The organism is Rhizobium sp. AG207R, assembly GCF_027109195.1.
Taxonomy (GTDB): domain Bacteria; phylum Pseudomonadota; class Alphaproteobacteria; order Rhizobiales; family Rhizobiaceae; genus Rhizobium; species Rhizobium dioscoreae.
Window position 1 is genome coordinate 170,068 of sequence record NZ_JAEPVT010000009.1, and the last position, 113,744, is coordinate 283,811.

109 protein-coding genes, 2 tRNA genes and 1 pseudogene (2 of these 112 only partly in view) are annotated in these 113,744 nt (G+C 59.1%); 52 read left to right on the forward strand and 60 right to left on the reverse strand.

The window, feature by feature from the left end; translation table 11 throughout:
• On the forward strand, positions 1-431 hold the 3' portion of the coding sequence (locus JJQ51_RS22055; RefSeq protein ID WP_069612125.1) for a ferredoxin--NADP reductase. 382 nt of this gene lie to the left of the window's left edge; only the last 431 of its 813 coding nucleotides appear in the window; its start codon lies off the left edge, out of view; it ends in the stop codon at positions 429-431.
• 53 nt (positions 432-484) lie between these two features.
• Here JJQ51_RS22055 and JJQ51_RS22060 read toward each other — a convergent pair whose 3' ends face one another.
• The 3 genes from JJQ51_RS22060 to JJQ51_RS22070 all read right to left on the reverse strand — a co-directional run bounded on the left by JJQ51_RS22060 (position 485) and on the right by JJQ51_RS22070 (position 1,952).
• Positions 485-1,099 carry a GntR family transcriptional regulator gene (locus tag JJQ51_RS22060; RefSeq protein ID WP_113352566.1) on the reverse strand — a complete coding sequence of 205 codons (615 nt, stop codon included), beginning with the start codon at positions 1,097-1,099 and terminating at the stop codon, positions 485-487.
• Between the two features lie 197 nt (positions 1,100-1,296).
• The gene (locus tag JJQ51_RS22065) at positions 1,297-1,503 is read right to left on the reverse strand and encodes a hypothetical protein (RefSeq protein WP_095434843.1); all 207 of its coding nucleotides are present in this window, start codon (positions 1,501-1,503) and stop codon (positions 1,297-1,299) included.
• Between the two features lie 191 nt (positions 1,504-1,694).
• Positions 1,695-1,952 (reverse strand): GlsB/YeaQ/YmgE family stress response membrane protein, encoded by a 258-nt coding sequence (locus JJQ51_RS22070; protein WP_095434844.1) that lies wholly within the window; start codon positions 1,950-1,952, stop codon positions 1,695-1,697.
• A gap of 377 nt (positions 1,953-2,329) precedes the next feature.
• Here JJQ51_RS22070 and JJQ51_RS22075 point away from each other — a divergent pair.
• The 3 genes from JJQ51_RS22075 (at position 2,330) to JJQ51_RS22085 (ending at position 4,261) form a co-directional block, all read left to right on the forward strand.
• Positions 2,330-2,405: transfer RNA gene (locus JJQ51_RS22075), tRNA-Lys, on the forward strand.
• Between the two features lie 681 nt (positions 2,406-3,086).
• Positions 3,087-3,563 (forward strand): hypothetical protein, encoded by a 477-nt coding sequence (locus JJQ51_RS22080; RefSeq protein ID WP_113333745.1) that lies wholly within the window; start codon positions 3,087-3,089, stop codon positions 3,561-3,563.
• Between the two features lie 494 nt (positions 3,564-4,057).
• A complete protein-coding gene (locus tag JJQ51_RS22085; RefSeq protein ID WP_113333746.1) occupies positions 4,058-4,261 on the forward strand; it encodes a hypothetical protein in 204 nt (67 codons plus the stop codon).
• An 818-nt stretch (positions 4,262-5,079) separates the two neighbouring features.
• Here the strand turns inward: JJQ51_RS22085 and JJQ51_RS22090 are convergent.
• Positions 5,080-5,358, reverse strand: coding sequence for a PsiF family protein (locus JJQ51_RS22090; RefSeq protein ID WP_113333747.1), 279 nt, complete (start codon positions 5,356-5,358; stop codon positions 5,080-5,082).
• A gap of 282 nt (positions 5,359-5,640) precedes the next feature.
• Here JJQ51_RS22090 and JJQ51_RS22095 point away from each other — a divergent pair, with 282 nt between their 5' ends.
• Both JJQ51_RS22095 and JJQ51_RS22100 read left to right on the forward strand, forming a co-directional pair.
• Positions 5,641-6,408 (forward strand): cytochrome c biogenesis CcdA family protein, encoded by a 768-nt coding sequence (locus JJQ51_RS22095; RefSeq protein ID WP_145320121.1) that lies wholly within the window; start codon positions 5,641-5,643, stop codon positions 6,406-6,408.
• A gap of 63 nt (positions 6,409-6,471) precedes the next feature.
• Positions 6,472-7,434: an AEC family transporter gene (locus JJQ51_RS22100; protein ID WP_269245331.1), complete on the forward strand. Its 963-nt coding sequence runs from the start codon at positions 6,472-6,474 to the stop codon at positions 7,432-7,434.
• Here JJQ51_RS22100 and JJQ51_RS22105 read toward each other — a convergent pair.
• On the reverse strand, positions 7,411-8,613 hold the full coding sequence (locus JJQ51_RS22105) for a UbiH/UbiF family hydroxylase (RefSeq protein WP_269245332.1): 1,203 nt from the start codon (positions 8,611-8,613) through the stop codon (positions 7,411-7,413). The genes JJQ51_RS22100 and JJQ51_RS22105 overlap by 24 nt on opposite strands.
• A gap of 212 nt (positions 8,614-8,825) precedes the next feature.
• Between JJQ51_RS22105 and pcsA the strand changes: the two genes are divergently transcribed.
• From pcsA to JJQ51_RS22180, 15 genes are all read left to right on the forward strand, one after another.
• Positions 8,826-9,551, forward strand: coding sequence for a phosphatidylcholine synthase (gene pcsA, locus JJQ51_RS22110; protein WP_113352560.1), 726 nt, complete (start codon positions 8,826-8,828; stop codon positions 9,549-9,551).
• A 12-nt stretch (positions 9,552-9,563) separates the two neighbouring features.
• Positions 9,564-10,547 carry a quinone oxidoreductase family protein gene (locus JJQ51_RS22115; protein ID WP_113352559.1) on the forward strand — a complete coding sequence of 328 codons (984 nt, stop codon included), beginning with the start codon at positions 9,564-9,566 and terminating at the stop codon, positions 10,545-10,547.
• A 41-nt stretch (positions 10,548-10,588) separates the two neighbouring features.
• Positions 10,589-12,163, forward strand: coding sequence for an ABC transporter ATP-binding protein (locus JJQ51_RS22120; protein ID WP_113333753.1), 1,575 nt, complete (start codon positions 10,589-10,591; stop codon positions 12,161-12,163).
• A complete protein-coding gene (locus tag JJQ51_RS22125) occupies positions 12,153-13,238 on the forward strand; it encodes an ABC transporter permease (RefSeq protein WP_069612137.1) in 1,086 nt (361 codons plus the stop codon). The genes JJQ51_RS22120 and JJQ51_RS22125 overlap by 11 nt, the downstream gene beginning before the upstream one ends.
• Positions 13,235-14,155 carry an ABC transporter permease gene (locus JJQ51_RS22130; protein WP_113352558.1) on the forward strand — a complete coding sequence of 307 codons (921 nt, stop codon included), beginning with the start codon at positions 13,235-13,237 and terminating at the stop codon, positions 14,153-14,155. Before JJQ51_RS22125 ends, JJQ51_RS22130 begins: the two co-directional genes overlap by 4 nt.
• Positions 14,156-14,208: 53 nt before the next feature.
• Positions 14,209-15,285, forward strand: a complete 1,077-nt coding sequence (locus JJQ51_RS22135) for a BMP family ABC transporter substrate-binding protein (RefSeq protein ID WP_069612139.1) — start codon at positions 14,209-14,211, stop codon at positions 15,283-15,285.
• 144 nt (positions 15,286-15,429) lie between these two features.
• The gene (ytfQ, locus tag JJQ51_RS22140; RefSeq protein WP_069612140.1) at positions 15,430-16,392 is read left to right on the forward strand and encodes a galactofuranose ABC transporter, galactofuranose-binding protein YtfQ; all 963 of its coding nucleotides are present in this window, start codon (positions 15,430-15,432) and stop codon (positions 16,390-16,392) included.
• A gap of 131 nt (positions 16,393-16,523) precedes the next feature.
• Positions 16,524-18,047, forward strand: a complete 1,524-nt coding sequence (ytfR, locus tag JJQ51_RS22145) for a galactofuranose ABC transporter, ATP-binding protein YtfR (protein ID WP_269245333.1) — start codon at positions 16,524-16,526, stop codon at positions 18,045-18,047.
• Positions 18,044-19,072 (forward strand): ABC transporter permease, encoded by a 1,029-nt coding sequence (locus JJQ51_RS22150; protein WP_152094188.1) that lies wholly within the window; start codon positions 18,044-18,046, stop codon positions 19,070-19,072. The genes ytfR and JJQ51_RS22150 overlap by 4 nt, the downstream gene beginning before the upstream one ends.
• Positions 19,069-20,037, forward strand: a complete 969-nt coding sequence (gene yjfF / locus JJQ51_RS22155) for a galactofuranose ABC transporter, permease protein YjfF (RefSeq protein WP_113333756.1) — start codon at positions 19,069-19,071, stop codon at positions 20,035-20,037. The genes JJQ51_RS22150 and yjfF overlap by 4 nt, the downstream gene beginning before the upstream one ends.
• 16 nt (positions 20,038-20,053) lie before the next feature.
• Positions 20,054-20,800, forward strand: coding sequence for a FadR/GntR family transcriptional regulator (locus JJQ51_RS22160; RefSeq protein ID WP_269245334.1), 747 nt, complete (start codon positions 20,054-20,056; stop codon positions 20,798-20,800).
• Between the two features lie 102 nt (positions 20,801-20,902).
• On the forward strand, positions 20,903-22,264 hold the full coding sequence (glmU, locus tag JJQ51_RS22165; RefSeq protein ID WP_269245335.1) for a bifunctional UDP-N-acetylglucosamine diphosphorylase/glucosamine-1-phosphate N-acetyltransferase GlmU: 1,362 nt from the start codon (positions 20,903-20,905) through the stop codon (positions 22,262-22,264).
• Between the two features lie 113 nt (positions 22,265-22,377).
• Entirely contained in the window at positions 22,378-24,204 is a 1,827-nt protein-coding gene (gene glmS, locus JJQ51_RS22170) for a glutamine--fructose-6-phosphate transaminase (isomerizing) (RefSeq protein ID WP_269245336.1), read from the forward strand.
• A gap of 177 nt (positions 24,205-24,381) precedes the next feature.
• Complete coding sequence (locus JJQ51_RS22175) at positions 24,382-25,083, forward strand: DUF502 domain-containing protein (RefSeq protein ID WP_113333759.1); 702 nt, start codon at positions 24,382-24,384, stop codon at positions 25,081-25,083.
• A 237-nt stretch (positions 25,084-25,320) separates the two neighbouring features.
• The gene (locus JJQ51_RS22180; protein WP_233788714.1) at positions 25,321-26,808 is read left to right on the forward strand and encodes an esterase-like activity of phytase family protein; all 1,488 of its coding nucleotides are present in this window, start codon (positions 25,321-25,323) and stop codon (positions 26,806-26,808) included.
• Between the two features lie 44 nt (positions 26,809-26,852).
• Here JJQ51_RS22180 and recG read toward each other — a convergent pair whose 3' ends face one another.
• The gene (gene recG / locus JJQ51_RS22185; protein ID WP_152094184.1) at positions 26,853-28,958 is read right to left on the reverse strand and encodes an ATP-dependent DNA helicase RecG; all 2,106 of its coding nucleotides are present in this window, start codon (positions 28,956-28,958) and stop codon (positions 26,853-26,855) included.
• A gap of 173 nt (positions 28,959-29,131) precedes the next feature.
• Between recG and JJQ51_RS22190 the strand changes: the two genes are divergently transcribed.
• Both JJQ51_RS22190 and mfd read left to right on the forward strand, forming a co-directional pair.
• Positions 29,132-29,446 carry an FAD assembly factor SdhE gene (locus tag JJQ51_RS22190; protein ID WP_112507144.1) on the forward strand — a complete coding sequence of 105 codons (315 nt, stop codon included), beginning with the start codon at positions 29,132-29,134 and terminating at the stop codon, positions 29,444-29,446.
• On the forward strand, positions 29,443-32,943 hold the full coding sequence (gene mfd, locus JJQ51_RS22195) for a transcription-repair coupling factor (protein WP_269245337.1): 3,501 nt from the start codon (positions 29,443-29,445) through the stop codon (positions 32,941-32,943). The genes JJQ51_RS22190 and mfd overlap by 4 nt, the downstream gene beginning before the upstream one ends.
• Before the next feature lie 578 nt (positions 32,944-33,521).
• Here the strand turns inward: mfd and JJQ51_RS22200 are convergent.
• The 3 genes from JJQ51_RS22200 to JJQ51_RS22210 form a co-directional block, all read right to left on the reverse strand.
• Positions 33,522-33,977 (reverse strand): hypothetical protein, encoded by a 456-nt coding sequence (locus JJQ51_RS22200; RefSeq protein WP_269245338.1) that lies wholly within the window; start codon positions 33,975-33,977, stop codon positions 33,522-33,524.
• Between the two features lie 202 nt (positions 33,978-34,179).
• Positions 34,180-34,398, reverse strand: a complete 219-nt coding sequence (locus JJQ51_RS22205) for a hypothetical protein (RefSeq protein WP_269245339.1) — start codon at positions 34,396-34,398, stop codon at positions 34,180-34,182.
• A gap of 227 nt (positions 34,399-34,625) precedes the next feature.
• A complete protein-coding gene (locus JJQ51_RS22210; RefSeq protein ID WP_269245340.1) occupies positions 34,626-35,048 on the reverse strand; it encodes a RidA family protein in 423 nt (140 codons plus the stop codon).
• Between the two features lie 168 nt (positions 35,049-35,216).
• Here JJQ51_RS22210 and JJQ51_RS22215 point away from each other — a divergent pair, with 168 nt between their 5' ends.
• Entirely contained in the window at positions 35,217-35,804 is a 588-nt protein-coding gene (locus JJQ51_RS22215) for a TetR/AcrR family transcriptional regulator (RefSeq protein ID WP_269245341.1), read from the forward strand.
• A gap of 81 nt (positions 35,805-35,885) precedes the next feature.
• Here JJQ51_RS22215 and JJQ51_RS22220 read toward each other — a convergent pair.
• From JJQ51_RS22220 to JJQ51_RS22235, 4 genes and pseudogenes are all read right to left on the reverse strand, one after another.
• Positions 35,886-35,990 (reverse strand): annotated as a pseudogene (locus tag JJQ51_RS22220) (disulfide bond formation protein DsbA); the annotation flags it as partial.
• 12 nt (positions 35,991-36,002) lie between these two features.
• A complete protein-coding gene (locus JJQ51_RS22225; protein ID WP_113352548.1) occupies positions 36,003-36,860 on the reverse strand; it encodes an MBL fold metallo-hydrolase in 858 nt (285 codons plus the stop codon).
• A 20-nt stretch (positions 36,861-36,880) separates the two neighbouring features.
• On the reverse strand, positions 36,881-37,207 hold the full coding sequence (locus JJQ51_RS22230) for a hypothetical protein (protein ID WP_113352547.1): 327 nt from the start codon (positions 37,205-37,207) through the stop codon (positions 36,881-36,883).
• A gap of 6 nt (positions 37,208-37,213) precedes the next feature.
• Positions 37,214-37,759 carry a sugar ABC transporter gene (locus tag JJQ51_RS22235; RefSeq protein WP_113395992.1) on the reverse strand — a complete coding sequence of 182 codons (546 nt, stop codon included), beginning with the start codon at positions 37,757-37,759 and terminating at the stop codon, positions 37,214-37,216.
• A 169-nt stretch (positions 37,760-37,928) separates the two neighbouring features.
• Here JJQ51_RS22235 and JJQ51_RS22240 point away from each other — a divergent pair, with 169 nt between their 5' ends.
• Entirely contained in the window at positions 37,929-38,828 is a 900-nt protein-coding gene (locus JJQ51_RS22240; RefSeq protein ID WP_152096162.1) for a LysR substrate-binding domain-containing protein, read from the forward strand.
• Positions 38,829-38,991: 163 nt separating this feature from the next.
• Here JJQ51_RS22240 and JJQ51_RS22245 read toward each other — a convergent pair whose 3' ends face one another.
• Positions 38,992-39,663, reverse strand: coding sequence for a DsbA family oxidoreductase (locus tag JJQ51_RS22245; protein WP_152094179.1), 672 nt, complete (start codon positions 39,661-39,663; stop codon positions 38,992-38,994).
• Between the two features lie 93 nt (positions 39,664-39,756).
• Positions 39,757-41,565 (reverse strand): extracellular solute-binding protein, encoded by a 1,809-nt coding sequence (locus tag JJQ51_RS22250; protein ID WP_113333770.1) that lies wholly within the window; start codon positions 41,563-41,565, stop codon positions 39,757-39,759.
• A 264-nt stretch (positions 41,566-41,829) separates the two neighbouring features.
• On the opposite strand from JJQ51_RS22250, the gene JJQ51_RS22255 reads away from it, so the two are divergent.
• Positions 41,830-42,489: an invasion associated locus B family protein gene (locus JJQ51_RS22255; protein WP_069612158.1), complete on the forward strand. Its 660-nt coding sequence runs from the start codon at positions 41,830-41,832 to the stop codon at positions 42,487-42,489.
• A gap of 151 nt (positions 42,490-42,640) precedes the next feature.
• On the opposite strand, the gene hspQ is transcribed toward JJQ51_RS22255, so the two are convergent.
• From hspQ to JJQ51_RS22270, 3 genes are all read right to left on the reverse strand, one after another.
• Positions 42,641-42,970, reverse strand: coding sequence for a heat shock protein HspQ (gene hspQ / locus JJQ51_RS22260; RefSeq protein WP_069612159.1), 330 nt, complete (start codon positions 42,968-42,970; stop codon positions 42,641-42,643).
• A gap of 216 nt (positions 42,971-43,186) precedes the next feature.
• Positions 43,187-44,596: a type I glutamate--ammonia ligase gene (gene glnA, locus JJQ51_RS22265; protein ID WP_113333771.1), complete on the reverse strand. Its 1,410-nt coding sequence runs from the start codon at positions 44,594-44,596 to the stop codon at positions 43,187-43,189.
• Positions 44,597-44,660: 64 nt separating this feature from the next.
• Complete coding sequence (locus tag JJQ51_RS22270; protein WP_015339877.1) at positions 44,661-44,999, reverse strand: P-II family nitrogen regulator; 339 nt, start codon at positions 44,997-44,999, stop codon at positions 44,661-44,663.
• A gap of 348 nt (positions 45,000-45,347) precedes the next feature.
• Between JJQ51_RS22270 and JJQ51_RS22275 the strand changes: the two genes are divergently transcribed.
• The gene (locus JJQ51_RS22275) at positions 45,348-46,823 is read left to right on the forward strand and encodes an NAD(P)H-hydrate dehydratase (RefSeq protein ID WP_113389618.1); all 1,476 of its coding nucleotides are present in this window, start codon (positions 45,348-45,350) and stop codon (positions 46,821-46,823) included.
• A 2-nt stretch (positions 46,824-46,825) separates the two neighbouring features.
• Here the strand turns inward: JJQ51_RS22275 and JJQ51_RS22280 are convergent, their stop codons facing one another.
• Both JJQ51_RS22280 and uvrA read right to left on the reverse strand, forming a co-directional pair.
• Positions 46,826-47,632 (reverse strand): DUF72 domain-containing protein, encoded by an 807-nt coding sequence (locus JJQ51_RS22280; protein ID WP_113333773.1) that lies wholly within the window; start codon positions 47,630-47,632, stop codon positions 46,826-46,828.
• Positions 47,633-47,664: 32 nt separating this feature from the next.
• Positions 47,665-50,586 carry an excinuclease ABC subunit UvrA gene (uvrA, locus tag JJQ51_RS22285; protein ID WP_113389619.1) on the reverse strand — a complete coding sequence of 974 codons (2,922 nt, stop codon included), beginning with the start codon at positions 50,584-50,586 and terminating at the stop codon, positions 47,665-47,667.
• A 271-nt stretch (positions 50,587-50,857) separates the two neighbouring features.
• Between uvrA and JJQ51_RS22290 the strand changes: the two genes are divergently transcribed.
• A complete protein-coding gene (locus JJQ51_RS22290) occupies positions 50,858-51,418 on the forward strand; it encodes a single-stranded DNA-binding protein (protein ID WP_113389633.1) in 561 nt (186 codons plus the stop codon).
• Positions 51,419-51,850: 432 nt separating this feature from the next.
• Here the strand turns inward: JJQ51_RS22290 and JJQ51_RS22295 are convergent, their stop codons facing one another.
• The gene (locus tag JJQ51_RS22295) at positions 51,851-52,483 is read right to left on the reverse strand and encodes a MarC family protein (protein WP_113389621.1); all 633 of its coding nucleotides are present in this window, start codon (positions 52,481-52,483) and stop codon (positions 51,851-51,853) included.
• A gap of 224 nt (positions 52,484-52,707) precedes the next feature.
• Here JJQ51_RS22295 and gyrA point away from each other — a divergent pair, with 224 nt between their 5' ends.
• Positions 52,708-55,503 (forward strand): DNA gyrase subunit A, encoded by a 2,796-nt coding sequence (gene gyrA / locus JJQ51_RS22300; protein WP_069612165.1) that lies wholly within the window; start codon positions 52,708-52,710, stop codon positions 55,501-55,503.
• Positions 55,504-55,645: 142 nt separating this feature from the next.
• Here the strand turns inward: gyrA and JJQ51_RS22305 are convergent, their stop codons facing one another.
• The 4 genes from JJQ51_RS22305 to JJQ51_RS22320 all read right to left on the reverse strand — a co-directional run bounded on the left by JJQ51_RS22305 (position 55,646) and on the right by JJQ51_RS22320 (position 57,399).
• Entirely contained in the window at positions 55,646-56,536 is an 891-nt protein-coding gene (locus JJQ51_RS22305) for an NAD-dependent epimerase/dehydratase family protein (protein WP_113352678.1), read from the reverse strand.
• 214 nt (positions 56,537-56,750) lie between these two features.
• A complete protein-coding gene (locus tag JJQ51_RS22310; RefSeq protein ID WP_257713997.1) occupies positions 56,751-56,885 on the reverse strand; it encodes a hypothetical protein in 135 nt (44 codons plus the stop codon).
• Positions 56,886-56,924: 39 nt separating this feature from the next.
• Positions 56,925-57,083 (reverse strand): hypothetical protein, encoded by a 159-nt coding sequence (locus JJQ51_RS22315; protein ID WP_015339886.1) that lies wholly within the window; start codon positions 57,081-57,083, stop codon positions 56,925-56,927.
• 91 nt (positions 57,084-57,174) lie between these two features.
• Positions 57,175-57,399, reverse strand: a complete 225-nt coding sequence (locus tag JJQ51_RS22320; RefSeq protein WP_233788709.1) for a hypothetical protein — start codon at positions 57,397-57,399, stop codon at positions 57,175-57,177.
• Between the two features lie 202 nt (positions 57,400-57,601).
• Between JJQ51_RS22320 and coaD the strand changes: the two genes are divergently transcribed.
• From coaD to JJQ51_RS22355, 7 genes are all read left to right on the forward strand, one after another.
• Positions 57,602-58,114, forward strand: coding sequence for a pantetheine-phosphate adenylyltransferase (coaD, locus tag JJQ51_RS22325; RefSeq protein ID WP_113352540.1), 513 nt, complete (start codon positions 57,602-57,604; stop codon positions 58,112-58,114).
• Between the two features lie 29 nt (positions 58,115-58,143).
• Positions 58,144-58,716 (forward strand): peptidylprolyl isomerase, encoded by a 573-nt coding sequence (locus tag JJQ51_RS22330; RefSeq protein WP_112421537.1) that lies wholly within the window; start codon positions 58,144-58,146, stop codon positions 58,714-58,716.
• A gap of 114 nt (positions 58,717-58,830) precedes the next feature.
• The gene (locus tag JJQ51_RS22335; RefSeq protein ID WP_092715425.1) at positions 58,831-59,340 is read left to right on the forward strand and encodes a peptidylprolyl isomerase; all 510 of its coding nucleotides are present in this window, start codon (positions 58,831-58,833) and stop codon (positions 59,338-59,340) included.
• A gap of 88 nt (positions 59,341-59,428) precedes the next feature.
• Positions 59,429-60,514, forward strand: a complete 1,086-nt coding sequence (gene queA / locus JJQ51_RS22340; protein WP_113352539.1) for a tRNA preQ1(34) S-adenosylmethionine ribosyltransferase-isomerase QueA — start codon at positions 59,429-59,431, stop codon at positions 60,512-60,514.
• 6 nt (positions 60,515-60,520) lie between these two features.
• On the forward strand, positions 60,521-61,651 hold the full coding sequence (gene tgt / locus JJQ51_RS22345) for a tRNA guanosine(34) transglycosylase Tgt (protein WP_113352538.1): 1,131 nt from the start codon (positions 60,521-60,523) through the stop codon (positions 61,649-61,651).
• Positions 61,652-61,896: 245 nt separating this feature from the next.
• Positions 61,897-62,322: a VOC family protein gene (locus JJQ51_RS22350; RefSeq protein ID WP_113352537.1), complete on the forward strand. Its 426-nt coding sequence runs from the start codon at positions 61,897-61,899 to the stop codon at positions 62,320-62,322.
• A 254-nt stretch (positions 62,323-62,576) separates the two neighbouring features.
• Positions 62,577-63,467, forward strand: a complete 891-nt coding sequence (locus tag JJQ51_RS22355) for a cell wall hydrolase (RefSeq protein ID WP_113352536.1) — start codon at positions 62,577-62,579, stop codon at positions 63,465-63,467.
• A gap of 80 nt (positions 63,468-63,547) precedes the next feature.
• Here JJQ51_RS22355 and JJQ51_RS22360 read toward each other — a convergent pair whose 3' ends face one another.
• From JJQ51_RS22360 to JJQ51_RS22385, 6 genes are all read right to left on the reverse strand, one after another.
• A complete protein-coding gene (locus JJQ51_RS22360; protein WP_113333784.1) occupies positions 63,548-63,970 on the reverse strand; it encodes a DUF4864 domain-containing protein in 423 nt (140 codons plus the stop codon).
• A 57-nt stretch (positions 63,971-64,027) separates the two neighbouring features.
• Positions 64,028-65,293: a beta-ketoacyl-ACP synthase II gene (gene fabF / locus JJQ51_RS22365; protein ID WP_113352535.1), complete on the reverse strand. Its 1,266-nt coding sequence runs from the start codon at positions 65,291-65,293 to the stop codon at positions 64,028-64,030.
• Positions 65,294-65,310: 17 nt separating this feature from the next.
• Positions 65,311-65,817: a winged helix-turn-helix transcriptional regulator gene (locus JJQ51_RS22370; protein ID WP_113352677.1), complete on the reverse strand. Its 507-nt coding sequence runs from the start codon at positions 65,815-65,817 to the stop codon at positions 65,311-65,313.
• 147 nt (positions 65,818-65,964) lie between these two features.
• Positions 65,965-66,555: an NADPH-dependent FMN reductase gene (locus JJQ51_RS22375; RefSeq protein ID WP_113352534.1), complete on the reverse strand. Its 591-nt coding sequence runs from the start codon at positions 66,553-66,555 to the stop codon at positions 65,965-65,967.
• Positions 66,556-66,691: 136 nt separating this feature from the next.
• Positions 66,692-68,593: an ABC transporter ATP-binding protein gene (locus JJQ51_RS22380; RefSeq protein WP_113333787.1), complete on the reverse strand. Its 1,902-nt coding sequence runs from the start codon at positions 68,591-68,593 to the stop codon at positions 66,692-66,694.
• A 2-nt stretch (positions 68,594-68,595) separates the two neighbouring features.
• Complete coding sequence (locus JJQ51_RS22385) at positions 68,596-70,485, reverse strand: ABC transporter ATP-binding protein (RefSeq protein ID WP_113352533.1); 1,890 nt, start codon at positions 70,483-70,485, stop codon at positions 68,596-68,598.
• Positions 70,486-70,712: 227 nt separating this feature from the next.
• Here JJQ51_RS22385 and JJQ51_RS22390 point away from each other — a divergent pair, with 227 nt between their 5' ends.
• On the forward strand, positions 70,713-71,369 hold the full coding sequence (locus JJQ51_RS22390) for a dihydrofolate reductase family protein (RefSeq protein ID WP_113389634.1): 657 nt from the start codon (positions 70,713-70,715) through the stop codon (positions 71,367-71,369).
• A 44-nt stretch (positions 71,370-71,413) separates the two neighbouring features.
• Here the strand turns inward: JJQ51_RS22390 and JJQ51_RS22395 are convergent, their stop codons facing one another.
• Positions 71,414-72,304 carry a LysR family transcriptional regulator gene (locus JJQ51_RS22395; RefSeq protein ID WP_113352532.1) on the reverse strand — a complete coding sequence of 297 codons (891 nt, stop codon included), beginning with the start codon at positions 72,302-72,304 and terminating at the stop codon, positions 71,414-71,416.
• A gap of 103 nt (positions 72,305-72,407) precedes the next feature.
• Between JJQ51_RS22395 and JJQ51_RS22400 the strand changes: the two genes are divergently transcribed.
• The 3 genes from JJQ51_RS22400 (at position 72,408) to JJQ51_RS22410 (ending at position 75,020) form a co-directional block, all read left to right on the forward strand.
• Positions 72,408-72,632, forward strand: coding sequence for a DUF1127 domain-containing protein (locus JJQ51_RS22400; protein ID WP_113352531.1), 225 nt, complete (start codon positions 72,408-72,410; stop codon positions 72,630-72,632).
• A gap of 356 nt (positions 72,633-72,988) precedes the next feature.
• Positions 72,989-73,843, forward strand: a complete 855-nt coding sequence (locus JJQ51_RS22405) for a D-alanyl-D-alanine carboxypeptidase family protein (protein ID WP_152096152.1) — start codon at positions 72,989-72,991, stop codon at positions 73,841-73,843.
• Between the two features lie 436 nt (positions 73,844-74,279).
• On the forward strand, positions 74,280-75,020 hold the full coding sequence (locus JJQ51_RS22410; RefSeq protein ID WP_113352529.1) for a class I SAM-dependent methyltransferase: 741 nt from the start codon (positions 74,280-74,282) through the stop codon (positions 75,018-75,020).
• 274 nt (positions 75,021-75,294) lie between these two features.
• Here the strand turns inward: JJQ51_RS22410 and JJQ51_RS22415 are convergent, their stop codons facing one another.
• From JJQ51_RS22415 to metG, 5 genes are all read right to left on the reverse strand, one after another.
• Positions 75,295-75,774, reverse strand: coding sequence for an SRPBCC family protein (locus tag JJQ51_RS22415; protein WP_113352528.1), 480 nt, complete (start codon positions 75,772-75,774; stop codon positions 75,295-75,297).
• 68 nt (positions 75,775-75,842) lie between these two features.
• Positions 75,843-76,334 carry a YbaK/EbsC family protein gene (locus JJQ51_RS22420; RefSeq protein WP_113330692.1) on the reverse strand — a complete coding sequence of 164 codons (492 nt, stop codon included), beginning with the start codon at positions 76,332-76,334 and terminating at the stop codon, positions 75,843-75,845.
• The gene (locus tag JJQ51_RS22425) at positions 76,331-77,158 is read right to left on the reverse strand and encodes an MBL fold metallo-hydrolase (protein WP_113330691.1); all 828 of its coding nucleotides are present in this window, start codon (positions 77,156-77,158) and stop codon (positions 76,331-76,333) included. Before JJQ51_RS22425 ends, JJQ51_RS22420 begins: the two co-directional genes overlap by 4 nt.
• 4 nt (positions 77,159-77,162) lie before the next feature.
• Positions 77,163-77,945 (reverse strand): TatD family hydrolase, encoded by a 783-nt coding sequence (locus JJQ51_RS22430; RefSeq protein ID WP_113352527.1) that lies wholly within the window; start codon positions 77,943-77,945, stop codon positions 77,163-77,165.
• Positions 77,946-77,953: 8 nt separating this feature from the next.
• A complete protein-coding gene (gene metG, locus JJQ51_RS22435; protein ID WP_152096151.1) occupies positions 77,954-79,507 on the reverse strand; it encodes a methionine--tRNA ligase in 1,554 nt (517 codons plus the stop codon).
• Positions 79,508-79,813: 306 nt separating this feature from the next.
• On the opposite strand from metG, the gene JJQ51_RS22440 reads away from it, so the two are divergent.
• Complete coding sequence (locus JJQ51_RS22440; protein ID WP_371864921.1) at positions 79,814-80,557, forward strand: sulfite exporter TauE/SafE family protein; 744 nt, start codon at positions 79,814-79,816, stop codon at positions 80,555-80,557.
• A gap of 51 nt (positions 80,558-80,608) precedes the next feature.
• On the opposite strand, the gene JJQ51_RS22445 is transcribed toward JJQ51_RS22440, so the two are convergent.
• The 8 genes from JJQ51_RS22445 to JJQ51_RS22480 all read right to left on the reverse strand — a co-directional run bounded on the left by JJQ51_RS22445 (position 80,609) and on the right by JJQ51_RS22480 (position 87,598).
• Entirely contained in the window at positions 80,609-81,640 is a 1,032-nt protein-coding gene (locus JJQ51_RS22445) for a DNA polymerase III subunit delta' (RefSeq protein WP_152096149.1), read from the reverse strand.
• Complete coding sequence (gene tmk / locus JJQ51_RS22450; RefSeq protein WP_152096148.1) at positions 81,637-82,314, reverse strand: dTMP kinase; 678 nt, start codon at positions 82,312-82,314, stop codon at positions 81,637-81,639. The genes JJQ51_RS22445 and tmk overlap by 4 nt, the downstream gene beginning before the upstream one ends.
• 153 nt (positions 82,315-82,467) lie before the next feature.
• Positions 82,468-83,679 (reverse strand): D-alanyl-D-alanine carboxypeptidase family protein, encoded by a 1,212-nt coding sequence (locus tag JJQ51_RS22455; RefSeq protein WP_152096147.1) that lies wholly within the window; start codon positions 83,677-83,679, stop codon positions 82,468-82,470.
• A 70-nt stretch (positions 83,680-83,749) separates the two neighbouring features.
• Positions 83,750-84,925: a septal ring lytic transglycosylase RlpA family protein gene (locus tag JJQ51_RS22460; protein ID WP_371864917.1), complete on the reverse strand. Its 1,176-nt coding sequence runs from the start codon at positions 84,923-84,925 to the stop codon at positions 83,750-83,752.
• Between the two features lie 331 nt (positions 84,926-85,256).
• Complete coding sequence (locus JJQ51_RS22465) at positions 85,257-85,760, reverse strand: GNAT family N-acetyltransferase (protein ID WP_152096145.1); 504 nt, start codon at positions 85,758-85,760, stop codon at positions 85,257-85,259.
• A 79-nt stretch (positions 85,761-85,839) separates the two neighbouring features.
• A complete protein-coding gene (locus tag JJQ51_RS22470) occupies positions 85,840-86,712 on the reverse strand; it encodes a sigma-70 family RNA polymerase sigma factor (RefSeq protein WP_152096144.1) in 873 nt (290 codons plus the stop codon).
• Positions 86,705-87,328, reverse strand: coding sequence for a flavodoxin family protein (locus JJQ51_RS22475; protein ID WP_152096143.1), 624 nt, complete (start codon positions 87,326-87,328; stop codon positions 86,705-86,707). The genes JJQ51_RS22470 and JJQ51_RS22475 overlap by 8 nt, the downstream gene beginning before the upstream one ends.
• A 180-nt stretch (positions 87,329-87,508) precedes the next feature.
• Positions 87,509-87,598, reverse strand: a tRNA-Ser gene (locus JJQ51_RS22480).
• Positions 87,599-88,011: 413 nt separating this feature from the next.
• Here JJQ51_RS22480 and JJQ51_RS22485 point away from each other — a divergent pair.
• On the forward strand, positions 88,012-88,608 hold the full coding sequence (locus JJQ51_RS22485; RefSeq protein WP_113330683.1) for a DNA-3-methyladenine glycosylase: 597 nt from the start codon (positions 88,012-88,014) through the stop codon (positions 88,606-88,608).
• Between the two features lie 74 nt (positions 88,609-88,682).
• Here JJQ51_RS22485 and JJQ51_RS22490 read toward each other — a convergent pair whose 3' ends face one another.
• The 4 genes from JJQ51_RS22490 to JJQ51_RS22505 form a co-directional block, all read right to left on the reverse strand.
• Entirely contained in the window at positions 88,683-90,227 is a 1,545-nt protein-coding gene (locus JJQ51_RS22490; protein ID WP_113330682.1) for a DHA2 family efflux MFS transporter permease subunit, read from the reverse strand.
• Positions 90,220-91,446: an HlyD family secretion protein gene (locus JJQ51_RS22495; RefSeq protein ID WP_113330681.1), complete on the reverse strand. Its 1,227-nt coding sequence runs from the start codon at positions 91,444-91,446 to the stop codon at positions 90,220-90,222. The genes JJQ51_RS22490 and JJQ51_RS22495 overlap by 8 nt, the downstream gene beginning before the upstream one ends.
• Positions 91,439-91,903, reverse strand: coding sequence for a MarR family winged helix-turn-helix transcriptional regulator (locus JJQ51_RS22500; protein WP_069612200.1), 465 nt, complete (start codon positions 91,901-91,903; stop codon positions 91,439-91,441). The genes JJQ51_RS22495 and JJQ51_RS22500 overlap by 8 nt, the downstream gene beginning before the upstream one ends.
• 303 nt (positions 91,904-92,206) lie before the next feature.
• Positions 92,207-92,488, reverse strand: a complete 282-nt coding sequence (locus JJQ51_RS22505) for a hypothetical protein (RefSeq protein WP_113330696.1) — start codon at positions 92,486-92,488, stop codon at positions 92,207-92,209.
• Between the two features lie 180 nt (positions 92,489-92,668).
• Between JJQ51_RS22505 and JJQ51_RS22510 the strand changes: the two genes are divergently transcribed.
• The 5 genes from JJQ51_RS22510 to JJQ51_RS22530 are packed head-to-tail and all read left to right on the forward strand — an operon-like array spanning position 92,669 to position 98,157.
• The gene (locus JJQ51_RS22510) at positions 92,669-94,561 is read left to right on the forward strand and encodes a peptidylprolyl isomerase (protein WP_269245342.1); all 1,893 of its coding nucleotides are present in this window, start codon (positions 92,669-92,671) and stop codon (positions 94,559-94,561) included.
• A 25-nt stretch (positions 94,562-94,586) separates the two neighbouring features.
• Entirely contained in the window at positions 94,587-95,609 is a 1,023-nt protein-coding gene (trpD, locus tag JJQ51_RS22515; RefSeq protein ID WP_145317440.1) for an anthranilate phosphoribosyltransferase, read from the forward strand.
• Positions 95,610-95,615: 6 nt separating this feature from the next.
• Positions 95,616-96,431, forward strand: a complete 816-nt coding sequence (gene trpC, locus JJQ51_RS22520) for an indole-3-glycerol phosphate synthase TrpC (protein WP_183811257.1) — start codon at positions 95,616-95,618, stop codon at positions 96,429-96,431.
• Position 96,432: 1 nt separating this feature from the next.
• Positions 96,433-96,927: a cyclic pyranopterin monophosphate synthase MoaC gene (gene moaC / locus JJQ51_RS22525; protein ID WP_112721300.1), complete on the forward strand. Its 495-nt coding sequence runs from the start codon at positions 96,433-96,435 to the stop codon at positions 96,925-96,927.
• A 3-nt stretch (positions 96,928-96,930) separates the two neighbouring features.
• Positions 96,931-98,157 carry a molybdopterin molybdotransferase MoeA gene (locus tag JJQ51_RS22530; protein WP_269245343.1) on the forward strand — a complete coding sequence of 409 codons (1,227 nt, stop codon included), beginning with the start codon at positions 96,931-96,933 and terminating at the stop codon, positions 98,155-98,157.
• Between the two features lie 125 nt (positions 98,158-98,282).
• Here JJQ51_RS22530 and gnd read toward each other — a convergent pair whose 3' ends face one another.
• Positions 98,283-99,308 (reverse strand): phosphogluconate dehydrogenase (NAD(+)-dependent, decarboxylating), encoded by a 1,026-nt coding sequence (gene gnd / locus JJQ51_RS22535; RefSeq protein ID WP_069612206.1) that lies wholly within the window; start codon positions 99,306-99,308, stop codon positions 98,283-98,285.
• 304 nt (positions 99,309-99,612) lie between these two features.
• Between gnd and tehA the strand changes: the two genes are divergently transcribed.
• Together tehA and JJQ51_RS22545 are read left to right on the forward strand one after the other, a co-directional pair.
• Positions 99,613-100,614 carry a dicarboxylate transporter/tellurite-resistance protein TehA gene (gene tehA / locus JJQ51_RS22540; protein WP_113352515.1) on the forward strand — a complete coding sequence of 334 codons (1,002 nt, stop codon included), beginning with the start codon at positions 99,613-99,615 and terminating at the stop codon, positions 100,612-100,614.
• 30 nt (positions 100,615-100,644) lie between these two features.
• Positions 100,645-101,016, forward strand: a complete 372-nt coding sequence (locus tag JJQ51_RS22545) for a VOC family protein (RefSeq protein ID WP_113352514.1) — start codon at positions 100,645-100,647, stop codon at positions 101,014-101,016.
• Positions 101,017-101,049: 33 nt separating this feature from the next.
• Here JJQ51_RS22545 and JJQ51_RS22550 read toward each other — a convergent pair whose 3' ends face one another.
• The gene (locus JJQ51_RS22550; RefSeq protein ID WP_113352513.1) at positions 101,050-102,183 is read right to left on the reverse strand and encodes a citrate synthase; all 1,134 of its coding nucleotides are present in this window, start codon (positions 102,181-102,183) and stop codon (positions 101,050-101,052) included.
• An 84-nt stretch (positions 102,184-102,267) separates the two neighbouring features.
• Between JJQ51_RS22550 and JJQ51_RS22555 the strand changes: the two genes are divergently transcribed.
• Positions 102,268-103,356: a citrate synthase/methylcitrate synthase gene (locus JJQ51_RS22555; RefSeq protein WP_113352512.1), complete on the forward strand. Its 1,089-nt coding sequence runs from the start codon at positions 102,268-102,270 to the stop codon at positions 103,354-103,356.
• A 24-nt stretch (positions 103,357-103,380) separates the two neighbouring features.
• Here the strand turns inward: JJQ51_RS22555 and JJQ51_RS22560 are convergent, their stop codons facing one another.
• Positions 103,381-104,256, reverse strand: coding sequence for a LysR family transcriptional regulator (locus tag JJQ51_RS22560; RefSeq protein WP_113352511.1), 876 nt, complete (start codon positions 104,254-104,256; stop codon positions 103,381-103,383).
• Positions 104,257-104,353: 97 nt separating this feature from the next.
• Between JJQ51_RS22560 and JJQ51_RS22565 the strand changes: the two genes are divergently transcribed.
• A complete protein-coding gene (locus JJQ51_RS22565) occupies positions 104,354-104,953 on the forward strand; it encodes a LysE family translocator (RefSeq protein WP_113352510.1) in 600 nt (199 codons plus the stop codon).
• A gap of 26 nt (positions 104,954-104,979) precedes the next feature.
• Here JJQ51_RS22565 and JJQ51_RS22570 read toward each other — a convergent pair whose 3' ends face one another.
• From JJQ51_RS22570 to JJQ51_RS22585, 4 genes are all read right to left on the reverse strand, one after another.
• A complete protein-coding gene (locus tag JJQ51_RS22570; RefSeq protein ID WP_269245344.1) occupies positions 104,980-106,839 on the reverse strand; it encodes a CHASE2 domain-containing protein in 1,860 nt (619 codons plus the stop codon).
• Between the two features lie 12 nt (positions 106,840-106,851).
• The gene (locus JJQ51_RS22575; RefSeq protein ID WP_113352508.1) at positions 106,852-107,385 is read right to left on the reverse strand and encodes a FecR domain-containing protein; all 534 of its coding nucleotides are present in this window, start codon (positions 107,383-107,385) and stop codon (positions 106,852-106,854) included.
• Between the two features lie 85 nt (positions 107,386-107,470).
• Positions 107,471-108,520, reverse strand: coding sequence for a HoxN/HupN/NixA family nickel/cobalt transporter (locus JJQ51_RS22580; RefSeq protein WP_113330667.1), 1,050 nt, complete (start codon positions 108,518-108,520; stop codon positions 107,471-107,473).
• Between the two features lie 139 nt (positions 108,521-108,659).
• Positions 108,660-109,052 (reverse strand): rhodanese-like domain-containing protein, encoded by a 393-nt coding sequence (locus tag JJQ51_RS22585; protein WP_113330666.1) that lies wholly within the window; start codon positions 109,050-109,052, stop codon positions 108,660-108,662.
• A gap of 65 nt (positions 109,053-109,117) precedes the next feature.
• Here JJQ51_RS22585 and ftrA point away from each other — a divergent pair, with 65 nt between their 5' ends.
• On the forward strand, positions 109,118-110,155 hold the full coding sequence (ftrA, locus tag JJQ51_RS22590; RefSeq protein WP_269245345.1) for a transcriptional regulator FtrA: 1,038 nt from the start codon (positions 109,118-109,120) through the stop codon (positions 110,153-110,155).
• Here the strand turns inward: ftrA and JJQ51_RS22595 are convergent.
• From JJQ51_RS22595 to JJQ51_RS22610, 4 genes are all read right to left on the reverse strand, one after another.
• Positions 110,118-111,746 carry a CTP synthase gene (locus JJQ51_RS22595; RefSeq protein WP_069612218.1) on the reverse strand — a complete coding sequence of 543 codons (1,629 nt, stop codon included), beginning with the start codon at positions 111,744-111,746 and terminating at the stop codon, positions 110,118-110,120. The genes ftrA and JJQ51_RS22595 overlap by 38 nt on opposite strands.
• A 143-nt stretch (positions 111,747-111,889) precedes the next feature.
• Positions 111,890-112,408 carry a preprotein translocase subunit SecG gene (gene secG, locus JJQ51_RS22600; protein ID WP_113330663.1) on the reverse strand — a complete coding sequence of 173 codons (519 nt, stop codon included), beginning with the start codon at positions 112,406-112,408 and terminating at the stop codon, positions 111,890-111,892.
• Positions 112,409-112,521: 113 nt separating this feature from the next.
• Positions 112,522-113,292, reverse strand: coding sequence for a triose-phosphate isomerase (gene tpiA, locus JJQ51_RS22605; protein ID WP_113330662.1), 771 nt, complete (start codon positions 113,290-113,292; stop codon positions 112,522-112,524).
• 136 nt (positions 113,293-113,428) lie between these two features.
• On the reverse strand, positions 113,429-113,744 hold the 3' end of the coding sequence (locus JJQ51_RS22610) for an alpha/beta fold hydrolase (protein WP_113352506.1). It continues 581 nt past the right edge of the window; 316 of the gene's 897 nt are visible here — the last part of the coding sequence; its start codon lies beyond the right edge, outside the window — the gene reads right to left on this strand; it ends in the stop codon at positions 113,429-113,431.

Consider the following 113,744-nt stretch of genomic DNA (forward strand, 5'->3'; position numbering starts at 1 on the left):
CCACCGGCACCGGCATTGCACCATTTGCGAGCCTCATCCGCGACCCGGAGACCTATGAGAAGTATGAGGAGGTCATCCTCACCCATACCACGCGCGATGTTGCTGAGCTGAAATACGGCTTCGATCTCGTCGAGGAAATCCGCAACGACGAGCTGTTGAGCGAAGTCGTCGGCGACAAGCTACGTCATTATGCCACCGTGACCCGCGAGGAATTCCCCTTCAAGGGCCGCATTACCGATCTCATCGAGAACGGCAAGCTTTTCAGCGATCTCGGCGTGCCGCCGCTGGATCCCGCGATCGATCGCGGCATGATCTGCGGCTCCTCCGCCATGCTGAAGGACACCAAGTCGCTGCTCGAGAAGGCTGGCCTGAACGAGGGTGCTAACAACAATCCGGCCGAGTTCGTCATCGAGCGAGCTTTCGTCGGCTGATCGGCCCCTAAATCCGGAATGAAAGGCGGCTTTGGTAACGGGGCCGCCTTTTTTCATGTGCCGCTGAGGTAATCAATGAGTGATGCCATTGCAGTCTCGGCCGCCTTGGCATCACCGCCTCGAATGGCTTCGATGGCCTGAACATGCATGGCGATCGCCAGGCCCATGCGATCATGCGTTCCAGTGGAATACCACAGACGGCGTGCGTGCGTCTGCACGGTTGCGAGCGCCGCTGTGATGAAGTTGTTGGGGCAGGCGGCTTCGAGAATTTCATCGAAGGCCTTATCGGCAGCGAAAAAGCCGGGAAGGTCGCCGGTAACGGCACACTCCGTCATCAGGCGGGCGCATTCCTCCAACTGCTCGCGCTGCTGCTGATCGGCATGGGTGGCGGCGAGCGCGGCCGCAATTGGCTCCAATTCACGTCTCACCTGCATGACATATTGATGGTCTTCGGGGCGAATCTCCGCGATTTGCAGGCCGACGCGCGGCCGCACATGGATCAATCCCTGCCATGCAAGTTTCTGGATTGCCTCGCGCACCGGTGTTCGCCCATGCTCGGCCACTTCGATCAGCTGCTTTTCGGTGACGAGGGCGCCTGGCTTCAACGCAAGCGTCACGATCGCGTATTCCAACGCGAGATAGGCAAGATGGCTAAGCGAATTCTGCATTCGAGGCTGCGTCCGGCTTATGCTTGAGTGGCACACAGTGTCATTTAGCATCTCCGAAGGCAACCGGACGTGATATATCAGTATATTGCAAAGCCATGCGTCATGGCCGTGCCGCTGACTATCGTGTCTGCGGGCTCGTCGCTTTGCAGTCGCCGATCTCGGGGGCATTTCGCAAGCCTGGCTGGGAAAGCCGTGCGTTATCGACCGATTGCGGTTGCAAGGCTGGGCGGCCTTCGTTTGGCAGCCATGAGCAGGTCCAGTTCGGTGGACGACGGGCCGAACTTGTAGAAGAGGCGTTTTGCCTCCGCATCATCGAGGCGATATTTCCGTGCAAACTCGGCAATGCTGTAGGGGCGGCCGCGGATGACTTTGCGGGTGGTTGTCCGATTGGCGTTTTCCGTCATGTTTCCAACCTCCTTTCGGTTCCCTTTTGGTAGATAGCGTCGAGGTCGCGCTTGGAAAGGCCTCAAAAGCCTCGGCGCATTTTCGCTGTCTTGCGTCTCACCGAGTGAGCGCAACAAAAAAGGGAAGGCGGTTTGGCCCGCCTTCCCTTTTTTCCTCTTCCCAATTCGGGTTTTCGCAGCCCGATGCGCTGCTAACGTCTGATCAGTCGGCCGACGAAAATCAGGATGCAGGCGCCGATGAAACCTGTAATCAGGTAGTTCAGCCATACATGGAACGGCAGGACGATGCCGAGCGTACGGAAAAGCCAGCTGGCAACGAGCGCGCCGACAATGCCGAGGATGATGTTCATGATTATGCCCGTGTTGCTTTTCATGATCATCTCGGCGAACCAGCCAGCTAGGCCGCCGATGATAATTGCTGCAATCCAACCGACGTTTGCGTCTTCCATAAAAGAACCTCCTGAGGGCCCGACAGGTTGTTAACAATAACTGATATACACCAAAAACGATTCGCACCCCAACTGTTGCGGATGGCGAGCCGATCGATCCGTTCATTGCAACCCTGATTATTATGGGAAATTGTTACGGTTGTTTGGGTCTTTGAGAAGCGTTTGCCTTGTTGGAGCTCATCCGCGTACGGTGCCGGATTTCTGATTTTCCTTAATAATAGGCAACTTCCTCGGCTCGATGCCGTCGTTCAGGGGTAGTGAGGTGAGGAAAAGCATCCTCGGCCACTGACAACCGCAATTTTATGGGTTGACCGCAATAGGGCGTCTGCATATGTTCCGCGCACTTCCAACCGGGGCAGCTTCTGCCAGCGGAGAGGGAGAGCGTAGCTCAGTCGGTAGAGCAACTGACTTTTAATCAGTAGGTCATGGGTTCGAATCCCATCGCTCTCACCAAAAATCCGATTGTCCAGCCCGAAGAGATAGGTAACCGAACGTCCCTAGGACGAAGGTCGCGGGCTTTTGTATTGCTCGATTTTCCAGTGATATCGACGTTACGCGGATAAAGCACCTGGCCAGATGCGGCACACAGACAGGAACAGCCAATTTTGCCGTGCAACCCAGACGCAAGAATAGCCCGGTATTCGCTGCCTGCAGGGGAGATGCGCGAATCGAGATATTTATCCGGCGCCGCTGATCTACTAAATGAGCGCTCTTAATACCAAAGGATCAAGATGTCTGACCATCCGCGTTCATTAGAGTCGACGAGGCGTTGCTTATCGGATCGAAAGCCGAAAGGGACGATTATTTACATAATGGTCGCCGCAGTTGCTGTAATCATCGGGTTGACTTCCGGACGGCACGAGAGCGCGATCCAAACGGTCCCCGAGGTCGCGAAGCTGATTCATTAGATCGCTCATGAGGCGAGCCGAAGGCCGCACGGCCCGGCAGCCTTCGCAGTCGTTTCCGCATTGCCAAATCTCATGGATTGATGGCCTCGGCTCGCGACGTGCTTTCGTTTTTCAGGCATAACGCACAGGTTGTTGATGAGATTTGGCCGGAATTGGCTGGTGACGAATCTCGATTTGGTAGTACCATAGCTTCATCAATAAGATTGTTGGTGAAGACTACAGGCGAATGATGGAATTCGTGGCAGAGCTGTCACTATGGGAGATTTATGCGACCGTTTGTGGGTTGCTGGTATCCTTGGGACTTTTGGCCGGATTGATCGCGGGCAGGAGGCTTCCGATAGCCTTGAGGCTGCTGCCGCTTTTAGGAATCGCGATGACCACACCGGTGACCGAGCGGTTAGTGGTTCCCTTCCTTTCGGAGCGCTATCCGGTGATCTTCGCCAACAAGGATTTACCTAAGAAGATCGATCAAAAGACCACGCTGACAAAGATAGATCTCACCGATCACATCTACAGCTATTTCTACGATCTCGACGATGATGACGATTTCGATCCGCCTCTCGTCAAATCCGCACAGCTCACTGACCTCTGCGACTTCCTGTTACCGAAGTTCAGTTCCGGCGAAGCATCTCTGGCGAATTACATTTATCAGCTGAAGGGCAGGGACTATTCATTTTCAGTCGACAGCACCGACTGCTCCTGACCTTTGGGCAGGCGAAATATTAAGAGCACCCTGATTCAAGATCGGCGATCGCTTATGGTCGAGCAACGTCGATGCATGTTCCGTGGCCAATGCCTATTGGATTGCGGGATTATGAGTGCGATTGCGGGATTATGCGATTGTGGAAAGTGCGACGACCGCAACCGCGGTGAGGCCACCGAAGATCGGTAGCAGTTTCAACATAACAAGCCGCGCGAGCTTCTTCCGTTCGACCGACGTCATGATCAGCTTCCTCACATGGCAGTGAAGCTTAAACGCATGAAATTCATGATTCGTTTCACGTCTATCGTCGCATTATTATATTATCTGTCGCTAAAAGTACAGTGAGGTGGCGCTTTGCCGCTTCCAAAGACGAAAATCCTCCGAAATTCGCTCGGCAGTCGGATGAGAGATCGCTGACTATGATGGTGTCGTTATTTCCATCGGAACCTAATCGCATCAAGTGAGTTCCCTTTTGAAAAGACAGGAGGCGCATCTTGGCACAGGATCGACAAAGTGAATCGCATGGTGGACGTGAGAAGAAGCAAGCCCTGGCGAAGATACAGCATAGCGAGATCCGTAAGGACGACCGGCTGAATAAAGAAAAGGACGAGGCTTCGCTCGTTGCCGATCCCCGCAACAGGCTTGCCGAGGGTAAAGTCGATCCGGTGACAAAAGAGCGTAAGCCTAGGGACGCATGAGCCCCAGGGACGTCTGAGCGATACACCGATGTCGGATGGCTGCTCGCGCGCGTCATGCGCCGTTTCTCATGGAAAGATAATCGCGCAGTCCGGCAAAAGTAGCGCAGCGACGATCGCGATACGATCATCGTTTCTGAAGTGACGTTGCTGTTTGCGTCACCGACTTCATTCTCCATCATTCATGAATGCAACGACTTAGGTGACGATGGGTTTGTGCCGCCGTCGTTCAGCGCGATGGCCATGATGGCAAGAAGAACATATTCGCGCTTCCAGCCGGATTTCATCGCCGCAGCAACCAGGCTCTCGATGGAGGGTTCCAGGGCGAAAAGACAGGCTGTCAGATAGTTAGTCTGCGATGCTGCTTCCGAAGGGGGAGGGTTTATGGCGGGTCTCAACTTCCTGCTCCGTCTATTGATTTGACCGGATAGGGATGGACTGTAATGTCAGTCGGTTTCCCGGGTTTGTCTCGTTTATTGCAGAACGTTGCTATGGCTGCGAGAGAGCCAAGCCCGCAATCGAAGTCGACAATGAGCGGGTGATAGCCGGATAACGCACACTCACGCCGGCCGGCATCAATGGCACTAGCCTGCAAGGTCATCTTAGAAAAGGCGACAACGGTTTTCCGTCCGGAATTCGGCGAGAACAACAGGATATGTCCGACTAAAGGATCGCAGCACAAGCGATCGTCGCAAGCAAACAGCGTTCAGACGCCGCAGCTCGGTCTTTCCGTCGGGATTATTTGATGGGAGCGCCGTAGTGGTCAACTCTACCGCCAGCTGGACGGCAAAGTTGACCACGATTCGAGAATGAAACGAGTTTTAGGCCTTGCCGCCGTTCTTCTTGCAATCGCTTCGGAACTTGGCACGTGCCTTTCCATGCAGACCCTTGGCGTCAGCCTGAGCCGAACATGCCTTTGAAACGGCGGTTTGGGCAGGCTTCGTTGCCTTCGGCTTCATCGTATTTGTCGTCGACGGGGTCGACGTCGTTGCGCTCGGGGTTGTCGTGGTCGTGCTGGGGGTGGTCGCCGTTTGTGCCATGGCACTTACGCTGAAGAGTGCGACAAAGGCTGCAGTCGTGAACATAGTAGCAATACGCATGGGGGCTTTTCCTCCGCTGAGTAGCTGGGGTGGAATGTACGTTGTTCGACGAACATCAACAGCTTGAACCAATATTTTTACAAAAGCAATTCGTTCATCAGCCGGCTCCGCGACCCTTGGTCACGCCCGGAAAATCGGGCGAAATCGAGATTTTGCAATAGTCTGAAGGTCTCTCAATTCCGTCAACTTTAAGGCAAGACAGGGCCTGCTCGAAAAGGTGATTGGCTTTCCGATTCCAGCACCGTTAGGAAGGGAGCCGGAATGACATAGCCGGAGTCCATCGTGTCGCTTGCCGATATCTCGCTTCTGAGTGCCTTGCTCGCCGGAGCGCTTTCGTTTCTTTCACCCTGCGTGCTGCCGCTCGTGCCGCCCTATCTCTGCTACATGGCGGGAATCTCGGTCGAGCAGTTTCGCGGAGGCGGTGCAGCGGTAGCGGGAGGCCCGAGTGTTCCTGGCCCGAGCGTTCGCGGCAATGTGCTGATGTCGGCACTGTTCTTCACCTTGGGATTTGCCACCGTATTTGTCGCGCTCGGCGCCGGTGCGTCCTCGATCGGCATGCTTTTGCGCCAGCACCTCGATATTCTCGCCAAGATCGGCGGTTTGATCATCGTCATCATGGGGCTGAACTTCCTCGGCGTCTTCCGCATCGGCCTTCTCGCCCGGGAGGCGCGCTTCCAGAGCGGCGGCAAGCCGGCGACACTGACGGGCGCTTATATCATGGGCCTTGCCTTTGCTTTCGGCTGGACGCCTTGCATCGGCCCGGTGCTTGGCGCCATCCTCGGCATTGCCGCCTCGCGTGAAACGGTGGGAGCCGGTGCGGGCCTGCTTGCCGTCTATTCGCTCGGGCTTGCCATCCCCTTCTGGATCGCCGCCGGCTTTTCCGGCGCCTTCATGCGCTTTCTCTCCCGCTTCCGCCGCCATCTCGGCACGGTCGAAAAGATCATGGGCGGGCTTCTAGTGCTGACAGGTCTCGCTTTCATCTTCGGCTATGTGAGCGACATGGCGATCTGGTTTCAGCAAACCTTTCCAATCCTGATGAAAATCGGCTAAGTCGGGCAATACCTTCCGCCTTCTTTTTCCCGGCAAATGGAATATGCCCGATGGCTGACCCCCATGGCTGATATTGTTGGTCTGCTGCTGCCATTCTTCGGTCTGATCCTGATCGGCTATGTTGCCGCGCGCATTACAAAGCAGCCGGCAGAAGCGCTCGGCTGGCTGAATACGTTCATTATCTACGCAGCATTGCCGGCGCTGTTCTTCAGGCTCGTTTCGCAGACGCCGATCGAACAGCTGACTCGGATCGACTTCATCGCCACCGATATCGCCGCGACTTACTCGATTTTCCTGCTGCTGTTCCTGATCGGCCACTTCCTGCGCCGCAATTCGCTTGCCGACAGCACTATCCAGGCCTTTGCCGGCGCCTATGGCAATATCGGCTACATGGGGCCGGGGCTTGCGCTACTGGCGCTCGGCGAACGGGCCGCGGTTCCGGTAGCGCTGATCGTGTGCTTTGAAAACGCACTGCATTTCATTGTCGCGCCTGCCCTGATGGCGCTGGAAGGCGGCGACAAGCGATCGCCATGGCGCGTTGCTGCCGATATCGCCCGGAAGGTACTGCTGCACCCTTTCATCCTGTCGACAGCGCTGGGTTTTGTCGTGGCTGCGTTATCGCTGCACCAACCGATCGCCTTCGAGCGATTTGTCAATTATCTCGCACAAGCGGCTGCACCTTGTGCACTATTTGCCATGGGGGTAACGCTCGCGCTGCGTCCGCTGAAGCGGGTTCCAGTCGAGATCGGCTATATCGTGCCGGCAAAGCTCATCCTGCATCCATTGGTCGTCTATGTCGTCCTGCAAGCTGTCGGCGGCTTCGATCCGATCTGGATCGAGGCGGCCGTATTGCTGGCGGCGTTGCCGACGGCAACGAACGTCTTCGTCATCGGCCAGCAATATGGTGTCTGGCAGGAGCGGGCCTCCGCTACCATCCTGATCACCACGGCCTGTTCCGTGGTGACGGCTTCGCTGGTGCTCTATCTGATAAAGTCCGGCACCTTACCGGCGCAGCTTTTCCCGTAATGCCGACGAAAAGTTGCGCAGGCCGCCACCCGGTTCGATACCCTCGCGCATGACGATGTTGCGCAGCGGAGCAATGGCCGAAAGCACATGCAGGCCTGCCGCGCGCAGCATCTGTACCGGCAGGAAGTCCGACAGCAGCGAACGATTGAGAAGATCGACGCTTGCCGTGCGGCTGATGATGTCAGCACGTCTCTTGCGGTCGAAACTATCGCCCGATGTGGCCGGGATCGGCTGGTCCCCCCGCGTGCAGAGAATATCTGTCAGCGCCAGGATATCGCGAAGGCTGAGATTGAGGCCCTGCGCGCCGATTGGGGGGAAGACATGGGCTGCTTCGCCGATCAGCGCGGCGCGGCCTTTGCCGAAGCGATAGGCTGTCATGCCTGAAAGGGGCCAGACCTGCACGCTGTCCTCGATCGTGACCTGGCCGAGCATCGATTGCATCCGCTCCTCGACCAGTCGGCCGAGTTCTTCGAGCGACTTCTCTGCGTTGGCTGCCGCTTCGGCCGGCTTCTGAACCCAGACGAGGCTGGAGCGCCGGCCGGGCAGAGGCACCTGCGTAAACGGACCGCTTTCGGTATGGAATTCCGTGGAGATGTTCTGATGCGACAGGCTATGCGAAAAATTCAGAACCATTGCCGATTGCGGATAGGACCAGCCCTTGGTCTTGATTCCGAGCGTCTCTCGCACCATCGAATTGCGGCCGTCCGCGCCGACGACGAATGCCGCATCGATCGAATCGCCATTGTCGAGGGTAATCGATACGCCATCATCGCCGAAGGTGATCTCGGAAGCCGTGGCTTCGATGCGGCTGACATTGCCTTCCGCTTCGATGGCTTGGCTGAGATTGTCGAGCAACACGGAATTCGGAATATTGTAGCCGAAGGCATCCAGGCCGATTTCGGACGATCGGAACGAGACGGTCGGCGCCCGCAACAGTCGCGATGTGCCGTCTATGATGCGCATCGTCGTCAGCGGCGCGGCTGAAGGTACGATCCTGTCCCACAGCGTCAGGCGTTCCAGAAAGCGGATCGACTGATCCATCAGCGCCGTCGTCCGCTTGTCGGCCTTGCTGTGCGGCGCCGCGGCAAGGGCGACGGATCTTCCGCCGCGTGCCAGCGCGAAAGCCGTGATCATGCCGGCGAGTCCACCGCCGATAACGGCCACTTCAATCTGCTTCATATCGATGCCTCAATTGCCTTTGGTTCTGAAAATAAGCGCTTAGCCTGTTGAAATCCATGGGATGAAACATCGCAACGGGTGAAAATGACAGTAAGTCGCGCTAGCGTGCCGCAATGAACGCTTTTGCGCTGGCGATGCCGACCAAAGGATGCATATTAGCAAGAAAAACCGCCTGCCGGGGCAGGTGAATAAGCTGACGAGTCGTGGGGCGGATGAAAATCTTCAATTACAAGCGGGTGCCTTATGCGGAGATGCGTGCGTTCTCCGTTCATATACTGACGGCATCCGGATCGTTTCTCGCCTTTCTCGGTGTCGTCGCGGCGTCGGAACATCGCTTCGTCGATATGTTCTGGTGGCTTGGCCTGGCGCTGCTGGTCGATGGCATAGACGGACCGATTGCGCGCAAGGTCCGCGTCAAGGAGGTGCTACCCAACTGGTCCGGCGACACACTAGACAATATCATCGATTACGTGACCTACGTGCTCCTGCCTGCCTTCGCGCTCTATGAGAGCGGCATGATCGGCGAGCCTTGGTCGTTCGTCGCCGCTGGCATGATCGTCGTTTCCAGCGCCATTTATTACGCCGATACGGGCATGAAGACGGACGAATATTTCTTCTCCGGCTTTCCGGTGGTCTGGAACATGGTGATCTTCACCCTTTTCGTCATCGGCGCCAGTGCAACGACAGCCATGATCCTCGTCGGTGTTTCCGTCGTCCTGACCTTCCTGCCGATCAATTTTCTGCATCCGGTGCGCGTCAAGCGCTTGCGGCCGCTGAACCTTGGCATATTTCTCTTCTGGTCGGCGCTTGGCATCTATTCGCTGCTGATGCATTTCGTCATGCCGCAATGGGCGGTTGTCCTGTTCATCGTCAGCGGGACTTATCTTTATTGCATCGGTGCCGTGCTGCAGTTTTTCCCGTCCCTCGGACGTCAGTAAGGATTGTGCATCATGAAGAAGACCAAGGCTATCCGTATTCATGAAAATGGCGGTCCGGAGGTCATGAAGCTGGAGGAGGTGGATTTGCCACCTCCCGGCGCGGGTGAGGTGCAGCTTCGTCACGCTGCGATCGGCCTCAACTTCATCGATGTCTACTTTCGCTCCGGCCTCTATAAGGCACCTCAATTTCCGTTGCCGCTCGGTAAGGAAGCTGCGGGGACGATCACCGAAGTCGGGCCTGGGGTAACCGATTTTGCCGTCGGCGATCGCGTTGCCTATGCCGGCAGCGATGGCGCCTACAGCATCGAACGCAACATCGAGACCCGGCATCTGGTCAAAGTGCCCGATGATATTCCGCTTGAAACCGCGGCATCGATGATGCTGAAGGGCATGACGGCCGAGTATCTGCTGAACCGCACCTTCAAGGTTGGTCCTGGAACGACGCTGTTGTTTCATGCGGCTGCAGGCGGTGTAGGCCTGATTGCCGGCCAATGGGCTAAGGCCCTCGGCGCCGAAACCGTCATCGGCACTGCCGGTTCCGCCGAAAAGGTCGAATTAGCGCTGGCGCACGGCTACGACCACGTCATCGACTACAGCGAAGAGAATTTTGCCGAGCGTGTCCGCGAGATTACCGGAGGCAAGGGTGTCGATGTCGTCTATGACTCGGTGGGCAAGGATACTTTCCCGCGGTCACTCGATTGTCTGAAGCCGCGCGGGATGTGGGTCACCTTCGGCCAGTCTTCCGGCCCGATCGAGAATTTCAATCTTGCCATCCTCAATCAGAAAGGCTCGCTCTTTGCCACGCGGCCAAGCCTTTTTGCCTATGTCGGCACAGCTGAGGAGTTGAGAGCCAGTGCAAAGGCGTTATTTGCTGTTGTGCAAAGCAGCAAAGTGCGTATCAATATTCATCAAACTTATCCGCTTGTTGATGCAGGGCGCGCGCATGCGGATTTGGAAGCCAGGAAAACGAGTGGAACTACACTACTGATCCCATAGATCCGTAAAGGGCAGGACGGTGGGAAGGAAATGAGGGGAACGTGTCGTCATCCGATGCGCCGGCAACCGGTGCACTATTGTCGGTTCGCAAACTGACGAAACTGTTCGGCAGTTTTACTGCTTGCAACGAAATCGATCTTGAAATCCAGCCAGGCGAAATTCACGCCCTTTTAGGCGAAAACGGCGCCGGCAAATCCACGCTTGTCAAGATGCTGTTCGGCGTGCTCGAACCGTCGCATGGACAGATCGTCTGGCAAGGGCAACCTGTGTCGATAGACGCGCCGGGCACTGCGCGCAAGCTCGGCATCGGCATGGTATTCCAGCATTTTTCTTTGTTCGAAGCGCTGACTGTCGCCGAAAATATAGCGCTCTCGCTCGACAGCAATATCCCGCTTGCAAGAATTTCCGAGGAAGCCGCAAAGCTCTCTCACGCTTATGGATTGCCGCTCGATCCGAATGCGCATGTCGCCGATCTTTCGGTTGGCGAACGCCAGCGCATCGAGATTGTGCGGGCGCTTCTGCAAAATCCCAAACTGATCATTCTTGACGAGCCCACTTCCGTTTTGACACCGCAGGAAGCCGATCGTCTCTTCGAGACCCTGTTTAAGTTGAGAGACGAGGGACGCTCGGTGCTCTACATCAGCCATCGGCTGGAGGAGGTGCAGCGCATCTGTTCGCGCGCTACTGTCCTGCGCCACGGCAAAGTTACGGGCGCCTGCGATCCGCGGCAGGAAACGACCGGTTCGCTCGCTCGTATGATGGTCGGCAACGATGTCGCCAGCGTGCAGCACGAGGGCCTCGGTGCGAAGGGAGATATTCTCCTGGAGATTGCCGGTCTTTCGGCACCGGCACGAACCCCGTTTGCCATGGCACTGAAGGACGTTTCCCTGCGTGTGCGCGCCGGCGAGATCCTGGCGATTGCCGGGGTTGCCGGCAACGGCCAGGGCGAATTGTTCGATGTCATTTCCGGCGAATACACGGTCGCAGCGGACGATCTCGTCCAATTGCGCGGCAAGTCCGTCGGCACCAAGGGCATTAATGCGCGCCGACTGATCGGCGCCGGTTTCGTGCCGGAGGAACGCCACGGCCATGCTGCGGTATCCGCATTGAAGCTGTCGGATAACCTCGTGCTCGCCAGGCATCAGTCGGACCGCAAGTCGTTTCTGGGTGGTGGCTTCTTCAACGTCATCAGGCACGGCGCGGTCAAGCAGGCGACGAAGCGCATCTGCGAGGCTATGGATGTGCGCAAGAGCGGCGAGGATCCGGCTGCCGGCGCGCTGTCCGGCGGCAATCTGCAGAAGTTCATCGTCGGCCGCGAATTGGATCGTCAGCCGAGCGTGCTCGTCGTCAACCAGCCGACTTGGGGCGTCGATGCCGGCGCCGCAAGCCGCATCCGCCAGGCGCTGGTCGATCTCGCTCGCGATGGCTCGGCCGTGCTCGTCATCAGCCAGGATCTGGATGAGATTTTCGAAGTCGCGACCGATATTGCCGTCATTTCGGAAGGGCGGCTGTCACCGTCCTATCCCGCCGGCGAGTTGACGCGCGAAAAGATTGGCCTGCTGATGGGCGGGCTGCATGAATCGAAAACGCATTCGGAGCCTGCACATGCGCATTGAACTTGAAAAGCGCCCGCAGGTCTCGAAACTGTTCGGTTTGCTTTCACCTCTGCTTGCCCTCGCATTGGCGCTGATCGCCGGCACCATCATGTTCGCCGTCATGGGCAAGGATCCCGTCGAGGCGCTCGATGCTTTCTTTGTCGAGCCTCTGCTGGAAGTGTGGTCGCTGCACGAATTGGCGATCAAGGCCGGGCCGCTGATCCTGATCGCCGTCGGCCTTTGCCTCTGCTACCGTTCCAACAATTGGAATATCGGTGCCGAAGGCCAGTTCACGATGGGCGCGATCGCCGGCTCCTTCATCCCGATCGTCTTCACTGATTGGCATTCGCCGATGATCCTGCCTTTGATGCTGATCGCCGGCGCCATCGGTGGCGCGCTCTATGCCGCCATTCCGGCGCTTCTGAAGGCGCATTTCAATACCAATGAGATCCTGACGAGCCTGATGCTTGTCTATATTGCGCAACTGTTCCTCGATTGGTTGTCGCGCGGGCCGTGGCGCGATCCGCAGGGCCATAATTTCCCGCAGAGCATCGATTTTCCGCCGGAAGCCGTCCTGCCGGCAATCTGGGAGGATTCCGGGCGCGCGCATTGGGGCATCGTCTTTGCCGTTATCGCGGCGATCCTTGCCTGGTTCGTTATGAAATATACGCTGAAAGGCTTTGAGATAAGCGTGCTCGGCCAGTCGGCGCGGGCAGGGCGCTTTGCCGGTTTTTCCTCGCGGAAAATGGTTTGGTTCGCCTTTCTCGTTTCGGGGGCGCTCTCGGGATTGGCCGGCATATCCGAAGTTTCCGGTTCCATCGGCCATCTGCAACCGGCGATCTCGCCGGGTTACGGTTTCACCGCCATCATCGTCGCCTTTCTTGCGCGCCTCAATCCGCTCGGAGCCATCCTTTCCGGTCTGGTGCTGGCGCTGACCTATCTCGGTGGTGAAGCCGCGCAATTATCGCCGGGGATATCAGCCAAGGCGGCCAGCGTTTTCCAGGGCCTCTTGCTATTTTTCGTGCTCTCCTGCGACACGTTGATCTATTACAAAATCCGTGTGATCTGGTCGCGGGTCCGTGGAGGTGCGGCATGAGCGTTTTCGAAGCAATCCTCCTGACGATCATCACCGCATCGACGCCGCTCGTTATCGCTGGCCTCGGCGAATTGGTGGTGGAGCGCTCGGGCGTCCTCAACCTCGGCGTCGAAGGCATGATGATTATCGGCGCCGTCGCCGCTTTTGTCGGCGCGCAGATGAGCGGATCGCCCTATGTCGGCCTGCTGACCGGTATCATTGCCGGTGCGCTCTTCTCGCTGCTGTTCGGCTTCCTCACTCTGACGCTGGTGACGAACCAGGTGGCGACCGGTCTGGCGCTGACCATCCTGGGGCTCGGCCTTTCCGGCATGATCGGTGAAGGCTATGTCAGCGTGCCTGGCGTCCAGCTGCACGAGATCGTCTTCCCGTTCCTGTCGGATATTCCGCTGATCGGCTCGGTGCTGTTCAAGCAGGATCTGACCTTCTACCTCTCAATCGCGCTTCTGATCGGCGTGAATTGGTTCCTCTTCCGCAGCCGCGCCGGCCTGAAGCTGCGTGCTGTCGGCGACAGCCATGGCTCCGCCCATGCGCTCGGGATCGACGTCATCCGCACGCGCTATCTCGCTGTCATGTTCGGCGGTGCCTGCGCCGGGCTTGCCGGCGCGCAGCTATCGCTCGTCTACACGCCGCAATGGGTGGAGAACATGTCGGCCGGCCGCGGTTGGGTGACGCTGGCGCTCGTCGTCTTCGCCTCCTGGCGGCCGATGCGTGTTCTGGCCGGCGGTTATCTCTTCGGCGCCGTAACGATCCTGCAGTTCCATGCGCAGGGCTTCGGCGTCGGCATTCCCTCGCAATTCCTGTCGATGCTGCCCTATGCGTCGACTATTGTGGTTCTCGTCATCATCTCTCAAAATCGCCGCGCGACCTTGATCAACACGCCAGCGTCGCTCGGCAAGGCCTTCGTTCCGGAGCGTTGATTGCAACGGCCGGACCGATTTCTGCAAAACATGTCAAACCAGTAGGGGTAACCATGAAAAAACTAGCACTCGCCCTCACAACGACAGCGGCCGCCATCGTTGGTTTCGCTGCCGCTGCAGAAGCAGCACCGACCAAGGTCTGCTTCGTCTATGTCGGTTCGCACACGGACGGCGGCTATTCGCAGGCGCATGATCTCGGCCGTCAGCAGATCCAGAAGGAATTCGGCAACAAGATCGAGACGCCTTATCTCGAAAACGTACCGGAAGGCCCGGACGCCGAGCGCGCCATCGAGCGTCTCGCCCGCTCCGGCTGCTCGCTGATCTTCTCCACCTCGTTCGGCTTCATGGATGCGACCGTCAAGGTTGCCGCCAAGTTCCCCAAGGTAAAGTTCGAACATGCGACCGGCTTCAAGAGCGGTCCGAATCTCGCGACCTACAACTCGCGCTTCTATGAAGGCCGCTACATCCTCGGCCAGATCGCCGCCAAGATGTCGAAGAACCATGGTGCCGCCTACATCGCGTCCTTCCCGATTCCGGAAGTCGTGATGGGCATCAACTCCTTCGAACAGGGCGCCCGCTCGATCGATCCAAGCTTTAAGCTGAAGGTCGTCTGGGTCAACACCTGGTTTGATCCGGGCAAAGAAGCTGACGCCGCCAAGGCCATGGTCGACCAGGGCGTCGATATCCTGACGCAGCACACCGATACGACGGCGCCGATGCAGGTGGCCGAAGAGCGCGGCATTCACGCTTTCGGCCAGGCTTCCGACATGATCAAGGCTGGCCCGAAGGCACAGCTGACGGCGATTGTCGACACCTGGGGCAACTACTACTCCAAGCGCGTTCACGCACTGCTCGACGGCACCTGGAAGTCCGAACAGAGCTGGGACGGCCTGAAGGACGGTATCCTGAAGATGGCCGACTATACGAACATGCCCGACGACGTGAAGAAGATGGCCCAAGAAACCGAAGCCAAGATCAAATCCGGCGAGCTGGCTCCCTTCACCGGTCCGATCAACAAGCAGGACGGCACGCCCTGGCTGAAGGCCGGTGAAAAGGCTGACGACGGCACGTTGCTCGGCATGAATTTCTACATCGAAGGCGTGGACGACAAGTTGCCGGCTTCGAAGTAAGCTCCATCGAATAGTTAAAGTTGAGAAAAGGGTGCCTCGGGCGCCCTTTTTTGTTGCGCTGCATCATCGAATGTCGATTTACAAAAGTATTACTATATGATTTTTTGACGGCGGGCCTGAGGAGATGGCCTTTGGGAGATAATCATGAAGTTTAAGACCGCACTCGTTAGTGCTACGATTCTCGCTGCCTGCATGTTTACGTCGGCGTCGGCTAAAGACCTGGTTGTCGGCTTCTCGCAAATTGGTTCGGAGTCTGGCTGGCGCGCGGCTGAGACCACGTTGACCAAGCAGGAAGCTAAGAAGCGCGGCATCGACCTGAAATTCGCTGACGCGCAGCAGAAGCAGGAAAACCAGATCAAGGCGATCCGCTCGTTCATCGCGCAGGGTGTCGATGCGATCCTGCTGGCGCCCGTCGTCGAAACCGGCTGGGATGCCGTTCTGAAGGAAGCCAAGGAAGCAAAGATCCCGGTCATCCTGCTAGACCGCACGGTCGCCGCGCCGAAGGACCTTTATCTGACGGCTGTCACATCCGACCTGGTTCATGAAGGCAAGGTTGCCGGCGACTGGCTCGTGAAGACAGTCGGCGACAAGAAGTGCAACATCGTCGAATTGCAGGGCACGACCGGTTCCTCGCCGGCCATCGCCCGTAAGAAGGGCTTCGAGGAAGCCATCAAGGGCCACGATAACCTGAAGATCGTTCGCAGCCAGACCGGCGACTTCACCCGCGCCAAAGGCAAGGAAGTCATGGAAAGCTTCCTGAAGGCTGAAAACGGCGGCAAGGATATCTGCGCGCTCTACGCTCATAACGACGATATGGCCGTCGGCGCCATTCAGGCGATCAAGGAAGCCGGCCTGAAGCCGGGCAAGGACATCCTGACCGTGTCGATCGATTCGGTTCCGGATCTCTTCAAGGCCATGGCTGCCGGTGAAGCCAACGCAACCGTGGAGCTGACGCCGAACATGGCTGGTCCGGCCTTCGATGCACTCGATGCCTACCTGAAGACCAAGAAAGAGCCGCCGAAGTGGATCCAGACGGAATCCAAGCTCTATACCCAGGCCGATGATCCGCAGAAGGTCTACGAGCAGAAGAAAGACCTCGGCTACTAAGATGAAAGCCCATCGCACCGAATCGGCAATGCCGCGCCGGTGCGATATCGTGTGCAAGATGCCGGCGCACCCGTAGAATGCGCCGGCTATCGCTTTCGCAATTTGATTCATTCCAAGGAAATTCGCGCTTCATGGCTCACGACGTAGAGCGACTTCTGACGGCGACAGGTTTTTGTAAATATTTCCCTGGTTCGACCGCTCTCGATCATGTCGATTTCACATTGATGCGCGGCGAGGTCCATGCGCTTCTCGGCGAAAACGGTGCCGGAAAATCGACCTTGATCAAATGCATGACCGGCGCCTATCGCCGCGATGCGGGCACTCTGGTTCTCGACGGGGCCGAGATCGATCCGCATGATACGCTTGCCGCTCAGAAGCTCGGTATTGGAACGGTCTACCAGGAAGTGAACCTGCTGCCCAATCTGAGCGTCGCGGAAAATCTGTTTCTGGGTCGTCAGCCGCGGCGGTTCGGTATGGTCACCAGCCGCGTCATGAACCAGATGGCGAGAGATCTGCTGTCGCAATATGGCTTGGATATCGACGTCGGCCGCCAGCTCGATCGCTTTTCGGTCGCCATTCAGCAGGTGATCGCCATCGCCCGCGCCGTCGACCTGTCCGGCAAGGTCCTCATTCTCGATGAGCCCACTGCGAGCCTGGATACGCATGAAGTAGAGATGCTGTTCGGTATTGTCAGGCGATTGAAACAGCGCGGACTGGGAATTGTGTTCATTACGCATTTCCTGGAGCAGGTTTACGAAATCTGCGATCGCATCACCGTTCTCCGCAACGGCCGGCTGGTCGGCACCCGCGAGGCGGACGGTCTTCCGCGGCAGACCCTGATCGCCATGATGCTTGGCCGCGAACTCGCCGAGACTGAAAGCACGATCAAGCAGAGCGAGACGGAAAGCGGCCCGGTCAAATATCACTTCACGAATTTCGGCAAGCGCGGCAAGATCAAGCCGTTCGACATGGAGGTGCGCGTCGGCGAAGTGGTCGGCATTGCCGGCCTGCTCGGCTCGGGGCGGACGGAGACCGCCGAAGTGCTCTTCGGCGTTGAGCGCGCCGACAGCGGCGAGGCGAAGATCGAAGGCAAGCCCGTTGCACTTTCCAGTCCGCGCGCCGCGATCAAGAGCGGCTTCGGCTTTTGTCCGGAAGATCGCAAGACCGATGGGATCATCGGTGATCTCTCCATTCGCGAAAATATCATCATGGCGCTGCAGGCAAGGCGCGGCTGGGCAAGGCCCTTGCCGCGCAGCGAGCAGAACGCCATCGCCGATCGCTACATCAAGGCGCTGGATATCCGCACGACCGACCGGGAAAAGCCGATCAGGCTCCTTTCAGGCGGTAACCAGCAGAAAGCGATTCTTGCGCGCTGGCTGGCGACCAATCCGAGCTTCCTCATCCTGGATGAACCGACGCGCGGCATCGATGTCGGTGCCCATGCGGAAATCATCCGATTGATCGAGGATCTCTGCCGGCAGGGAATGTCCCTGGTGGTCATTTCATCCGAACTCGAGGAGCTTGTCGCCTATAGTTCGCGAGTCATCGTCCTGCGCGACCGCGAACATATTGCTGAGTTGACCGGCAGTGAGATAACGGCCGGAAATATCGTCGAGGCTATCGCTACGGCTCAAAAGACGCGGGAGGACGCATGAGCTCGCCCATCAAAACCTCCTTGCTTCGGCTGATGCCTCAGCTCATTGCACTCGCGGTTATTCTTCTGTTGAATTTCATCATGTTCCCGCATTTCTTTCATCTGGAAGTTCAGAACGGAAGACTCTACGGGAGCTTGGTAGACGTACTTAATCGCGGTGCGCCGGTAGCGCTGCTCGCCATCGGCATGACGCTGGTCATCGCCACGAAAGGGATCGATCTGTCCGTCGGGGCGGTCATCGCGATTTGCGGTGCTGTCGCGGCTTCTTCGATTGTTGCCGGCTACTCGCTTTCCTATACGCTGCTCTTGACGATCGGCATCGGTCTGGCATGTGGACTCTGGAACGGATTCCTCGTCGCTGTACTCGATATCCAGCCCATCATCGCGACGCTGGTGCTGATGGTGGCCGGCCGCGGCATTGCGCAATTGATCACTGAGGGGGCGATCCTCACCTTCAACAATGACGGGCTGATCTTCCTTGGCAGCGGCTCCTTCGCCGCCCTGCCGATGCCTGTCGTGATCTGGCTTGTCGCTGCGCTTCTGGTGATCGCTCTGGTGCGGCGCACAGCTCTCGGAATGCTGGTCGAAGCCATTGGCATCAATCGCCGGGCAAGCACCTTGTCCGGTATCCGGACCCCGGTCCTGCTGATTGCGGTTTACGCATTGAGCGGCCTTTGTGCCTCCATCGCCGGCATCATCGTCACGGCCGATATCAAGGGTGCGGACGCCAACAATGCCGGTCTGTGGCTTGAGCTGGACGCGATCCTTGCGGTCGTGGTTGGTGGCAATTCGCTGCTTGGCGGCCGTTTCAGCATCGTCGGTTCGCTGATCGGCGCGATGATCATTCAATCGGTCAATACAGGCATCCTGCTCTCCGGCTTTCCGCCGGAGTTCAATCTGGTGATCAAGGCGATCATCGTCATCGTCATTCTGGTCATCCAATCCCCCGCCATGCAGTCCGCAACCGCATTCTTCTGGCGCCGGCGCGGCGAGGGGCAGATGGTGCAAAAGGAGCAGGCAAAGTGAATTCGAAATATCTCCCGCTGCTTGCGACCATCGTCATCTTCATTCTGGCTTATGCCGGCTGCGTGACACAGTATCCCAACATGCTGTCGACGCGCGTGATCGGCAACCTTTTGACCGATAATGCCTTTCTCGGTATCGCAGCTGTCGGCATGACATTCGTCATCATCTCCGGCGGAATTGATCTGTCCATCGGATCGGTCATTGCCTTTACCGGCGTGTTCCTGGCGATCGTCCTTCGCGATACCACGATCCATCCCCTGATCGCTTTCGCTCTGGTCCTCGTGATCACGACAATTTTTGGCGCCGGCATGGGCGCCATCATCCACTATCTCAGCATGCCGCCCTTCATCGTGACGCTGGCCGGCATGTTCCTGGCGCGGGGCATTGCCTTCGTGCTGTCGATCGACAGCATTCCGATAGAGCATGATTTCTACTCTCAGCTCAATGATCTCTATTGGCTGATGCCCGGCGGCGGCCGGCTGACCTTGATCGGCGGTCTCATGCTGCTCGTCTTTGCCGGCGGCATCGTGCTGGCGCATCGCACCCGTTTCGGTGCCAATGTCTACGCGCTGGGTGGGGGGGCGCAGACCGCGGAACTGATGGGCGTGCCCGTGGGAAGAACGACGATCCAGATCTACGCTCTGTCCGGCTTTCTCGCCGGTCTATCCGGAATCGTTTTTTCCATTTATACCTCAGCGGGATATTCGCTTGCCACGGTCGGCGTCGAACTCGATGCGATCGCTGCCGTGGTTATAGGCGGAACACTGCTGACGGGAGGAGCGGGGTTCGTCGGAGGAACACTCATCGGAATTCTCATACAGGGCTTGATTCAGACCTACATCACCTTCGATGGAACGCTTTCCAGCTGGTGGACGAAGATATTGATCGGCTTGTTGCTGTTTGCCTTTATTCTGATGCAGAAGGGTCTCCTGCTGCTTTCCCGCTTGAATCGACGATATGCCTGAGGGAGGGACAGAGCGCTTGCGCGACCGATTGCTTGAGACCGGAAAATCAGAGGGAAAATCGCGCACGAGCCACGCTCAGGTGGTGGATGAGCTGGGCAAGGCGATCGTCTCCGGCGTGTTTCCGATCGGAAGCATTCTTCCTGGCGACAGCGAGCTTCTGCAACGATTCAAGGTATCGCGCACGGTCCTGCGTGAGAGTATGAAGACTTTGGCCGCAAAGGGGCTTGTGGTGCCGCGTGCGCGCGTCGGCACGCGGGTCACCGAGAAGATCCATTGGAACATGTTCGACAACGAGGTGCTCAACTGGCATTTCGAAAGCGGCGTCAACAAGGAGTTCCTTCTCCATCTTTACGATATACGCATGGCATTCGAGCCTTTTGCCGCAAGCCTCGTTGCGGAAAGGGCCAGTCGAGAGGACATCGAACTGCTCCGCAGTCTTGCCGCTGCCATGGCAGCGCCGCATCATACCTCCGATAGCCTCGCGGTCGCCGATCTGCATTTCCACCTGGCAATTACGGAGGCTTCGCAGAACCCATTCATGCGATCGCTGGGCGGACTTATCGAAGCTGCACTCGTCGGCATGTTCCGCATGAGCGCACCGCCTTCAACCAATGGCTTCGCCAATATTGCGGATACGCATATGGCCATAGTGGACGCGATAGCGGCGCGTGACGGCCTTTCGGCCCATAAGGCGATGGAATTTGTGATCATCGATGGGCGCCAACATGTTCTCGAAGCTTTCGAGGCTCTTGCCGAAGCCTGAAGGTCGCCTTCAATTTCGCCGTAGTTCATCGCTCGACTTGTTGATATGAGGGGAGTCGCCCGGCCCCTGGGCGGCGCTTGACCGTATATCTCGGAGCTTGAAATGGAACGCAGCTGCCTCGCCATCATCCTCGCCGCCGGCGACAGTACCCGCATGAAGTCGTCGATGTCGAAGGTCCTGCACCCGATTGCCGGGCGTCCGATGATCGCTCATGTCATGGAGGCGATCGCCAGGACCGGGATTTCAGCGGCGGCTCTGGTGGTCGGGCGCGATGCGGATGAGGTCAGCGCGGCAGCATCGATCGGCGATATTGCCGTCGAATCCTATCTGCAGAAGGAGCGGCTCGGCACGGGCCATGCCGTGTTGGCGGCGCGCGAGGCGATTGCCCGCGGATATGATGATATTATCGTTGCCTATGGAGACGTCCCTCTGCTGACCGATGTGCCGCTTCGTGCGGCCCGCCAGGGACTGGCCGATGGCAATGACATCGTCGTCATCGGCTTTCATACGGAGCATCCCAACGTCTATGGCCGCTTGCTGGTCAAGGATGGCGAACTGATCGCCATTCGAGAAGCCAAGGACGCCACCGATGCCGAACTGGCGATAAAGTGGTGCAATAGCGGGCTGATGGCGATCAATGGCCGCAAGGCGCTGGAGCTTCTCGACCGCATCGGCAACAACAATGCCAAGGGCGAATATTATCTCACCGATCTCGTCGAGATCGCCCGCTCGCTGGGCGGCCGCGCCGTTGCGGTCGATGCGCCCGAGGTCGAAATGACTGGCTGCAACAACCGGGCCGAGCTCGCCTTCATCGAGCGCCTCTGGCAGGAGCGGCGCCGGCAGGAGCTTATGCTGTCGGGCGTGACCATGGTGGCGCCAGAAACCGTGTTCCTCGCCTATGACACCGTGATCGGCCAGGATGCGTTGATCGAACCAAATGTCGTTTTCGGTCCCGGTGCGGTGATCGAGGGGGGCGCGGTCATCCATGCCTTCTCGCATATTGAGGGCGCCCATGTCAGCGCCGGCGCGACGGTTGGGCCCTTTGCGCGGCTGCGTCCGGGCGCGGATCTCGCCGGCGGTGCCAAGGTCGGCAATTTCTGCGAGGTCAAGAACGGCAAGATCGGCGAGGGTGCCAAGGTCAATCACCTGACCTACATCGGCGATGCGACGATCGGCGCCGGCAGCAATATCGGCGCTGGCACGATTACCTGCAACTATGATGGGGTCAACAAACATGAGACGCATATTGGCGCCAATGCTTTCGTCGGTTCCAACTCATCGCTGGTCGCGCCCATCCGCATCGGCGACGGCGCATATATTGCTTCCGGCAGTGTCATCACCGATGATGTTCCGGCCGACGCGCTGGCTTTTGGCCGGGCTCGCCAGGAAGTAAAGCCAGAGCGAGCCAAGGCAATCCGCGAGCGAGCTCTTGCCATCAAGGCAGCGAAGAAGGGCGGCCACTAAAACTCGCGTGTCGACGTAACGGTCAGAAATCGAAAGTGACCGTGACGGCAATTGAGAAAATCGCAGGAATGATTAGGACTTGCCCTCATATCTGAGGCCAGACGGAGAGCTGTATGTGCGGTATTGTGGGGATCGTCGGAACGAAGCCTGTGGCGGAGCGCTTGGTGGACGCGCTGCGGCGGCTCGAGTACCGCGGCTATGATTCGGCGGGAGTTGCGACGATCCACGACGGCGTGATGGATCGCCGCCGCGCAGAAGGAAAGCTGTTCAATCTGGAAAAGCGCCTCGAGTCGGATCCTTTGCCCGGCACGACCGGCATTGCACACACGCGTTGGGCAACCCACGGCGTTCCGAATGAAACCAATGCCCATCCGCATTTCGTCGAAGGTGTTGCTGTCGTCCACAACGGCATTATCGAGAACTTCTCCGAGCTGCGCGAAGAACTGAAGGCCGAAGGCCAGGAATTTGCTTCGCAAACGGATACGGAAGTTGTCGCTCATCTATTGGCGAAATACGTTCGCGAAGGCCTGGACGCACGTTCGGCCATGCTGAAAATGCTGAACCGTGTGACGGGCGCCTATGCATTGGCCGTGATGTTTCAAAACGATCCCGGCACGCTGATGGCGGCGCGTTCTGGCCCGCCACTCGCGGTCGGCCACGGCAAGGGCGAGATGTTCCTCGGCTCGGATGCCATCGCACTTGCGCCTTTCACCAACGAAATCACCTATCTCGTCGATGGTGACTGCGCCATCGTTAGCCATGCCGGCGCGACCATTCTCGATTTCAGCGGCAAGGAAGTGAGCCGGCTGCGGCAGATTTCCCAAGCGACCGCCTATGTGGTCGATAAGGGCAATCACCGTCACTTCATGGAAAAGGAAATCTACGAGCAGCCGGAAGTCATTTCCCACGCGCTCAGCCACTATGTCGATTTCGCCAGCCATCGCGTGCGCCCGGATGTCTCGGCCATAGATTTCGGCGGCGTGTCCGGCCTTGCGATTTCGGCTTGCGGCACCGCCTATCTTGCCGGCCTGATCGGCAAATACTGGTTCGAGCGCTATGCGCGTCTTCCGGTCGAAATCGATGTGGCCTCCGAATTCCGCTATCGCGAAATGCCCTTGTCGCCGTCGCAAGCGGCGCTGTTCATTTCCCAATCCGGCGAAACCGCGGATACCTTGGCTTCGCTGCGCTATTGCCGGGACAACGGCCTGAAGATCGGCGCCGTGGTCAACGTCAGGGAATCGACCATCGCGCGCGAATCCGACGCGGTGTTTCCTATCCTGGCTGGTCCCGAGATCGGCGTCGCCTCGACGAAGGCTTTCACCTGCCAGCTTGCGGTTCTCGCATCGCTCGCGATCGGAGCGGGCGTTGCTCGCGGCACGGTCAGCGCCAAGGATGAACAGGAAATGGTGCGCCATCTCGTCGAGATGCCGCGTATCATGGCGAATGTGCTGAATATCATCCAGCCGCAGATGGAAAGCCTGTCGCGCGAAATCTCGAAGTTCAAGGATGTGCTCTATCTCGGTCGCGGCACCAGCTTCCCGCTCGCCATGGAAGGCGCGCTGAAGCTGAAGGAAATCTCTTATATCCACGCCGAAGGCTATGCGGCCGGCGAATTGAAGCACGGGCCGATCGCGCTGATCGACGAGAATATGCCCGTCATCGTCATCGCTCCGCATGACCGCTTCTTCGACAAGACCGTTTCCAACATGCAGGAAGTGGCGGCGCGCGGCGGCCGAATCATCTTCATCACGGATGAGCTTGGCGCGGCAGCCTCGACATTGCCGACCATGGCGACCATCACCTTGCCCGTCGTCGACGAGATCATCGCCCCGATCATATTCTCGCTGCCGATTCAATTGCTTGCCTATCATACGGCCGTCTTCATGGGCACGGACGTCGATCAGCCGCGCAATCTCGCTAAATCGGTCACCGTGGAATAGGACAACTTCCGTCCCGCATTTGCCGTCACGTCATCGTGAGCCGGACGTTTGTTCGGCTCGCGGACGCAGCTGGCGGGTTGTATGCCGCACTGATTTCTGGCACGATTCCCATTCTGAGATGGTGGGGAGGATTTGCCGGGTAGCAGTAGGCGGCGGAACGGAGTTTTCGAGCGGCGAATGACTGAAAAACTCATCAAAATGTCCGTAACCACGCGGATCAGAAACAATTTCCTGGCCGGCCTGATTATCTGCGCCCCGATCGCCATTACCCTGTGGCTGACCTGGTCCGTCGTTCATTGGGCCGATAGCTGGGTTCGCCCCTATATTCCCGCGCGCTACGATCCTGAAAGCTATCTGAACTTCGCCGTTCCGGGGACCGGCCTGGTGATCGCGATGATCTTCATCACGATCGTTGGTTTCCTCGCCAAGAACCTGATTGGCCAGAGCATCGTCCGCTTCGGGGAGTCGATCGTCAACCGCGTGCCGCTGGTGCGGACCATCTATAAGAGCGTCAAACAGATCTTCGAGACTGTGTTGAAAGAGCAGGGCACATCCTTCAAGAAGGTCGGGCTGATCGAATATCCAAGCCCAGGCCTCTGGTCCATGGTATTCATATCGACCGATGCCAAGGGTGAGATTGCTTCGAAATTCAATGCCATGGGTCAGGACATGGTGGCGGTCTTTCTGCCGCCGACACCTGTGCCCACGGCCGGCTTTCTGGTTTTCGTTCCACGCGAAAAGATCACGGTGCTCGACATGAGCCCGGAGGATGGCGCCAAACTGCTGATCTCGGGCGGACTTGTATCGCCCGAATACAAGGAAGAGCTCATCGCGGCGAAGGGGCTGCCCAGGCCCGTTCCGATAAAATCGCTGACTTAGAAACGCTCCCGTTCCTGTCGTAGGTTGCCTGGCCTCGCGTATCACGCGAGCTGTCATGTCTCTATCATATTGACGCCTTAGATCGTCCTACGGGACAGGCAATCGGATGCATCTCATCATCGAACATTCGGAGTTTCGACCCCGGCTGTTGTTTTTCGACGCGGCTTGAGAGCGGGTCGGAGATGGATCTCATTGTCTCCATACATATTTTCACTGGAGGATATTGTCTTGAAATATATGCATTCGAAGAGCTTGCCGCTGTTGTCGGCCGCGCTGGCAGCATTTGTTTTTTCCGCACCAGTCGCGGCGCTTGCTGATAATTCCATCGCAGTCCAGGGCGTGACGCTCGTCAACAAGGGACGTGTCGCGGTCGGTCGTATCCCCGCCAATCTGCGCGACAAGTTCGGCGAGACCTTCGGTTCCGGTTCGGGAATGTCGATCGACACCAAGAGCTGGGTCCGCAATGCCGACGGCACCTATAAGGGTTCGCTCTGGCTGCTGCCGGACCGCGGCTATAATGTCGCCGGCACCACCGATTATCGCGGACGTCTCAACACCATCGATATCAAGCTGACTCCGGTCGCTCCCGGCGCGACGCCGCCGGCCGGCCAGGAACAGTCGGGCGTCGAGGCCAAGCTCGCGGATACTCTGCTTTTGAAAGACAACAAGGGCAACGAAACCACCGGCCTCGACCCCGCCAACGGCGTTCGCCAGGCAGAAAGCGGTATGCCGCTTTTGCCGCAGGCACCGAACGGCAAGATCTCGCTCGATAACGAAGCTATTGCTCGGCTGCCCGACGGTTCGATGTTCATCAGTGACGAATACGGTCCTTACATCTATCGCTTCTCGGCAGACGGGCGCATGATCTCGGCCACGGCACCGCCGGCGGCGTATCTGCCAATGCGCCACGGCGCCGTGAATTTTTCCTCGAACAATCCCGGTCCCGGTGAAGCCGCGCCCGATCCGAAGGATCCGACCAGCGGGCGCCAAAATAATCAGGGCTTCGAGGGGATGTCCCTGACGCCGGACGGCAAGTTCCTGATTGTCGTGCTTCAGTCCGCGACCCGCCAGGACGGTGGCGATTCCAGCTCTACCAGGCAGAATACACGCGCCCTGGTCTATGATGCCGCCGATCTCGACCATCTGAAACTGGTGCACGAATATGTCGTGCCTTTGCCTGTCTTTACCAATGAAAAGGGCAAGACGGCCGTCGCCGCGCAAAGCGAAATCGTGGCACTCTCACCGACAAGCTTCCTGATGCTGGCGCGCGACAGCAACAATGGTTATGGCCAGAAGGGCGATAAGTCGCTCTATCGTAGCATCGTTGCCGTCGATGTGTCCGCTGCCACCGATATTGCCGGCGGCAAGTTCGACGGCGACACGGCTGTCGCGCCAAAGGGCGTTCTTGATCCCTCCGTCAAGCCGGCTGTCGTCAGCCAGTTCATCGACATCAACGACAGCGCCGATCTTGCGCGCTTCGGTCTGCACAATGGCGCGCCGAACGACCGTAACAACCTCTCGGAAAAGTGGGAGGCCATGTCGATCGTCAGCGTTCAGGATCCGAAGCTGCCCGACGACTACTTCCTGTTCGTTGCCAATGATAACGACTTCATCACCCAGGACGGTTTCCAGGTCGGAGCCGCCTACAAGGATGAAAGCGGTGCCGATGTCGACACCATGTTCCAGGTGTTCCAGGTCACCATTCCCGGCCTCGCCGCAAAGTAATGTCGTGAGAGACAGGGATGGACGCGGCTAACGCGTCCATCCGCTCACCCCGCTCGCAGGAACCGGATCGCCTCGTCGCGACGGAAGAGATAGAGCAGGGTGCGTACCGCACTGCCACGCTCGCTGGTGAGCTCCGGATCGCGCTCAATGAGATAGGCGGCATCCTTGCGGGCAATTTCCAGGAGATCGGCATGGGCTTCTAGGCTGGCGATGCGGAAGCCAGGTGTGCCGGACTGGCGTGTCCCCAGAAGCTCGCCTTCGCCGCGCAGCTTCAAATCCTCCTCGGCAATGCGGAAGCCGTCTTCCGTCTCGCGCATGATCGACAGCCGCGCATGCCCAGTTTCACCGAGGGGGCCTTTGTAGAGCAGGATACAGGTCGAGGCTTCGTCACCGCGACCGACGCGGCCGCGCAGTTGATGCAGCTGTGCTAGGCCGAAGCGCTCGGCATGTTCGATGACCATGATGGTCGCGTCAGGGACATCGACACCCACTTCGACGACGGTCGTGGCCACCAGCAGACGGATCTCGCCATTCTTGAACGCCATCATCACGGCGTCTTTTTCCGGGCCGCTCATCCGGCCATGGATCAGGCCGATGCCCGGTCCAAGCGCCTTGGTCAATGTCTCATGGCGCTCTTCGACGGACATTAAATCGGATTCTTCGGATTCCTCCACAAGTGGGCATATCCAATAGGCTTTTTTACCCTCAGATAGCGCGCTTCTCAGGCGTGCGACGATGTCGCCGGTTCGTTCATTCGGAATGGTGATCGTCTGGATCGGCTTGCGTCCCGCCGGCTTCTCAGTGAGCTTCGAAACGTCCATATCGCCGAAGGCGGCGAGCACCAGCGTTCGCGGTATGGGCGTCGCGGTCATCACGAGCATATGCGGCGAGATGCCCTTCGCGGTCAGGCGCAGGCGTTGGTGAACGCCGAAGCGGTGCTGCTCGTCGACCACAGCCAGCATGAGGTTGGCATAGGCGACGCTGTCCTGGAAGAGAGCATGCGTGCCGATGATGATCTGTGCTTCCCCGGAAGCAATGCGCTCGAGGATCGCATCCCGCTCGCGTCCCTTTGTGCGGCCTGTGAGAACTTCGACGGAAAGGTTTGCACTCGCTGCGAATTTTGAAATCGTTGCATGATGCTGGCGAGCCAGGATTTCGGTCGGTGCCATCAACACGGCCTGGCCGCCGCTTTCGATCACGGCGGCAATCGCCATCAGTGCCACCAGTGTCTTTCCCGCGCCGACATCACCCTGCAGCAGCCGAAGCATGCGCTCAGTGCCCGCCATATCCTTGAGAATATCGGCAACCGCTTCACGCTGGCTGTTCGTCATCGAGAAGGGCAGGGATTCCAGTATCTTGCGGCTGATTTCTCCAGTTGCATGCACCGGCTGCCCCGCAACCTTGCGCAGCCTTTGGCGCACGAGAGAGAGCGACAATTGCCCTGCCAGGAATTCATCATAGGCAAGCCGGCGGCGCGCGGGAGATTGCGGATCGATATCGGCCGCATCTCTCGGCGCATGCAGCATGTGGAAGCTATCGGAGATCGAGGGAAAGCCCTGCCTCTGCGTAAGGGTTATATCATCCCACTCAGGCAGCTGCGGAATGCGCGGCAGCGCCGCCTCGATGGTCTTGCGCAGGAACTTCGGCGTGAGGCCGGCGGTTAGCGGATAGACCGGTTCGACGAGCGGCAGGTTTTCCGCTTCACTCTCGCGCATGATGTAATCCGGATGCACCATAGATGGGCGGCCGTTGAACCAGTCGACCTTGCCGCTGACGGTGACCGTCTCGTCGATCGGCAGCTGCTTTTCGAGCCATTGCGCCTTACCCCGGAAGAAGACCAGCGCCAATTCTCCGGTCTCGTCGTGCAGATAGACGCGATAGGGAACGTTGCTACGCGCATTCGGCGGCGGCTGGTGTCGGTCGACACGGCCGGTAATGGTGACGATGGCGCCCTGCGGCGCCCTCGCGATACCGGGCTGCTCGCGTCGGTCGATGATCGAATGCGGCGCGTGGAAAATGAGGTCGATGACCCGGCAATCGTCGATCGTCTCGCGGTCGAGCAGTTTAACCAGCAGCTCGGATACCTTCGGCCCGACGCCGGGCAGCGAAGAGATGGAGGCAAACAGCGGGTCGAGGATAGCGGGACGCATGGCCGGCAAAATGCGACGGGCAGGGCGCATTTGGCAAGGGGCAGCGAAGAACTCGATCCGTTTGAGCCCGACACTCCCCGGAAAATTGCATCGCAGGTGCTTTTTTCTGAAAAACCGGTTCCCACCTTTAAGCGCTGGTTTTATAGAGACGCATCAACATAAAGGTGTTTTTGATGACTGGGCTGACCCTCAGCAGTGCCGATCTCGATCCTCGCCGTCGGCGCATCCTTTTCCGTTGCTGGCATCGCGGCATCCGCGAGATGGATCTGGTCTTCGGCCAGTTTGCCGATAATGAGCTGCCTGGATTGGCTGAAGCCGATCTTGATGAGCTTGAGCGCATCATGGCTGAAGAGGACAACGATCTCCTGAAATGGATCCTCGGCAGCCAACCGACGCCGCAGCATCTGCAGACGCCGCTCTTTGAGCGCTTGGCCTCTTACAAGCCCGATTTCGAAGAAATCGCCGAAAGGTTCGGATTAACGAAATGATCCCCGGTTTCGACGCGAAGAAGCTGCTCGCCGCAAGCGAGCCGATGACGATCGGTCATGTTCCAGCCGGCCTGGAGCCGTTCCTGATTGCCGAAATGGCAAAGGCCGGTCAGCCGATAGCCTATGTCATGTCCGACGGTCAGCATATGGCCGATGTCGAACAGATGCTCGGCTTCATCGCGCCCGAAATCCCTGTTCTCACCCTGCCTGCCTGGGATTGCCTTCCCTACGACCGCGTTTCTCCAAGCTCCGATACCTCGGCCCGGCGCCTGGCGGCTTTGTCCGGCCTGATCGCACATCATCGCAAGCCGCATGCGGCGATCGTGCTGGTGACCGTCAACGCCATGCTGCAGAAGGTGGCGCCGCAGGACATTATCGAGAGCCTGGCCTTTTCGGCCCGACCGGGTAACCAGGTGCGGATGGATGACATCGCGGCCCGCCTGGAGCGCAACGGTTTCGATCGTGTCGCAACGGTACGTGAGGTCGGTGAATATGCGGTGCGCGGCGGCATTCTCGACGTCTTCGTTCCCGGCACGGAAGAGCCGGTGCGCCTGGATTTCTTCGGCGATACGCTGGAAAGCATCCGCAGCTTCGATCCCGCCAGCCAGCGCACGACAGGGCAGGTGCGTTCGCTCGATCTCAATCCGATGAGCGAAGTGACGCTGACGCCGGATACGATCAGCCGCTTTCGCAAGAATTATCTCTCCGCCTTCGGCGCCGCTACGCGCGATGACGCGCTCTATCTCGCTGTCTCCGAAGGCCGCCGCTACGCCGGCATGGAACACTGGCTGCCGCTCTTCTACGAGAAGCTGGAGACGGTTTTCGACTATCTCAAGGGCTTCCGCTTGGTCACGGATCACACCGTGCGCGAGGCGGCTGAGGAGCGCTCCAAGCTCGTCTTCGATTATTACGATGCCCGCCTGAATGCCGGCCAGCAGGCCAAGGGGCAGATGGCGCAGGGCACGCCCTATAAACCGGTCACGCCTGGTCAGCTCTATCTCGATGGCAAGGCCTTCGGCAACGCGCTCGATGCCTTCGGCGCGATCCGTATCTCGCCCTTCAATGAACACGAGGGTGAAGCGCGTCGCGTCATCGAGCTTGATGCCCGCCAAGGGCCGCGCTGGGCGCGGTCAGCGACTGACACAGCCGATAGCGAGCGCGTCAACGTCTTCGATGCGGTCGTCAAGCATATTGCCGACAAGCGGGCTGCAGGTGGCAAGGTGCTCATCTCCGCCTGGACCGAGGGTTCGCTCGATCGCCTGCTGCAGGTGCTCTCCGAACATGGGCTGGCGCGCGTCAAGACGATTGAGGCCTTCAAGGATCTCAGCGGCCTCGCGAAGGGTGAGGCGGCGGCCGCCGTACTCAGCCTCGAAGCCGGTTTCGAGGCTGGCGATCTGATCGTCATTGGCGAGCAGGATATTCTTGGCGACCGCATGGTGCGTCGCTCCAAGCGCCGCAAGCGCGCCGCTGATTTCATCTCGGAAGTGGCAGGCTTGGACGAAGGCTCGATCGTCGTTCATGCCGAGCACGGCATTGGCCGTTTCGTTGGGCTGAGGACCATCGAGGCCGCCGGCGCACCGCATGCCTGCCTTGAGCTGCAATATGCCGATGATGCCAAACTCTTCCTGCCGGTCGAGAACATCGATCTGCTCTCGCGCTTTGGCGGCGAGGGCACCGAGGCGCAGCTCGACAAGCTCGGCGGCGGCGCCTGGCAGATGCGCAAGGCGAAGCTCAAGAAGCGCCTTCTGGATATCGCTGGTGACTTGATCCGTGTCGCAGCCGAGCGCCTGACGCGCCACGCGCCGGTGCTGACTTCGCCCGAAGGGCTCTACGACGAGTTCGCTGCACGCTTCCCCTATGACGAGACCGACGACCAGATGAATGCCATCGAGGCGGTGCGTGAGGATCTCGGCGCCGGCCGGCCGATGGACCGCCTCGTCTGCGGCGACGTCGGCTTCGGCAAGACCGAGGTGGCGTTGCGTGCCGCCTTCGTCGCCGCCATGAATGGCGTGCAGGTCGCCGTTGTCGTGCCGACGACCTTGCTCGCCCGCCAGCATTTCAAGACCTTTTCCGAGCGTTTCCGCGGCCTGCCGATCCGGGTACAGCAGGCATCCCGCCTGGTTGGCGCCAAGGATCTGGCGCTGACCAAGAAGGAAGTTGCCGAAGGCAAGACGGATATCGTCGTCGGCACACACGCGCTGCTCGGCGCCGGCATCAGCTTCGCCAATCTCGGCCTGCTCATCATCGACGAGGAGCAGCATTTCGGCGTGAAGCACAAGGAGCGCCTGAAGGAGCTGAAGAGCGACGTGCATGTGCTGACGCTGTCGGCGACACCGATCCCGCGCACGCTGCAGCTGGCGATGACGGGCGTGCGCGAACTCTCGCTCATCACGACGCCGCCGGTCGACCGCATGGCGGTGCGCACCTTCATTTCACCCTTCGATTCCCTCGTGATCCGCGAAACGCTGATGCGCGAGCATTATCGCGGCGGCCAGAGCTTCTATGTCTGTCCGCGTCTCGCCGACCTCGCCGATATCCACGCCTTCCTGCAGTCGGATGTGCCTGAGCTGAAGGTGGCGGTCGCGCACGGCCAGATGCCGGCCGGCGAACTGGAAGACATCATGAACGCCTTCTACGAAGGCCGCTATGATGTGCTGCTGTCCACCACCATCGTAGAATCCGGCCTAGACGTGCCGACGGCCAATACGTTGATCGTCCATCGCGCCGATATGTTCGGCCTTGCTCAGCTTTATCAGCTGCGCGGCCGCGTCGGCCGCTCCAAGGTCCGCGCCTTTGCGCTCTTCACGCTTCCGGTCAACAAGGTACTGACGACGACGGCGGAGCGCCGGCTCAAGGTGCTGCAGTCTCTGGACACGCTCGGTGCCGGCTTCCAGCTCGCAAGCCACGATCTCGACATCCGCGGCGCCGGCAATCTGCTTGGCGAGGAACAGTCGGGTCATATCAAGGAAGTCGGTTTCGAGCTCTACCAGCAGATGCTCGAGGAGGCCGTCGCCGAGGTAAAGGGCGTCGACGAGATCCAGGATACTGGCTGGTCCCCGCAGATCTCCGTCGGCACGCCTGTCATGATTCCCGACGATTATGTGCCCGATCTGCATCTGCGCATGGCGCTCTATCGCCGCCTCGGCGAGATCACAGAGCTGAAGGAGATCGATAGTTTCGGAGCCGAGATGATCGATCGATTCGGCCCCTTGCCGATCGAGGTGCAGCATCTCCTCAAGATCGTCTACATCAAGTCGCTCTGCCGCATCGCCAATGTCGAGAAGCTGGACGCCGGCCCGAAGGGCGTCGTCGTCCAGTTCCGTAACAAGGAATTCCCGAACCCCGCCAATCTCGTCGGCTATATCGCCAAACAGGGCACGATGGCCAAGATCCGCCCCGACCAGAGCGTCTTCCTGACGCGCGACCTGCCGACTCCGGAAAAGCGGCTGCAGGGAGCGGCAGTTGTCATGACGCAGCTGGCGGAATTGGCGAAGTAGCGCAAAGGTATAGTTAACTGGACGTCGCTGGAACGATTTGGCCACAATCGCACTGAGCTTTAAGCCATAATCATGATTTGCTTGAGGCCAAACGTCGTATGAGGAATAGGTAAGGGATTCTCATCGTGCGTTGCAAGCGGCGTCTGCACCGGTCCCGACGCATTCCATGCCATTTACTCCCGCAGCACTGGGAAGAGTGTTATCGTCATTACCCGCCGAATTGCTGTAACGGCCCGTACCGCTGCTCCACGCGTCTGCATCTGCTCTTGTATCGTTCCGTATCTGCTGGACGCGCCGGTCCCATGCTGCGTCGTCGGCCGCCCGTTTTGCTTGTTGCTGGAGTTGCGCTGCCGCTTGCCTGTCCTTATCGGCAGATCGTGCGGCAGCTGCCGTGTCCATGCAATTAGCCATGGCATTCGAACCGGTGCTAAAGCCAGCTGCCGCGCAATGCTGGGCGTCGTTCTGCAAGTCCTGGGCTCGTTGTTCTTCAGGCGTTTGGCACCCCGAAAGAGTAAGCAAAAAAACAGCAATGCAGCCGAGCAAGCGAAAATGCGGCTCAGATGATTTGAAACCCACCATTAGTTCGCCCCCTCCTGAATGGTGATCACTTTTACATCGAAGTTGTTGCAGGCACTGTCATGGCAGATGCCGTTTACCCACACCTGACCGTCTCCGAACATGATGCCCTGATAATTGACAGTGAGGTTTTCATATTTCTGATCAACGACGGCCTTGGTAATGCCTGTGGTCATGATCCCGTCGTAGTGGTCGACGAAAGCCTTTGCCGATTTGATATTGGTTTGTTTTCCGTTGACCTTTACTCTGATCGGATAACTCACAAGAGCTGCAACTCCTGCGGCATCATGAGCCGCTACGGCTTTCTGAAGCGCTTTGATAGCTGTCTCGTATTTGGTGTGGTTCCCCAGACTCTCATCGATGGCCTGATTGACCGTCTTTTCCTGCGCCGTTGCGACACCACCGATAATGACGAGAGCCAATGTGAAACAAAGTATGCGAGAATTTTTCCAGGCCATTTCTATTTCCTCACTCTTGCAATGACGAAACCTTCCTGATCGTACGGCTGAACGATCATACACCTTACAACTTTATGTATAAATAGATTTGCTTATGCATCTCGACCCGCCAGTAGAAGGCGAGAACTTGATAGGAACGCTTCCGTGCTCTTGGCGCCACGCATCGCAAAGGTGCATTTAGGGACGGGTGCGGTCGCCTCCATCAGGGAGCGCCTATTGTGAAGTCGCAGTTGGCGGAGCTGGCGAAATAACGAGGCGAGCTCTCAGCCTTTCTTGCGGCTAATGAGAGCACCGTTTCCTTCTCGGTTTCGTGTACGCTGTCGCCAACTTCGAACGCTTCGGCAATTGTCTTGCGGAATTCGGCAAGCTGTGCCTCGTCTGCCTCATCGCCAGGCGGATATGAAGTGATGGTGAGGTACACGTCTTCCGCCTCCGTCACGTGTAAGCGGGCTGGGTCCCCAGCCGATATCAAGAATGCGATCGCCGATACGTCGCAACGCCGCCAATTGGGATCCACAGCCAGCGTTGCTGATGGCATTTTGCGAACGGTGCAGCGGGAATGGTTTGGTTGTCCGTTGAGCATCGTTCGAGATTGCTTTCAACTCACTGCGGCTATTTTTCCCTATGGGCCGAAATCCGTCATCGTCTTTAGGCTGCCCGAGACTCGCGCGCTTCTCCAGTCTCCGGAATGCGCGCAATGACCTTGATCTCGAAATCGAAACCCGCCAGCCAGTTGACGCCGACCGCCGTCCAGTTCGGATAGGGCTTTTCGGTGAAGATCCGGTTCTTGACGCTCATGATAGTGCCGAACTGCCGCTCCGGATCGGTGTGAAACGTGGTGACATCGATGATATCGTCGAAGGTGCAGCCTGCGGCTTCCAAGGTTGCTCTCAGATTGTCGAAGGCGAGTTCGACCTGTTTTTCGAAATCCGGCTCTGGGCTTCCATCCGCACGGCTACCAACTTGACCGGAGACGAACAGCAGGTCGCCGGAACGGATTGCGGCGGAATAGCCGTGCTCCTCATAAAGCGCATGTCTGTTCTTCGGGAAAATTGCATTGCGTGTCGTCATGGTGTCGGCTCTCATTCGCGTTGATCTGAAAAGATGGGAAGGACGCAAGCTCGCGCGAGGCTTCCAAACCGCCGTCTCGTTTGATATACGGTGCGTATGTGAAATATTGATATGCGCGACGTATGTCAATATTTCACATACGAAACGTATATGAAATTTGAGAGTGATATGGCAAAGCGCCTGGAAACAATGGAAGAAAATCGCACCAAGCTGATTGCCGCTGCGCGGAGAGCTTTCGCGGAGAAAGGGTTTGCGGCGGCTTCAATGGATGAGTTGACGGCGGATGTCGGTCTGACGAGGGGCGCGCTCTACCACAATTTCGGCGACAAGCGCGGATTACTCGCCGCAGTCGTCGATCAGATCGACAATGAGATGGCGCTGCGGGCGAAGGAGATCGGCGCACAGGCGGACGGTGACTGGCAAGGACTGCTTGCGGAAGGCGAGGCCTACATCAAGATGGCGCTCGATCCGGAGGTCCAGCGCATCGTCCTGCTCGACGGGCCGGCTGTTTTGGGCGATCCCTCGAAATGGCCAAGTCAGAATAGCTGCCTCGCGGGGACCCGGCAGACGGTGTCAAAGCTTCTGGAACAAGAGGTGGTCAAACCGGTCGATGCCGAGGCGGCAGCCCGGCTCATTTCCGGCGCAGCGCTGAATGCCGCTCTCTGGGTTGCTGCCAGCGATAATCCGACGGAGGTGCTGCCCAAGGCGATAGAGGCCTTCCGGACGATGGCTTCGGGACTGCTGGCAAAGACCTGATGCCGGTTATGGCTCAGCTGCTTCCGCGATCGGCGATTCGCGGAAGCCCCTGCGGCTCTGATCGAAAAAGCGGAAGCCCGCTTAGTTCATCCCCGCACGCGCTTCAGCCTCCATCTTGGCGAGATCGCGCAGCGCACCGGCAGGCATGTCCGGCGTCTTGGCACCGCTGACGGCATATTGCTGATCTTTTGAGCGGCCTCAATTTTGCTGACGATGAGGTCCCGCATAAGTCACGCCGTAGGCTCCGGTCGTTCGCTCGATATGCGCAAAACCGAGTTCGCCCAGGTGCATACCGGCGATCAACAGCCGCTCCGAGCTGACGAGATCCAATAGCCTTGATCGCGTCGATGCTGCCAGATGTGGATCCTGGTCAAAGGCGATCGATACATCCGGTCGTGCAATCTGGATCGCGGGAAAGTGGACGATATCTCCCCAGACCAACAGATTCTTGCCGCCGGAATTGAGACGATAGCCCGTGTGCCCTGGGGTATGGCCGGGAAGTGGCATCGCAGTGATGCCGGGAAGCACCTCACCGGCATCGAAAGAGCGCAGCCTGCCGCGATAGCCGTCGAACGCTCGACGCGCGAGGATAAAGTTGCCGCGGGCGCGCTCCGGCGCTCGGTTCAAATTGCCGTCGTCCTGCCAGAAGGCGATTTCGCGATTGTGGACGACAAGCTCGGCGTTCGGGAAGGTGGCCTCTCCGCAAGCGTTCATCAGCCCTCCGATGTGATCCGGATGGGCATGTGTCAGCAGGATCGTGTCGATATCCAGAGGCTGGATGCCGGCCAGAGCGAGATTGGTTTCCAGCCGGCCACCCCATTGTTTGAAACCGCCCGCTCCCGCGTCGATCAGGGCCGTGCGGCCGCCACTACGCACCATGTAGCAGTTGATATGAATCGAGGCGGGATCCTCGATCCTCGTCTTCGCCTGCATTCGAGAAGCATCTGTCGGGTCGATATTCGAGAGAAGGTCGAGGCTGGCAGCAAGGTAGCCGTCGCTGATGGCGGTAATTGTTAAGTCGCCAACCTGCTGGCTGGGAAACGCTGGATTAGTCATTGTTATCTCCAACCAGCCGCTCAGTTTCGCGCGTAGAGGCATGCGGCTCCATAGCCGAAGCAACGGATGCGCGCGGTGAGGGCGAGCTTATATTTGATGGCGTCATCCAGGCCTTGCATGAAGCGATCCATGACCGCCGGCGTGCGAAAGGGTTCAAGGCGATATCGGATGTCTGCAAAGACCTGATGCCCTCGGCCGGAGCGGACAGCGACATAGATGACATGCACGTTGGCCAATGCAGCTCGAAGGATGCCCGTGCAAAGTTCGGTGCATTGCTCCGTGAGATCGGCAAGTGCTTCGTCGCCCGGCATGCTTTCTGCGGGGATGAAGATTGTGACGTTCGGCATCAGAACCTACCGCGCTGTCTCGGAGGCGGCATTCTTGCCACTCGTCAATTGTGTCGTCATCGGTTCGTAGACATGAACATCCCCGGGAAGATGCCGAATGTCTGCAATCGCGGAGCGCTTCACCTTGGCGAGCCAACGGTGCTCCGGGAGCTTCTCCATTGCCACCGCATGCATTGCGGACGGGGTGAGGTCTAGGCGGGTGAGGGGCTCGGGGCCATGGGCGCTTAACACCAGATATTCGTCTTCATCGATTGCCGGCGCTCGCTCGATGCCATCATAAAGGTTTCGGTGCCAATCGGTGATGTGCTGCTGCCAACGCGCAAAATTTCCACCACCCTTTTGGCGATATTCCTCACCCGTCAGAACATCGAGGCCATCGATCGAATGCATGGCAAGATAAACCGGGCAATTGCGGCTGATTGCCTTCAAGCGCTGCGAGGTGTGAAAGCCACTCACCGAAATCAGGGCTGGGAGCTTATCCAGACTATAGAAGTCGTTCCACTCCGCTTCGCTGGCTGGATCGGCAAAGCTGCATTCCACCGTGTAAATCATCGTATCACCTTTAGTTGCAGGGACCGGCTTTCGGCCTTGTTTCTCATTGATATTTGATCAAGATAGACTGCCATTCGTCGCTGGTATATCGACATCGGCTCATGCTTTAGTGATCAAATATCAAGGTCGCAGCCGTTCGAGTGCCAAACCATCACGTTGGGAGCCGCCCATGCGCCGCAAAATTCCAAGCAATTCTGCGCTCCTGGCGTTCGAGGTGTCGGCTCGCCATGGAAGCTTCGCTCGCGCTGCCGAAGAGTTAGCCCTGACCGAAGGAGCGATCAGCCGCCAGATAAGCCGGCTCGAAGCCTTTCTCGGTGTCACGCTGTTCGAGCGGGTCGGTAATCGTGTTCGGCTCTTGCCGAATGGAGAGCGCTATGCCGTACAGGTTCGCGAGTCACTGGATCGGCTGGAGCGCGACAGTCAATATCTGATGGGGCAGCCCAATGGCGGCGCGAATATCGATATCGCCACCATCCCGACCTTCGCCACGCGCTGGCTTATTCCCCGTCTTGGGCGGTTCCGCGAAAAGCACCCGAATATTATCGTGCATCTCGCCGAACGGATGGAGCCTTTTGTCCTTGCTGGAAGTGGGTTTGATGCCGCGATCCATTTCGATCACCCTGCCTGGACTGGAATGAGAACGCATCGGCTGTTGCAGGAGACGTTGGTTCCGGTTTGCCATCCGACGCTTCTCGGTAGCGCGAAAGTGCCACCAACTCTCGATGAACTGCCGCGCCTTCATCGACGCCAGAACCCGGACGCCTGGCAACGCTATGCGCAGGAGGCCGGGATTGTGCTGACCAATCCTGCGATTGGCCCGCGTTACGATCTTCACGTCATGCTGATTGAAGCTGCGCTCGCTGGACTGGGCGTCGCCCTGGTGCCACGTCTCTATGTCGAGGCGGAGTTGGCAGAAGGTCGCCTCGTTGCGCCATGGCCCGATGGTCAGTCGATCTCCAAGACCTTCTGTCTCATCCTGCCGGAGCCGATCCGATTGAGCGACGGTCCGATCCAGGATTTTGCGAATTGGCTCCTCATGGAATCGCGGTCGGCGAATATAACGATCTGACGGCCGTGGATTTATAGGCCTCGAGAATATCCGGATTAACGCGGCATTGGTTTTCGGGTTTTTGCAGCGGCGGGGCGAGCCGTTTTGAAATTGTTTCAGCAAAAACGCGAAAAACGTCTGGCCGACGCCATTCCCGCCAGAATGGCGCCTCTGTGGATCTTGATCAATTCATCCCCGCGCGCGCTTCCGCCTTCATCTTGGCGATATCGCGCAGCGCACCGGCAAGCACGTCCGGCGTCTGGGCGCCGCTGACGGCATATTGCTGGTCGAAGATGAAGAAGGGCACACCGTTGACGCCGATCTTCTGGGCGGCTTCGATTTCGCTGATGATGAGATCGCGGTCCGCATCGGAGGCAAGCAGCGTTGATATGACCGAACGGTCGAGCCCAGCTTCTTCGGCAATGTCGAGCAGCACTGCGTGGTCGCCAACATTGCGACCTTGCTCGAAATTCGCCTTGAAGAGAGCATCCACCACCTTGTCCTGCTTTTCGCGGCTTTCGGTGACGGACCAATGGATGAGGCGATGGGCGTCGAGCGTGTTCGGGCCGATCTTGATGGCATCGAAATCGAACTTGATGCCCACTTCGCGGCCGAGCTCGGTCAGCATCTTGTGGCCCTGCGCGACGCGTTCCGCGCCGCCGAGCTTTTGCTCGAGCGCCTTTTTCTGGTCAACGCCCTCTGGCGGATAGTCGGGATTGAGTCGATAGGGCCGCCAGTTGAGATCGACGCCTACTTCGTCCTGTACCTCGGCAATCGCCAGCTCCAGACGGGCCTTGCCGAGATAGCACCATGGGCAGACGACGTCCGAGACGATGTCAATCGTGATGCGTTCCATGGTTTCATCCTTTCGGTTTTTGGGCTGTTCCCCTCCATCTAGGCCTTTGCACCGATGGCTTCAACCGGTTACCGAAAGGGAACCATTGCGACCCTATTGCGCCGAGGCGTCCCACCAGGTCGACAATTGATAGCCGTAAAGCGGTAGCACGTCTGGACGGGCGATGTGGCTCCGCCGCGCTACCCATTGCTGGCCGATATGGTAGAGCGGCACCATGTAATAACCGGAGATCAGGATACGGTCGAAGGAGCGCACCGCGTCGCGGAAATCCTCGGCTGAATGGGCCGTCAGAAAATGTTCCATCAGTGTGTCGACATCGGGACTGGCAACACCGGCGTAATTGAAGCTGCCTGCCGCCTTGGCGGCTGCCGATCCCCATCGCCCAAGCTGCTCAGTGCCGGGCGATAGCGATGAGGGATAGGCTTTCAGGATCATGTCGTAATCGTAGTTTCCTGTCCGCAGCTGATATTGGGAATCGTCGACCGTGCGGATCGTGACGGATATGCCAAGAAGCGCTAGGGAACGTTGATAAGCGATGGCGATACGCTCTTGATCTGCATTCTGCGTCATGATCTCGAAACTGAGCTGGCGACCGGTGCCGTCGACCATACGCTCGCCCTTGATCGTGTAGCCGCCCTGCTTGAGGAAATTGACGGCCTTGCGCAGGATCTTTCGGTCGCGCCCGGAACCGTCGCTGACGGGAAGCTTATAAGTACCGTCGAGCACGTCGGGGTCGATGTGGTCCTTGATAGGGCCGAGCATGGCTAGCTCATTGACATCGGCCGGTACACCGAAGGAGGAGAGGTCTGAGTTCTGCCAGTAGCTCTCGGTGCGCGTATAGGCGCTGGAGGCAAGATTGCGGTTGAACCATTCGAAATCGAAGACAAGCGTCAGGCCTTTACGCACATTCTTGTCGGCAAAGATCGGCCGACGCGTATTGAAAACAAAGCCCATCATGCCGCTCGGCAACTTCGGCTTAAATGTCTCCTTCACGACCGCACCGGAACTTACGGCCGGGAAATCATAGGCTCGCTGCCAATGACTTGGGCTGCCGTCGGGATAAACGTCGATATCGCCCTTCTTGAAAGCTTCGAATAGGCTGGTTTCTTGCAGAAAATAGGTGACGGATATCTCGTCGTAGTTGTCGATACCGATTTTTGTGGGAATGTCCTTGCCCCAATAGCTGGGATCGCGCTGATAGATGATACGCTGGCCCGGATCGATGCTCTTGATTTTATAGGGTCCAGAGCCGACGGGAATGGCGAGCGTTGTTCGATCGAAATTATCCACATCGATGACGTGTTTCGGCAGGATCGGCAACATGGCAATGATTAGCGGCGTTTCGCGATTCGCCGCCTCATTGAAATGGATCCGCACGCTATGTTCGTTGACCTTCTCCATCCCACCGACTCCTTTCAGCGGAGATGAAAGGTTGGGGCGCCCCTTGTCTCGCAGAAGCTGGAAAGTGAAGATTACATCTTCCGGCGTCACTGGCTGCCCGTCCGACCATCGGGCCTTCGGATTGAGGTTGAACTGGATGAAGCTGCGATTGTCGTCCCATTCGACCGTCTGCGCCAACAATCCGTAAAGGGTGAAGGGCTCGTCGCTTGAGCGTTGCATAAGAGACTCGTAAACGAGATTGCCATATTCCGGGTCCCACATGCCGCGTGCGGTCGTGCGCATGCTTTTCAGAATGAAGGGATTGAGATTGTCGAAGGTGCCGACGACGCCATAGCTGACGCGGCCGCCCTTTTTGACATCCGGATTGACGTAGGGGAAATGCTTGAAGTCCGCCGGCAGTGCCGGATCTCCGTGCATGGCGATGCCGTAAAGCGGCTGAGCCGCCGCGGCGTTGCACAAGGTTGCGAAGAACAGGAGGGCAGCGATCCGGAGCGCTTGCATGGCATCCTTTCCGGGAAGGGTACGATTCGGCCGAACATTATCATGAGCGTGCCGAATTCAACACGCGACTGCGGAAATCTTAGGACTTGGCAGAAAAGGCCAAAGAAAAGCTGGATATCCGTGCCAGTGCGATGTAACAGGGGTGCCGGGTTTCTCGGGTCATGTATTTGCCTTATTCATTCGACAGGTGGACGACGGTTTGACCCGAATTGCATGGGACGGCGTGCTGTCGTCCCGAAGCGGATTTCAGGAGGCGGTTTCGCTATGATGTTCAAGACTGACAACAAAATGCGGGCAGGTCTCTCTGCTCTGGCTCTCATGATTGGCGCGGCCATGCCGGCTGCCGCTTTCGCGCAGGACGCGTCCAACGCAGCTCCCGCTGATGGCGGCGGTGATCCCAACCAGCCGCGTCTGGGCTGGTACAAGACCTGCACCAAGCAGGACGATGCCGATATCTGCATCGTCCAGAATTTGATCATGGCAAACAACGGCCAGCTCGTGACGGCTGTCGGCCTCATCTCCGTCGATGGCAAGGTCAACCGAAAGATCCTGCAGATCTCGGTTCCGACCGCCCGCCTGATCCCGCCCGGCATCACCATGCAGGTCGATGGCGGCAAGGGCCAGAAGCTCGACTATGCCGTCTGCCTTCCGGACAAGTGCACCGCGGAAGTTCCCGTGACGGATGCGATGGTCGCTTCATTGAAGAAGGGCACCGACGTCACCTTCACCTCTGTGAACTTCCGCCGCGCTCCGAACCCGATCAAGATCTCGCTGACCGGTTTCGGCGCCGCTTATGACGGTCCGGCGATCTCCGATTCGAAGCTTGCCGAAAGCCAGAAGAGCCTGCAGGACAGCATGCAGAAGAAGGCCGAGGAAGCACGCAAGAAGCTCGAAGATGCGCAGAAGGCTGCCAAGCAGCAGTAAGCTGACGATAGTCTCGTTTCATGAGAAAAAGCCCGGAGTGATCCGGGCTTTTTCTTTGCTCTAATGGCCATATCCGATGCTCGGAAGCCAAATAAAAAGGGAAGGCGTTGGGAGCGCCTTCCCTTTCGAATGGGATAGGTTTTACAAGTGTTTAATGGGCGAAGCTCATCTTGGGCTTGAGCTGCCCGGTCGGGGCCTGGTCGAAGATCTGAGCGACCTGCGGATTGCGTAAGGGAACGCCGCTCTCATCGTTTATGAGGTTCTGCTCCGACACGTATGCGACATATTCCGTCTCGTCGTTTTCGGCGAGAAGGTGATAGAAGGGCTGGTCCTTATCGGGACGCACTTCCGCGGGAATGGAATTCCACCATTCCTCTGTATTTGCGAATTCCGGATCGACATCGAAGATGACACCGCGGAAGGGGAACATCCGGTGTCGAACCACGTCGCCAATATTGAATTTTGCGTTTCGTTGTTTCATGGCACGACTTCCTTTCAAGCGATCATGTGGTGACTTTCACCACTGATATCAAGGATTTTGCCCCCATTCCTTCATCGAACTGTCACATTCGGCCCGAGTTATTTGGTCGAGCAGCATGTGATCGCTCAATGCGAAGACGCCATCGGGCGGGAGACCTGCCACCGGCTTCCCGATCATGGAGAAAGCCCCGGCAGGCCGGGGCTTTCGTGTCCGATATCAGACCGAGTAGTACATGTCGTATTCGACCGGATGCGGGGTCATTTCGAAACGCATGACTTCCTGCATCTTCAGTTCGATGAAGGCATCGATCTGGTCGTCGTCGAAAACGCCGCCAGCGGTCAGGAACTTGCGGTCCTTGTCCAGGCTTTCCAGCGCTTCGCGCAGCGAGCCGCACACTGTCGGGATCTTCTTCAGCTCCTTCGGCGGCAGATCGTAGAGATCCTTGTCCATGGCCTTGCCGGGATGGATCTTGTTCTTGATGCCGTCGAGGCCGGCCATCAGCATGGCTGCGAAGCCGAGATAGGGGTTGGCGGTCGGGTCAGGGAAGCGGACTTCGACGCGCTTTGCCTTCGGGTTCGAGCCGAACGGAATGCGGCAGGAAGCGGAGCGGTTGCGCGCGGAATAGGCGAGCAGAACCGGAGCTTCATAGCCCGGGACGAGACGCTTGTAGGAGTTCGTCGACGGGTTGGTGAAGGCATTGATGGCCTTGGCATGCTTGATGATGCCGCCGATGTAATAGAGGCAGCTTTCGGACAGGCCTGCATATTCGTCGCCGGCGAAGGTCGGCTTGCCGCCTTTCCAGATCGACTGATGAACGTGCATGCCCGAGCCGTTGTCGCCGAAGATCGGCTTCGGCATGAAGGTTGCCGTCTTGCCATAGGCATTGGCGACCTGATGCACGACATATTTGTAGATCTGCATCTTGTCGGCGTTGCGTACCAGCGTGTCGAACTTGATGCCGAGCTCGTGCTGGGCGGCTGCGACTTCGTGGTGATGCTTTTCGACGACGACGCCCATTTCGGCGAGAACCGTCAGCATTTCCGAGCGCATGTCCTGGCAGCTATCGATCGGCGGGACCGGGAAGTAGCCGCCCTTGATACGCGGACGGTGGCCGAGGTTGCCCGTTTCGTAATCGGTGTCGTCGTTGGACGGCAGTTCGCTGGAATCGAGCTTGAAGCCGGTATTGTATGGATCGGCCTTGTACTTGACGTCGTCGAAGACGAAGAATTCGGCTTCCGGGCCGAAGAAAGCGGTATCGCCGATGCCGGAGGCCTTGAGATAGGCTTCAGCCTTTTTGGCGGTGCCGCGCGGATCGCGGTTATAGGCTTCGCCGGAGACCGGATCGAGGATGTCGCAAAGGATGACCATGGTGGACTGCGCGAAGAACGGATCCATGTGGACCGTATCCGGATCGGGCATCAGCACCATGTCGGATTCGTTGATGGCCTTCCAGCCGGCAATCGAGGAGCCGTCGAACATGACGCCGTCGGCGAACATGTCTTCGTCGACACAGATCACATCCATGGTCAGGTGCTGGAGCTTGCCCTTCGGATCCGTAAAGCGCAGGTCGACGAACTTGACGTCGTTATCCTTGATTTGTTTCAAAATTTCGCTTGCGGTCGTCATTAAATTACTTCCCTTGACTTAGATGACGATTAAACGAGCCGCGGCCGAGAATAGGCCGGGCAGATTAAATGGCGTCGATGCCCGTTTCGCCGGTGCGGATTCGAATGACTTCTTCCACGTTGGAAACGAAAATCTTTCCGTCGCCGATACGGCCTGTTTGCGCAGCCTTGCGTATGGCCTCGATCACCGCTTCCGCATTTTCGTCCGCCAATACAACTTCGACCTTCACCTTCGGCAGGAAGTCGACGACGTATTCGGCGCCACGGTAAAGTTCCGTATGGCCCTTCTGACGACCGAAGCCCTTCGCTTCCGTGACGGTGATACCCTGCAGGCCGACTTCCTGAAGGGCTTCCTTCACTTCGTCGAGCTTGAAGGGCTTAATGATCGCTTCGATCTTTTTCATGAGAAAATGTCTCTCCGCTTCTCCTGATACAGCAGGACTACTCCCCGCTCGGCCAACGTAATGCACGTACCATGCCAATTGAGGACGGACCGCTGTAAAAAATCTCGGCGAATTCGCACCGAGACGATGAATTGATGAGGATTTTTCGGAAAAATGGAAGCGATTTCGCGCGGAAATGCGTGGGATAAGCAAAATTTCGCAAAAAAGAGCCACGCGCCGCAGGTTTGTGCTTCGGCAAGGCCTTGAATGTTATTGTTTAATTTTTATGCAAATGCATATTTATCGACCAAAATGGCCACCGGAATAGCGGTTGTTTTTGAGGCAGATTTCGCATCTATAATATCCGCCATGATGTTGCCGCTCACCGATCTGCTCCTCACCCCCGACGCCATGTCTGCCGTCGACCGCGCCGCAGCCGCATCCGGCATCGATTCCTACGGGCTTATGGAGAAGGCAGGGCAGGCGGTTGCTGCCGTCGCGCTCCGGCACTTTCCCGGAGCCGTCCGATATGCCGTTCTCTGTGGACCGGGAAACAATGGCGGCGACGGCTATGTGGCAGCGCGCGCGCTGAAACAGGCCGGGGCCGACGTGCGGCTTTTCCGTCTTGGCGATCCCCAGCGGCTCAAGGGCGATGCTATCAGTGCTTTTGCTGATTGCCCGGTCGCGGGCGAGACGATCGAGGGCTTTATTCCACTGGCTGGCGACGTCGTGATCGATGCGATCTTCGGCGCGGGCCTGTCGCGGCCGGTTCCGGATGACGTGGCCGCCGTTATCGCTCGCGTCGCGGCTGCTGATATTCCCGTGATTTCAGTCGATCTTCCGTCGGGTCTCGATGGTCGTAGCGGTCAGGTTCTCGGTGCAGCCTTCCACGCCGCGCACACGGTGACCTTCATGACGCGCAAGCCGGGCCATCTTCTCTTGCCCGGTCGCGATCTGTGCGGCGAGCTGGAGGTTTTCGACATCGGCATTCCCGACCGCATCGTCCGCGCGCACGCCGATCGCTCGCTCGCCGAAAACAAGCCGGCACAATGGCAGGCGGCCATACCTTCGGCGGGCGTCGATACGCACAAATACAAGCGCGGCCATCTCGTCGTCTTCTCGGGCGGGCCGAACGCGACAGGTGCCGCGCGCATGTCCGCCATGGCCGGGTTGAAGGCGGGGGCAGGGCTCGTCACCATCGCCTCGCCGCCAGAAGCGCTTGATGTCAATGCCGGCCTGCTGACGGCAATCATGCTGCATTCCATCGCGGATGAAGCCTCATTGCTCGAATGGCTTGCCGATAAACGCCTTTCGAGCTTCATTCTTGGGCCTGGCTTCGGCGCCGGCGAAAAGGCGCGGCAATTCTGCTTCGCGCTCGCGGATCGCCACCTGGTGCTGGATGCCGACGGCATCACCTCATTTCGCGACGAGCCGCAACGGCTGTTCGATGCCTTTGCCGAAGGACCGACACGCTTGGTGCTGACACCCCATGAGGGAGAGTTCGGCCGGCTCTTTCCCGATATCGCTGCGGACGAAAGCTTGAGCAAGGTCGACAAGGCGAGGGCGGCGGCAGCCAGAGCTCACGCCGCCATCATCTACAAGGGTGCCGATAGCGTCATCGCCGCTCCGGACGGCAGAGCACTGATCAACGCCAATGCGCCACCCTGGCTTGCGACCGCCGGCTCCGGCGACGTACTTGCCGGCATTGTCGGCGGCCTGATGGCGCAGGGGGCGCCGGCCTTCGAGGCGGCCGCCGCCGGCGTCTGGCTGCATGGGCTTGCCGGTCAACATGCCGGGAAGGGGCTGACCGCCGAAGACCTCGTCGCAGCCGTTAAACCGCTATAGCGCTATTTCGCAACTTCCTGCTGCAGGGCGATCGCACCGGGCGGCGCATTTACCTTGCCTTCATGGATCATGAAGGCGAAGACATCGCGCGGCTCCTCCTTGACCTTACGCTTTGCATCGATCAGCGGCAGATCGTCCGGTACCCTTCCGGCGGCCCAGCTTTTCAAGCGATCCGCCCAGGCTTTCAGATCCTTCGGCGGATAGCAGGTCTTGATATCGTCCGATCCCTTCTGCAGGCGGGCATAGACGAAGTCTGCCGTGACATCCGCAATCATCGGATACTCGAAATGCTCGGCGCAAACGGGCGCGACATTGTATTTTTCGAGCAGCGCGACGAACTCCGGCACTTTGAAGGAATCGTGCCGGACCTCGACGACGTGTCTCAGCGCAAGACCATCCTGCTTCGCCGGTAGCAGCTTGAGGAAAGCCTCGAAATCATCCGGATCGAATTTCTTCGTCGGTGCGAACTGCCAGAGCAGCGGGCCGAGGTGATCGCCGAGCTCGCTGATGCCGGATTCCAGGAACTTCTGCATCGATTCACCGGCTTCGGAAAGAACCCGCCGGTTGGTGACGAAACGTGTCGCCTTCAGGGAGAAGATGAAGCCATCGGGAACATCGGCCGCCCATTTGGCAAACACTTCAGGCTTTTGCGTGCTGTAATAGGTGCCGTTGACCTCGATCACTTTCAGCTGGCGGCTGGCATAATTCAGCTCGTCTTTCTGCTTCAGCGTGTCGGGATAGAAGGTCCCGCGCCAAGGTTCGAAGGTCCAGCCGCCTATGCCTGTGCGGATTTCGCCCGCTTTGGTCATTCTCTCCTCCTTGGCCATTCGGCCGGTCAATCTCACTCCGCCGCCGCAACCTTCTTCACCGGGCGCCGCTCCAGCAACTCCTTCAGGAACTGCCCCGTATAGGAGCGCTTTTCCTTGACAATCGTCTCCGGCGTGCCGACAGCCACGATCTCGCCGCCGCCATCACCGCCCTCCGGACCGAAATCGAGGATCCAGTCGGCAGTCTTGATGACTTCGAGATTGTGTTCGATGACGACAACCGAATTTCCTTGATTGACCAGTTCGTGCAGCATCTCCAGAAGCTTGGCGACATCGTGGAAGTGCAGCCCGGTTGTGGGCTCGTCGAGGATGTAGAGCGTGCGGCCGGTCGATCGCTTCGACAGCTCCTTGGCTAGTTTGACGCGCTGCGCCTCGCCACCCGAAAGCGTATTGGCCTGCTGCCCGACCTTGATATAGCCCAGGCCGACGTCCTTCAGGCTCTGCAGCTTGTCGCGCACGGCGGGAACGGCCGCGAAGAAATCGACGCCTTCCTCGACCGTCATGTCGAGCACATCGGCGATCGACTTGGTCTTGAAGGTGACGTCTAGGGTCTCGCGATTGTAGCGCTTGCCGTGGCAGACGTCGCAAGTGACGTAAACATCGGGCAGGAAGTGCATCTCGATCTTGATGACGCCGTCGCCCTGGCAAGCCTCGCAGCGGCCGCCCTTGACGTTGAAGGAGAAACGGCCGGGCTGATAGCCGCGCGCCTTGGCTTCCGGCAATCCGGCGAACCAGTCGCGGATCGGAGTGAAGGCGCCGGTATAGGTCGCCGGATTCGAGCGCGGCGTGCGGCCGATCGGTGACTGATCGATATCGATGACCTTGTCGATATGCTCGAAACCGTCGATACGGTCATGATCGGCAGGAATCTCGCGGGCACCCATGACGCGGCGTGCCGCCGACTTGTAAAGCGTCTCGATCAGGAAGGTGGACTTACCACCGCCGGAAACGCCTGTGACCGCCGTAAACACGCCGAGCGGGATGGATGCCGTGACGTTCTTCAGGTTGTTGCCGCGCGCGCCGACAACCTTGATTTCCTTGCCCTTTTTGGGCTTGCGGCGTTCATCCGGAACCGGCACGCCGAGCTCGCCGGACAGATATTTACCGGTCAGTGACTTCGGGTTCGCCATGATATCCTGCGGTGTGCCATGCGCCACCACCTGGCCGCCATGCACGCCGGCTGCGGGACCGATATCGACGACATCGTCGGCCGTCAGGATCGCATCCTCGTCGTGCTCAACGACGATGACGGTGTTGCCGATATCGCGCAGATGCTTCAGCGTCTCCAGCAGGCGGGCGTTGTCGCGCTGATGCAGCCCAATGGAGGGCTCGTCGAGAACGTAGAGAACGCCCGTCAATCCCGAACCGATCTGCGATGCCAGCCGGATGCGCTGGCTCTCACCGCCGGACAGCGTGCCCGAATTACGCGACAAGCTCAGATATTCGAGGCCGACATCATTGAGGAAGCGCAGGCGATCGCGGATTTCCTTGAGGATGCGGACAGCAATCTCGTTCTGCTTGTCAGTGAATGTTCCCGGCAGCGCGTCAAACCAGTCGCGGGCAACGCGGATCGACATCTCCGCCACCTGGCTGATGTGCAGCTTGTCGATCTTGACCGCCAGGGCTTCCGGTTTCAGGCGATAGCCGTTGCAGGCCGGGCAGGGGGCGGCCGACATGAAGCGTTCGATCTCCTCGCGCGCCCAGGCGGAATCCGTTTCCTTCCAGCGGCGCTCGAGGTTCGGCACGATGCCTTCGAAATTCTTGTGCGTGGTGTAGGAGCGCGCGCCATCGGCATAGTGGAATTCTATCTTGTCTTCCGTGCCGTTCAGAATGACATCCTTGGCCTTGTCGGACAGCTCATTCCAGCGATTGCCGAGCTTGAAGCCGTAGTGCTTGCCGAGCGCCTCCAGCGTCTGATTGTAATAGGGCGAGGTCGACTTGGCCCAGGGCGCGATCGCGCCATCGCGCAGCGTGCGTTCGGGTTCCGGCACGATCAGTTCCGGATCGATTTTCTGCTGCGAGCCCAAACCGTCACAGGACGGGCAGGCGCCGAAGGGATTGTTGAACGAGAACAGACGCGGCTCGATTTCCGGAATGGTGAAGCCGGAAACCGGGCAGGCAAATTTCTCCGAGAAAAGCACGCGCTCATGTGTTTCGTTCAGCGACTTGTTGGCGGAGCCGCCGGCAGCGGTCTCCTCCGGCGGCAACGGCTTGTCGGCGAATTCCGCGACGGCAAGACCGTCGGCAAGCCGCAAAGAGGTCTCGAAGCTGTCAGCGAGACGCGCCGCCATGTCCGGACGTACGACGATACGGTCGACGACCACATCAATGTCGTGCTTGTATTTCTTGTCGAGCGCCGGCACATCGGCGATCTCGTAGAACTGGCCGTCGACCTTGACGCGCTGGAAGCCCTTTTTCATGAGCTCCGCCAGTTCCTTCTTATATTCGCCCTTACGCCCGCGCACGAGCGGCGCGAGAATATAAAGCCTCGTACCTTCCTCATAAGCGAGAACGCGATCGACCATCTGGCTGACCGTCTGGCTCTCGATCGGCAGGCCAGTGACCGGCGAATAGGGAACGCCGACGCGGGCAAACAGCAGACGCATATAGTCGTAGATTTCAGTGACCGTGCCGACCGTCGAGCGCGGATTGCGCGAGGTCGTCTTCTGCTCGATCGAAATCGCCGGCGAGAGGCCGTCGATCTGGTCGACATCCGGCTTCTGCATCATTTCGAGGAACTGGCGTGCGTATGCCGAAAGGCTTTCGACATAGCGGCGCTGGCCCTCGGCATAGATGGTGTCGAAGGCGAGCGACGATTTCCCGGAGCCGGAAAGGCCGGTCATGACGATCAGCTTGTTGCGTGGCAGGTCAAGATCGATGCCCTTGAGATTGTGCTCGCGCGCACCACGTATGGAAATAGTCTTCAGTTCGCTCATCGTCGTATGCAGGTCCCTTGGAGTCTGCCTTTATTTAGTGATGTCAGCCCGCGAGTCGAGGCTGAAATGAAGGGTAGAGCCGGGTTTTCGATTCCGTTGACATCATCATAGGGATAAATTAGAACAAATAAAGAACAAAATTATTGCGGCGATTTCTTTGTGGATGAACGGAACTGGGAAGGCCGCATAAATAGCACCTGACAGCCGCTATGGGTTAAGGTGCGCAGATAGAATTTCAAAGCCGTCGATGGGCGGCAAGCAGGGTGATGTCATGGCCGGTAGTGTGAACAAGGTAATTCTGATTGGAAATCTCGGGGCGGACCCGGAAATCCGCCGCACGCAGGACGGCCGCCCGATCGCCAACCTCAACATTGCTACCTCGGAAACCTGGCGCGACCGCAATTCCGGCGAGCGCAAGGAAAAGACCGAATGGCACCGCGTCGTCATCTTCAATGAAGGCCTCTGCAAGGTTGCCGAGCAGTATTTGAAGAAAGGCGCCAAGGTCTACATCGAAGGTGCGCTGCAAACCCGCAAATGGCAGGATCAGAACGGTCAGGACCGCTACTCCACGGAAGTCGTGCTGCAGGGCTTCAATTCGACCCTGACCATGCTTGATGGCCGTGGCGAAGGCGGCGGTTCCATGGAAGGCGGCAGCCGTGGCGGCCGCGGCGGCGGTGACTTTGGCGGTGGTTACGGCGGCGACTACGGTGGCGACGATTACGGCCAGTCCTCGTCGCAGGGCTCTTCCCGCGGCAGTGGCGGCAACCGTGGTGGCAGCAGCCAGGGCGGCGGTAACTTCTCGCGCGATTTGGATGATGATATCCCGTTCTGATCGATATGCTTGCCAGCTAAACTATCCAATAGCTCACCTTCAGGTGAGCTATTTTACGCACAGCGCGGCCAGACAGAAGGCTCACCTATCGAGCGGATTCGAGCCTTCCGATTGATTGTTTAATTCTTCTAGGATTAATTGGCAGCTCACTATGGTATCCTTGATGTTCTCCTTCGTTAAAATGTGAGTTCTGGATACTTCGTCAGCGAGATAAATAAAAAGAATCTTTTTCTGTAGATTATCTTCTGTAACGATGTTGATGGACGCATATTCAGTGTCTTTTTCATCTACCAAGTACTCCGTCTTTATAAAAGTATATCCATATTTCTTGAAGAATCCACGGATTATGTTTTTGAAAAACATTGCCGATCCTTATTCAATGCACACCGAAACACGATGTTCTGTGTAGCGCGGGTGATAGCGATAAAAGCTTTAACCTGCTTGTAGCGCCGCTTTTGCCCCATCTACGACGAACTGCGCGGCAAGCGCCGCAAGGATAACCCCGAGCAGGCGGGTCAGAATGGCGCGGCCGGTGGCGCCCAGCATTCGGTCGAGCCTGTCGGAAATGGCAAGGGCCGCAAAGACCAGGGCCAGATTGACGGCGATGACGCCGATCAGTTGCGCGCGGTCGAGCGTGGTTTGCAGCGATCCTGCCAAAAGGATTGTCGCCGAGATGGCGCCGGGACCGGCGATCAAGGGCAAGGCGAGGGGGAAAACCGCGATATTGCGGATATGATCCTTGGTAATGGCGACTTCCGTCGTCTTCTCTTTCCTGTCCTGCCGCCGCTCGAACACCATCTCGAAGGCGATCCAGAAGAGCAGTAGCCCGCCGGCAATACGAAAAGCGCCGATGGAGATGCCAAGGACGCCAAGAACACTCGCACCGAAGAGCGCAAAGGCTGCCAGAATGAAGAAGGCGATCAGCGAGCCACGCAGCGCCACTTGCTTGCGCTCTGAACGGTTCATGCCGGCCGTAAGTCCGATGAAAAGCGGTGCGAGCCCCGGCGGATCGACAGTGACAAGCAGAGTCGTGAAGGCATTGATCAGCGTATCCGCGCTCGCCATATAGTCCCCAGAGCTTATTCTGTCGTTGTTAACGGGCATTGTTATGCGAGGAATGGGCTTTCGCAAAGGGCCATGCATCCGCGTCGATGGATTTCGCCATGGAAATGTTCGATTCCATGGCTTAAAGGGGCAAAACCTGTTCAAAAACACCGGCCCAAATTGGCGCTCGCCAGGCCTTTCGGCTATAAATTTCGCAGTGATTCTAAAAGAGATCGTGATCTGTTTTGACTGAGCAAACACCACCCGGCGGCGGGAAGCTCCCGCCAGGCATCGAGCCGATTTCCATCATGGAGGAAATGCAGCGGTCCTATCTCGATTACGCCATGAGCGTGATCGTCAGCCGCGCGCTTCCCGACGTCCGTGATGGTCTGAAGCCCGTTCATCGGCGCATCCTTTATGCGGCGCATCAGAGCGGCTATCACTGGAACCGCAAATATGTGAAGTCGGCCCGTCCCGTCGCTGACGTCATGGGTAGCTACCACCCGCACGGCGACGCCTCGATCTACGACGCCTTGGTCCGCATGGCGCAGGACTGGTCGATGCGGGTGCCGCTCATCGACGGGCAGGGCAATTTCGGCTCGATCGACGGCGATCCGCCGGCGGCGATGCGTTATACGGAATCGCGCCTGACGAAGGTCGCCCACGAACTTCTTGAGGATATCGACAAGGAAACGGTCGATTTCCAGGAAAATTACGATGCGACGACGGAAGAGCCGAAGGTTCTGCCGGCACGCTTCCCGAACCTGCTGGTCAACGGCTCGGGCGGCATCGCCGTCGGCATGGCGACGAACATTCCGCCGCACAACCTCTCCGAAGTCATCAATGGCTGTATCGCGCTGATCGATAATCCGGCAATCGAGCTGCCTGAGATGATGGAGATCATCCCCGGTCCGGATTTCCCGACCGGTGCGAAGATCCTCGGCCGCGCCGGCATCCGCTCCGCCTATGAGACGGGCCGCGGCTCGGTTGTCATGCGCGGTGTCGCGACCATTGAGCCGATGCGCGGCGATCGCGAGCAGATCATCATCACCGAGATTCCCTATCAGGTGAACAAGGCGTCGATGATCGAGAAGATGGCCGAACTCGTGCGCGAGAAGCGCATCGAAGGCATCTCGGATCTGCGCGACGAATCCGACCGCCAGGGTTATCGCGTTGTCGTCGAGCTGAAGCGCGACGCCAATGCCGATGTCATCCTGAACCAGCTTTATCGCTACACGCCGCTGCAGACCTCCTTTGGCTGCAACATGGTGGCGCTGAACGGCGGCAAGCCGGAGCAGATGAACCTGATGGACATGCTGCGCGCTTTCGTGGCGTTCCGTGAGGAAGTCATCAGCCGCCGCACCAAGTATCTGCTGCGCAAGGCGCGCGATCGCGCCCACGTCTTGGTAGGTCTGGCCATTGCCGTCGCTAATATCGACGAAGTCATCCGCGTCATTCGGCAAGCGCCCGATCCGCAATCGGCCCGTGAAGAGCTGATGACGCGCCGCTGGAATGCAGCGGACGTCGAATCGCTTATCCGGCTAATCGATGACCCGCGTCACCGCATTAATGAGGACGGCACCTACAACCTCTCGGAAGAGCAGGCCCGCGCCATTCTCGAGCTGCGTCTGGCACGCCTGACCGCTCTCGGCCGTGACGAGATCGATGAGGAACTCAATCAGATTGGTGCCGAGATCAAGGACTACCTTGATATTCTCTCGTCGCGTGCCCGCATCCAAACCATTGTAAAAGAAGAGCTTGCTGCGGTTCGCGACGAATTTGGGACGCCGCGCCGCACCGAGATCGTCGATGGCGGCCTCGAGATGGACGACGAGGATCTGATCGCCCGCGAGGACATGGTCGTCACCGTGTCCCATCTCGGCTATATCAAGCGCGTGCCGCTGACCACCTATCGTGCGCAGCGGCGTGGCGGCAAGGGCCGCTCCGGAATGACCACCCGCGACGAGGATTTCGTTACCCGGCTATTCGTTCTCAATACACATACGCCGGTTCTGTTCTTCTCGTCCCGCGGTATCGTCTACAAGGAAAAGGTCTGGCGTCTGCCGATCGGCACGCCGACATCGCGCGGCAAGGCACTGATCAACATGCTGCCGCTGGAACCCGGCGAACGCATCACCACGATCATGCCTCTGCCGGAAGATGAGGATAGCTGGGACAATCTCGACGTCATGTTCACGACGACGCGCGGAACCGTGCGCCGCAACAAGCTGTCGGATTTCGTGCAGGTCAATCGCAACGGCAAAATCGCCATGAAGCTCGAGGAAGAGGGTGATGAAATCCTCTCCGTCGAGACCTGCACCGAACACGACGACGTGCTGATGACGACGGCGCTCGGCCAGTGCATCCGCTTCTCGGTTTCGGATGTGCGCGTCTTTGCCGGCCGCAACTCCATCGGCGTTCGCGGCATCAGCCTTGCATCCGGCGATCGCATCATCTCGATGACGATCGTCCGCCACGTGGATGCCGAGCCGTGGGAGCGCGCGGCCTATCTCAAACGCTCCGTCAGCGAGCGCCGCTCCGCAACGGGCGATGACGAGGAGATTGCGCTGGTCGGCGAAGAAGTCACCGAAGAGGGACAGCTCAGCGATGAGCGCTACGAGGAGCTCAAGGCGCTCGAGCAGTTTGTTCTGACCGTTTCGGAGAAGGGTTTCGGCAAGCGTTCGTCTTCCTACGATTTCCGTATCTCCGGCCGCGGCGGCAAGGGTATCCGCGCCACCGACACGTCGAAGACGGGCGAGATTGGCGAGCTTGTTGCTGCCTTCCCGGTCGAGGACGGCGATCAGATCATGCTTGTCTCGGATGGCGGTCAGCTGATCCGCGTGCCCGTCGGCGGCATCCGCATCGCCAGCCGCGCCACCAAGGGCGTCACCATCTTCTCGACCGCCAAGGATGAGAAGGTCGTCTCTGTCGAGCGTATCAGCGAGCCGGAAGGCGATGAGGACGATGCTTCGGCAGCCGAGGATGACGCCGCTGCCGGTGAAGCAGGAGGTGCCGGTAGCGAGGGTGGCAGCGAAGAATAGTCTTCGCTGTGCCTACTCGGAAAGGGTTCGGCAGGACCATCTGGGAGCTGAAGATTTTCAATCGCATGAGCTTGGCAGCTGGCTCATGCGATTGTCATTTGGAGCATGGCCTGCCCGGATCTGGCGGCCATTTCCCAACCCGTTATTCCGGGCGTTCGTAGTTTTGCGAAAAAGGCGGCAGAACCTCGAGGCTCTCCCGATCCAGCTGCGCGAAAACCTCATCATAGCCAAAGCGGAAATGCCAGCCGAGGACCGCGCCCGCAGATTTCGACGCGTAGATGCGATCAATTCTGTCAGGCAGCAACCAGTTTCGCTGTGCAAATTTGGCGGCAAGGCCAGGCGCGCGCAGCTGGATGATGGAGGCGGCGTCCACCGCGAGCGCCTCGCAATCTTCCGGTTTGAACAACGTGCCGGCGGAAACAATATGTCGTTGAAAATCTTTGCCGCCATTCGTCAGCGCCGCGACATGGGCATCCGCGACATCGCGGATATCGACACCGCGATGCAGGCGATGAATAGCCATTACATTGGCTGTTTCTGGAAAACTTCGAGACATGCGTAAAACGCGGACCTGCAAATCCGGGCCAGTCATCCCTTTAAGGATCTGCTCGGCTTCCAGTTTCGTGCGGTGATAGATGCTTTTCGGTTGCGGTACGGTGTCTTCATCGACCCATGTGCAATGACCGGGAGCAACGGCGCGACCATAAAGTGCGGTCGTGCTGGTAAATACCAGTCTCTTAACGCCGGCAGCCAGTGCCGCTTCCGCAAGCTGCCGTGTTCCGTCCACATTGATGCGGCGAAATTCATCGTCGGAAACCGCGCCGACATGAGGGGCATGCAGGGCCGCGCAATGGATGACTGCATCCGCACCCGTCAGCGCCTGGCGCAGCAACGCCGCATCGGCAAAATCTCCGAGGAGATGCGTCGTCGAAAACGGTGAACGATCGATGCCAATCACCCTATGGCTTGGCGCCAGCGCATTAAAGATCGCCCGGCCAAGTCGCCCGGAGCTGCCTGTCAGAACAACGCGCATCTCGATCCCTCGATGAACCGCGATCATCATAGCATGATTGAAGCGGCTGGCGCTCTTTCCCTTGCAAAATCACGATTTTGCGTCTTTGCGGCAGGGCCTGAAGGGAAAGCGCCGGGACCATAATGGTAATAAAAAACCGGACGCTGGCGGGGAAAGCGTCCGGTTCAGGGTCCATCCGAGCATATGGCGGGGAGAGATGCTCGGTACGCGGAGATCAGAGCGTCTTGTGACGCTTATGCAGCCTCTTGCTCTCTTCGCTTTCGCGATGAAGCGCCGAAATGGTGGATGCGACTGACACGACAAACATGATGCTGATGAAAAGTGTAAGCAGCGTCAAAATTGTGAACATGATCGCTCCCTCCTTTGGTGGGACTAGCGTTCAGATCCCTTAGTACTGGCTCGAGGCAACGAAGGGACGAGCCGAAGCAAAGGGACCGTAGATCTTCGACTGGTCGGGTTTCTGATCGTAAAGCGCAACGGTTGCTGCGAGCATTCCCGAAATCATGGCCATCCAAACAACGTTAATGAGGGTGATCTTGTCGGGCATACTCTTCTTCCTTCTTGCCGCAATATGCGATCTGAGTTTCGGTCTGTTAACGCGGCGTTTCCCAAATGGTTCCGCCGATATTGAGAGCTATCTAGCAATGCGCGTCTGAAGCGACCTTGAATGCCTTGTTCATCTGGCGTTCAGATTCGCGATGCGTCCTGCGCATAGCAGTGGCGATTTCTTGGGCAAAATCGATGTCCTTGCCGCTTTCCGAGGCGGAATCCCATTCGATCTCATAATTATCGGCGAAAAGATGAACGAGGTATTCGACGAAAAATGAACCGATGATGGCGCCTGCGATGATGAAGACGAGCATGGCATGATGTCCCTGAAATCGAGATTGGCGAGCCATTGAAGCAGGCCCGTTTCGATGTTGATGTCAGTAAAGCATTGTCGAGCTGAAACGGGCTTGAACGGCGCGTTCATCTGCAGTTCAGAGGCGGCCGCTGGGTTGCAAATCACTTGCGATACGGCCTCATCCATGACAAAAGGCGTCGAAACAACGAGCCGGCTTGGTAATGACGACAGCCTTCTATCCTGGGTCCTTCGACCCGATGACCAACGGACATCTGGATGTCCTCGTGCAGGCGTTGAACGTCGCCGCCAAGGTGATCGTCGCGATTGGCATTCACCCCGGCAAGAAGCCGCTTTTCTCCTTCGAGGAGCGGGCGGAGCTCATCCGCAGATCGCTCGGTGAGGCTCTGTCGCAAAAGGCGGGCGATATTTCCGTCGTCGCTTTCGACAATCTGGTCGTCGATGCCGCCCGCGCCCATGGCGCGACCTTGCTGGTGCGTGGCCTGCGCGATGGCACCGATCTCGATTATGAAATGCAGATGGCTGGCATGAACAGGCAGATGGCGCCGGATATCCAGACGCTGTTTCTGCCAGCCGGTACGGCCTCTCGGCCTATAACCGCCACATTGGTGCGGCAGATCGCATCCATGGGTGGCGATGTCAGCGCCTTCGTGCCGTCAGCGGTTCTGGAAGCGCTGAACGGCAAACTCAAAAATAAGGCCAGCGGCAACAGCTGAGCCGAAATACAATCCCGAACGGAGCATCCATGAAACTCTTTCATATTGCATTGGCAGGATTCCTGAGCCTTGCCGCCTTCGCAGGCAGCGCGTTCTCGGCCGCAGCCGCAGATCTTTTGACCATCCAGCTCAAGGACGGCCCGGTGGTCATCCAGTTGATGCCGGAAGTTGCTCCGAAGCATGTCGCGCAGATCGAAGCGCTGGCGAAGAAGGGTGCCTACGACAACGTCGTATTCCATCGCGTCATCGATGGCTTCATGGCCCAGACGGGCGACGTGCAGTATGGCAATGCCTCCAAGGGGTATGATCCGAACAAGGCCGGCACCGGCGGTTCCGATCTGCCGAACCTTCCGGCAGAATTCTCCAAGGTTCCGTTCACGCGCGGCACCGTCGGCATGGCGCGCGCCCAGGACCCGAATTCTGCCAATTCGCAGTTCTTCATCATGTTCGCCAATGGCGATTTCCTGAACGGCCAGTACACGGTCGTCGGCAAGGTCATCTCGGGCATGGAGCTCGTCGACAAGATCAAGCGCGGCGAAGGCCAGAACGGCGAAGTGAGCAACCCCGACAAGATGATCAAGGTTACTGTCACCAAGAAGTGATTTCACGGGCGTGATTCCAAAAGGCGCGGCGCGGCTTTTGGACGAGATCGCGCCAAGGCAAGCTGCATGATCCAGTTATGATCATGCGCAAACAGAGAGAACAAGGAAACGAACATGGCTGAGATCAAGGATCCAGAAAACACCCTCATCCTGGAAACCACCAAGGGCCAGGTTGTCATTCAGCTTCTGCCGCAGGTTGCTCCCGAGCATGTCGCCCGCATCAAGGAACTTGCGCGCGAAAAGGCGTATGATGGCGTCGTCTTCCATCGTGTCATCGATGGCTTCATGGCCCAGACCGGCGACGTGCAGTTCGGCAAGCAGGGCAGCGAAACCTTCAATCCCGGCCGTGCCGGCATGGGCGGCTCTTCCAAGCCGGATTTGAAGGCCGAGTTCTCCGCGACGTCGCATATTCGCGGCACCTGCTCAATGGCCCGTTCGCAGAACCCGAACTCGGCCAATTCCCAGTTCTTCATCTGCTTCGCGGATGCTCCCTGGCTGAACAAGCAGTACTCCGTCTGGGGTCAGGTCATCTCCGGCATGGAATTCGTCGACCAGATCAAGCGCGGTGAGCCGGTAAAGGATCCGGATTCGATCGTATCCGCGCGGGTTGCCGCCGACGTCTGATCGTGATTATTCCTGAAACCCGCCTCTTGCGCCGCTAGCGTGAGGGGCGGGTTTCGCTTTGCCTGAATGAACTGCCTGGACCAATTGAATGCGTGTTGACCTTTTCGATTTCGATCTGCCGGAGGAGCGTATCGCGCTCAGGCCCGCCGAGCCGCGCGATAGCGCGCGCCTGCTCGTCGTCGATCCAAACGATGGTGCCAACACGCTGAGCGACCATCAGGTGCGGGATTTGCCATCTTTCCTGCGCCCCGGCGATGCCATGGTCTTTAACGATACAAAGGTGATACCGGCGCAGCTGGAAGGCATTCGTCATCGCGAAGGCGCCCCTGGCCAGCAGGTCTCGGCCACCTTGCACATGCGTGCCGCGCCGGATTGCTGGAAGGCCTTTGCCAGGCCCGGAAAGCGCATCAAGATCGGTGACCGCATCCAGTTCGGTCATGGCGAAAATGTCTGCGTTCTGGGCTCGCTCGATGCGACTGTCGAGGAGAAGGGCGAGGGCGGCGAAATTACTCTGCGGTTCGATCTATCCGGCCCAGCGTTGGACGAAGCGATCGCCGCGGTCGGGCATATTCCCCTGCCACCTTATATCGCAGCGAAGCGTCCCGAAGACGAGCGCGATCGCGCCGATTACCAGACGATTTACGCGCGTGAAGAAGGCGCCGTCGCGGCACCTACCGCTGGCCTGCATTTCACGCCATCCCTGTTTGCTGCACTCGATGCCATTGATGTCGAGCGGCATTTCGTGACGCTGCATGTCGGAGCCGGTACCTTCCTGCCCGTCAAAGCCGACGATACCGACGATCACAAGATGCATTTCGAGATCGGCTATGTCGATGCCGCCACTGCCGCAAGGCTCAATGCCGTCAAGGCGAGGGGCGGGCGCATCGTCTGTGTCGGAACCACGTCGCTGCGATTGATCGAAAGTGCCGCCGCAGACGACGGCGCCATCCAGCCCTGGCAGGGTGCTACGGGCATATTCATCACGCCCGGCTATCGCTTCAAAGCCGTCGACATGCTGATGACCAATTTCCACCTGCCGCGCTCGACCTTGTTCATGCTCGTATCGGCCTTTGCCGGCCTCGATACGATGCGCGCGGCCTATACACATGCTATCGAGACGGGCTATCGCTTCTATTCCTACGGCGATGGCAGCCTGCTCCACCGGAAAGACTAGGACGAAATGAGCGAGAGCTTTCAGTTTCAATTGAAGAAGACCGATGGCGGCGCGCGCCTCGGCGAAGTTTCCATGCCGCGCGGCACGATCCGCACGCCGGCATTCATGCCCGTCGGCACGGTCGGCACCGTCAAGGCGATGTATCTCGACCAGGTGCGCGAAAGCGGCGCCGATATCATCCTCGGCAATACCTATCATCTGATGCTGCGCCCGACTGCCGAGCGCGTCGCCCGCCTCGGCGGCTTGCATCAGCTGATCCGCTGGCCACATCCGATCCTCACCGATTCCGGCGGATTCCAGGTGATGTCGCTTTCGGGCCTGCGCAAGCTGGATGAGCAGGGCGTTACCTTCAAGTCGCATGTCGACGGCAGCCTGCATCATATGTCGCCCGAGCGGTCGATCGAGATCCAAGGCCTGCTCGATTCCGATATCCAGATGCAGCTCGACGAATGCGTCGCTCTGCCGGCAACGCCGAAGGAGATCGAGCGTGCCATGGAAATGTCGCTGCGCTGGGCGGAGCGCTGCAAGGTCGCCTTCGGCAACCAGCCCGGCAAAGCGATGTTCGGCATCGTCCAGGGCGGCGATGTGCCGGAGCTTCGCGTCCGGTCGGCTCAGGCGCTGAGCGGCATGGATCTGAAGGGCTATGCGGTCGGTGGCCTTGCCGTCGGCGAGCCGCAGGAAGTCATGCTGCGCATGCTTGAGATCACGCTTCCGGAACTGCCGGTAGATAAACCGCGCTATCTGATGGGTGTCGGCACACCGGACGACATCCTCAAATCCGTCGCTCGCGGCATCGATATGTTCGATTGCGTGATGCCGACCCGCTCGGGCCGTCACGGACTGGCCTTTACCCGTCGCGGCAAGGTCAATATCCGCAATGCCCGCCATGCCGAAGACATGCGCCCGCTCGACGAGCAGTCGAACTGCCCGGCCTCGCGGGATTATTCCCGCGCCTACCTGCACCATCTTGTCCGCGCCAACGAAGCGCTCGGCGGCATGCTGCTCTCCTGGCACAATCTTGCCTACTATCAGGAACTGATGCAGGGCATCCGCCAGTCCATCGCCGAAGGCCGCTTTGCCGATTTCATGGCTGAAACGATGGAGAACTGGGCGAGGGGCGATCTCGAACCGGCGTGATCCAGCTACGCTGAGGATACGCTACGCGATCTTGCTCCTCTGGCGATTTCGCGCTAACAGAAGCCTGTCGAAAAAGGCAGGGTTGGTTTCGGTAGGCCCAACCCCTTCCAGCCTGGAAGCACTGCTCCTTGCCATTGGTGATGAGAGCCCGCGACGCGGAACTTGACCATTGTGGTCGAGTGTCCCGCGTTGGCGTGGGCCGGATCGACCGACATGTCTCCGCGGGAAAGCCTTTTGGAGCTGTCATGAGACTGAACCACCTGGATCTGTATGTTCCCGATGTCGCCGCGACGCGGGATTTCTTTATTTCCGTTTTTGGCCTGAGGGAGGTGGAAACGCGAGGCGCAAATGGCCTTGCCATCCTTCGCGATGATGCCGGGCTTGAACTTGTCATCAGTCGGCCTGTCGAGAAGTTCGGCGGCGCCGATGGCGTTTCCGTCGGTTGCAATACCTATCATATCGGCTTCATGCAGCCCTCTCGAGAAGCCGTCGATCTGTTGTTCGAACGGGCGAAATCGAGCGGCTGCGAGATCTGGAAACCACCTTCGGCCATACGTGGCAATTGGTCGTTTTATTGTTTCGCGCCGGGGCGAATCCTCGTCGAGGTCGGCTGGCGCATGGAGCTTGCTCTGTTGGTAAATCATTTATTATCGATTGATTGCTATCCTTAACAAACATCATTTTGAGCCGGCTGGAACGGGCTTGCTTTGGGCAATTTCCGTTTCCGGCCATGTTTCAAAGTGAGCTCGACGACAATAAAGCATTGGGAAAAATAGCGAATCGGAATAAACGGTCCATCCGCCTTTGAAAAAACGTCATTGGCTGATTTGATTGCGTGGCTGCTTGGAATTTTGAAAAAATCCGGCTAAAACGCATTCTCTTAATCGATAAGGGCTGTACTACCGAAAATAGGAGGCACTTGCCGTTGAGGGCGCAACGCAAATTCGGGGCATGTCTTTCGGGACTATTGGTTGTCGGCCTAGCCGCTACCAGCTGCACGACGACGCAGAAGACAACAGCTACCCCCAGCAATACCACCAAGCCCATTCGTGGCGCGAAGGTTACCTATAATTACACGATGAAGGACAAGGACTGTCTCGAACGTGCAATGTACTTCGAATCGGAGCGGTCCGACCCGAGTGGTTACATGGCAGTCGGTACGGTCGTGATGAACAGGCTGACCTCCGGGGCCTATCCGCCCACGATCTGCGGCGTAGTTGCCCAGGAAAAGCAGTTCGCGCCAGGCGTGATGACCAGGGAAGTCAAGGATCAGGCAAAGCCAGATCTCGAAGTTGCTGCCTCGAAGATCCTACGCGGCGAACGGCATCCCCAGGTGAAGGACGCGATGTTCTTTCATACTGAGGGCCTGAGATTCCCGTACGACAATATGCACTACGTCGCTTATGCCGGCGGTAACGCGTTCTATGAGAAGCGTGGTCGCGATGGCGAATTGCAGACGCCTGCGCCGCTTCCGGCTTACGAGGTTGCGATGAATTATGTGCCCACGCAGGGCGCGCCGCAATCTCCGTTTGTGCTGCCGGAAACGCAGCCGGCGTCCACGACGTCTGCCGTTGCGGCATTTACGCCGGTCTCGAACCCGATGGTGACCATGCCGCAGAGCGCCATCGTTATCCCAACTGCAGTTCCGATCCCGACGCCCGCGCCTACGGACATGGCAATTTCAGGACCACTTCCGAACGGCGAGACCACGTACACGAATACGCCTATGCCGGCTTCAACGGTCGTCATCCCGCAGCCACGGCCGGAATTCGACGGCAATACGTCTGCAGGAAATCCGCTTAGAATTCGCGGTTAATAAGATCCGGCCTAAGCCCTATGACAGCGCGTCTCTCCTTTGAGACGCGCTGTTTGCGTTTGGGGGGTGAGCAATATGCCTCAGATACCCTCGCTCGCCGTTTTGGCAAGAATTTGCACGCCGTTGATCTTATAGCTGCCGTCGGGCTGGCGGGTGATTTGATAGATCGCTGTCCAGTCCTTGTCATCGGTGCCGGTGATCAGCACCTCCTGATAGACGACGGCACCGTTGTCGATCGCTCGGCTCTTGCCGAAGGCGTAGTTGCCCGGGTGGTAGACCGGCAGATAGTTCTTCCTCACCATGGCGAAGAAGCTGTCCTTATCCGGGAAGAGCGCCTTGATGCCGGGTGCGGCGAAGGAATAGGCGGTCGCCGCATCATCCTGCAGAAAAGCCTCGATTTGTTGCTCAATGAGGCTCTGTGCCGTTTGCACCGGATCTTCCGCGTAAGCGACCGGCATAAAGGCAAAGCAGCAGAGAAAAACGGCGAAAGAAAAAGCGCGCATGTGCATCCTCAGCCATGTGAGAAGAGCTTAGCGCGCTTTGATCTCAAGCAGAAGCGATTACTGCCAGCGGCGGAAGAGGGCGCTGGCGTTGACGCCGCCAAAGCCGAAACCATTGGAGATCGCATAGTCCATGGCCATCGGTCGCGCGGTGCTACCGACGATGTCGATGCCTTCCGCCGCCGGATCCGGATCCTGTAGATTACGGGTCGGCGGCGCTATCTGGTCTCGCAGAGCCATAATCGTGAAGATCGCTTCCATGCCGCCAGCGGCGCCCAGAAGATGGCCGGTCGCCGCCTTCGTACCGCTGACGGCAACCGCACCGTCACGGCCGAAGACGGTTTTGATGGCTTCCATCTCGCCTCGGTCGCCGACCTGGGTCGATGTCGCATGCGCATTCAGATGCTTGACCTCCGCCGGCGAAATGCGAGCCTGGGAAAGTGCCGCAAGCATGGCCCGGCGCGCACCATCGCCATCTTCCGGCCCTGCCGTCATGTGATAGGCATCGGCGGCAGTGCCATAACCGACAAGCTCGGCCAGCGGCGTGGCGCCACGCGCAAGGGCGTGCTCCAAGGTCTCGATGACAAGCATGCCGGCACCTTCACCCATGACGAAGCCGTCACGCCCGCTGTCGAATGGGCGGGAGGCTTCTTCCGGGCGGTTGCTGAAGCCGGTCGAGAGAGCACGCGCTGCAGCGAAGCCGCCAAGGCTCACTTTGTCGATGCAGGCTTCGGCACCGCCGCAGATGGCGACATCGGCCTCTCCGGAGCGGATCAGCCGCGCGGCATCGCCGATCGCCTGCACGCTGGCCGCACAGGCGGTGACTGGCGCACCGAGCGGCCCCTTGAAGCCATAGCGGATACTCACCTGGCCAGCGGCGAGGTTGACGAGGAAGGAGGGGATGGTGAAGGGTGACAAACGCCGCACGCCTTTCGTTTCCGCCGTGCGAACCGCATCAGCGATGGCGGGAAAGCCACCGACGCCCGATGCAATGATCGTGGCCGTCCGTTCCAGAGCGCCGACGTCAGTCGGTTGCCAGCCGGCCTGCAGGATTGCCTCTTCGGCGGCCGCCATGGCAAATTGGATGAACCGGTCCATCTTTTTCTGGTCTTTGACCGGCACATAGCGGTCGGCGTCGAAGCCGGCTTCGAGGTCCTCCGATATATCGGGAACAACACCACCGATCTTGGCGGTGAGATCACCTACCATTTCCTCAGGCAGCAGCCTGAGGCCGGAACGCCCCTCGACCAGCCGCTTCCAGCTTGCATTGACACCCACGCCCAGGGGAGAAACCAGTCCCATGCCGGTGACGACGATACGATCCATGTCTTGCTCCTATTCTGTCAGGCGTCGAAGCCCAGAAACCATGCTTTCATCTGGGCTATGCGTTCATGAACGGTGTCATCGGCCGCAGGCCCGGGCACAAGCATCGTGTCTTCGGGCTGGAAGGTGCGGCCGGTGACGCGGTCGATGAGAAGCGGGTCGCGATCCTCACCGGTATTGGCGTCGACGAGGCGCATTGCGACTTCTTCGGTAGGCAAGTGCCGATTGCCCCAGGTGAAGAGCGCCATCAGCACGGGGAAGAAATCCCGGCCCTTCTCGGTCAGCACATATTCGTAGCGCGGCGGCCGCTCTTGATAGAGTCGCCGCTCGAACAGACCTTCGTCTGTGAGATGCTTGAGGCGCCGCGTCAGGATGTTCGGTGCAACGCCGAGATTTTTCTGGAATTCGTCGAACCGGCGCAATCCCTGCAGCGCATCACGCAGGATCAGGATGCTCCACCAGTCGCCTACGCTTTCAAGCGCACGGGCGGCGGGGCATTTGAAATTGCTGAAGCTGGTTCTCTGCATGGGCGAGGCAGATAGCATGAGTAACTATCATGATGCAAGTTACTATCGCGAAGCTAGATTTGCTCGAAGCAGGAACTCAATCTGCTGGCGCGCGAAGCTAGATGGGAATGAGCGAAATGCGCCTGGCTGTGGCCAGGCCGCGGGTTTTCAGTACGGAGGTGCCTTACGGGCGCGCTGCTGTTTTGCTGCCTCGGTCCACCAGGTGAGGTCGTCGGCAAAACGGGGAAAAGCTCTTGCCAGCGCATCGCCTCCGCTCCCGGTGGGTCTGCCGTCAGCGTCCAATGCTGCCGATATGTTGGCGACGGCAAGCGTGCTTGAGATGACGACCATTCCCATCTCTGAAAGAGTGCCATGCCAGGCAGGCGCCGCATGTGCGCCGGAGAGGCGGCCGCCGGAGTAGCTGGCAATCGCCGCCGGGCGCCAGAACCATTCTTCCAGATAATGATCGGTCAGGTTCTTCAGGCCGGGCTGCATACCCCAATTGTATTCGCCGGTGACGAAAACGAAGGCATCGGCGGCTCGAATTTTTGCGGCAAGCCTCTCCATTGCCGGAGGAGCAGATCCTTTGGGATATTCCTTATACATTCGATCGAGCATCGGCAGTCCAACCGCCTGCGCATCGATGAGCTCCACGTCGTTTCCACGCTCAATCAGGCCCGCTACGATAAAATTCGCGAGCCGGATGCCGACGCGATCCGAGCGGTAGGAACCGTAGAGAACCAGAATACTGTCGGCCATTATTGATTATGTCCTCACAGTCTTGTGCGGCATGTCTGGAGCGGTTCAGCTCTTTATGGAGTCTTTGAACTGCTCTACCTCATTGTTTCCACGCAATTCTTGACGAAAATCGCTACGCACTTTTCCGGGAATTGCTTTAGGTTCGCGACTCCACCGGTACCGAAGCGGAGACTTCCTCCTCCGGAATATCGTCGAAGGACGCATAATTGAGGTTATAGAGCTTCGAGTAAAGCTTGCCGTTTGCCATCAGCTGATTGTGGTTGCCGCTTTCAAGCAACTGGCCGTTTTGCAACACGATAATGCGGTCGGCCTCGCGGATGGTGGCCAGACGATGGGCGATGACGAGACCGGTGCGGCCTTCGAGCAGCTTCACCAACGCTTTCTGGATCAGCATTTCGGTGTAGCTGTCGATATTCGCCGTCGCTTCGTCGAGCACGAGGATCTTGGCGTCGGCAACAAGGGCACGGGCGAAGCTGACGAGCTGGCGCTGGCCGAGTGAAAGACCGCCGCCGCGCTCGCCGAGAACGGAGTCGTAGCCATCCGGAAGGCGCATGATGAACTCATGCGCGCCGACCGCTTTAGCGGCCTCGATGACCTCTTCGCGTGTCGCCTCCGTCTTGTTGTAGCGGATGTTCTCCAGCACCGTACCGGTGAAGAGGAACGGCTCCTGTAGCACCATGGCGATCTGGCGTCCGAGCGAATCCTGTGTAAGGGAGCGCACGTCATGGCCACCGACCAATACCTGACCATGCTGCACATCATAGAAGCGATGGATGAGCGCCATCGAGCTCGACTTGCCCGAGCCCGTTGGCCCGATCAGCGCTACTGTTTCTCCCGGATTAACCCTGAAGCTCACATTCTTCAGCACGGGATGCTTGGGATTATAGCCGAAGATCACATCGCGGAATTCCACCGAGCCGTCCATATCCGGCGACAGCTCGATCGCATCGGGCGCATCCTTGATGTCGACTGGAACATCGAGCACCTCGGTCAGCCGCTGGCCGGACGCCATGGCGCGCTGCATGACCGAATATTGCATGGTCAGCGAACGGATCGGGTCGAAGAAGCGCTGAATGTAGAACAGGAAGGCGACCATGATGCCGACATCGAGCTTGTGGTTCAGCACCATCGAGCCGCCGACGATGATGACGATCGCCATGGCCATGCCAGTCAGCGTGTCGACGATCGGCACCATGACCTGGGCATAGCGGGCCGCCGTCAGGTGCGTCTGAAGGTTCGCATGGGCCTTGTCGTCGAAAAGCGAGAAGTTCACGCTCTGCCGATGCATGCCCTGGACGGCGCGCACCCCATGGATCGCTTCCGCCAGTGCGCCATTGGTAACGGAGTTGGTCTCATGCGCGTTCATGAAGGCGACACGCGCCTTCGGCAGCCAGAACAGCCGCACGATGAAAAGGATCGGCATGACGGAAAGCGTCAGCAGGCCGAGCCGGAAATCCAGCGACAGCATGACGATGACGATGCCGAAGAGCAGGGCAATGTCACCGACGGAAAGCACTGAAGTTTCAAGGAATTCCTGCATGGAGTTAACGTCGCCCTGCAGGCGCGACATCAGGCGACCGACTTCCGTTTTATCCATGAAGGATAGCGAGACCCGCTGCAGATGCGCAAACATCGCCCGGCGAATGTCGAACAGCACTTCCTCGGCGACCTGGCCGACATAGGTTTCCTGCACATAGCTTGCTCCGTAATTGACGAGGATGGCCGCCGTGAAAACTCCCAGAGACAACCAGAGTGCGGAATAATCTATGGCTCCGGGCGCCATCGCACTGTCGATCGCATGGCGGATGACGAGCGGTATGACGATTTGCGATGCGGTGAAGAGCAGAACGGCCGCAACGGAGATGTAGATCTGCCGCCGATAGGGGCTGACGAAGGCCCAGATGCGGCGGATGATCTTGCTGTCGAAGACCTTGCCGAATATCTCCTCTTCGACGCGATGGGACCCGACCACGGCACGGGGAGGGCGACGACCATCCTCGCGCACATCGTTGCGCTCGGTTTCGATGGTTTCCGACATTGTCATACCTCCCTTTTCGCCCTTTCGAGCGTGCCGCCCGACGTCTTGACGACATCATCCTCAGGGCGAACCTGCAGATCGTAGAGCGCCTTGTACCGCCCACCTGCGGCCAGGAGCTGCTCGTGCGTGCCGCGCTCGACAATCGCGCCATCCTCGATGAACAGGATCTGGTCGGCATGCATCAGCGAACTCAGCCTGTGCGCGACGATCAGTGTTACTCGGTCCCGGGCGAAACGCTTCATGGCGCTGCGGATGCGCTGCTCCGTTGCGGCGTCAATCGCGGCGGTGGAATCGTCGAAGACCATCACGGCCGGCTTCAGCATCAATGTCCGGGCGATCGTCAGGCGCTGACGTTGCCCGCCGGACAGCGACACGCCGCGCTCGCCAACGATTGTCGTGTAGCCGGCTGGCAGGCCGAGGATGTAATTGTGCAACTGCGCCGACTCTGCGGCGCGCTCTATGCGGGTTTCCTTCGCCCAGGGGTCGCCATAGGCGATGTTGTTCTCGATGCTGGTCGTGAACAGGAAGGAATCCTGCTGTACGACGGCAACGTTCTGCCGCAGCGATTGCAACGTCGCCTTGCGGATATCCTGGCCGTCAAGCGTGATCCGCCCGGCCGTGACGTCGTAAAAGCGTGGAATGAGATGGGCAATGGTGGACTTGCCGCTGCCGGGCGGACCAACAATGCCGACCGTCTCCCCGCGCTTTGCCTCGAAACAGATATTCTTCAGCACCGGCCGCATTTCCGAACCTGGATAGCTGAAGTCGACATTCTCAAAACGGAGCGTGCCTTCGGTCACGACGAGCGGCTTGGCGTCCGGCGCATCTTTGATGGGAATATCGAGATCGAGGAGCTCAAACAGGCGCGAACCGCAGGTCGAGGCACGTGCGAAAGCATTCACCATCAGGCCGAGCTGGCGCACCGGCATCTGCAGGATGGTCATGAAGGTCAGGAAGGAAGCCAGCGTGCCCACGCTGATCTCCCCATTGATGACCTTCAGGCCGCCGAGCCAAAGCACCAGACCCATGGACACGAAGAAGGAGAGATTCATGGCGCTGGTATTGACGACGCGGATGCCGACGCGCTTGTGGGCAAGTGAAAGCGCATTGTGCGAGGCCCGGTCGAACTTCATGAGTTCGTGTGCCTGCGCGGCGAAGGCGCGCACCACGCGGATGCCACCGAGATTTTCCTCCATCACGCGCGTCAGCACCGAGAGGCGCTCCTGCAGATCGAGCCACGTCGAACGCAACCGCAACTGCGTGACGGAAGAGCGCCACGCCACGAAAGGCACGAAGCTCAGGGCCAGGAGACCGAGCGCGACATCGGTCGATAGCAGCATATAGGCGCCGACGCCGATCAGCATGGTCAGTAGCACCATGCGCACCAGGGCGGTCGAGAAATACATGCGCACGCCTTCGAGATCGAGCAGGCCGACTGTGATGAGATCGCCAGAATGGGCCTTGTCGTGGAAGCTGAAGGAGAGCTGCTGGATCTTCTCATAGCAGGCGAGCCGAAGCTCATAGCCCATATGGTGGCCGACGGCTTCGCTATAGTAGTTCTGCACCATCGTGAACAGGCCGCGCAGAATGCTGATGACCAGCAGCAGCAACGCAGTCGTCAGCAGTGCATTTTCTGCGATCTGGCCGGCGGCACCGCCGGCAACCGCCGTCTGCGTCTGATCGACGGCACGGCCCAAGAGGCGGGGGATCGTCAGCTGCAACGTTGCAGCCACAAAAGTCGCCCCAATGGCGAAGCTTGTCTGCCAGGGATGGCGCAGCGTCATGTGGGTGATCCGGACGATCGTCGACAGGCCTTGGCCCCAACCGACCGCATTGACATGCGCACGCGAAACCAGTGGCTTCGCGGCGCTTCTTGATGAATCGCTGCTCACGCTTTTATCCAGGCATAATTAAACGAGGCGGGCCCGCAGACGGGTTCGTATCTCAAGGAAAATATTGATAGGATGAATTTTGCCGATTCCGTGGCGGCGTTCAAGAGTCAATCGGTCACAAGTCCAACGCGAGCGTTAGATTGCGTGTTTAAAAAATAATCGATCACATGTCGGGATCGAAACCGATGAGACGTCCTCTGGGCACCGTGCCAGAAAAGGAGGATATCATGCGCAAAGTTATAGCGGCAACATTCATCAGTCTCGACGGCGTCATGCAGGCACCCGGCGGTCCGGACGAGGATCCGACCGGCGGTTTTGAGTATGGTGGCTGGGTATTCCCTCACGCCGACGAGGAAACTGGTAAGGCGCTCTTCGAACTGTTCGAAAAGCCGTTCGATCTGCTGCTCGGACGCAAGACCTACGATATCTTCTCGGCCTTTTGGCCCTATGTCGGCGACGACGATCCAATCGGCCAGCGATTCAACAGCGTTGTCAAATACGTCGCAACGCGTGGCGATGCCGAGCTGAAATGGAACAAGAGCCAGTCGCTCGGCAAGGATGTCGTGGCGGCGATCAAGGGGTTGAAAGCAGGCGAGGGACCGGATCTTCTCATTCAGGGCAGTGGCGACCTTATTCAGACCCTACTGCGTCACAGGCTGATCGACGAATTCAAGCTGGTAATCTTTCCGGTCGTGCTGGGCGGCGGCAAGAAGCTGTTCGCCGGCGGAGCGGTTCCTGCCGCAATGAAACTGTTGCGCACCCAGTCTTCCTCTAACGGCGTCATCTTTGCGACCTATCAGCCGGATGGTCCGGTAAAGACCGGCTCCTTCGTCGGGCCGAATCCGTCCGAAGAGGAGATCGAGCGCCGCAAGCGGCTCCAATAATCGACCTGGCCGCGGCTAGGTGTTCGACGAGCGCCCAGCCGCAGTCATACCATGTGTTCCATTGCCTGAATTTCACGCAGCGATTTCATGATCTCGCGAAGGCCCTTGGTGAGATGCTTGTCCCGGCGCAGGACTATCCCGAGCTGCCGTACCAGTCTCGGCCTGAGCGGTGACGTCACCAGAAGATCGGACTTGTCGCGTCTCAGCGCCATGTCCGGGAGGATGGACCATCCGAGACCCGCGGCGACCAGCTCTTTGATGGCTTCGACGCTACCGAACTCCATGGCCGGTTCCGGGCGGACGCCGCCTGCCTCGAACCATTCGTTCGTCGCGCGACGTGTGTTGCCGCCTTCGTAGAGCAACAGAGTCCTGTCTTTCATGAATTCCACATCCGGCCCGCCATCCGGCATTGGGCTTCCTTTGGGGGCGACGGCCAAAAGCTCGTCCTCATGGAATGCTTCGACCTCGAGAGAACGGCCGACGGCGGGCAGGGCCACCACTGCGAGATCCAGCGCATTGGCTTCGAGATCCCGCAGAATCTCGTCGATATTACCGATGCGTACGATGATCTCGAGATCAGGCATGCGTTTCTTTGCCATGGCGATGGCGCGCGGCAAGAGATGAATTGAGGCCGTGCCGCCGCTACCGATCCGCACACGGCCGATCGATCCCTCACGAAAGGGCGTCATCGCCTCCTCCGCCACAGAGCAGGCTTCGATGATGCGCCGCGCATGCGGCAGCAGATCAAGTCCGGCCGGCGAGGGCTGCGCCCGTCGTCCCACGCGCTCGATCAACTTCACGCCGAGCCGTTGTTCCAGCAGCTTCACCTGCAGGCTGACGGCTGGTTGCGTCAGCCCGACCTTATCGGCGGCAGCCGTGAAACTGCCGAGATCGACGACACTGACAAAGGCGGCCAGCTGATCCAGATTGAGCAATAGAAAAATTCCTTATGGATTGTATAAATACCATAAGCTTCATTCATTGCTTACGCCAGTGCATCCTGAGGCCATGTTGATACGAGCCCCGAGGAGCATGAAAATGACCACCGACGTCGATAGCTCGATGCCTGCAGCGACAGGCGCAGGTCGTGGTCCGCGAAGGCGTGGAATTTTGCGAAGGGCGCTGGCGAAGTTTCTGGTCTATCTCGAAAAGCGTGAAACGAGGTGGGACCTGCGTGATCTTACTGACGATCAGCTTCGCGATATCGGCATGACGCGCGCCGAAGCGCGTGCCGAGGTCAATAAGTCCTGGTTTTGGGGATGAGGCAAGTCGCTCAAAGCGCGCGAGCCATCGGGCCGAACGCCTTAAATAGCGTCGCGATTCTCACTGTGTTTGGCACGTTCATCGCTGCAATCAGGCCGGCATAATCCTTATTCGCGGCGCGAAATCGTAACTCATTCCGGCGCAATCAACCGCTTGTGATCCGGCCAACCAATATTGAAAGCCAACCAATATTGAAAAGAGCAGGGGGGTATTGCTGCCTAACCCTTTTTTCATGGCGCCGTTCTTTTTTCCGCCATAGATTTGCCCGATCCATCGCCTTCGAAAAACGGCGAATATTCATTTTCGATCGCCCGCGCCCCGTCACAGATTTCACTCACAGGAAACGCAGACAAACCATGCTCAAGAAGACCTCCATGTTGCTCGCCGCAGCAATTTCGACCGCGTCGCTCCTCGGCGCAGCTTCGTTGGCGCAGGCCGGGCAGGCGAGTTATGTGGTGGATGTGCATAGCGGCCAGGTACTGGAGGCATCGAACGAGAACGAGCTGAATTTCCCGGCATCGCTCACCAAGATGATGACGCTCTATCTCGCTTTTGAAGCACTGCATGCCGGTCATCTGAAATGGGATCAGAAATTGACCATGTCGGAGAATGCCGAGAGCAAGGAACCGTTCAAATTCGCCATTGGCGCAGGTCGCAAGGTCACTGTACGCGAAGCTGTCGAGGGCATCATCGTGCTGTCCGCCAACGATGCAGCGGTTGCGATCGGCGAGCAGCTTGGCGGTTCCGAGGATAATTTCGGCAAGATGATGACTGCAAAGGCGCATCAGCTCGGCATGAGCAATACGGTGTTCAAGAATCCTTCGGGCCTGCCGGACCCGGAGCAGGTCACGACGGCCCGTGACATGGCAACCCTCGGCGTTGCGCTGATGCGTGAGTTCCCGGAAGAGTTCAAGCTCTTCTCAATGCGCGGCATCAAATTCCGCGGCATGAAGCTGCGCGGCCACAACAACCTCATGTATCGCTACGCTGGAGCCGACGGCATCAAGACCGGCTATACCGATGCCTCCGGCTACAATCTCGTGACCTCGGCGGCGAAGAACGGCCGCCGTGTTGTCGGCGTGGTAATGGGTGAGAAGACCGCTGAAATTCGCGACAACAAGATGGCAAGCCTTCTGGATACGTATCTGGCCCCTGTGGCGACAACAGCCACGGTGTCGACCGGAACTCCCAAGCAAAGCTCTGCCAACTGAGTTCGGCCTGATTTCAGAATCCAGCCAGCCATTCATCTTTGGGTGGCCACCAAGAGGGTGGCTCCGCTGAGAAGCCGATCCTGCCGCATCGCGCCTGTCGCGGAGGGCAGGGATCGCGTTTCTTCGTGCAAACGTGCGATGAAAATCCCGACTACTACTCGCTGAGAGGGCTCTCTCGTGGCGAATAATCAAGTAGCGATTGCCGAACTGGCGGGCTGCCCTATGTCTACAGCGGAAGTTGCTCGTTCGCTGCGCTTATCATGTTCTGGTAGGAAACAGCGCCGAACTGCGAATTCGCGTAGGCGGAGATATCTGGTTTCAGTTTGTTATTCTCCGTAAATGAAGGATCCATCATGGGCCGCGACCGGTCTGATGCTCCTTGCAATATAGATTTCGCAAACATTTCAACGCATTAGGTCAAGTTGGGAGGACCGGGATGACGTATGATGCACGTTTGGCGCGTGAGCGCGACTTTCATAATGAACGCTTCGGTGCAGTGGAGGAGCGCAAGGAGGACTCGTTCTATTTCGCGGTAAAGCCCGCCGTGGATGCCTATTGGCGGCTGGTGAGGGCGGCCTGTCCCGAACAGGACGTGCTCGAATACGGATGCTCAAACGGCATGAGCAGCATTGGTCTTGCACACTCCGCCAGGTGGATTACCGGGATCGACATTTCGGATGTCGCCATTCAGCAGGCCACGAACACGGCGGCTCTCCGTGGGATCGAGAACGTGACGTTCCAGGTCGATAATGCAGAGGATATGAATTTGCCGTCAGCGAGCTTTGACGTCGTTTTCGGCAGCGGCATCCTCCACCACCTCGTCCTGGATAAATCGCTGAGCGAGATCCGGCGCGTGCTGCGACCCGACGGCAAAGCTTTCTTCTTCGAGCCGCTCGGCCACAATCCCGTGATCAATCTCTATCGCAACCGGACGCCAGAGGCTCGTACTGTCGATGAGCATCCGCTTTTGAAATCGGACTTCGAGGTCGTGCGCAAATATTTCTCGAAGTGCGATCTGGAATTCTTCGGGCTCGCTGCACTCGCGTCCATTCCGTTTCGCAAGAGCCCGTTCGGCGCCGCGGTTCGGGGCACCGGCAAGCGGATCGATAATCTGCTGCTGAAAATCCCGGGTGTCAGATGGCAAGCCTGGATCGTCGTCATGGCTTTGGAAGCATGACGGGCCTGCCGGGCCATTGAAGTTCAGCCAGCCATAATGGCGAGGAAGCTACCGAGATGCATCGGGCCGACGCTGAAGGATAAGCGCTGTTATCCACATCGACGTGGGGGCGGGTATGCTCTCACGTCTTCCTTGCGAGTGACAACCCATTGGTATCATTCGCAAGTCGCACTTCATCCTTGAACCCACCCCGGCTACAAGCAAACATCAGATAAGATAGATTATGGAACTAAAGCGGGTATCGATATGGCGATGGTGCAGACGCTTTTGGCTTTTATTCCAGATGGTTGGCCAGATTTTCGAGCGTCGATTTCAATCCCTCGTCATGATCTTCTCTGCGAATGCCGTGCGGCACGTCCTCACAAATTATGGTGACCCTTGTGCCGGTTGGAACCTCTGTCAAGGACCAGGTCATGGTCATCGTTCCGCCGAATGCGGCGTCATCGGATTCGAAATCTACCGCCTGAACGATGCGTTCATCCGCCATGATCTCGAGGAATCGACCGGAAACAATGTCGGTATGCTCGGAAGATTTTCCAGGCGTTGGATGATCCAGTGCGTCATAGGATAGCGCCATTCGATAACGGCCGCCTTTATGCGGTTCGAAGACGTGGATGCTGCATGTCATGCCTTTCGGCGGAAGCCATGAGGCCAATGCTTCGGGATCGAGGAATGCTTTGAAGATCGCGTGTGGCGTCGAGCGAATTATCCGGGAAGCCGTATCGATCCTTCTGCTGTCTGAAGCCTTGCTCATCGCATCCTCCCCGTCGCACCGCAGCGATCCCATGCAATCTCTGCCGGCGCCGGCTGCATTCGCTATTCTTAGCTCGCCTTGATGCGGATCACCTTGGCCGCAATCTTTTCGGCCAGCGTCGTTGGATTGCAGGAGAAAATGCTGTCCGGGCGCCCGGCTGCGCACCAGACCTGATCGTAAGCCAAAAGGCTTTCATCGATGAAAACAGGCAGATCGACCAGATGGCCGATTGGCGCAACGCCGCCGATGGCGAAACCGGTCTCATCGCGCACGCGATCGATATCGGCACGCTTCAATCGAATTCCATAAGCTGTTGCAATATATGCCGTATCGGCGTTATGGGCGCCTGAAACCAGAAGCAGCGTCAGCGCGTGCGTATCGGCATTGACGAAGACCAGCGATTTGACGATCTGACCAACGGCGCATCCTGCAGCCTTGGCAGCCTCTTCGGCGGTTCGTGTCGATTGCTCCATGCGCTTGATCGAGATGTCGAGCCCCAGCGCGCGCGCCGCAAGTTCGACGCGCTCCAGGCTGGAAAGCTTCTTGATATCTTCGCTCATAGCTCGTCATCCTCCACGTCGAGTTCGATCTGCATTTGATCGTAGGCCGGCTCGACATGATCGGGCGTTTCAGCCAGCACGGTTTCATAATCGAGCGGCGTATGCATGTGGGTCAAGATGGCATGTTTCGGCGCCAGGCGTTCGATCCATTCGAGCGACTGTTCCAACGACAGATGACTTGGATGAGGCCGATACTGCAACGCGTCGATGATCAGGATGTCTAGGTTTTGAACTTTTTCTATCGATTCCGGCGGGAAATCACTGATATCGCTGCAATAAGCGAGTTTACCGATACGGAAGCCCAGCGAATGGATATCACCATGTATCTGCTTGTGCGGCCAGAAGCGGATCGGACCGCCTGCCCCATCGATCACGAAACTTTTCTCGAGATTTTCGATCAGCACCGGCCGCACGATCGGCGGATAGCTGCTGCCGGGTGGTGTTTCCAGGCAGTAGCGAAAGCCTTCGCGAATGCGATCCATGGTCGGCGGATCGGCATAGATCGGGATGCGCTCGTTTGAAATATGGAAGTAGCCGCGCAGATCGTCGATGCCGTGAATATGGTCGGCATGGGCGTGGGTATAGAGCACGGCGTCGATGAAGCTGACGCCGGCATGGATCATCTGCTCGCGGAAATCCGGACCGGTATCGATGACGACCGTGGTGATGCCGCCATCCGGCGCGATCTGCTCGATGAGAAAGGCGGCACGTGTCCGTCGATTCTTTGCATTTTTCGGATCGCAGGCACCCCAGTCGCCGGTAATACGCGGAACGCCCGGCGACGATGAACAGCCCAAAATGGTGAAGCGCCGCCGGTATGTCACGACGTCAGACCCTCGTCATTTTGGAAAAGCAGCGGAAAGCGTTCGCCGTGGTGATCTCGGCGATTTCATCCATGCTGACGCCGATCGTCTCAGCCAGCACTTCGGCTGTATTGATGACATAGGATGGTTCATTGCGCTTGCCGCGCCAGCGCTTCGGCGCGAGATAAGGCGCGTCGGTCTCGACCAGCAGCCGGTCGTGCGGGATCGTCTTGGCAATCTCACGCAGCTCTTCCGATTTCGGGAAGGTCAAGATGCCGGAGAAGGAGATATAGCCGCCAAGCTCCACGCCGGTCTGGGCAAGGGCAGGGCCGGCGGAGAAGCAGTGGAGGATAAAGGGGAAAGCCCCCTTCCCTGTTTCTTCCGTCAGGATCTTGGCCATGTCCTCATCGGCGCTGCGGCTGTGAATGACGAGCGGCAGCTTGGTTTCGCGCGCGGCAGCGATATGGCGCAGGAAGCCGGTCTTCTGGTCCTCCGGCTTCACCGTGTCGTAGAAGTAGTCGAGACCCGCCTCGCCGATCGCGACGATCTTCTCGTGCTGATTTGCTAGCCGCACGAGGTCTTCCGTCTGGATGTCCAACTCCTGGTCGGCGCTGTTCGGATGGGTGCCGACGGAGCAAAAAACCGACGGATAACGCTCGGTGAGCGCAAGCAATCCGTCGAGCTTCCTGACCTTTGTCGAAATGGTGACCATCTGCTTGACGCCAACCTCGTGAGCGCGGGCGACGATCGCGTCGCGCTCCTCTTCGAAATCGGCAAAATCCAGATGGCAATGCGTATCGATCAGCATGGAGAACCTTATTCGGCGGTCGGCGCGACATAGCGCGGGAAGACCGGCTTCGGGGCTTCCAGCGGCGTTCCGGCAACGAGGCGGCCCGCCTCGCCGAGCGCCGCGAAATCACGCTTGTCGGATGGGATGGCAATAAGATCCAGGAGCTTGCCCGAGGATTCCGGCATGAACGGCTGCAGCAGAATGCTGATCTGGCGCACGACGTCGGCCGTGACGTAGAGCACGGTCGCCATGCGGGCAGGATCGGTCTTCTTCAGCGCCCAGGGCTCCTGGCTCGCGAAATAGCGGTCCGTCTCGGAAACGACAGCGATGATGGACGCAAGGGCACGATGAATGAGCTGCTTGCACATGTCTTCGCGGGTCGAAGCGAGCAAGGCGTCGGCCTGTGCGAGCAGTGCCTTGTCTTCATCCGTCAACGGTCCGCATTCCGGGATCTTGCCGTCGCAGTTCTTGACGATCATCGACAGAGAACGGCTGGCGAGGTTGCCGATGCCGTTGGCAAGGTCCGAATTGATGCGCGTGCCGATCGCCTCTTCGCTGTAGCTGCCGTCCTGGCCGAAGGAGACTTCGCGCAGGAAGAAGTAGCGCACCTGGTCGAGGCCGAAATGGTTCACGAGATTGACCGGATCGACGACGTTACCGAGCGACTTCGACATCTTCTCGCCCTTGTTGAGCAGGAAGCCGTGGGCATAGACGCGCTTCGGCAGGGGCAGCTTCGCCGACATCAGGAAGGCCGGCCAGTAGACCGCGTGGAAGCGAATGATGTCCTTGCCGATGACATGCAGGTCGGCCGGCCAGTATTTCGCCCGCGGATTGTTCCGATCTTCGATGTAGCCGGTCGCTGTGATGTAGTTCGTCAGAGCGTCGACCCAGACATACATGACATGCGACGGGTCGTTCGGCACCTTGATGCCCCAGTCGAAGGTCGTGCGCGAGATCGACAGATCCTTGAGGCCGGATTTGACGAAGGAAATGACTTCGTTGCGGCGCTCGGACGGACCGATGAAATCCGGATTTTCCTCGTAGTGTTTCAGCAGCCGATCTTGGTATTCGGAGAGCTTGAAGAAGTAGCTTGCCTCCTCCACCCACTCGACCGGCGTGCCCTGAGGCCCGTAGCGCACGCCGTCGGCGCGCAGCTCCGTTTCGTTTTCCTGGTAATAGGCTTCGTCGCGCACCGAATACCAGCCGGCATAGGAATCCTTGTAGATGTCGCCGGCATCGGCCATCAGGTTCCAGATGTTCTGCGAGGTCTCATGGTGGCGCGGCTGCGTCGTGCGAATGAAGTCGTCATTCGACGCGTTCAGCAGCTTCCCCATCGCCTGGAATTCATCGGAATTGCGGTTGGCGAGCTGCTGCGGGTCCATGCCTTCGGCCCGCGCCGTCTGCTGCATCTTCTGGCCATGTTCGTCCGTACCCGTCAGGAAGAAGACGTCGCGGCCATCGAGGCGCTGGAATCGCGCCAGCGCGTCGGTGGCGATCAGCTCATAGGCATGGCCGATATGTGGCTTGCCGTTGGGATAGGCGATCGCGGTGGTGATGTAGAACGGAGTTTTTTCGGTCATGTGAGGCAATGGCCCGCTTTTACTGTTACGTCGCTGTTATTCTTGCTCCGCTCGCTTTAGCGCATGTTTGTCATGAGCGAAACACCAAGTTTCGCGCCCGCAGCATTCGGAACTTCGGGATGGCGCCTTGCTTGACTCGGCTCCGCCTCGCCTTTACCCCTTCGAAAGAGTGGAGCGCAGGACAGAAGTGGCCGTGGATTTCATCATTTTATGTATTGGTCTGCCTAACGGCTTCAAGAGGCCGTGATATTGAGTTTGATTGATTCCTTTCAGCCGCTCTATTCCTTTTCCGGCTTTTTCGTCGGCATGCTTGTAGGCATTACAGGGGTCGGCGGCGGTTCGCTGATGACTCCCCTCCTCGTGCTTCTCTTTGGCGTTCATCCGGCAACAGCGGTCGGCACCGACCTCCTTTACGCGGCAATCACCAAGACGGCGGGAACGGCCGTGCACGGCATGCATGGGCGGGTCAATTGGAAGGTCGTGAGCCTTCTGGCGTCAGGCAGCGTGCCGGCGGCGCTCGCCATGCTCTGGATCATGGCCGGCGTCAACCGCGAGAGCCCCGCCGTTGCTCATACTATCACGCTGTCCTTGGGCTGCCTGCTGCTTTTGACGGCTCTGATGCTGATTTTTCGTGGCCAGATCATTGAGGCCATCCGCAAATGGCGCGGCGAACGCGGAACGATATCACCACGCAATATCGCTCTGTTGACCGTCATACTCGGCCTTATACTTGGCATTCTCGTCACCATGACCTCGGTCGGTGCGGGTGCGCTCGGTGTCACAGTCCTGCTGGTGCTCTATCCCCAGACGGACGTGCGCGAAATCGTCGGCTCCGATATCGTCCACGCAGTGCCGCTGACCCTGATCGGCGGCATGGGATATTGGCTTATCGGCGAGATCAACTGGACGATGCTGTTCGCCCTTCTGATAGGGTCGATCCCGGGCATCGTCGCAGGCAGTCTGCTGGCGCCGCGCCTGCATGAGCGGTCCGTGCGCAGCATCCTTGCCGTCACGCTGGCGGTTGTCGCCTGGAAGCTGATCTTTCCCTGACACGATTCACAGGAAACTTCGCGGTGGCTTTCGCAGGGAATTACGATCTGTCTATGCCGAAAGCTGCTGCTTGAGTTCGCCGAGAATGGTGATAAGCGTCTGCTTGCGGTCAAGATTGTACGCTTGGGACACGTTCAATCGCTCAGTGGTCTCGGAGTGCAGCCGAGCCAGCCTCTCGGCCGTGGAAATGGAGCCGCCAAGCGCGGCAGCGCGAGCCCGATCGATGATGTCATCGCCGATATGCGAGAGGAAGAAGCCAAAGATCGTGTCGCTGTCCTTGCCGGAAAGCGCATCGGCGAGGCGGTGCATCGCCTTGCGAGCCGCCGGCCCATCAGCCGAAAGCACCTGCCGATAGGCCTCGATGATCTCGCCGCCGCCGTAGTTCAGGAGCTTGAGCGCTTCGCTGACGCTACCCTTGGCAGCGGAGAGCAAATCACTCCCCTGCCCGGCCGGCACGCCAAGATTTTCGAGTGCCTTGCGCAAGGCATCATTGCCGAGCGGCGCAAGTTTCAAAGGCAGGCAGCGTGAGCGGATCGTCGGCAGAAGCCGGCCCGGTGCATGCGAAAGCACGAGGAACAAAGCGCGCTTCGGCGGTTCCTCGAGGATTTTCAGGATGGCGTTGGCCGCACTGCGGTTGAGATCGTCGGCGGGATCGATGATGACGATGCGCCAGTTGCCGGTGCCAGAGGTTTGCGAAAAGAATTTTCCGGCGCGGCGCACTTCGTCGACGGTGATCGCGGATTTCATCTTGCCGGTCTTGTCGTCGACCGGCCGGCTCAAATGCAGCAGATTGTGCGATGCTCCACCGGAAATCTGCCTGGAGACGACCGATCCCGGATCGGGATCGCCGATCGTCTCCGGCGCTGACGCCGGATCGGGATGGGAGAGGACATGATTGGCGAAACGGAAGGCGAGCGTCGCCTTGCCGATGCCCTCAGGCCCTTCGATCAGCATTGCGTGGTGGCCCTTGCCGGAGCGATAGGATTGCGCGAGGAAAGTTTCCGCCTCTTCATGGCCGAAGAGCTTCGCATTGTCTTGCGGAGGAATAGCGCCGTCGAGGACGCCCGGACGTTCATCGCTCATTGCGCCGCTTCCGATCCCGCGGCGATATTGGCTGCACCAAGCCGCTTGTCGACAATCCCGGCGATTTCAGCGGCGATCTCATCTTCCGACCTCTGGGCATCGATGACGTGACAACGCTCGGGCTCGCGGGCGGCGATATCGAGGAACGCCTCGCGGCGCTTCTCGTGGGTCTGCATCTCCTCCTTCTCGAAGCGATCTGGTGCGGTTACGGCGGAGGCGCGCTTGCGTGCGCGCGCCAGACCGACTTCGGCGGGAATGTCGAGAATCAGCGTGCAATGCGGAATGACGCCGTTGACGGCAACCCTCTGCAGAGCCTCGATATAGTCAGGCTCGAGATTGCCCGTTACGCCCTGATAGACGCGCGAGGAATCCATGAACCGATCGCAAAGGACGATGGTGCCGCGCGAAAGTGCCGGGCGAATGACGTCCTCGACATGATCGTTGCGGGCAGCAGCGAACAGAATCGCCTCCATGCGCGTGCCGAACATTTCCGCAGCACCTGAAAGCAGGACGTGCCGCACCGCTTCCGCTCCGGGCGAGCCCCCGGGTTCGCGCGTTACCAGGACCTCATGGCCACGCTCGCGCAACCGTTCAGCCAGGCGGCGAATCTGGGTGGACTTGCCGGCCCCCTCGCCGCCTTCGAAGCTTACGAATAATCCGTTTGCATCAGCCAATGATCATGTCCTGCACTTTTCGCATGCCATGCGTGCGGCGTGCGATACGCATCCTGTTTAACCCAAGACATGTCCAGGTGGAACCGTGCATGTCCCGGTCTCCGCCACTCTATATGGGGTGTGAACAGAGATTTCGCGAGCTTTGCGGCCCACTCAGGTCGGCAAAGGCTTGTCCCACAGCCAGGAGAACAACAGTGATTCCGTCAGTTCCATGAGGGCATCGAAGGCGCGGCGACCCAATGTGCCCTGCCCGACCGATTCTTTCGTATAAAGCGGCAGCTCTCGTAGCAGACGCGCACCGAGGAAGACGCGGAGAGTTCCCGCTTCGTAATCCGCAGCAACCGGCGCCGTCAGCGGCCAGCGATAGACGATGCGGGCGGATAATCGATCCGGCGTGTCCACAGGGACGTAGACATCGACGGGTATCTTAGTTCGCAGGCCGACGGTCGATGCGGCACCGCCATAGACGCTGGCATCGCCGATCACTTCGCCATCGGCAAAGATGCGTTGGCTCTTGAAATTGCTGAGCCCCCATTCGAGGACGCGTTGCGTCTCCTCGATGCGTTCCTTGTCGCTCTTCAGCCCGCCAAGCGCCAGAAACAAGCGGCGTCCATCCCGCTGAATGGAGGCGACGATTGAAAAGCCTTCGCCTTCGGCAAAGCCGAGCCCCAGGCCATCTACACCGATATTGAGCAGAAGCATCGGGTTCTTATTGCGCTGGTAGATCTTGTTCCAGGTGAAGTCGGCCTGCCCGAAATATTTGTAAAGATCCGGGTGCTTCTCCTGCAGGTCCTGCGCCAGCATGACCATCTCCCGCGCGGAAACCCTGCCGCCGCCATTGGGGTCGTTGGCATCGGGCAGTCCGGTCGAATTGGTAAAGGTCGACCGCGACATGCCGATCTCGCGGGCACGCGCCGTCATGCGCCGCGCGAATTCGCGTTCGCTGATCGACATACCCTCTGCCAGAACGATGCAGGCATCATTTGCCTGCTGCACGGCAATACCTTGGATCAGATCACCGACCCGGATGCGCGATTTCAGCGCGGCGAACATGGTCGATGCGCGAGAGGGTGCGCCGCCGGTGCGCCAGGCATTTTCCGAGACGGCATATTCGGTGTCGAGGTTGATCTCCCCTCGCCCGATCGCGTCGAAAACGACATCCAGCGTCATCAGTTTCGCAAGCGACGCCGGCGAAATCAGCTGATCCTCGTTCTTGGCAAGCAGGATAGTGCCGGTCGACGCCTCGATCATGAATGCCTGCGCGGCTTTCGTGTCGAAAGCGCCCGGTGCGGCCGGCTGCGCGACGGCCGTGACATTCGCGAACCCGAGGAGAAAAAGGAACAAAAGAATCAAGCGCTTTGGCATATCGTCCCCTTCATCCGACCACCGGCTCGATTATTTTAGTGACCGGTTAAGATTCAGGCAATGACGCCGATCAATCGACCTGCGTCTTACCTTGGTGCTGGCGGCGATAGGAGGAGAGGATCGATTCCTGCGTGAGGCCGTCGTTGCGAACCATGACGGCATCGAAAGCGAGGTCGACATAAACGGTCTTGACGGGCGCTTCCTGATAGCCGGCAACCATGGAGCCAAGGGACTGGTCCTTCTGGCTTGCCAGACGCGGAGAGAAATCCGGCCGCTCGCGAGGGATCGGGCCGATCCGCGGAAGCACGATCATGGTCGGGTCCACCGCTTCCGCCGCAGGCATCGCTCCGCCATTCCACGTCATCGGTGGCGGGTCGTTACGCTTGGTGGCGTTGTAACCGCCATCCGGGGTGGAGTCGGCGAAGGCCGTTGCTGAATAGGGCGACTGGCGCGGGACGGGTGCGATCGCCGGCGCGGCATCAAAGCTGCGCACCTGGCGGCTGGCGCGCGTCGGTGTTGGTGTATACGAATCCGGCAGTTGATCAGCAGTCATCCGGCCGGCAGAGGCCACCATCACGCCGGTTGCGATCTGGCCACCCGGGTTGATGCTGGGCAGACGCGAACCCTTCGGGATGTAAGAGGCCATCAGATAGGGTTCGTCATGACCGTCCATCCGGGCGCGGCCGACATATTGCACGCGCACATTGCCCGTGCCGCTATGCTGAAGGTCGAGCAGCTGTGCCGTCTTGTTCGAAAGGTCGATGATGCGGCCGGGATGGTATGGGCCGCGATCGTTGACGCGAACGATGATGGAGGATCCGGTCTCGACGTTGGTGACGCGGGCATAGCTCGGCAGCGGGAAGGTCGGGTGGGCGGCAGTCAGCGACTGCTGGTCGTAGACTTCACCGTTGGCGGTGAGACGACCGTGAAAAGCCGAGCCGTACCATGACGCGATGCCGACCTTGTTATAGCCGAAATCTTCCTTGGGGTAATACCACTTGCCCTTCACCTGATAGGGATTGCCGACCATGAAGCGGCCGCCGCCCTTCGGCACCGGTCCGTTATTGACGACGCGAGGGCTCGCCTTCACGCCATATTCCTTCTCGGAGAAATATTCCTTGCCGTGCTTGCGTGTCGAAGCAACCTTCTGAGACGTCCCGCAGGCCGTAACGGTTGCGCACATCAGTGAGAGAGCAAACCAACGCATGGCCGTTGTGTATGTCACCGCCCGATTTTCGAATGTCATCTGTCCCAAGCCGCTACTCATTACTTTGACGGAGGTCTGCTACCGGTAATCCCTCGCTCCGGTATCCTGCTACGCTCCAATCACCTAACGGTGCTTTAATCATGATTGCACTTTGTCCATTTTGCGATGCAAATTGAGCGCACCGAAGAATTTCCGAAGATCATGGTTAATGCTCAGTAAAGCACTGCCGGCCGCAAGTCGTGTCGATCACATCCATCCCGCTACGGTAACGGTCTGCTTTCTGTGCGCCACCAGTCGTGCCGAACTGCGACAGATGCACTCGGCTTGTCATTGCGCTGGGATTGCGAAGGAGAGATTTGGCGCAGTTTTCTCAGGCTGCTGTATCAAGACGCATCAGTATTTCATCATGATAGATATCGCCGACTTTTAGCGCATCCGTATCGACCGCCCAGGCCTTGAAGCCAAGGGATTCATAGAGGTGAATGGCTGCCGCGTTGGAAGATGCGACGTTGAGCCGGATCGATCGGCATGTTTGTCTCGCCTCGTCGATCGCTGCGATCATCAGGGAACGCGATAGGCCGGTGCCTCGCCCTTGCGGGCGTACATACACCCCCCAGATCATGGCGATATGGCGCATTTTCGCGCTCTTTGATCGTGCGACCGCGGCGACGCCAATCAGCGTTCCGTCATCCGCAAAGCCGCCAAATACGGCATTGTTTTCAATCCTGTCGCCAATCTGCGTCAGCGAATAAATCAGTTCTTCTTCGTGGGATGCGCCAAATGCTTCTGGGTGGCGTGCCAGTCCTTCCAGGCGGATTTCCCTGAATATCGAAGCGTCATCACGATATAGACGGCGTATGCTGAAGCGCTGCATGCCCATCCTCTTTGCCGAAGCGCCATAGCGACGCGAAGAAGATGAGGGTTTCGCATCTGGCTCTTCGTGCCGTCAACCATCAATGCGGTAAGGCGCCGATAATGTGCTGCAGTTTGTCCGGGTTGCGGGTGCAATAGATGGCGACAATTTTTTCCCGTTCGACCTGCAACGCGGTCGTCTGCACGACACTGTCGCCTTCTATTGTCACGAAGCCCGGCAAGCCATCGATGACGGCATAGTGGATCAGTTGCGAGGGATGCGCGCGGAAAATTCGCGCCAGTCGCTCATGAAGCCGCATAGTGGCAGAAAGCCCGATGTGTGGTCGCTGCGATGTCGGCACCTTGCCGCCGCCGTCGGCATAGACAACGACATCCTCTGAAAGCAGAGCTTGAAGGGAGGCCATGTCTCCCGTTCTCGATGCCGTGAAGAAAGCCTCGGCAAGCTTGAGCCCTTCTTCCTTGCCGACGGCGAAGCGCGGCCGGGCCTCTGTGACATGTGCCCTCGCCCGGCTGGCAAGCTTGCGACAGGCGGCCGCCTCACGACCAATTGCCGACGAGATTTCATCAAAACTCATGCCGAACACGTCATGCAGAAGAAAGGCGGCTCGCTCCAGCGGCGAAAGACGCTCCAAGGCCAGCATCAGCGGCATGGTTATATCGTCAGCCGCATCGCCGTCTTCCGGATCGAAAATCGGCTCGGGCAGCCAGGAGCCCACATAGGATTCCCGGCGACGACGGGCCGATTTCAGCTCGTTCAGACAAAGCCGGGTGACGACTGTCCGCAGGAATGCCGCCGGTTCGCGAACGGAAGCGCGATCGGTCGCCAACCAGCGCAACCAGCTATCCTGCACGATATCCTCGGCATCCGTGACCGATCCGAGCATTCTGTAGGCGAGCCTGACAAGGCGCGGACGCAGCTCAGCGAAGATTGGGTCGGACGGCGCCTCATTCATTGGCTGCGAACTCGCGCACAAATGGATTGACCTCGCGGCCACGAGCGAACTGCAGCGCCGTCAACGCTACCCGACGGCCAAGATGACGGGCGGTCGCGAGATCGGATGCCGGTGGCGCCGTCTCCGGGCCTTCGTCCGTATTGGCCTGCGCCGCCGCGCCAAGCCAGAAGCCGAGGCGGTTCAGATCCTCTTCGGAGCCCGTTGAAGAACAGTTTGCCGGAGGAAGATCGAGGCCGACCCAATGCATTCCGTGCTGGGCGGCGAAGATCACCATCTGCATCAGCGTCGAAAGCTTGTCACCGGATCGTGACCCGGAGGTGGTGAAACCGGCGGCGATCTTGTCCCTCCACAAATAGCCCCTCGCAAGAACTGTCTTCGACGTCGCCTCCTGGAATGTTTTGAATGGTGCAGAAACTGCGCCCATGTAAGTCGGCGAGCCGAAGATGATCGCATGCGCCGCATTGAGATCACTCCAGTGGCGTTCCACCGCATCTACGGTCAACAGCATAGCCTCCGCGCCATCAACCTCTTCGACCCCCGCTCTGACGGCCTCGGCTTGTCGGCCGGTATGTCCGTAGGCGCTATGATACACGATTGCGATGCTCTGCCGGATCATTGTCATCTCCTTCGAAATTGGTGTTGTGAAGGGCATGACAAGGCAGGGATTCTTAATGTGACACGTCGCGCTTCATTTTCGATGGCAATCTGCGTGATCAAGAATATCAAGAATGGCTAATATGGTGTGTATGGGATGGGAGAGCCATCGGCCATAAAATCTAATGATTTCATATGGATATGGCGGAAGAGGTGGGATTCGAACCCACGGTACGGTTTCCCGCACGCCGGTTTTCAAGACCGGTTCCTTAAACCACTCGGACACTCTTCCAAGCAACTGAAAAGGCCTGAAAAATCCATATAGTGCTGATTTTTCGAAACCGGGTGTGGTTACCGGTTTTTTGCCAATCACTCGACGGCTGGCTTTTTATCAGCTTTGGTCGCCGCGTCAACTTGTTCCGCCTAGCTCCTTCGCATTCTCGATGTCGGTTGGAACGGCGATTGAGGAATATCGATCGAGTCGGGCGGCGCTGCGGGAACTTCATGTCGTCAGCGCGCTAAAAATAAGGTGGCCCGGCCGCTGGAAAGGGCCGGGCCACCTTCGCCAGGTCAGGGGTCAAATCTGACTGAAGCAAGCTATTAATAAGAGATACTTAGCTTTTGTCAATTATCAGTACGCCGGACCAAGCACTTGATGATCGCCGCCGTGTTGATGGCTTCGGCTATCCGGGATAGTTTCCTTCCATGGCTTCTGACGATCATTCCCTGTCTCTTGGTATCACCCCCCTCGCCGGCCCTGCCCTCACCGCTTTTTTCAGCCGGGACGCCGTCGTGGTCGCGTCCGATCTGATCGGGATGCGCTTCACTGTTGCGGAGGTGGGCGGCCGAATCGTCGAAACGGAGGCCTATCGACCGGATGATGCGGCATCTCACGCCTATAACGGTCCGACATCGCGCAATGCGGCCATGTTTGGACCGGCCGGCCATGTCTATGTCTACCGCTCCTACGGCATTCACTGGTGTCTGAATTTCGTTTGCACCAAGGGGAGCGCCGTGCTCATCCGGGCGATCGAGCCGGAAAACGGCATCGCGCACATGATCCAGCGGCGGGGGCTGGCCGACATCGTCTCGCTTTGCAACGGGCCGGGTAAGCTCTCGCAAGCCCTGGCCGTCGATATCCATCTCAATGGCCGTTCATTGGATGCGGCGCCGTTTTCGCTTTCGCTTGCCGAACCGGTGCCGATCGTGGCCGGCAAGCGCATCGGCATCACGAAGAACATCGATCCCCTTTGGCGTTTCGGTGCTGCCGGCTCACGCTTTGTCAGCCGCCGTTTTCCATGATCGAACAAAAACGGCCGCCGGGGTGGTGCCCGGCAGCCGTTGAGCCACGCAGTGAAACTGGAAAGGCTGCGTAGCTATTCCATCGCGACGCTGTGATCGACCGCCGGCGGTGCCTTCGGCTTGCGCAAGAGCACCAGCAGCGGCATGGCGAAGATCGACATCAGCATCAGCAGCTTGAAATCGTCCATATAGGCGATGATGGTCGCCTGCGTCGTGATCATCCCATCGAGCGTCGCACGACCGACTGCCGTCATCGGGCTCACGCCCTGTGCGGCCGCGAGGCCGAAATACCGATTGAATGGCGTGACATAGGCGGCGATATTGGCATGGTTGACCTGCGTATTCTCGGTAATCAGCATGGAGACGACCGAGATTCCGACGCTGGAGCCGATATTACGCGAGAGATTGTAGAGCCCCGTTCCCTCGCCTCGCATCTGCGCCGGCAGTGTCGCAAAGGCGATGGTCGTTAACGGCACGAAGAGGAAGCCGAGGCCGGCGCCCTGGACGAAGCCGACCGAAATCAGCGTCCATTGCGAAACATCCGGTGTCCAGCCCGTCATGTCGTACATGGCCCAGGCCGTCAGCGCGAGGCCGATGAACAATAGCCAGCGGGTGTCGACCTTGCCGATCAGCCGCCCAACCAGAAACATGCAGAACATGGTGCCGAGGCCGCGTGGCCCCATGACGATACCGGCAGTGACGACCGGATAGCCCATCAGCGTCTGCAGATAAGGCGTCATTAGCGCCAGCGAAGCCAGATAGGTTACGCCGACGATGAAGATGAACAGGATGCTGACGGCAAAGTTCTGGTCCATGAAGAGCCGCGGATTGACGAAGCTTCGCTCGGCCGTGAACATGTGCACCAGAAAGAGATAGAAGGCGCTGACGCAGACGAGCGCCTCGACGATGATCTCGCTCGAATAGAACCAGTCGAGCTGCTCGCCGCGATCGAGGAACAGCTGCAAACCGGCGATCGCGATCGAAAGCATGCCGAAGCCGAACCAGTCGAGCTTGGCGAGTGCATCGAGCTTGGTTTCCGTCACGTAGACGACGATGCCGAAGAAGGCGAGCGCACCGATCGGCACGTTGATGTAGAATACCCAGCGCCAGCTGATATTGTCGGTCAGCCAGCCGCCGATGACGGGACCCAGAACCGGCCCGACCATGACCGAGACCCCGAACAGCGCCATGGCACGGCCGCGCTCCTCGACATTGTAGATATCGAGCAGGATGCCCTGTGACAGCGGTACGAGCGAAGCGCCGAACAGGCCCTGCAGCAGGCGGAAGCCCACAATCTGTATCAGCGATTCCGACAGGCCGCACAGCACCGAGGCAACGACAAAGCCGGCGATTGCCACCAGCAAGACCCGCTTGCGGCCGAATTTTGCCGAGAGGAAGCCGGAGGGCGGCGTCATGATCGCCGCAGCGACGATATAGGACGTCAGGACCCAGTTGATCTGGTCGGCGCTGGCGGAAACGTCGCCCTGGATATGCGGCAGGGCGACATTGGCGATGGTGGTATCCAGCGCCTGCATGATGACGGATAGGATGACGCAGGCGGTGATCGCGCCACGATTGGCAACGGGCGCCGCGGGAGAAGCGGTGGCGGTATTACTCATGATCCTGACCGCGGGAATGACCCAGCAGGTTGGTGACGAAATCAGGCAGGCCGCGGGCATGGCCGGTGTCGACATCGGCGACGACGCTCATTCCGACGCGCAGCGGAGGCTTGCCCGCCGTATCGTCGATATTGATGATCATCGGTATGCGTTGGACGACCTTCACCCAGTTGCCGGTCGTGTTCTGCGCCGGCAGAAGCGAGAAGCTGGAACCGGATGCCGGCGCTATGCTTGCGACGGTGCCTTTCCAGGTCACGCCGGGATAGGCGTCGACCGAAATATCGACCTTCTGGCCGGGCCGGACATAGGTGAGTTCGGTTTCCTTCGGGCTGGCGTTGATCCATAGATGTGTGGTGGAAACCAGCGAAAATCCTGGCTGGGAAGCCGTCAGATAGGCGCCGACCTGCAGCGAGGGTACGTTTGCGGTCACGCCGTCGAAGGGGGCTTTGACGACGGTGTCGTCAAGTTCGCGTTGCGCATTGTCAACCGCAGCCTTTGCCTGCAGATAGAGCGGGTTCTGCTCCGGAGGCAGATCGGCAGTGCCTTCGCCGCCCAACTGGGCGAGAGTCGCGGCGGCTGTGGCCTTTGCGACCAATACCTTCTGCTGCGCGGCTTCGAGATTGTGTCTGGCCTGGTCGAGAGCCGCCTTGGAAGCGACCGAATTGGTGATCAGGTTCTGCTGGCGGTCGAACTCCGTCTGATAGTACGGGATGTCGGCCTGCGCCTGCGCAATTTCCGACAGGGATTGCTTGTAGCTCGCCTGCAGGTTCAGGATCTGGTTCCTGGCATTGCCGAGTTGCGCTTTCGCACCTTCAAGCGCGATCCGGAACGAATCGGGCTTCAGGCGGAAAAGCACCTGTCCTTTCTTCACCACCTCGTTTTCATGCACGTCGACCGAGATTACCGTGCCGGAAACGTCGGTGGAAACACCGACCATATCGGCCTGAATGTAGGCATTGTCCGTGGACATGATCTGCCCGCCGGTGACGTAGTAATAGCCACCGATGACAAGCGCGACCGGAAGCAGCGCAAACAGGACTGGTCGCGTCATGCCACGGCGCTTGCGCGGCGCCTCCGGGGGCGCTGCCGGTGCGGCCGGCGCGGTCGTGGAAGGCTGGGGCGCCGGGTTGGAGGATGGAGCCTCGGCGACGGGAGCTTGATTTTGTTCGGAGGAGTTTGCGTTCGCGGGTACACGAAGTGGGGAGGATGCTTCAGCCATGTTGTAACTCTTTATCGACTGCTTTTGAACGGCAGGCGCTAACCAGGTTCGATTTCATAAGGGTAAGCAATTCATAGAGGCGCTCTTGATCTTCCTGAGAGGCGCCCTCGAGCGCTTCCTTGCGCGACTGTTCGCCAATGCTGCGCATGGCGTCCATCAACGGCCGGGCCTCTTCGCGCATATAGAGTAGCCAGCTGCGCCGATCATTCGGATGCTGCCGGCGCTCCACCAGCCCCCGTTCGCTGAGCTTGTCCAGAATACGCACCAGCGTGATCGGCTCGATTTCGAGAATTTCGGCCAGTCCGGCCTGATGGATACCTTCATTGTTTGCAAGGTAGGCAAGGGTTTGCCACTGCGAGCGCGTCAGGCCCAAATCCTTCGCACGCTGCTCGAATCTCTTCCGAAGGAGTCGCGCAACGTCATGGAGGAGAAAACCAACGGTGGGGGTCGAAATCATTGTATGGGGAGCCTGCTATTCATAAGCAACCTTATAATTGTTGTTACGTATAGTAAGCGCCCACGTGATACAAGAGGGTGCGCGTTCAACAAATGGCGATGGTCAACATGCCGCAGGGAGTGTCACAAAGATGTCGCAGCAGGCTTCGGTTGTGGTGCAATGCATATATTCTGCAATTCTTGCATACGGGCGTTTGCGGTTACCAATTGAAAAGGCGCGGACGAATCGTCCGCGCCTTTTTCGGCGGTTTCGCAGCTGCGGTCGCTCGGAGTGGCTCGTCCACCCGTCGAGAGCTCGTCCTGACTAGCGTCGGCTCAGAAGGCCGATCAGATAACCGATGCCTGCTGCGGCAGCGACCATGAAAATCGGCTCTTCTCGAACTCTCTCGCGCAACTGCTCCGTGATCTCCTTGGCTTCCTCCGCGACGACAGATTTCGCTCCCTGCCCCACAGCTGCCACGCTTTGTGACAGCTTTGCCAGATCTTCGCGTAAGGCTGCGACCTGGGCGGCAAGATCCTCCATTGCCGTTTCCGTTTGTGCTCGCGCCGAAGACGACTGAGTAGAGGCTGATTTGGTCTCTGCCATCGTGTGCTCCTTATGTTTCCGCATTGCTAGAACGCTGCCGCTTCTCAAAGGTTCCGGCATGGCTGCACCTCATCAGGCGATTTCCCCACTGGCTCTTCAATTCCGGTTCGGATTGTTCTAAGGAACTCCGATTGTTTCGCCTGCGGGCGAAGACTTGATGATGACGAGGTTTGCTTTCCGATGTTCGACGTGCTGAGAAAAATCGCCCAGACCTGGGTTGCCAAGGGTTTGTTGCTTCTTCTTGCGGCGGCCTTCGGCGTGTGGGGCGTCGAGCGGTCCCTTATCTCGGGCGGCGGCAGCAATACCGTTGTCACAGTCGGCGATCAGCACATCGATACCAATGAGTTCCGCCTTGCCTATCGCCGCCAGATCCAGGCGATCAGCCAGCAGCTGCGCATGCAGATCACACCGGAGCAGGCTCGCGCCTTCGGCATCGGGCAACAGACGGTGGCGCAGCTCGTCGCCGGCGCTTCGCTCGATCAGCTCGCCGCTGACATGAACCTCGGCCTCTCGCAAGACCGCCTTGCCAAGCTCATCGGCGACGATCCGGCCTTCAAGGCTGCGAACGGTGCCTTTGATCGCCAAAAGTTCGATATGCTTCTGCGCAACAGCAACATATCGCCCGATGATTATATCAAGGAGCGCAGTAAAGTCGCGATCCGCAGCCAAATCGTCGAAGCTGTGTCCAACGGCTTTGTCGCACCGGCGGTTCTTGCCGATGCGGTCAAGCAGTATCACGACGAGACCCGCAGCATCGACTATCTGTTGCTGACCAATGCCAATATCGATCCCGTCAAGGCGCCGGCTGACGACGTGTTGCAGAAATGGTTCGATGGCGTGAAGTCGAAATATCGTGCGCCTGAATACCGCAAGTTCGCCTATGTGAAGTTGCAGGCCGAGGATATTGCCGATGTGGCAAGTGTCACGGATGACGAAGTGCGGGCGCAGTTCGACAAGCGCAAGGACAGCTTCACCACGCCGGCAACGCGCACCATCGAGCAGCTGACCTTCGCCAACAAGGATCTCGCCAATGCCGCAGCCGATGCGCTGAAGACGGGAACCACCTTCGATCAGCTCGTCTCCGATCAGGGCAAGAAGCCGTCCGACGTGCTGCTCGGCACCTTCACCAAGGATCAGGTTCCGGACAAGACCGTTGCCGAAGCGGCGTTTGCCGTCTCCAAGGAAGGCGGCACCACGCCCGTCGTGGACGGTTCATTCGGTCCGGTCATCCTGCGTGTGACCAATGTGAAGAACGAAACGGCCAAGAATTTCGACGAGGTCAAGGAAGATATCCGCAAGCAGATTGCGCTCGGCAATGCCGCCAATGAAATCACCAGCGTCCACGACAAGTTCGAAGACCTGCGCGGCTCCGGCGCATCGCTGCAGGATGCGGCATCGCAGCTCAAGCTGAAGCTCGTTACCATCGAGGCGATCGACCAGACCGGCCTCGATCAGAACGGCAATGAGATCAAGGATCTGCCGGCCCGCCAGCAGCTGATCTCGGAGGTCTTCAAGGCCGATCAGGGTGGCAACCCTGCTCCCCTGACGGTCGGCAATGATGGCTACATCTGGTATGATGTCATGAACGTCACGCCCGATCATGATCGCCCGCTTTCCGAAGTCCGTGAAAAGGCAGTTGCCGACTGGACCGCCGAGCAGCAGAAGGTCGCGCTTGCCGCCAAGGCGGCCGAGCTGAAGCAGGAGGCGCAGAAAGGCAAGTCGCTCGCCGATATCGCCGCGCCGCTTGGCATCGCTGTTGAAAGCAAGACCGGCATCACGCGCTCGACGGATGATCCGGTTCTGGGTCGCGGCGGTATCGCTGCCGCCTTCTCCGGTCCGGTCGATACGGCCGCCAACGCCGTCGGCGCCGATGACACGACGCAGATCCTGCTCAAGGTCACCGATGTCAACGACAATCCGACGACCGATGCGCTGAGCAACGACGATCAGCAAGTGGCCCAGATCGCCAATGCTGCCGGCGACGACATCCTCGACCAGATAGTCGGCCAGCTGCAGTCCAAATACGCCGTAACGGTCAACCAGAGCCTCGCCGAACAGGCGATGTCCCGCTAGACCCATACGGGAGGATGGATCATCAATGACAGAATTGAAGCCTTTCCTCGCCAAGGTGGCCAATCGTGAGGCGCTGACGCGGGACGAAGCCCGACAGGCATTCGAAATCCTGATGTCGGGCGAGGCCACGCCGTCGCAGATCGGTGCATTTCTCATGGCGCTGCGCGTTCGCGGCGAGACGGTGGATGAAATCGTCGGCGCCGTGACGACCATGCGCGCCAAGATGCTGCCGGTGGAAGCGCCTGCCGATGCGATCGACATCGTCGGCACCGGCGGCGATGGCTTTGGCACATACAATATCTCGACGCTGGCGGCATTCATCGTCGCCGGCGCGGGTGTGCCCGTCGCCAAGCACGGCAATCGTGCCCAAAGCTCCAAGGCCGGCACCGCCGACACGCAATCCGTATTGGGTATCAAGCTCGATATCGGACCTGAGACGATTGCCCGCTGCATTCGGGAAGCCGGTATCGGCTTCATGTTCGCGCAGCTGCATCATTCTTCCATGCGCCATGTCGGCCCCTCGCGTGTCGAACTCGGCACGCGCACGATTTTCAATCTCCTTGGTCCGTTGTCCAATCCTGCCGGCGCTCGTCGTCAGCTGCTGGGCGTCTTCGCGCCACAATGGGTATTGCCGCTGGCCGAGGTGCTGAAGGATCTCAACGCAGAGAGCGTCTGGGTCGTGCACGGCGACGGCCTGGACGAGATCACCACGACCGGCAAGACCTCCGTCGCGGCCCTGGAAAACGGCAGGATTCGTAGCTTCGAACTGACACCGGCCGATTTCGGCCTGCAACATGCCGACCTTGCCGATCTCAAGGGTGGTGACGGCGTTGCCAATGCCGCAGCCCTTCGCGCAGTGCTCGCCGGCGAAAAGAACGCCTATCGCGACATCGCCCTTGCCAATGCGGCGGCCTCGCTGGTCATTGCCGGCAAGGCGGAAACGCTGCATGATGGCATGAAGCTCGCGGCTCATTCGCTCGATAGCGGCGCCACCGCCGTTGCACTGGAAAAGCTCATTGCCGTTTCCAATGAAGAAGGACAGGACTAGGACATCATGAGCGATATCCTTAGAAAGATCGAGGCCTACAAGCGCGAGGAAATCGCCGCTGCCAAGGCCAAGCTTTCCCTTGCCGATCTCAAGGCCATGCAGGCTGACCAGTCCGCACCGCGCGGCTTTCACAAGGCGCTGCTTGCCAGGCAGGAATCCGGTGTGTTCGGCCTGATTGCCGAAATCAAGAAGGCAAGCCCGTCCAAGGGCCTGATACGCCCCGATTTCGACCCGCCTGCCCTCGCCAAGGCCTACGAGGCCGGCGGTGCGGCTTGCCTTTCGGTGCTGACGGATACACCGAGTTTCCAGGGTGCTCCGGAATTCCTGACGGCTGCCCGCGCGGCCTGCTCGCTGCCGGCACTGCGCAAGGATTTCATGTTCGATACGTACCAGGTCCAGGAAGCCCGTGCCTGGGGCGCAGACTGCATCTTGCTGATCATGGCATCGCTTTCGGACGATGACGCCGAGCGTCTTCAGGACGAGGCCTTCGGCCTCGGCATGGATGTGCTGGTGGAGGTCCACGACGCCGAAGAGATGGATCGTGCACTAAAACTGTCCTCGCCGCTGGTCGGCATCAACAACCGCAATCTGCGCACGTTCGAAGTAAGCTTGACGGTCAGCGAGAATCTGGCGCCCATGGTACCGAAGGATCGGCTGCTGGTCGGCGAAAGCGGCGTCTTCACACACGCCGACTGCAAGCGTCTCGAGGCCGTCGGTATCAGCACCTTCCTCGTCGGCGAAAGCCTCATGCGCAAGGATGATGTGACGGCGGCAACCAAACTGCTGCTGAACGGTGAAACCGGCATTCTGGCGGCCGAGTGAGATGAGCAGCGAGAAGGCCGGTCTCACGCATATCGACGCTTCGGGCGAAGCCCACATGGTCGATGTCGGCGATAAGGCCGAGACGGCGCGCAGCGCCACCGCGGCCGGTTACGTCAAGATGAAGCCCGAGACTTTGGCGCTGATTCGCGACGGCAACGCTAAGAAGGGCGATGTGATCGGCACGGCGCGGCTTGCCGGCATCATGGCTGCCAAGCAGACCAGCAATCTCATCCCGCTCTGCCATCCCCTCATGTTGACGAAGGTTTCCGTCGATATCGCAGAAGATGCCGCCCTGCCCGGTCTCCGGGTCACCGCGACAGCAAAGCTGACCGGCCGCACCGGCGTCGAGATGGAAGCGCTGACGGCGGTTTCCGTCGCCTGCCTGACGATCTACGACATGGCCAAGGCCGCCGATCGCGGCATGGAAATCGGTGGAATCACTCTATTGGAGAAATCCGGCGGCAAATCGGGGGATTTCCGCCATCCGAGGGCCTGATATATGAGCCTGCTACCCGTTGTCGAAGCGCAAGCGCGCTTGTTGGATAGTGCCGCGCCGATCCATCGTGTTGAAAGCGTTCCGCTCGATATGGCCGAAGGCAGGGTTCTGGCCAGGGATCTTGCTGCCCGCCTGACCCAACCGCCATTCGACGCCTCGGCGATGGACGGTTACGCCCTGCGCTTCGAGGATGCTGCAACGCCTGGCTCGGAGCTGCAGGTCATCGGTGCCTCCGCAGCGGGTCATGCCTTTGAGGGAGCCGTCGGCAAGGGAGAGGCGGTTCGCATCTTCACCGGCGCACCCGTTCCGGCCGGTGCCGATTCGGTGCTTTTGCAGGAGGACGCCGAGCGCTTGGAGGGCGATCGCATCCGCACGACCTATCCCTTGCGCAAGGGGCAGCATATTCGCCCGCGCGGACAGGATTTCCTGGAAGGCGAAGCCGTGCTTCCCGCCGGCACGGTGATGGACTTTTCGAGGCTTACCGTCGCCGCGGCCATGAACCATCCGGCCTTGGATGTCTACCGGAGGCCGCTGGTAGCGATTCTCGCGACCGGCGATGAACTCGTGGCTCCCAGCAATGAACCGGGTCCCTCGCAGATCATCGCGTCCAACACGTTCGGCATCGCTGCACTGGCCCGCAATGCAGGCGCGCATGTGCTTGATCTCGGCATCGTCGCCGACGACAGCGACGATATCACCGCCGCCATAGGCCGTGCGCAGGTGGCCAAGGCCGACATCATCGTCACGCTCGGCGGCGCTTCTGTTGGTGATCACGATCTGGTGCAGGCGACAATGGTGGCTGCAGGAATGAAGCTGGATTTCTGGCGCATTGCCATGCGCCCCGGCAAGCCGCTGATGGTCGGCAGCCTCGGCGACATGCATGTCCTCGGCCTCCCCGGCAATCCCGTCTCCAGCCTTGTCTGCGGCCTGCTCTTTCTCGAGCCATTGATAAGAAAGCTCGCATCCCTGCCGCCGATAAAGCGCGAAGGCTTTGCACGCGCCGCCGTGTCCTTTGCGGCGAACGATCAGCGACAGGATTACGTCCGCGCAACGCTGACGAAAGCTGCCGACGGCGGCTGGCTCGCCGAGCCCTTCTCGAAGCAGGATTCGTCGATGATGAAAGTCTTTTCGCGTGCCGATTGCCTGGTCGTCCGCCCGCCACATGCCTCGCAGCTGGAAGTCGGTTCGCCCACTCCGGTCATATTCCTGCGGCCCGATCTGCTGGGCTGAAGGTCCCCCAGGAAAAGTGCATGGCGGTTTCCGGCTCGACGTATCGGGATAATAGAAGCGGACAAGAAAAAGCCGGGAGGTTTGACCCACCCGGCTCGCTATCATCAGATCGATAGACCAACCAATTACTTCGCCGGCTTCTCATGGTGGCCGCCGAAGCCGGCGCGCATGGCAGAGAGAACCTTGTTGGCGTAGTCGTCATTGCCGCGCGAAGCGAAACGGCCGTAAAGCGCAGCGCTTAGCACCGGCGTCGGAACGCCTTCGTCGATCGCGGCCGAGATCGTCCAGCGGCCTTCGCCGGAGTCGGAAACGCGGCCGGCATATTGCGAAAGGGCTGCATCGCCATGCAGCGCGTCGGCCGTGAGGTCGAGCAGCCAGGAGGTGATCACGCTGCCGCGGCGCCAAACTTCCGAGATTTCGGCGATGTCTAGATCATACTGGTAATACTGCGGATGGGAGAGCGGCGCGGTTTCGGCGTCCTTCTCCGCGTCCTGCTTGCCGATATTGGCATGGCGCAGAACGTTGAAGCCTTCGGCATAAGCAGCCATCAGGCCATATTCGATGCCGTTATGGACCATCTTGACGAAATGGCCGGCGCCGGATGGGCCGCAATGCAGATAGCCCTGCTCTGCCGTGCTGTTCTTGGCAGCCTCTTCCGAACGCATTGCCGACGGAGCGACGTCACCGACACCGGGGGCAAGCGTCGCGAAGATCGGCGATAGATGCTGGACCGTTTCCTTTTCGCCGCCGATCATCAGGCAATAGCCGCGCTCCAGACCGAAAACGCCACCGCTGGTGCCGACGTCGACGTAATGGATGCCCTTCGGCTTCAGCTCTTCGGCACGGCGGATATCGTCGTGATAATAGGAATTGCCGCCATCGATGACGATGTCGCCCTCTTCCAGCAGCGGGACGATCGCCGCCAGTTCCTGATCGACGATTGCCGCCGGCAACATGAGCCAGACGACGCGCGGCTTAGCGAGCTTCGATACGAAATCCGCGAGAGACTTGCTGCCGGTGGCGCCGAGCTGCTCAAGCCCGGCGATGCTTTCCGGACGCGCATCGAAAACAACCGCACTGTGACCGCCTCTCATCAGGCGCTGCACCATGTTGTTGCCCATACGGCCAAGGCCAATCATTCCGATTTGCATATGTCAGTCTCCTAGGACGGTTTTAATCGTTTGAATGTTCAATAGAGACATTTCGCAGCATTTTCCAATGAACAAATGACGGGCGAGCTATGCATAAGCCGGTCAGCGAAGGAAAATTCGCTCGTTCACGCATCTGTGATGTCGCCTGGTCTGACCTCCCGCTTTTCGCCATGATCGCGCTTTGCCGGTTTCGAGGAAAGCTGTATTTTGCGCTTCATTCATGTTGATGGATTTAGCATCGATCTCGGGTTCTTTGCATCATTCTCTTTAGGGTGGCGCTCACATAGAGCGTCAAAGGGGGCATATGGCTGCGTCTTTGAAACTACCGCTGGTTCCAGCTTCGTTTTTCGGCATGGTTCTTGGGCTTTCCGGTCTCGCCAATGCCTGGCGCGTGGGTGCCCGCATCTGGCATCTGCCAGTACTGATCGGTGAATTTCTGACCTTTATTGCGCTGGCCGTCTGGCTGGTGCTGATCGTGCTCTACGCTTTGAAGTGGATGGTGGCGCGCGAGGAGGCATTCAAGGAAGTGGCGCACCCTGTCCAATGCTGCTTCATCGGCCTTGTCGGTGTCGCAACCATGCTGGTGGCCGGTGGCCTGCTGCCCTATTCGCGTATCGGCGCCGAAACAATATTCCTGATCGGCGCCGTCTATACCCTGGCGTTCTCCGTCTGGCGAACCGGAGGGCTCTGGCAGGGCGAACGCGATATTGCCACGACGACAGCCGTGCTCTATCTGCCAAACGTCGCCGGCAGTTTCGTGACTGCTATTGTCGGCGCCGCACTCGGCTTTCCGCAATGGGCGCAGCTTTTCTTCGGCGCCGGCTTCTTCGCCTGGCTTGCTATCGAATCCGCCCTGCTGCATCGCCTGCTGACGGGGCCGGCGTTGGCCGCGCCGCTGCGACCAACCCTCGGAATTCAACTGGCTCCGCCGGCTGTCGGTGCGTTAGCCTATATCAGCGCCACACAAAGCCCTCCCGACATGCTCGTCCACGCAATGATCGGCTACGGCTTGCTGCAGGCCCTGATCATGTTGCGCCTCCTGCCCTGGATCATGAAAGAAGGCTTCAGCCCCGCTTATTGGGCCTTCACCTTCGGCGCGACCGCACTGGCAACCGCCCCCATGCGCCTTGTCGAACGTGGCGATGTCGGTCCAGTGACGCAACTTGCTCCCATTCTCTTCGTCGCTGCCAATATCGTCGTCGGTTTGGTCGCGCTGGCAACGATCTGGCTGATTGCCAACCGCAAACTTGTCATTGGTTGGGTCGAGCTTGCCGACCGCGACGTTGGCGCCGTTGGTCAGCGTTAATAGAGTTCAATCGCACTTTTGGAGGGTGATGTGCTTGATCATGTGACGATCGGGGTTCGCGATATCGAGCGATCGAAGATCTTCTACGACACACTACTGCGCTCCATAGGCATAGAACGCCTTTATGCCGAAGGCGAAAGATTTGCGGGTTACGGCATTGGCCAGAAGGCTTTCTTCTGGATCGGTCAGCGCGATGCTTTGCAAACAGGCACCCATATCGCCTTTGCCGCCCCAAACAGGGAGCTCGTCGATGACTTCCATCGGGTCGGGATAATCGCCGGCGGCACCGATAACGGTGCCCCAGGTCTGCGCCCTCATTATCATCCGAACTACTATGGCGCTTTCATTCTCGATCCTGATGGCCACAATATCGAAGCTGTTTGTCACCTGCCGGTGAGTTGAGCAAAAAGCGCCCTACGTCCGGTAAGGATGAGATCATGGTACCGGCAGACCGACATAACGCGCGCGCGGCCGAATGAGCCTACCGCTGGTCGCCTGCTCCATGGCATGCGCAAGCCATCCGACCGTCCGTGCCAGCGCGAAGATGATTAGCGGCGCATTCTCCGGGAGATGATAGGCGTGGGTCATCGCCGTCAGGGCGAAGTCAACATTGACGCGTTCTCCGACCAGCTGCTCGCCGACATCGCGAACTCTGGCGAAGAGCGGCGGCAGCGTGAAGCAGCCAAGCAACGCCTCTCCCCGGATATCGGCATCAGGATAAAGCTGATGGCCAAAAGCCGGCAATGGCCGTCCTTCCGCGAGATAGCTGCGGACCGCCTCATCCACCCCCGTCGTGGCTGCCCGCGCGATCAGCGTACGCACGCTCTGCCATGCACCGCCATGCAGCGGACCTGTCAGTGTGGAGAGGCCGGATAGAGTGGCGGCGGATAGCGTGGCGCCTGCGGATGCCGTGATCCTTGCGGTGAAGGTCGAAGCGTTCAGCTCGTGATCGGCAAGCAAGACGAAACTGCGGCGGATCATATCGGCGGCATCAGGGCGGTCCCAGGCAGTCGCGAGACGGCGATGCAGTGGTTGATCCCACGCGCCCGGGGCCAGGGCCTCAGCCACCGTACCAAACACGCTTTCGGCTTCATTTTGCAGTGCCGGAAGCGAACGCCCGAGTGATGGCAGATCGCTTGTTATGCGCTCGGCAAGCGCGGAGAAAGCACTATCCAAGGAAGGCGGCTTCCGCCACGCCTCGCTTGGATCGAATCGCAACGGCCGCTTCATGTCCCAAAGCAGCCGCGCGATATCTTCGAGGCTTGCGCTTTCGGCAAGCATCGCCACGTCCTTGCCGCGATAGAAAAGCCTTCCGTTCGAAACCGTCGACAGTGCCGATGGCAATACCGGATCGCCCCATTGAATGGCCTCGGCGGCCACCGTCTCGGTCTTGCGCCGTCCGGCGTGGCGGGTGGCCAATCGCTTGACGTCATCGGCAAAATAGAGGCTGCGCCGCGTATCCGTGGGATCGGCTTTCGCACGAATGCGCCCGCGGCTGACATTGGCGTAGAGCGTCTGTGATTTCGTTCCCAGCAGGTTCAGCGCCTGCTCTGCCGTCAGCCAGCTCATCGGTCCTCATATTGATCAATTGCGTCAAGATTGACGTCAATAGGAATAGATCCGATCTAATCGGATAGTCAAAGGAGAACCGTAATGAAAAGTGGTCTTGAAGATGTCATTGCCGCAGAAACCAAGCTGTCCGACGTCGACGGCGCTGCCGGTCGCTTGATCATCCGCGGCGTGTCGCTTGATGATCTGATGGCAACCAGCCGCTTCGAGGATGTTGCGGCGCTGCTGCTGGATGGCCTGTTTGACGAACATATCGACGCAGCTTCCCTCCGAACTCAGCTCGGCGCGGCACGCGTTGCGCTTTTCACGCATGTGAAGGCCGCCGATGCCGCTCTGCTCGCGCTACCACCCGTGGATGCTGTGCGGGCCTTGCTGGCGCGCGTGGCCGACGGTGAGGATTTCGCCACCGCGATCCGCCTGATGGCGGCACCGGCCGTTTTCCTGCCGGCCATCTTGCGATTGCAGAAAGGCGAAGCACCGATAAAGCCGGATGCATCCTTGTCCCAATCCGGTGATATCCTGCGCATGCTGACGGGTCGAAGCCCGACCGCAGAGCAGACCGCAGGCCTCGATGCCTATCTGGTGACGATTTCCGATCACGGCTTGAATGCGTCCACATTCGCCTCCCGCGTCATCGCCTCGACTCATGCCGGTCTGACCTCCTCTGTGCTCGCCGCAATCAGCGCCCTTAAAGGTCCGTTGCATGGCGGCGCCCCCGGCCCTGTCCTCGACATGTTTGACGGCGTCGGCAAACCGGAAAATGCCCGGGCATGGTTGTCTGACGCGCTCGATCGTGGCGAGCGGCTGATGGGTTTCGGTCACCGCATCTATCGCGTCCGCGATCCGCGCGCCGATGCGCTGAAGACTGCATTAAAGCCGATCTTTGCGAGCGGCCAGGCAGATGCTGGACGTATCGCGCTGGCGGAAGCCATTGAGGCGGCGGCGCTGGCGTTGCTGAAGGAGCGCAAACCGGATCGGCCCTTGGACGTCAACGTCGAATACTACACCGCCCTGCTGCTCGATGCTCTCGGCTTTCCTCGCAGTTCGTTTACCGGCGTCTTCGCGATCGGCCGCACGGTCGGCTGGATCGCCCATGCCCGCGAGCAGACGCTCGATGGGCGTCTGATCCGGCCGCAGTCGCGCTATGTCGGTCCGCTGCCGAAGGCGGCATAGGCGGTTTTATCAAGGAGACGGAATTTAGGCGGCCGCGGATTGGCGCGGCCGCGTCATGCCCTCGCGGATATGGCGGGCAAGCTCCAGCGCCTGCGGTGTTGCGCCGCCCTTCGGCAAATGCAGGTTGATTGAGAAGACCGGCAGCTCGGGCAGACCCTGCTCGCCGGTGAGGATATCGAGATCGGTTGGAACGGTCGAAGCGAGCCAGGCGGTGATAGCCAGATCCGTGCGCACCGTCGCCGTGGTCGCTTCGATATTGCCATTCTCAAAGACCGTCCGCCAGCGCAACCCATCCTTGCTGAGTGCGGCAAAGACCGATGATCGGAAGGCACAGGTATCGGCAACCATCGAAATCGGCAGCGGTACCTTGCGATGGGCATTGCCTGCCTTCGCTCCAACCCAGACGAGCCGCTCCACAGCAAGGCATTCGCCCTGCGACGTGCCGTATGGTTCCTCCGCCACACAGAGGTCGACGGTTCCCTTCCCCAACTCATCCAGCAGCTCCGGAGACGATGCGCAGATCAGAGAAATCTCCACCTGAGGATGGCGCTGGGCATAGGATTTCAGCACGGGCGCCAGCGTCGCTCCGACAAGATCATAGGGAACGCCGAGGCGGACGCCACCGCGAACAGTGCTTTCCGTCATGTCGTCCCAGATCTCGTCATTCAACGCCAATAGGCGGCGGGCATTGCCGCGCAGGCGTTCACCGGCCTCCGTCAGCCGCAATCCGCGCCTGTCCCGTTCGAACAGAGCGCAGCCGAGCATATCCTCCAGCCGCTTGATCTGCTGGCTGACGGCGCCCTGGGTCATATGCAGCATATTGGCGGCAATTGTCATGCTGCCCTGGTCGGCAACGGTGGCGAAGGTTCTGATGAGGGTAATATCGAAGTTTCGGATCATCTAAGCATTATAATTACTAATGCCTTGATCCTTCAATATTCGATTTCATGATGCCAGAGCTGCGCCTATGCCTTTTTCAATTAGAGAAGGGCTGGATATGACAATCGAACCTCTGCTGCCGCTGATACTCTTCGCATTGGTTTCCACCATAACGCCGGGCGGTGCGACCACGCTCGCGACTGCGTCCGGCGCGCATTTCGGCTTCCGTCGCTCCATACCCGTCATGGGCGGTTTTGCCTTCGGCTTGGGCTCCATGGCCTGCGCTGCGGCTGCGGGGCTCGGCAGCGTGTTGATGGCCCTGCCGATGCTGCAGATCGCCATGAAGACGCTGGGGTCCCTCTATCTGCTCTGGCTCGCCGTTCGGATCGGCAGAAGCGGCCAGCCGCGCGAGGTGGGGCAGATGGCGAGACCGACAGGCTTCCTCGCCGGCGTATGGATGCTCTGGCACAATCCCAAGGGCTGGGCCATGACGATGGGGGCTGCTGCTTCTTTCGCTGCGTTGGCAGAAAGTCCCGTCAGACTTGGTATATTGCTCGGTGTGACTTTCTGCCTTATCGCAGCCTTCTCGCTCGCCGTATGGTGCCTTCTCGGGCAGATGCTCGGACGTCTGCTGAAAGCGGCATGGCAGTGGCGCGCGGTCAATATCTCTCTTGCGTGCCTCCTGGTGATTTCAATCATTCCGATGTGGGGAGAATGAAACCAGGCAGATGGAGGCTGGTTTGATCACGGCCGGCTGCGCCAAAGCCATATGGTCAAGGTCCCGGCGCGACCACGCAAGCCTGTTTCGATCGGGCCATCGAGGCTGCCCTCATTGAAAGGCGCGCTGTCCTGACCGGCGGAAAGCAAAAGCTCATGGCTGATGGCGATTTCGGCGCGATTGCTGGCGGCGACCTCCATCAGCCGGCTTGCGACGTTAACGGTGTCGCCGGTTGCGGTGATCTGCTGTCGTCCTTCACCACCCAGCCGGGAGGCGACGATGGTGCCGCAATGCGCACCGATCTTGAAACCGATGCGGGAAGCGACTGTCTCCGGCAGTGCTGAGAGCCAGCCCTTCATCCGCGCGGCGAGACGAATGCAGCAGCGCGCCGCATTGGCGGGATCGCTCGGCTTCGGCTGCGGCAGGCCGAAAAGGATCATAGCTCCGTCACCCATGAAGCTGGTGATGGCGCCGCCGGATGCGGTTACCTCTTCATCGACGAGATTGTAGAAGCCGTTCAGCAGTTCCCGAACAGCTGCTGGGCCAATGGCCTCGCTAAGACCTGTGAAGCCGTTGATGTCGATGAAGACGACGGCCGCTTCCTGTTGCACAGGGCTTGCGAGAAAATCGGGATCGCGCGCAAGATGCTCGGTAAGACCGGGCGCCTCGATGCGCTGCAGGAGCTCGCTTTGCTCGGCAAATCGCGTCGCTCGCCTGCGGTCGAGCCAAAGCTGCGCAGCGCCAAATAGCAGCATTGGTGGTACGGTCGCAGCAATCGGCAGTGCTGCGCTCAGCCATATTCCATGCTTGAATGCGCTGACGTTGACTGCGAACCAGACAAGCATGACGCCGAGTATTGTTATCGGGCCGATGGCACTGCGCCGCCAGGAGAGAAGGGCAATGACGAGCAGCGGCAGGCCGACGGCGAAATAAAGGTCGATAAAACGGACGTTGCGGTCGCGTACCAGCCCGTCTCCGGCAATCAGATGCGTGATCGAGGTCGCGATAACCTCGACCCCAGGTAGAACGGGATCGAAGGGTGTTGGAAAGACATCGCCGCCGCCGGTAACGGTCGCGCCGATAACGACGATATGATCCCTGATCGCAGCCTCCGGCAAGTGCCCATTGAGCGCAGCACCGGCGCTGACGGTGCGGATCGTTCCGCGCGGACCGTAGAACGAGAGCGGCATGAGATAGCCGGTATCGGTCTGGATGGACCTGTCACCGATCTTGATATGATCGGAGATGACGGTTGTCTGCTCGTTGGTTGCGGTGGAAACGACACGCAGCGAAAAGGATGGTTCGATCCGCTCGCCGCTGCGAAACAGCAAAGGCACGAAACGCGGCGTGCCCGCCTTGTCGGTCTGCACATTGACGATACCATAGCTTGCGACGTCGGCGAACCGCTGCTGCGGTTCGAGGAATTGCAGCGCACTGGGCACGCGAGCGAGAGGTTCCTTGCTATCTTCTGTGACGCGCTGGCGGCTTTCGGGAAAGATGCCGGCTGCGGCCAGCACAACCTTGGTCCGTTTGAGCGATTGTTCCAATGCTGCATCGTTGGCCTCGTCGCCGGCATCGACCAGAAGCAGATCGAGCGCGACGGCTTTCGGCCCCAATGCGGCGATGACATCGATCACTTTGGCGAGCGTGGCGCGCGGCAAAGGATAGTGTCCCGCCATACGCGACGTCTCATCGTCTATGGCAATGATCGTGACGAGATCGGGTGGCTGGAAGCTGCCGCCGAGCGTATTGCGGAGGTTCGTGAGCGTCGCTTCGGCGCCGTCGACAAAGGGAATGTCACCGCGCAGATGCGCGACGCCCAGGCCCATCCCCCAGACGGCAGTCAAGAAAAGCGCAATCAGCGTCTGCAGCGGCGGTCTGCGCATGATGTCGGAATCTCACTGGCCGAGGCGCGCCATCAAAGCATTTATGCGCGGCTGTCCCCATTGGGTGACACGCAATGCGGCGCGCCCCCGGTCGGCGTCGACGCCTTGTCCTTGGCCTAGCGTAACCCCCTGCCCGGTCGATACCTTATTGACCGCGACCCGGCCGCGCAGGACAAGCACGGAGGTATAGCCCCGTTTCACGTCGACGGCCCAGCGCGTGCCGCGCACGGCGGCGATCGCCTGCGGCGTCACCACTTCGAATCCGCCCTTAACACGGTTGCGATCGACATCAACCAGTGCTGCCTTGCTGTCGAGTACGACAGCATCCGTCCGACCATCATGGTTTCGGTCTGCAAACCGGTAGTGAGCGCCACGCTCGACGGTGACGCTAAGCCCAGCTTCGCAATTCAAGACCTGGCGCGTCGTGCTGACGGCAGGCTGCAATGGGCAATTTGCGACGGCTTGTGCAGAAGCCGTGCCGGCGCTGACGATGCATAGACTGCCTGCTGCCAGCACTAGGCTGCGAACATTGCTTGCGTGGATCATGATTGTGGCCCCTCATCGCATGCGACTGGAGCCGCGGACGGCGATCTCCAGTCACGGTATGCCCGATCCCTGGGGCGATGATGCGTCATGAGCGATTGATCTGCAAGTTGTCGTAGCCTCTGGCTTTGTAGAGCACGGTCGAAACCAGCCAGCTCAGCAAGAAGATGCCGACGACGGCGAAGCCGAAATTGGCAAGGTTGTCGTTGAGTTCGCCGACGAAGCTCCAGAAGCTGCCTTCGAGGCCGAGTTTGTCGGCGATGAGCCCCAAAGCCTCGATACCACCGATGAAGACGGCGACGACAACTGAAGCCGCAGTGATGGTCAGATTGTACCAGAGCTTGCGCACCGGCTTGACGAAGGCCCAGCCATACGCTCCCGTCATCAGCGTACTATCCAGCGTATCCATCAGCGACATGCCGGCGGTGAACAGCGCCGGGAAGACGAGGATGGTCCAGAAGGACATGCCCTGTGCGGCTTGAGCGGCCGAAATGCCGAGAAGCCCGATCTCCGTTGCGGTATCGAAGCCGAGGCCGAAAAGGAAGCCGATCGGATACATGTGCCAGGAGCGGGTGACGACCTTGAACATCGGACGGAAGATGCGTGCCAGAAAACCGCCGCCGGCAAGCAGCGTGTCGAGGTCTTCCTCTGCGATCCGCTCACCCCTCTGCGCCCTTCTGAAAGCGGACCAGACGCCTTTAAGGACGAAGAGATTGGCAACGCCGATCAGCAGCAGAAAGACCGCCGAAACCGTCGTACCTATGACGCCGCCGATATCGTGGAAGGAATCGAGCTGGCTCTGCATGGCAGCCGCCGTTGCGGCAATCAGGATCGAGGCGATCACGACGATCGAGGAATGACCGAGCGAGAAGAAGAAGCCGACGGCATAAGGCTGCTTCTTTTCCTGAATGAGCTTGCGCACGACATTGTCGATCGCGGCGATGTGATCGGCATCGAAGGCGTGGCGCAGGCCGAACATATAGGCAAGAAGGGCAATACCAAGCAAAGACGGACGGTCTGCAAAAGCGACCCAAGCCCAGATCCAGGCGGCAATATTGAAAACGATCAGCAGCGCGAAGGTGAAGGCGATCTTCGCCCGCGGCCTTTCCGCGCGATCATCAAATGGATTGAGAATCATACTTTTGTTCCCGTTATGCTTGCTCGCACAATGTCACGGAAACGAAAGCAGCGCGACAGTCGAATGACGTAGATGCCGAAGTTTTTCGCAGTGTCGTAAAAATGGGCAGACCCGTCTATGCCGGTTCTGCCCCTGGCGCTCAGTCCTTCTCGAACGGATACCCCTCATCGGCCCAGCCGGTCATGCCGCCGATCATGACCTTCACGCGCTTACCGAGTGTGCCCAGACGCCAGGCCGCCTTGTCGGTGCCGTTGCAATGCGGTCCGGCGCAATAGACGACGAAGAGTGTATCGTCTGGCCATTCCGCCATCTTCCTCGCGGTCATCTTGCCATGCGGCAGGTTGATCGCACCCGGGATATGCTTCTCCTGGAACATGGCCGGGCCGCGGACATCGAACAAGACGAAATCGACATTGCCCGATGTCATGGATTGGTAGACGTCGGAGCAATCGGTTTCGAAGCCAAGTCTCTTGGCATAGTGCTCAGCGACGAGACTGGGATCTGCAGCAGGAATTTCACTGACGAGGGACATGGAACGCTCCTTATTTGGTTCGGTGCATTCATGCCTGAGCGATCCCATGGTTGAAATTGGCCGAAATGCCATATAGCGTCAAAATCATGCCAAACTCAGATCACCCCAATCTCCGCGGCCCCCATGTCGTCACCCTCGTCTATGACGGGCTGTGCACCTTCGAATTCGGCGTCGCCTATGAGATCTTTGGCCTGTCGCGCCCGGAAATGGGCAAGGACTGGTATCGCTTTTCCGCCTGCGCGATCGAGGATGGCCCTCTGCGCGCCGCGGGCGGGTTGACGGTACAGGTCGACCACGGTCTTGAAGTCCTTGCCGATGCCGACCTCATCATCGTGCCCGGCTGGCGCGGTATCGGAACGCCGGTCCCTGCCCTGCTGATTGCCGAACTCCAAGCGGCCAGCCGCCTTGGTGTCCGCATCATGTCCCTCTGCTCTGGCGTCGCAGTCCTTGCCGCGGCCAGTCTACTCGCCGGCCGCAGGGCGACCACACATTGGCGCTACGTCGATTCCATTGCTACGCGCTATCCGGATATATTAGTCGATGCCGATGTTCTCTATGTCGATGAAGACAAGGTGCTGACCGCCGCCGGCAGTGCCGCCGCCATCGATCTCTGTCTGCATGTCGTGCGCCGCGATTACGGACCGGATATTGCCAACAGCGTCGCCCGCCGTCTTGTGGTTCCACCCCATCGCGAGGGCGGCCAGGCGCAATATATCGAAACGCCGGTTTTGAGACAGCGTGAGGGAGCTCGTTTAGGCCCGCTGCTTGAATGGATGCGCGAGCGTTTGCAGGAAGATCAGCCCATTGCGGCACTTGCAGCGCGGGCCGGCATGAGTGTGCGGACCTTCCAGCGCCGTTTCGAGGCGACCACCGGCATGACGCCGGGGGAATGGCTGCTCAGCGAGCGGCTGCGGCGCGCCCGCGATCTGCTTGAAAAGCAAACGGCCATTTCATTGGACGATGTAGCCGCGGCGAGCGGGTTTGGATCGCTCGCCACCATGCGCCATCATTTTCGGGAGAGGCTTGCGGTGAGCCCGAGCGACTACCGCAAGCGATTTGCAAATCTTAAACCAGCCGGCTCTGTTCCGTCGCCGCTTCGATAAAGCTCGAGAACAGCGGATGCGGCTCCAGCGGACGGGACTTCAGTTCCGGATGATACTGGACGCCGATGAACCACGGATGATCCGCATATTCGATCGTTTCAGGCAGAACGCCGTCCGGTGACATGCCGGAGAAGGTCAAGCCGCAATCTTCCAGCCTGTCCTTGTAGTCGACATTGACCTCGTAGCGATGGCGATGACGCTCCGAAATATCTGTGGAGCCGTAGATCTCGGAAATCTTCGTGCCCTTCTTCAGGGCCGCCTTGTAGGCGCCGAGGCGCATCGTGCCGCCGAGATCGCCGGATGCCGTGCGCTTCTGCAGCTCATTGCCCTTCAGCCATTCGGTCATCAGGCCAACGACAGGTTCCTTGGTCGGGCCGAACTCGGTCGACGAGGCATGTTCGACACCGGCCAGATTGCGGGCCGCTTCGATGACGGCCATCTGCATGCCGAAGCAGATGCCGAAATACGGAACCTTGCGTTCGCGTGCGAAGCGGGCTGCCAGGATCTTGCCCTCCGAACCGCGCTCGCCAAAGCCGCCGGGAACGAGAATGCCGTGAACTTTCTCAAGATACGGCGCCGGATCTTCCTTTTCGAAGACCTCGGATTCGATCCATTCGAGCTTGACCTTGACCCGGTTGGCGATGCCGCCATGATGCAGTGCCTCGATTAGCGACTTATACGCATCCTTGAGCCCGGTGTATTTGCCGACGATGGCAATCGTCACCTCGCCTTCCGGCGTGCGGATGCGATTGCAGACCTCTTCCCACTGCTCCAGGCGCGGCTTCGGGGCCGGCTCGATACCGAAAGCAGCGAGAACCTCATTGTCGAGGCCTTCCTTGTGGTAGGCCATCGGCACGTCATAGATGTTGGCGACATCGAGCGCCTGAATGACGGCAGATTCCCGCACGTTGCAGAACAGCGAAAGCTTCCGACGCTCGGCTTCGGGGATTTCCCGATCGGCACGAACCAGCAGAATGTCAGGATGAATGCCGAGTGCCTGCAGTTCCTTGACCGAATGCTGCGTCGGCTTGGTCTTCAGCTCGCCGGCAGCGGGGATATAGGGCATCAGCGTCAGATGGACGTAAACAGCCGTACCGCGCGGCAGATCGTTGCCGAGCTGGCGGATCGCTTCCATGAAAGGCATGGCTTCGATATCGCCGACCGTGCCGCCGATCTCGCAGATGACGAAATCATAGTCGTCATTGCCTTCGGTGACGAAATCCTTGATCTCGTTGGTAACGTGCGGAATGACCTGAACGGTCGCGCCGAGATAGTCGCCGCGGCGTTCCTTGTCGATGATGTTCTTGTAGATGCGACCGGTGGTGATGTTATCGGTCTTGGTGGCCGAGCGGCCGGTGAAGCGCTCATAGTGGCCGAGATCGAGGTCGGTTTCCGCACCGTCGTCGGTGACGAAGACCTCGCCGTGCTGGGTCGGGCTCATAGTGCCCGGATCCACGTTCAGATAGGGGTCGAGTTTGCGCAGGCGGACTCGATAACCACGAGCCTGCAACAACGCTCCGAGAGCCGCAGCCGCAATTCCTTTTCCGAGGGAAGAAACCACGCCGCCAGTGATGAATACATATCGCGCCATGGGAGTCACCGGATACCTTTTCACAAATGATTCCGCTAGCCCTAAAATTCGTTTCCGGAATTTTGGCTACAGAACGCGGAATATGGACAAAACAAAACCGGCAGATCCGAGGACCTGCCGGGGATGATCTTCGACGACCGGAATTACTTACCGGTCGGGACGCCGCCGTTGTCGGCTGGCGCGGGAGTGGTCGTTGCCGGCGCGGTCTGTTGACCGGTCGCGGCCGGAGCCTGCTGGGCAGGAGCTGCCTGATTCGTCGTGGCAGGCGGTGTTGCCTGCGACTGCGGAGCGACGGCACCGCTGTTCGGAACACCGCTATTATCGGCGGGCTTCGGCTGGGTGTTTGCCGGAGCAGCACCCTTCTGGCCGCCAAGCGAATCGAGAATGCCGTTGCCCTGACCCGCCGTGCTCGGAATGCGGTTGAGAATGTCGGTCGGGCGAGCCTCGAAGCGGGACAGCACGTTCATGCCGAGGGCAAGCGCGAAGAACAGCGTTGCCAGAATGGCCGTTGTGCGCGTCAGCGCATTGGCCGTACCGCGCGCAGACATGAAGCCCGAGCCGCCCCCGATGCCAAGGCCGCCACCTTCGGAGCGCTGAATCAGCACCACGCCGATAAGGGCGACGACAACCATGAGATAGATGACAAGCAGTACGGTTTGCATAGATCCAGTCCTGCCCGGTGCGGGCATCAAAAATAAAAGCTCGCGGCTCTTTACATGAGGCTCTCGCCTATTCCAAGCCCTTTTAAGGCTGGAATTCCGGGCAAGTGGTTGCTTCAGGCGAACTGCCGTTCGAATGCGGCATAAATGGCGAGGAAGTCGACCGCTTTCAAGCTCTGTCCGCCGACAAGCACACCGTTGACATGCGGAACATCCAGAAGGTCGCGCGCATTGGCGCCGCTGACCGATCCGCCATAGAGGATTCGCATATTCGCCCCCTCCTTGCCGAAGCGCTCGATGAGTTCGGCGCGGATGAAGGCATGTGCCTCCTCGACGTTTTCCTGGGTTGGAACCACGCCGGTGCCGATCGCCCAGACTGGCTCGTAAGCGATCACGGTCGTCTGTGCCGTGGAGCCATCCGGAATGGAGCCCACGAGCTCCCGCTTCAGCACCTCGAGCGTTTGGCCACTATTGCGCTCGTAAGCCGTTTCGCCGATGCAGATGATGGCGATCAGCCCGGCATCATGCGCTGCCTGCGCCTTTGCGCGCACCAGCATGTCGCTTTCGGCATGATTCCTGCGGCGCTCTGAATGGCCGACGATGACGTGGGTCCCGAAGCAGTCGGCGATCATTTCGGCCGAAATATCGCCCGTATGGGCGCCACTGACCTGCTGATGGCAATCCTGAGCGCCGATGGCGAGCGGGCTGTCGTCGCAAAGCGCGGTCGCGACATAGAGCAAGGTGGCCGGGGGGCAGAGTAGCGTATCGATCTTCTCCGACAGCGGCGCCTTGACGCCGTCCGCGATCGCCTTGATCTGATCCAGGCTCGCGCGTGTGCCGTTCATCTTCCAGTTTCCGGCCAGGAGCGGCCGTATGGTCTTCGTCATTCCGATATTCTCCCCCTTGATCCAGCTTCGGACTAACAAAAAGGAAAGAGAAAGGAAAGTTATCGAATGCGGCCGGAACCAGCTCAAATCGTTTGAAAAATGCTTACCCGGAAAATAAGTCGGATTGCGCGAGCGTTTATGACGCTTGCGGATCAACGATCCAGTTGAGAACTTTGCGCCAATCGGTCATGCGGACGGGCGTCCCATGATTGCCGGTCTCGAAAAGCGTGAAGCGTGTCGGATAATGCGCTTTGTAGAGTTTTTCAAACAGCGCCTGCTGGTCCGCAGCCGCATAGACCGGATCCTTGCTGCCATGCGTGAACCAGAGCGGCAGCTTTGCCTTGTAGAAGGCGCTCTTGGTGAAATCAGGATCGGTGACGCCGCTCAGGATCGCCATGCCCCTCAGGCGCTTGACGCTTTCGGAATCGCGCGTAATGCCCCAGCAAATGAAG

Coding starts and splice junctions, on each gene's coding strand:
- JJQ51_RS22060 (WP_113352566.1), bottom strand. CDS start 1,099: ATGCAGAATTCGCTTAGCCATCTTGCCTATCTCGCGTTGGAATACGCG.
- JJQ51_RS22065 (WP_095434843.1), bottom strand. CDS start 1,503: ATGACGGAAAACGCCAATCGGACAACCACCCGCAAAGTCATCCGCGGC.
- JJQ51_RS22070 (WP_095434844.1), bottom strand. CDS start 1,952: ATGGAAGACGCAAACGTCGGTTGGATTGCAGCAATTATCATCGGCGGC.
- JJQ51_RS22080 (WP_113333745.1), top strand. CDS start 3,087: ATGATGGAATTCGTGGCAGAGCTGTCACTATGGGAGATTTATGCGACC.
- JJQ51_RS22090 (WP_113333747.1), bottom strand. CDS start 5,358: ATGCGTATTGCTACTATGTTCACGACTGCAGCCTTTGTCGCACTCTTC.
- JJQ51_RS22100 (WP_269245331.1), top strand. CDS start 6,472: ATGGCTGATATTGTTGGTCTGCTGCTGCCATTCTTCGGTCTGATCCTG.
- JJQ51_RS22105 (WP_269245332.1), bottom strand. CDS start 8,613: ATGAAGCAGATTGAAGTGGCCGTTATCGGCGGTGGACTCGCCGGCATG.
- pcsA (WP_113352560.1), top strand. CDS start 8,826: ATGAAAATCTTCAATTACAAGCGGGTGCCTTATGCGGAGATGCGTGCG.
- JJQ51_RS22115 (WP_113352559.1), top strand. CDS start 9,564: ATGAAGAAGACCAAGGCTATCCGTATTCATGAAAATGGCGGTCCGGAG.
- JJQ51_RS22125 (WP_069612137.1), top strand. CDS start 12,153: ATGCGCATTGAACTTGAAAAGCGCCCGCAGGTCTCGAAACTGTTCGGT.
- JJQ51_RS22130 (WP_113352558.1), top strand. CDS start 13,235: ATGAGCGTTTTCGAAGCAATCCTCCTGACGATCATCACCGCATCGACG.
- JJQ51_RS22135 (WP_069612139.1), top strand. CDS start 14,209: ATGAAAAAACTAGCACTCGCCCTCACAACGACAGCGGCCGCCATCGTT.
- ytfQ (WP_069612140.1), top strand. CDS start 15,430: ATGAAGTTTAAGACCGCACTCGTTAGTGCTACGATTCTCGCTGCCTGC.
- ytfR (WP_269245333.1), top strand. CDS start 16,524: ATGGCTCACGACGTAGAGCGACTTCTGACGGCGACAGGTTTTTGTAAA.
- JJQ51_RS22150 (WP_152094188.1), top strand. CDS start 18,044: ATGAGCTCGCCCATCAAAACCTCCTTGCTTCGGCTGATGCCTCAGCTC.
- glmU (WP_269245335.1), top strand. CDS start 20,903: ATGGAACGCAGCTGCCTCGCCATCATCCTCGCCGCCGGCGACAGTACC.
- glmS (WP_269245336.1), top strand. CDS start 22,378: ATGTGCGGTATTGTGGGGATCGTCGGAACGAAGCCTGTGGCGGAGCGC.
- JJQ51_RS22175 (WP_113333759.1), top strand. CDS start 24,382: ATGACTGAAAAACTCATCAAAATGTCCGTAACCACGCGGATCAGAAAC.
- JJQ51_RS22180 (WP_233788714.1), top strand. CDS start 25,321: ATGCATTCGAAGAGCTTGCCGCTGTTGTCGGCCGCGCTGGCAGCATTT.
- recG (WP_152094184.1), bottom strand. CDS start 28,958: ATGCGTCCCGCTATCCTCGACCCGCTGTTTGCCTCCATCTCTTCGCTG.
- JJQ51_RS22190 (WP_112507144.1), top strand. CDS start 29,132: ATGACTGGGCTGACCCTCAGCAGTGCCGATCTCGATCCTCGCCGTCGG.
- mfd (WP_269245337.1), top strand. CDS start 29,443: ATGATCCCCGGTTTCGACGCGAAGAAGCTGCTCGCCGCAAGCGAGCCG.
- JJQ51_RS22200 (WP_269245338.1), bottom strand. CDS start 33,977: ATGGCCTGGAAAAATTCTCGCATACTTTGTTTCACATTGGCTCTCGTC.
- JJQ51_RS22210 (WP_269245340.1), bottom strand. CDS start 35,048: ATGACGACACGCAATGCAATTTTCCCGAAGAACAGACATGCGCTTTAT.
- JJQ51_RS22215 (WP_269245341.1), top strand. CDS start 35,217: ATGGCAAAGCGCCTGGAAACAATGGAAGAAAATCGCACCAAGCTGATT.
- JJQ51_RS22225 (WP_113352548.1), bottom strand. CDS start 36,860: ATGACTAATCCAGCGTTTCCCAGCCAGCAGGTTGGCGACTTAACAATT.
- JJQ51_RS22230 (WP_113352547.1), bottom strand. CDS start 37,207: ATGCCGAACGTCACAATCTTCATCCCCGCAGAAAGCATGCCGGGCGAC.
- JJQ51_RS22235 (WP_113395992.1), bottom strand. CDS start 37,759: ATGATTTACACGGTGGAATGCAGCTTTGCCGATCCAGCCAGCGAAGCG.
- JJQ51_RS22240 (WP_152096162.1), top strand. CDS start 37,929: ATGCGCCGCAAAATTCCAAGCAATTCTGCGCTCCTGGCGTTCGAGGTG.
- JJQ51_RS22245 (WP_152094179.1), bottom strand. CDS start 39,663: ATGGAACGCATCACGATTGACATCGTCTCGGACGTCGTCTGCCCATGG.
- JJQ51_RS22250 (WP_113333770.1), bottom strand. CDS start 41,565: ATGCAAGCGCTCCGGATCGCTGCCCTCCTGTTCTTCGCAACCTTGTGC.
- JJQ51_RS22255 (WP_069612158.1), top strand. CDS start 41,830: ATGATGTTCAAGACTGACAACAAAATGCGGGCAGGTCTCTCTGCTCTG.
- hspQ (WP_069612159.1), bottom strand. CDS start 42,970: ATGAAACAACGAAACGCAAAATTCAATATTGGCGACGTGGTTCGACAC.
- glnA (WP_113333771.1), bottom strand. CDS start 44,596: ATGACGACCGCAAGCGAAATTTTGAAACAAATCAAGGATAACGACGTC.
- JJQ51_RS22270 (WP_015339877.1), bottom strand. CDS start 44,999: ATGAAAAAGATCGAAGCGATCATTAAGCCCTTCAAGCTCGACGAAGTG.
- JJQ51_RS22275 (WP_113389618.1), top strand. CDS start 45,348: ATGATGTTGCCGCTCACCGATCTGCTCCTCACCCCCGACGCCATGTCT.
- JJQ51_RS22280 (WP_113333773.1), bottom strand. CDS start 47,632: ATGACCAAAGCGGGCGAAATCCGCACAGGCATAGGCGGCTGGACCTTC.
- uvrA (WP_113389619.1), bottom strand. CDS start 50,586: ATGAGCGAACTGAAGACTATTTCCATACGTGGTGCGCGCGAGCACAAT.
- JJQ51_RS22290 (WP_113389633.1), top strand. CDS start 50,858: ATGGCCGGTAGTGTGAACAAGGTAATTCTGATTGGAAATCTCGGGGCG.
- JJQ51_RS22295 (WP_113389621.1), bottom strand. CDS start 52,483: ATGGCGAGCGCGGATACGCTGATCAATGCCTTCACGACTCTGCTTGTC.
- JJQ51_RS22305 (WP_113352678.1), bottom strand. CDS start 56,536: ATGCGCGTTGTTCTGACAGGCAGCTCCGGGCGACTTGGCCGGGCGATC.
- JJQ51_RS22310 (WP_257713997.1), bottom strand. CDS start 56,885: ATGTTCACAATTTTGACGCTGCTTACACTTTTCATCAGCATCATGTTT.
- JJQ51_RS22315 (WP_015339886.1), bottom strand. CDS start 57,083: ATGCCCGACAAGATCACCCTCATTAACGTTGTTTGGATGGCCATGATT.
- JJQ51_RS22320 (WP_233788709.1), bottom strand. CDS start 57,399: ATGCTCGTCTTCATCATCGCAGGCGCCATCATCGGTTCATTTTTCGTC.
- coaD (WP_113352540.1), top strand. CDS start 57,602: ATGACGACAGCCTTCTATCCTGGGTCCTTCGACCCGATGACCAACGGA.
- JJQ51_RS22330 (WP_112421537.1), top strand. CDS start 58,144: ATGAAACTCTTTCATATTGCATTGGCAGGATTCCTGAGCCTTGCCGCC.
- JJQ51_RS22335 (WP_092715425.1), top strand. CDS start 58,831: ATGGCTGAGATCAAGGATCCAGAAAACACCCTCATCCTGGAAACCACC.
- queA (WP_113352539.1), top strand. CDS start 59,429: ATGCGTGTTGACCTTTTCGATTTCGATCTGCCGGAGGAGCGTATCGCG.
- tgt (WP_113352538.1), top strand. CDS start 60,521: ATGAGCGAGAGCTTTCAGTTTCAATTGAAGAAGACCGATGGCGGCGCG.
- JJQ51_RS22350 (WP_113352537.1), top strand. CDS start 61,897: ATGAGACTGAACCACCTGGATCTGTATGTTCCCGATGTCGCCGCGACG.
- JJQ51_RS22360 (WP_113333784.1), bottom strand. CDS start 63,970: ATGCGCGCTTTTTCTTTCGCCGTTTTTCTCTGCTGCTTTGCCTTTATG.
- fabF (WP_113352535.1), bottom strand. CDS start 65,293: ATGGATCGTATCGTCGTCACCGGCATGGGACTGGTTTCTCCCCTGGGC.
- JJQ51_RS22370 (WP_113352677.1), bottom strand. CDS start 65,817: ATGCAGAGAACCAGCTTCAGCAATTTCAAATGCCCCGCCGCCCGTGCG.
- JJQ51_RS22375 (WP_113352534.1), bottom strand. CDS start 66,555: ATGGCCGACAGTATTCTGGTTCTCTACGGTTCCTACCGCTCGGATCGC.
- JJQ51_RS22380 (WP_113333787.1), bottom strand. CDS start 68,593: ATGTCGGAAACCATCGAAACCGAGCGCAACGATGTGCGCGAGGATGGT.
- JJQ51_RS22390 (WP_113389634.1), top strand. CDS start 70,713: ATGCGCAAAGTTATAGCGGCAACATTCATCAGTCTCGACGGCGTCATG.
- JJQ51_RS22400 (WP_113352531.1), top strand. CDS start 72,408: ATGACCACCGACGTCGATAGCTCGATGCCTGCAGCGACAGGCGCAGGT.
- JJQ51_RS22405 (WP_152096152.1), top strand. CDS start 72,989: ATGCTCAAGAAGACCTCCATGTTGCTCGCCGCAGCAATTTCGACCGCG.
- JJQ51_RS22410 (WP_113352529.1), top strand. CDS start 74,280: ATGACGTATGATGCACGTTTGGCGCGTGAGCGCGACTTTCATAATGAA.
- JJQ51_RS22415 (WP_113352528.1), bottom strand. CDS start 75,774: ATGAGCAAGGCTTCAGACAGCAGAAGGATCGATACGGCTTCCCGGATA.
- JJQ51_RS22420 (WP_113330692.1), bottom strand. CDS start 76,334: ATGAGCGAAGATATCAAGAAGCTTTCCAGCCTGGAGCGCGTCGAACTT.
- JJQ51_RS22430 (WP_113352527.1), bottom strand. CDS start 77,945: ATGCTGATCGATACGCATTGCCATCTGGATTTTGCCGATTTCGAAGAG.
- metG (WP_152096151.1), bottom strand. CDS start 79,507: ATGACCGAAAAAACTCCGTTCTACATCACCACCGCGATCGCCTATCCC.
- JJQ51_RS22440 (WP_371864921.1), top strand. CDS start 79,814: ATGCTTGTAGGCATTACAGGGGTCGGCGGCGGTTCGCTGATGACTCCC.
- JJQ51_RS22445 (WP_152096149.1), bottom strand. CDS start 81,640: ATGAGCGATGAACGTCCGGGCGTCCTCGACGGCGCTATTCCTCCGCAA.
- JJQ51_RS22455 (WP_152096147.1), bottom strand. CDS start 83,679: ATGCCAAAGCGCTTGATTCTTTTGTTCCTTTTTCTCCTCGGGTTCGCG.
- JJQ51_RS22460 (WP_371864917.1), bottom strand. CDS start 84,925: ATGACATTCGAAAATCGGGCGGTGACATACACAACGGCCATGCGTTGG.
- JJQ51_RS22465 (WP_152096145.1), bottom strand. CDS start 85,760: ATGCAGCGCTTCAGCATACGCCGTCTATATCGTGATGACGCTTCGATA.
- JJQ51_RS22470 (WP_152096144.1), bottom strand. CDS start 86,712: ATGAATGAGGCGCCGTCCGACCCAATCTTCGCTGAGCTGCGTCCGCGC.
- JJQ51_RS22475 (WP_152096143.1), bottom strand. CDS start 87,328: ATGATCCGGCAGAGCATCGCAATCGTGTATCATAGCGCCTACGGACAT.
- JJQ51_RS22485 (WP_113330683.1), top strand. CDS start 88,012: ATGGCTTCTGACGATCATTCCCTGTCTCTTGGTATCACCCCCCTCGCC.
- JJQ51_RS22490 (WP_113330682.1), bottom strand. CDS start 90,227: ATGAGTAATACCGCCACCGCTTCTCCCGCGGCGCCCGTTGCCAATCGT.
- JJQ51_RS22495 (WP_113330681.1), bottom strand. CDS start 91,446: ATGGCTGAAGCATCCTCCCCACTTCGTGTACCCGCGAACGCAAACTCC.
- JJQ51_RS22500 (WP_069612200.1), bottom strand. CDS start 91,903: ATGATTTCGACCCCCACCGTTGGTTTTCTCCTCCATGACGTTGCGCGA.
- JJQ51_RS22505 (WP_113330696.1), bottom strand. CDS start 92,488: ATGGCAGAGACCAAATCAGCCTCTACTCAGTCGTCTTCGGCGCGAGCA.
- JJQ51_RS22510 (WP_269245342.1), top strand. CDS start 92,669: ATGTTCGACGTGCTGAGAAAAATCGCCCAGACCTGGGTTGCCAAGGGT.
- trpD (WP_145317440.1), top strand. CDS start 94,587: ATGACAGAATTGAAGCCTTTCCTCGCCAAGGTGGCCAATCGTGAGGCG.
- trpC (WP_183811257.1), top strand. CDS start 95,616: ATGAGCGATATCCTTAGAAAGATCGAGGCCTACAAGCGCGAGGAAATC.
- moaC (WP_112721300.1), top strand. CDS start 96,433: ATGAGCAGCGAGAAGGCCGGTCTCACGCATATCGACGCTTCGGGCGAA.
- JJQ51_RS22530 (WP_269245343.1), top strand. CDS start 96,931: ATGAGCCTGCTACCCGTTGTCGAAGCGCAAGCGCGCTTGTTGGATAGT.
- gnd (WP_069612206.1), bottom strand. CDS start 99,308: ATGCAAATCGGAATGATTGGCCTTGGCCGTATGGGCAACAACATGGTG.
- tehA (WP_113352515.1), top strand. CDS start 99,613: ATGGCTGCGTCTTTGAAACTACCGCTGGTTCCAGCTTCGTTTTTCGGC.
- JJQ51_RS22550 (WP_113352513.1), bottom strand. CDS start 102,183: ATGAGCTGGCTGACGGCAGAGCAGGCGCTGAACCTGCTGGGAACGAAA.
- JJQ51_RS22555 (WP_113352512.1), top strand. CDS start 102,268: ATGAAAAGTGGTCTTGAAGATGTCATTGCCGCAGAAACCAAGCTGTCC.
- JJQ51_RS22560 (WP_113352511.1), bottom strand. CDS start 104,256: ATGATCCGAAACTTCGATATTACCCTCATCAGAACCTTCGCCACCGTT.
- JJQ51_RS22565 (WP_113352510.1), top strand. CDS start 104,354: ATGACAATCGAACCTCTGCTGCCGCTGATACTCTTCGCATTGGTTTCC.
- JJQ51_RS22570 (WP_269245344.1), bottom strand. CDS start 106,839: ATGCGCAGACCGCCGCTGCAGACGCTGATTGCGCTTTTCTTGACTGCC.
- JJQ51_RS22575 (WP_113352508.1), bottom strand. CDS start 107,385: ATGATCCACGCAAGCAATGTTCGCAGCCTAGTGCTGGCAGCAGGCAGT.
- JJQ51_RS22580 (WP_113330667.1), bottom strand. CDS start 108,520: ATGATTCTCAATCCATTTGATGATCGCGCGGAAAGGCCGCGGGCGAAG.
- JJQ51_RS22585 (WP_113330666.1), bottom strand. CDS start 109,052: ATGTCCCTCGTCAGTGAAATTCCTGCTGCAGATCCCAGTCTCGTCGCT.
- ftrA (WP_269245345.1), top strand. CDS start 109,118: ATGCCATATAGCGTCAAAATCATGCCAAACTCAGATCACCCCAATCTC.
- JJQ51_RS22595 (WP_069612218.1), bottom strand. CDS start 111,746: ATGGCGCGATATGTATTCATCACTGGCGGCGTGGTTTCTTCCCTCGGA.
- secG (WP_113330663.1), bottom strand. CDS start 112,408: ATGCAAACCGTACTGCTTGTCATCTATCTCATGGTTGTCGTCGCCCTT.
- tpiA (WP_113330662.1), bottom strand. CDS start 113,292: ATGACGAAGACCATACGGCCGCTCCTGGCCGGAAACTGGAAGATGAAC.